General features: G+C 72.8%; 95 protein-coding genes and 4 pseudogenes (2 of these 99 cut by a window edge). 45 read left to right on the top strand and 54 right to left on the bottom strand.

The window, feature by feature from the left end:
* Positions 1-2,058, top strand: the 3' portion of a protein-coding gene (locus SNOUR_RS11420) for an oxidoreductase (RefSeq protein WP_099055682.1). Its footprint begins 375 nt before the window's first position; only the last 2,058 of its 2,433 coding nucleotides appear in the window; its start codon lies beyond the left edge, outside the window; it ends in the stop codon at positions 2,056-2,058.
* Between the two features lie 69 nt (positions 2,059-2,127).
* Here SNOUR_RS11420 and SNOUR_RS11415 read toward each other — a convergent pair whose 3' ends face one another.
* Positions 2,128-2,724 carry a ScbR family autoregulator-binding transcription factor gene (locus SNOUR_RS11415; RefSeq protein WP_312632542.1) on the bottom strand — a complete coding sequence of 199 codons (597 nt, stop codon included), beginning with the start codon at positions 2,722-2,724 and terminating at the stop codon, positions 2,128-2,130.
* A gap of 648 nt (positions 2,725-3,372) precedes the next feature.
* Positions 3,373-4,026 (bottom strand): TetR family transcriptional regulator, encoded by a 654-nt coding sequence (locus SNOUR_RS11410; RefSeq protein WP_067346225.1) that lies wholly within the window; start codon positions 4,024-4,026, stop codon positions 3,373-3,375.
* Positions 4,027-4,510: 484 nt separating this feature from the next.
* Here SNOUR_RS11410 and SNOUR_RS11405 point away from each other — a divergent pair, with 484 nt between their 5' ends.
* Positions 4,511-5,284, top strand: coding sequence for an HAD family hydrolase (locus SNOUR_RS11405; RefSeq protein WP_258018204.1), 774 nt, complete (start codon positions 4,511-4,513; stop codon positions 5,282-5,284).
* Positions 5,285-5,407: 123 nt separating this feature from the next.
* On the opposite strand, the gene SNOUR_RS11400 is transcribed toward SNOUR_RS11405, so the two are convergent.
* Together SNOUR_RS11400 and SNOUR_RS11395 are read right to left on the bottom strand one after the other, a co-directional pair.
* Entirely contained in the window at positions 5,408-6,277 is an 870-nt protein-coding gene (locus SNOUR_RS11400; RefSeq protein WP_067346223.1) for a PaaX family transcriptional regulator, read from the bottom strand.
* Positions 6,278-6,281: 4 nt separating this feature from the next.
* Positions 6,282-7,889, bottom strand: a complete 1,608-nt coding sequence (locus SNOUR_RS11395) for an AMP-binding protein (protein WP_067346221.1) — start codon at positions 7,887-7,889, stop codon at positions 6,282-6,284.
* 171 nt (positions 7,890-8,060) lie between these two features.
* Between SNOUR_RS11395 and SNOUR_RS11390 the strand changes: the two genes are divergently transcribed.
* Complete coding sequence (locus SNOUR_RS11390; RefSeq protein WP_067346219.1) at positions 8,061-9,218, top strand: acyl-CoA dehydrogenase family protein; 1,158 nt, start codon at positions 8,061-8,063, stop codon at positions 9,216-9,218.
* 95 nt (positions 9,219-9,313) lie between these two features.
* On the opposite strand, the gene SNOUR_RS11385 is transcribed toward SNOUR_RS11390, so the two are convergent.
* A complete protein-coding gene (locus tag SNOUR_RS11385; RefSeq protein WP_067346217.1) occupies positions 9,314-10,843 on the bottom strand; it encodes a helix-turn-helix domain-containing protein in 1,530 nt (509 codons plus the stop codon).
* 91 nt (positions 10,844-10,934) lie between these two features.
* Here SNOUR_RS11385 and SNOUR_RS11380 point away from each other — a divergent pair, with 91 nt between their 5' ends.
* The 4 genes from SNOUR_RS11380 to SNOUR_RS11365 all read left to right on the top strand — a co-directional run bounded on the left by SNOUR_RS11380 (position 10,935) and on the right by SNOUR_RS11365 (position 13,989).
* Positions 10,935-11,921, top strand: a complete 987-nt coding sequence (locus tag SNOUR_RS11380; protein WP_079142528.1) for a DUF1648 domain-containing protein — start codon at positions 10,935-10,937, stop codon at positions 11,919-11,921.
* Position 11,922: 1 nt separating this feature from the next.
* The gene (locus SNOUR_RS11375) at positions 11,923-12,282 is read left to right on the top strand and encodes a GntR family transcriptional regulator (RefSeq protein WP_067346215.1); all 360 of its coding nucleotides are present in this window, start codon (positions 11,923-11,925) and stop codon (positions 12,280-12,282) included.
* Between the two features lie 158 nt (positions 12,283-12,440).
* The gene (locus tag SNOUR_RS11370; protein ID WP_067358143.1) at positions 12,441-13,283 is read left to right on the top strand and encodes a nucleotidyltransferase domain-containing protein; all 843 of its coding nucleotides are present in this window, start codon (positions 12,441-12,443) and stop codon (positions 13,281-13,283) included.
* A gap of 526 nt (positions 13,284-13,809) precedes the next feature.
* On the top strand, positions 13,810-13,989 hold the full coding sequence (locus SNOUR_RS11365) for a hypothetical protein (protein ID WP_067346213.1): 180 nt from the start codon (positions 13,810-13,812) through the stop codon (positions 13,987-13,989).
* A 15-nt stretch (positions 13,990-14,004) separates the two neighbouring features.
* Here SNOUR_RS11365 and SNOUR_RS11360 read toward each other — a convergent pair whose 3' ends face one another.
* Positions 14,005-14,769: a GbsR/MarR family transcriptional regulator gene (locus SNOUR_RS11360; protein ID WP_067346211.1), complete on the bottom strand. Its 765-nt coding sequence runs from the start codon at positions 14,767-14,769 to the stop codon at positions 14,005-14,007.
* A gap of 265 nt (positions 14,770-15,034) precedes the next feature.
* On the opposite strand from SNOUR_RS11360, the gene SNOUR_RS11355 reads away from it, so the two are divergent.
* Positions 15,035-16,108, top strand: a complete 1,074-nt coding sequence (locus tag SNOUR_RS11355) for a serine hydrolase domain-containing protein (RefSeq protein ID WP_067346209.1) — start codon at positions 15,035-15,037, stop codon at positions 16,106-16,108.
* A gap of 468 nt (positions 16,109-16,576) precedes the next feature.
* A complete protein-coding gene (gene acnA / locus SNOUR_RS11350; protein ID WP_067346208.1) occupies positions 16,577-19,291 on the top strand; it encodes an aconitate hydratase AcnA in 2,715 nt (904 codons plus the stop codon).
* A 155-nt stretch (positions 19,292-19,446) separates the two neighbouring features.
* Here acnA and SNOUR_RS11345 read toward each other — a convergent pair whose 3' ends face one another.
* Entirely contained in the window at positions 19,447-20,403 is a 957-nt protein-coding gene (locus SNOUR_RS11345; protein WP_067346206.1) for an FG-GAP repeat domain-containing protein, read from the bottom strand.
* Positions 20,404-20,738: 335 nt separating this feature from the next.
* On the bottom strand, positions 20,739-24,164 hold the full coding sequence (locus SNOUR_RS11340) for a GH92 family glycosyl hydrolase (RefSeq protein WP_067346204.1): 3,426 nt from the start codon (positions 24,162-24,164) through the stop codon (positions 20,739-20,741).
* Between the two features lie 638 nt (positions 24,165-24,802).
* On the opposite strand from SNOUR_RS11340, the gene ngcE reads away from it, so the two are divergent.
* The 9 genes from ngcE (at position 24,803) to SNOUR_RS11295 (ending at position 37,100) form a co-directional block, all read left to right on the top strand.
* Positions 24,803-26,236, top strand: a complete 1,434-nt coding sequence (gene ngcE / locus SNOUR_RS11335; protein WP_067346202.1) for an N-acetylglucosamine/diacetylchitobiose ABC transporter substrate-binding protein — start codon at positions 24,803-24,805, stop codon at positions 26,234-26,236.
* Positions 26,237-26,312: 76 nt separating this feature from the next.
* Complete coding sequence (locus tag SNOUR_RS11330; protein ID WP_067346200.1) at positions 26,313-27,236, top strand: carbohydrate ABC transporter permease; 924 nt, start codon at positions 26,313-26,315, stop codon at positions 27,234-27,236.
* A gap of 10 nt (positions 27,237-27,246) precedes the next feature.
* Positions 27,247-28,149, top strand: coding sequence for a carbohydrate ABC transporter permease (locus tag SNOUR_RS11325; RefSeq protein ID WP_067346198.1), 903 nt, complete (start codon positions 27,247-27,249; stop codon positions 28,147-28,149).
* 224 nt (positions 28,150-28,373) lie between these two features.
* Positions 28,374-29,573, top strand: coding sequence for an ROK family transcriptional regulator (gene rok7B7 / locus SNOUR_RS11320; protein ID WP_067346196.1), 1,200 nt, complete (start codon positions 28,374-28,376; stop codon positions 29,571-29,573).
* 197 nt (positions 29,574-29,770) lie between these two features.
* Positions 29,771-30,814, top strand: a complete 1,044-nt coding sequence (locus SNOUR_RS11315; RefSeq protein WP_067358133.1) for a sugar ABC transporter substrate-binding protein — start codon at positions 29,771-29,773, stop codon at positions 30,812-30,814.
* A gap of 139 nt (positions 30,815-30,953) precedes the next feature.
* The gene (locus SNOUR_RS11310; protein ID WP_073448877.1) at positions 30,954-31,754 is read left to right on the top strand and encodes an ATP-binding cassette domain-containing protein; all 801 of its coding nucleotides are present in this window, start codon (positions 30,954-30,956) and stop codon (positions 31,752-31,754) included.
* Positions 31,751-33,025 carry a sugar ABC transporter permease gene (locus tag SNOUR_RS11305; RefSeq protein ID WP_067346192.1) on the top strand — a complete coding sequence of 425 codons (1,275 nt, stop codon included), beginning with the start codon at positions 31,751-31,753 and terminating at the stop codon, positions 33,023-33,025. Before SNOUR_RS11310 ends, SNOUR_RS11305 begins: the two co-directional genes overlap by 4 nt.
* Positions 33,026-33,349: 324 nt before the next feature.
* Positions 33,350-35,353, top strand: a complete 2,004-nt coding sequence (gene dxs, locus SNOUR_RS11300) for a 1-deoxy-D-xylulose-5-phosphate synthase (RefSeq protein WP_067346190.1) — start codon at positions 33,350-33,352, stop codon at positions 35,351-35,353.
* Between the two features lie 205 nt (positions 35,354-35,558).
* Positions 35,559-37,100 (top strand): amino acid permease, encoded by a 1,542-nt coding sequence (locus SNOUR_RS11295; RefSeq protein WP_312632541.1) that lies wholly within the window; start codon positions 35,559-35,561, stop codon positions 37,098-37,100.
* A 255-nt stretch (positions 37,101-37,355) separates the two neighbouring features.
* On the opposite strand, the gene SNOUR_RS11290 is transcribed toward SNOUR_RS11295, so the two are convergent.
* The 6 genes from SNOUR_RS11290 to SNOUR_RS11265 form a co-directional block, all read right to left on the bottom strand.
* Entirely contained in the window at positions 37,356-37,754 is a 399-nt protein-coding gene (locus tag SNOUR_RS11290; RefSeq protein WP_067346188.1) for a PIN domain-containing protein, read from the bottom strand.
* 116 nt (positions 37,755-37,870) lie between these two features.
* Complete coding sequence (locus tag SNOUR_RS11285; protein ID WP_067346186.1) at positions 37,871-40,021, bottom strand: 3-hydroxyacyl-CoA dehydrogenase NAD-binding domain-containing protein; 2,151 nt, start codon at positions 40,019-40,021, stop codon at positions 37,871-37,873.
* Positions 40,018-41,232 (bottom strand): thiolase family protein, encoded by a 1,215-nt coding sequence (locus tag SNOUR_RS11280; protein ID WP_067346184.1) that lies wholly within the window; start codon positions 41,230-41,232, stop codon positions 40,018-40,020. The genes SNOUR_RS11285 and SNOUR_RS11280 overlap by 4 nt, the downstream gene beginning before the upstream one ends.
* 243 nt (positions 41,233-41,475) lie before the next feature.
* Positions 41,476-42,750, bottom strand: a complete 1,275-nt coding sequence (locus SNOUR_RS11275) for an HRDC domain-containing protein (protein WP_079142526.1) — start codon at positions 42,748-42,750, stop codon at positions 41,476-41,478.
* Between the two features lie 80 nt (positions 42,751-42,830).
* A complete protein-coding gene (locus SNOUR_RS11270; RefSeq protein ID WP_016573641.1) occupies positions 42,831-43,493 on the bottom strand; it encodes a response regulator transcription factor in 663 nt (220 codons plus the stop codon).
* Between the two features lie 284 nt (positions 43,494-43,777).
* Entirely contained in the window at positions 43,778-44,434 is a 657-nt protein-coding gene (locus tag SNOUR_RS11265; RefSeq protein WP_067346180.1) for a DUF3000 domain-containing protein, read from the bottom strand.
* Between the two features lie 102 nt (positions 44,435-44,536).
* Here SNOUR_RS11265 and hemE point away from each other — a divergent pair, with 102 nt between their 5' ends.
* Positions 44,537-45,604 carry a uroporphyrinogen decarboxylase gene (gene hemE / locus SNOUR_RS11260; protein ID WP_067346177.1) on the top strand — a complete coding sequence of 356 codons (1,068 nt, stop codon included), beginning with the start codon at positions 44,537-44,539 and terminating at the stop codon, positions 45,602-45,604.
* A gap of 31 nt (positions 45,605-45,635) precedes the next feature.
* Here the strand turns inward: hemE and SNOUR_RS11255 are convergent, their stop codons facing one another.
* Together SNOUR_RS11255 and SNOUR_RS11250 are read right to left on the bottom strand one after the other, a co-directional pair.
* Complete coding sequence (locus tag SNOUR_RS11255) at positions 45,636-47,036, bottom strand: FAD-dependent oxidoreductase (RefSeq protein ID WP_067346175.1); 1,401 nt, start codon at positions 47,034-47,036, stop codon at positions 45,636-45,638.
* A 136-nt stretch (positions 47,037-47,172) separates the two neighbouring features.
* Positions 47,173-48,630 carry an aldehyde dehydrogenase family protein gene (locus tag SNOUR_RS11250; protein WP_067346173.1) on the bottom strand — a complete coding sequence of 486 codons (1,458 nt, stop codon included), beginning with the start codon at positions 48,628-48,630 and terminating at the stop codon, positions 47,173-47,175.
* Between the two features lie 413 nt (positions 48,631-49,043).
* Here SNOUR_RS11250 and SNOUR_RS11245 point away from each other — a divergent pair, with 413 nt between their 5' ends.
* A complete protein-coding gene (locus SNOUR_RS11245; protein WP_067358055.1) occupies positions 49,044-49,997 on the top strand; it encodes an IS481 family transposase in 954 nt (317 codons plus the stop codon).
* Here the strand turns inward: SNOUR_RS11245 and SNOUR_RS11240 are convergent.
* The gene (locus SNOUR_RS11240) at positions 49,994-51,202 is read right to left on the bottom strand and encodes a thiolase family protein (RefSeq protein WP_067346172.1); all 1,209 of its coding nucleotides are present in this window, start codon (positions 51,200-51,202) and stop codon (positions 49,994-49,996) included. The genes SNOUR_RS11245 and SNOUR_RS11240 overlap by 4 nt on opposite strands.
* A 109-nt stretch (positions 51,203-51,311) precedes the next feature.
* Positions 51,312-52,448: a DUF4349 domain-containing protein gene (locus tag SNOUR_RS11235; protein WP_079142522.1), complete on the bottom strand. Its 1,137-nt coding sequence runs from the start codon at positions 52,446-52,448 to the stop codon at positions 51,312-51,314.
* Positions 52,449-52,647: 199 nt separating this feature from the next.
* Here SNOUR_RS11235 and hemG point away from each other — a divergent pair, with 199 nt between their 5' ends.
* Positions 52,648-54,111, top strand: a complete 1,464-nt coding sequence (gene hemG / locus SNOUR_RS11230; protein WP_067358129.1) for a protoporphyrinogen oxidase — start codon at positions 52,648-52,650, stop codon at positions 54,109-54,111.
* Positions 54,112-54,113: 2 nt separating this feature from the next.
* Positions 54,114-54,851 carry a hydrogen peroxide-dependent heme synthase gene (gene hemQ, locus SNOUR_RS11225; protein ID WP_067346168.1) on the top strand — a complete coding sequence of 246 codons (738 nt, stop codon included), beginning with the start codon at positions 54,114-54,116 and terminating at the stop codon, positions 54,849-54,851.
* Positions 54,852-54,927: 76 nt separating this feature from the next.
* On the opposite strand, the gene SNOUR_RS11220 is transcribed toward hemQ, so the two are convergent.
* From SNOUR_RS11220 to SNOUR_RS11195, 6 genes and pseudogenes are all read right to left on the bottom strand, one after another.
* Positions 54,928-56,637: an alpha/beta hydrolase gene (locus SNOUR_RS11220; RefSeq protein ID WP_312632539.1), complete on the bottom strand. Its 1,710-nt coding sequence runs from the start codon at positions 56,635-56,637 to the stop codon at positions 54,928-54,930.
* A gap of 136 nt (positions 56,638-56,773) precedes the next feature.
* A complete protein-coding gene (locus SNOUR_RS11215; RefSeq protein WP_067346165.1) occupies positions 56,774-57,550 on the bottom strand; it encodes a TIGR04222 domain-containing membrane protein in 777 nt (258 codons plus the stop codon).
* A gap of 137 nt (positions 57,551-57,687) precedes the next feature.
* Positions 57,688-58,674 (bottom strand): TIGR04222 domain-containing membrane protein, encoded by a 987-nt coding sequence (locus tag SNOUR_RS11210; protein ID WP_159425852.1) that lies wholly within the window; start codon positions 58,672-58,674, stop codon positions 57,688-57,690.
* Between the two features lie 8 nt (positions 58,675-58,682).
* Positions 58,683-59,979: pseudogene (locus tag SNOUR_RS11205) on the bottom strand (MbnB/TglH/ChrH family RiPP precursor modification enzyme).
* A 156-nt stretch (positions 59,980-60,135) separates the two neighbouring features.
* The gene (locus tag SNOUR_RS11200; protein WP_067346161.1) at positions 60,136-60,786 is read right to left on the bottom strand and encodes a LysE family translocator; all 651 of its coding nucleotides are present in this window, start codon (positions 60,784-60,786) and stop codon (positions 60,136-60,138) included.
* 106 nt (positions 60,787-60,892) lie between these two features.
* Positions 60,893-61,546 carry a TetR/AcrR family transcriptional regulator gene (locus SNOUR_RS11195; RefSeq protein WP_067346159.1) on the bottom strand — a complete coding sequence of 218 codons (654 nt, stop codon included), beginning with the start codon at positions 61,544-61,546 and terminating at the stop codon, positions 60,893-60,895.
* 257 nt (positions 61,547-61,803) lie between these two features.
* Between SNOUR_RS11195 and SNOUR_RS11190 the strand changes: the two genes are divergently transcribed.
* On the top strand, positions 61,804-62,487 hold the full coding sequence (locus SNOUR_RS11190; RefSeq protein ID WP_067346157.1) for an SRPBCC family protein: 684 nt from the start codon (positions 61,804-61,806) through the stop codon (positions 62,485-62,487).
* A 348-nt stretch (positions 62,488-62,835) separates the two neighbouring features.
* Here SNOUR_RS11190 and SNOUR_RS11185 read toward each other — a convergent pair whose 3' ends face one another.
* Entirely contained in the window at positions 62,836-63,546 is a 711-nt protein-coding gene (locus SNOUR_RS11185) for a peptidyl-tRNA hydrolase (RefSeq protein WP_067358126.1), read from the bottom strand.
* Positions 63,547-63,787: 241 nt separating this feature from the next.
* On the opposite strand from SNOUR_RS11185, the gene SNOUR_RS11180 reads away from it, so the two are divergent.
* Genes SNOUR_RS11180 through SNOUR_RS11170 form a run of 3 tightly spaced genes read left to right on the top strand, consistent with a single transcriptional unit; the run spans position 63,788 to position 65,623 of the window.
* The gene (locus SNOUR_RS11180) at positions 63,788-64,717 is read left to right on the top strand and encodes an ATP-binding cassette domain-containing protein (protein ID WP_376738507.1); all 930 of its coding nucleotides are present in this window, start codon (positions 63,788-63,790) and stop codon (positions 64,715-64,717) included.
* Positions 64,714-65,394 (top strand): ABC transporter, encoded by a 681-nt coding sequence (locus SNOUR_RS11175; RefSeq protein WP_079142520.1) that lies wholly within the window; start codon positions 64,714-64,716, stop codon positions 65,392-65,394. The genes SNOUR_RS11180 and SNOUR_RS11175 overlap by 4 nt, the downstream gene beginning before the upstream one ends.
* A gap of 31 nt (positions 65,395-65,425) precedes the next feature.
* Positions 65,426-65,623 carry a hypothetical protein gene (locus SNOUR_RS11170; protein ID WP_067346153.1) on the top strand — a complete coding sequence of 66 codons (198 nt, stop codon included), beginning with the start codon at positions 65,426-65,428 and terminating at the stop codon, positions 65,621-65,623.
* Between the two features lie 27 nt (positions 65,624-65,650).
* Here SNOUR_RS11170 and zapE read toward each other — a convergent pair whose 3' ends face one another.
* On the bottom strand, positions 65,651-66,778 hold the full coding sequence (gene zapE / locus SNOUR_RS11165) for a cell division protein ZapE (RefSeq protein ID WP_376738506.1): 1,128 nt from the start codon (positions 66,776-66,778) through the stop codon (positions 65,651-65,653).
* Between the two features lie 67 nt (positions 66,779-66,845).
* Between zapE and SNOUR_RS11160 the strand changes: the two genes are divergently transcribed.
* From SNOUR_RS11160 to SNOUR_RS11150, 3 genes are all read left to right on the top strand, one after another.
* Positions 66,846-67,667, top strand: a complete 822-nt coding sequence (locus SNOUR_RS11160) for a pyrimidine reductase family protein (protein WP_067346151.1) — start codon at positions 66,846-66,848, stop codon at positions 67,665-67,667.
* Between the two features lie 171 nt (positions 67,668-67,838).
* Positions 67,839-68,315: an indole-3-glycerol phosphate synthase gene (locus tag SNOUR_RS11155; RefSeq protein ID WP_067346149.1), complete on the top strand. Its 477-nt coding sequence runs from the start codon at positions 67,839-67,841 to the stop codon at positions 68,313-68,315.
* A 179-nt stretch (positions 68,316-68,494) separates the two neighbouring features.
* Entirely contained in the window at positions 68,495-68,695 is a 201-nt protein-coding gene (locus tag SNOUR_RS11150; RefSeq protein WP_067346147.1) for a hypothetical protein, read from the top strand.
* A 49-nt stretch (positions 68,696-68,744) separates the two neighbouring features.
* On the opposite strand, the gene SNOUR_RS11145 is transcribed toward SNOUR_RS11150, so the two are convergent.
* A complete protein-coding gene (locus SNOUR_RS11145; RefSeq protein WP_067346146.1) occupies positions 68,745-69,431 on the bottom strand; it encodes an ABC transporter ATP-binding protein in 687 nt (228 codons plus the stop codon).
* Complete coding sequence (locus tag SNOUR_RS11140) at positions 69,428-70,516, bottom strand: ABC transporter permease (RefSeq protein ID WP_067346144.1); 1,089 nt, start codon at positions 70,514-70,516, stop codon at positions 69,428-69,430. The genes SNOUR_RS11145 and SNOUR_RS11140 overlap by 4 nt, the downstream gene beginning before the upstream one ends.
* A 204-nt stretch (positions 70,517-70,720) precedes the next feature.
* Here SNOUR_RS11140 and SNOUR_RS11135 point away from each other — a divergent pair, with 204 nt between their 5' ends.
* The 5 genes from SNOUR_RS11135 to SNOUR_RS11115 all read left to right on the top strand — a co-directional run bounded on the left by SNOUR_RS11135 (position 70,721) and on the right by SNOUR_RS11115 (position 75,171).
* Positions 70,721-71,968 (top strand): sensor histidine kinase, encoded by a 1,248-nt coding sequence (locus SNOUR_RS11135; protein WP_067346142.1) that lies wholly within the window; start codon positions 70,721-70,723, stop codon positions 71,966-71,968.
* Positions 71,965-72,606: a response regulator transcription factor gene (locus SNOUR_RS11130; RefSeq protein WP_039631831.1), complete on the top strand. Its 642-nt coding sequence runs from the start codon at positions 71,965-71,967 to the stop codon at positions 72,604-72,606. The genes SNOUR_RS11135 and SNOUR_RS11130 overlap by 4 nt, the downstream gene beginning before the upstream one ends.
* Positions 72,607-72,757: 151 nt before the next feature.
* Entirely contained in the window at positions 72,758-74,167 is a 1,410-nt protein-coding gene (gene murC / locus SNOUR_RS11125; protein ID WP_067346140.1) for a UDP-N-acetylmuramate--L-alanine ligase, read from the top strand.
* 15 nt (positions 74,168-74,182) lie between these two features.
* Complete coding sequence (gene msrB / locus SNOUR_RS11120) at positions 74,183-74,590, top strand: peptide-methionine (R)-S-oxide reductase MsrB (protein WP_067346138.1); 408 nt, start codon at positions 74,183-74,185, stop codon at positions 74,588-74,590.
* 83 nt (positions 74,591-74,673) lie between these two features.
* Positions 74,674-75,171: a DUF3558 domain-containing protein gene (locus SNOUR_RS11115; protein ID WP_067346136.1), complete on the top strand. Its 498-nt coding sequence runs from the start codon at positions 74,674-74,676 to the stop codon at positions 75,169-75,171.
* Positions 75,172-75,424: 253 nt separating this feature from the next.
* Here the strand turns inward: SNOUR_RS11115 and SNOUR_RS11110 are convergent, their stop codons facing one another.
* The 6 genes and pseudogenes from SNOUR_RS11110 to SNOUR_RS11085 form a co-directional block, all read right to left on the bottom strand.
* Positions 75,425-76,390, bottom strand: a complete 966-nt coding sequence (locus SNOUR_RS11110; protein WP_312632538.1) for an alpha/beta hydrolase — start codon at positions 76,388-76,390, stop codon at positions 75,425-75,427.
* Positions 76,391-76,694: 304 nt separating this feature from the next.
* Positions 76,695-77,258 (bottom strand): hypothetical protein, encoded by a 564-nt coding sequence (locus SNOUR_RS11105; protein ID WP_067346134.1) that lies wholly within the window; start codon positions 77,256-77,258, stop codon positions 76,695-76,697.
* Between the two features lie 400 nt (positions 77,259-77,658).
* Positions 77,659-78,150: pseudogene (locus tag SNOUR_RS11100) on the bottom strand (TIGR00266 family protein); the annotation flags it as partial.
* A 258-nt stretch (positions 78,151-78,408) separates the two neighbouring features.
* Entirely contained in the window at positions 78,409-79,068 is a 660-nt protein-coding gene (locus tag SNOUR_RS11095) for a 4'-phosphopantetheinyl transferase family protein (RefSeq protein ID WP_067346132.1), read from the bottom strand.
* Complete coding sequence (locus SNOUR_RS11090) at positions 79,065-79,982, bottom strand: metallophosphoesterase family protein (RefSeq protein WP_067346130.1); 918 nt, start codon at positions 79,980-79,982, stop codon at positions 79,065-79,067. The genes SNOUR_RS11095 and SNOUR_RS11090 overlap by 4 nt, the downstream gene beginning before the upstream one ends.
* Positions 79,983-80,075: 93 nt before the next feature.
* Positions 80,076-81,659: a PucR family transcriptional regulator gene (locus SNOUR_RS11085; RefSeq protein WP_067346128.1), complete on the bottom strand. Its 1,584-nt coding sequence runs from the start codon at positions 81,657-81,659 to the stop codon at positions 80,076-80,078.
* Between the two features lie 160 nt (positions 81,660-81,819).
* On the opposite strand from SNOUR_RS11085, the gene SNOUR_RS11080 reads away from it, so the two are divergent.
* Positions 81,820-83,310 carry a purine-cytosine permease family protein gene (locus tag SNOUR_RS11080; RefSeq protein WP_067346126.1) on the top strand — a complete coding sequence of 497 codons (1,491 nt, stop codon included), beginning with the start codon at positions 81,820-81,822 and terminating at the stop codon, positions 83,308-83,310.
* Positions 83,311-83,475: 165 nt separating this feature from the next.
* Positions 83,476-84,009 carry a type 1 glutamine amidotransferase domain-containing protein gene (locus SNOUR_RS11075; RefSeq protein WP_067346123.1) on the top strand — a complete coding sequence of 178 codons (534 nt, stop codon included), beginning with the start codon at positions 83,476-83,478 and terminating at the stop codon, positions 84,007-84,009.
* Positions 84,010-84,235: 226 nt separating this feature from the next.
* On the opposite strand, the pseudogene SNOUR_RS49570 reads toward SNOUR_RS11075, so the two are convergent.
* Positions 84,236-84,331 (bottom strand): annotated as a pseudogene (locus SNOUR_RS49570) (IS982 family transposase); the annotation flags it as partial.
* A 103-nt stretch (positions 84,332-84,434) separates the two neighbouring features.
* Here SNOUR_RS49570 and SNOUR_RS11065 point away from each other — a divergent pair.
* The gene (locus SNOUR_RS11065) at positions 84,435-85,214 is read left to right on the top strand and encodes an SDR family NAD(P)-dependent oxidoreductase (RefSeq protein WP_067346120.1); all 780 of its coding nucleotides are present in this window, start codon (positions 84,435-84,437) and stop codon (positions 85,212-85,214) included.
* On the opposite strand, the gene treZ is transcribed toward SNOUR_RS11065, so the two are convergent.
* A complete protein-coding gene (gene treZ / locus SNOUR_RS11060; RefSeq protein WP_067346118.1) occupies positions 85,187-87,016 on the bottom strand; it encodes a malto-oligosyltrehalose trehalohydrolase in 1,830 nt (609 codons plus the stop codon). The two genes, SNOUR_RS11065 and treZ, sit on opposite strands and share 28 nt — an antisense overlap.
* A gap of 160 nt (positions 87,017-87,176) precedes the next feature.
* Between treZ and SNOUR_RS11055 the strand changes: the two genes are divergently transcribed.
* A complete protein-coding gene (locus SNOUR_RS11055) occupies positions 87,177-87,731 on the top strand; it encodes an FHA domain-containing protein (RefSeq protein WP_067346117.1) in 555 nt (184 codons plus the stop codon).
* A gap of 91 nt (positions 87,732-87,822) precedes the next feature.
* Here the strand turns inward: SNOUR_RS11055 and SNOUR_RS11050 are convergent.
* Positions 87,823-88,179: pseudogene (locus SNOUR_RS11050) on the bottom strand (oxidoreductase dimerization domain-containing protein); the annotation flags it as partial.
* Positions 88,180-88,193: 14 nt separating this feature from the next.
* Between SNOUR_RS11050 and SNOUR_RS11045 the strand changes: the two are divergent.
* A complete protein-coding gene (locus SNOUR_RS11045) occupies positions 88,194-88,583 on the top strand; it encodes a LysR substrate-binding domain-containing protein (RefSeq protein WP_159425851.1) in 390 nt (129 codons plus the stop codon).
* 119 nt (positions 88,584-88,702) lie between these two features.
* Here SNOUR_RS11045 and treY read toward each other — a convergent pair whose 3' ends face one another.
* The gene (gene treY, locus SNOUR_RS11040; protein WP_079142509.1) at positions 88,703-91,255 is read right to left on the bottom strand and encodes a malto-oligosyltrehalose synthase; all 2,553 of its coding nucleotides are present in this window, start codon (positions 91,253-91,255) and stop codon (positions 88,703-88,705) included.
* Positions 91,256-91,419: 164 nt separating this feature from the next.
* Between treY and SNOUR_RS11035 the strand changes: the two genes are divergently transcribed.
* Entirely contained in the window at positions 91,420-92,688 is a 1,269-nt protein-coding gene (locus SNOUR_RS11035; protein ID WP_067346111.1) for an MFS transporter, read from the top strand.
* 20 nt (positions 92,689-92,708) lie between these two features.
* Here the strand turns inward: SNOUR_RS11035 and glgX are convergent, their stop codons facing one another.
* A complete protein-coding gene (gene glgX, locus SNOUR_RS11030; protein WP_067346109.1) occupies positions 92,709-94,976 on the bottom strand; it encodes a glycogen debranching protein GlgX in 2,268 nt (755 codons plus the stop codon).
* Between the two features lie 567 nt (positions 94,977-95,543).
* On the opposite strand from glgX, the gene SNOUR_RS11025 reads away from it, so the two are divergent.
* Both SNOUR_RS11025 and SNOUR_RS11020 read left to right on the top strand, forming a co-directional pair.
* Positions 95,544-96,794 carry a DUF5919 domain-containing protein gene (locus tag SNOUR_RS11025; protein ID WP_039631791.1) on the top strand — a complete coding sequence of 417 codons (1,251 nt, stop codon included), beginning with the start codon at positions 95,544-95,546 and terminating at the stop codon, positions 96,792-96,794.
* A 205-nt stretch (positions 96,795-96,999) separates the two neighbouring features.
* Positions 97,000-97,713 carry an exonuclease domain-containing protein gene (locus tag SNOUR_RS11020; RefSeq protein WP_067346107.1) on the top strand — a complete coding sequence of 238 codons (714 nt, stop codon included), beginning with the start codon at positions 97,000-97,002 and terminating at the stop codon, positions 97,711-97,713.
* 39 nt (positions 97,714-97,752) lie between these two features.
* On the opposite strand, the gene SNOUR_RS11015 is transcribed toward SNOUR_RS11020, so the two are convergent.
* Positions 97,753-98,640, bottom strand: coding sequence for an aminoglycoside phosphotransferase family protein (locus tag SNOUR_RS11015; RefSeq protein WP_067346105.1), 888 nt, complete (start codon positions 98,638-98,640; stop codon positions 97,753-97,755).
* A gap of 183 nt (positions 98,641-98,823) precedes the next feature.
* Between SNOUR_RS11015 and SNOUR_RS11010 the strand changes: the two genes are divergently transcribed.
* The 3 genes from SNOUR_RS11010 (at position 98,824) to SNOUR_RS11000 (ending at position 102,947) form a co-directional block, all read left to right on the top strand.
* Positions 98,824-100,035, top strand: coding sequence for a macrolide family glycosyltransferase (locus SNOUR_RS11010; RefSeq protein ID WP_067346104.1), 1,212 nt, complete (start codon positions 98,824-98,826; stop codon positions 100,033-100,035).
* Between the two features lie 322 nt (positions 100,036-100,357).
* Positions 100,358-101,569 carry a S8 family peptidase gene (locus SNOUR_RS11005; RefSeq protein ID WP_067346102.1) on the top strand — a complete coding sequence of 404 codons (1,212 nt, stop codon included), beginning with the start codon at positions 100,358-100,360 and terminating at the stop codon, positions 101,567-101,569.
* 244 nt (positions 101,570-101,813) lie between these two features.
* Positions 101,814-102,947 (top strand): glycosyltransferase family 2 protein, encoded by a 1,134-nt coding sequence (locus SNOUR_RS11000; protein ID WP_494487188.1) that lies wholly within the window; start codon positions 101,814-101,816, stop codon positions 102,945-102,947.
* A 93-nt stretch (positions 102,948-103,040) separates the two neighbouring features.
* Here SNOUR_RS11000 and SNOUR_RS10995 read toward each other — a convergent pair whose 3' ends face one another.
* From SNOUR_RS10995 to SNOUR_RS10940, 14 genes are all read right to left on the bottom strand, one after another.
* Positions 103,041-103,811, bottom strand: a complete 771-nt coding sequence (locus tag SNOUR_RS10995; RefSeq protein WP_067346099.1) for a sirohydrochlorin chelatase — start codon at positions 103,809-103,811, stop codon at positions 103,041-103,043.
* A gap of 4 nt (positions 103,812-103,815) precedes the next feature.
* Positions 103,816-104,880 carry an ABC transporter permease gene (locus SNOUR_RS10990; RefSeq protein ID WP_067346097.1) on the bottom strand — a complete coding sequence of 355 codons (1,065 nt, stop codon included), beginning with the start codon at positions 104,878-104,880 and terminating at the stop codon, positions 103,816-103,818.
* Entirely contained in the window at positions 104,867-105,691 is an 825-nt protein-coding gene (locus SNOUR_RS10985; protein ID WP_067346096.1) for an ABC transporter ATP-binding protein, read from the bottom strand. Before SNOUR_RS10985 ends, SNOUR_RS10990 begins: the two co-directional genes overlap by 14 nt.
* A gap of 34 nt (positions 105,692-105,725) precedes the next feature.
* Positions 105,726-106,835, bottom strand: a complete 1,110-nt coding sequence (locus SNOUR_RS10980; RefSeq protein ID WP_067346094.1) for an aliphatic sulfonate ABC transporter substrate-binding protein — start codon at positions 106,833-106,835, stop codon at positions 105,726-105,728.
* A 217-nt stretch (positions 106,836-107,052) separates the two neighbouring features.
* The gene (locus tag SNOUR_RS10975) at positions 107,053-108,447 is read right to left on the bottom strand and encodes a sulfate adenylyltransferase subunit 1 (protein WP_067346093.1); all 1,395 of its coding nucleotides are present in this window, start codon (positions 108,445-108,447) and stop codon (positions 107,053-107,055) included.
* Positions 108,448-108,449: 2 nt separating this feature from the next.
* Positions 108,450-109,388, bottom strand: a complete 939-nt coding sequence (gene cysD / locus SNOUR_RS10970; RefSeq protein WP_067346091.1) for a sulfate adenylyltransferase subunit CysD — start codon at positions 109,386-109,388, stop codon at positions 108,450-108,452.
* Positions 109,389-109,506: 118 nt separating this feature from the next.
* Entirely contained in the window at positions 109,507-110,040 is a 534-nt protein-coding gene (gene cysC, locus SNOUR_RS10965) for an adenylyl-sulfate kinase (RefSeq protein ID WP_067346089.1), read from the bottom strand.
* Positions 110,041-110,063: 23 nt separating this feature from the next.
* The gene (locus SNOUR_RS10960) at positions 110,064-110,753 is read right to left on the bottom strand and encodes a phosphoadenylyl-sulfate reductase (protein WP_067346088.1); all 690 of its coding nucleotides are present in this window, start codon (positions 110,751-110,753) and stop codon (positions 110,064-110,066) included.
* Positions 110,750-111,001, bottom strand: a complete 252-nt coding sequence (locus SNOUR_RS48285; protein ID WP_079142507.1) for a hypothetical protein — start codon at positions 110,999-111,001, stop codon at positions 110,750-110,752. The genes SNOUR_RS10960 and SNOUR_RS48285 overlap by 4 nt, the downstream gene beginning before the upstream one ends.
* Before the next feature lie 34 nt (positions 111,002-111,035).
* On the bottom strand, positions 111,036-112,730 hold the full coding sequence (locus SNOUR_RS10955; RefSeq protein ID WP_067346086.1) for a nitrite/sulfite reductase: 1,695 nt from the start codon (positions 112,728-112,730) through the stop codon (positions 111,036-111,038).
* Between the two features lie 219 nt (positions 112,731-112,949).
* Positions 112,950-113,033: a putative leader peptide gene (locus tag SNOUR_RS49235; RefSeq protein WP_350257049.1), complete on the bottom strand. Its 84-nt coding sequence runs from the start codon at positions 113,031-113,033 to the stop codon at positions 112,950-112,952.
* Positions 113,034-113,194: 161 nt separating this feature from the next.
* Entirely contained in the window at positions 113,195-113,785 is a 591-nt protein-coding gene (locus tag SNOUR_RS10950; protein ID WP_067346084.1) for a GNAT family N-acetyltransferase, read from the bottom strand.
* Positions 113,786-113,789: 4 nt separating this feature from the next.
* Positions 113,790-114,047, bottom strand: coding sequence for a hypothetical protein (locus SNOUR_RS49230; protein ID WP_067346082.1), 258 nt, complete (start codon positions 114,045-114,047; stop codon positions 113,790-113,792).
* Between the two features lie 9 nt (positions 114,048-114,056).
* Positions 114,057-115,343, bottom strand: partial view of a helix-turn-helix domain-containing protein gene (locus SNOUR_RS10940; protein WP_079142505.1) — the 3' portion only. 75 nt of this gene lie beyond the right edge of the window; the window shows 1,287 of its 1,362 coding nt (coding positions 76-1,362); the start codon falls outside the window, past its right edge; its stop codon occupies positions 114,057-114,059.

Genomic DNA, 115,343 nt, shown 5'->3' with positions numbered 1-115,343 from the left:
CGCTTCCGCACCGAGGCCCCGCCGGCAGCCCATCTCGCCCGCGACCACGACCTGGTGATCGCCGCCGACGGCGTGCACAGCACCACCCGCACCGCGCACGCCGACGTCTTCCGGCCCCGGCTGACCACCCACCGCTGCCGCTACATCTGGCTCTCCGCCGACTTCGCCCTGGACGCCTTCCGCTTCGAGATCGCCGACACCGGCCACGGCATCGCCCAGCTCCACGCCTATCCCTACGCCCGCCCGTCACCCGACCACCACCCCTCAACGACGCCTCAGCGGCCCCTTTGCCCGTCACCCGACCACCACCCCTCAACGACGCCTCAGCGGCCCCTTTGCCCGTCGCCCGACCGGCCCGGCGCGCCCGACGGTGGCGCCAGCACCGTCATCGTCGAGATGCGCGAGGAGGTCTGGCGCGCCAACGGCCTGGACACCAGCGACGAGCACGCCTCGGCCGCCTGGTGCGCCGAGCTCTTCGCCGACACCCTGCGCGGCCGCCCGCTGCGCACCAACAAGTCCACCTGGATCGCCTTCCGCACGGTCGTCAACGAACGCTGGTCGCACGGCCGGATCGTGCTGCTCGGCGACGCCGCGCACACCGCCCACTTCTCCATCGGCTCCGGCACCAAGCTCGCCGTCGAGGACGCCCTCGCGCTCGCCGCCTGCCTCCGCGAACAGCCCACCCTGCCGGACGCCCTCGCCGCCTACGAGGACGAGCGCCGCCCCGTCGTCGCCTCCACCCAGCGCGCCGCCCGCGCCAGCCTCGCGTGGTTCGAGGACCTGGCCACCTACACCGCGCAGCCACCGCACCAGTTCGCCTTCAACCTGCTCACCCGCAGCCGCCGGGTCACCCACGACAACCTGCGGCTGCGCGACGCGGACTTCACCGACACGGTGGCCCGGGAGGCGGGCGTCCCCGACGGGACGCCGCCGATGTTCACCCCCTTCCGGCTGCGCGGGCTGACCCTGCGCAACCGGGTCGTGGTCTCCCCGATGGACATGTACTCCGCCGACGGCGACGGCACCCCCGGCGACTTCCACCTCGTCCACCTCGGTGCGCGGGCGCTGGGCGGCGCCGGCCTGGTGATGACGGAAATGGTGTGCGTCAGCCCCGAGGGCCGGATCACCCCGGCCTGTTCCGGCCTGTACGCGCCGGAACACGAACGGGCCTGGCGGCGCATCACCGACTTCGTGCACGCCCAGGCCCCCGGCACCGCCCTCGGCGTCCAGCTCGGCCACTCCGGCCGCAAGGGCTCCACCCGGCGCATGTGGGAGGGCATCGACCAGCCGCTCCCGGACGGCAACTGGCCCGTCGTCGCCCCCTCCGCACTGCCCTACCGCCCCGACGTCAACCAGATCCCGCACGCCCTGAGCGCCGTCGAACTCGCCGCCGTGCGCGAGCAGTTCACCCGTTCCACGGCCGCCGCCGCGCGCGCCGGCTTCGACCTCCTCGAACTCCACTGCGCACACGGCTACCTTCTCTCCGGATTCCTCTCGCCGCTGACCAACCGGCGCACCGACGCCTACGGCGGCTCGCTCACCGGCCGTCTCCGCTTCCCCCTGGAGGTCTTCGACGCGGTACGGGAACAATGGCCGGCGGACCGCCCCATGACGGTGCGGATCTCCGCCACCGACTGGGCGGAGGGCGGCACCACCCCGGACGACGCGGTGGCCATCGCGGCGGCCTTCGCCGAGCACGGCGCCGACGCCATCGACGTCTCCACCGGGCAGGTCGTGCCCCATGAACGCCCCGACTTCGGCCGCTCCTACCAGACCCCGTTCGCCGACCGCATCCGCAACACCCTCGGCATCCCGGTCATCGCGGTCGGCGCCATCTCCTCCTGGGACGACGTCAACTCCCTGATCCTGGCCGGCCGCGCCGACCTGTGCGCGCTGGCCCGACCCCACCTCTACGACCCGCACTGGACCCTGCACGCCGCCGCCGAACAGGGCTACACCGGACCGGGCGCCCCTTGGCCGCTGCCCTACCAGGCCGGCAGCCGCACCCCACCGACCGGCCGCACCGACGCGCCGAAGCCCCGCCTCACGCTGCACTGACGAACCACACGGTCTGTTTTCCGGTGCCGGAGCGCCGCCGAACTCGTCGGAGCGGCCACGGACGGGCGTTCAGACGGCGACCTTCCGGGACCGGCCCTGCGGGTCCAGTCGGCTCAGTGCGCCCGGCGACGCCAGGCCGGGCAGGGTGTGTCTCCACAGCGCCGTGACCCGCTCGGGGAGGTCGGCACGGTTGGAAGCGGCGTGCGAGTACAACTGCACGCCCAGGTACGCGCCGACGAAGAACTCCGCGGCCCGGTCCGGCGCGACGGCGGGCAGTAACTCGCCGTTGCTCTGGGCGTCGGTGAATATCGCGGTCATGATGTCGGTCCACGCCTGGTAGGGGACCAACGGCTCCTCGGTGAACGTCGTCTCGACCGCGATCCGGGTGCCGGCCTGCAACATCGGGTCGCTGCGCAGGGCCAGCGCGACCTGGTGGGAGAAGTCGATGGCGTCCTGGAGCCGGGAGTCGCTGACCGGCGGCACGAACGGATCGGTCTGTTCCTCTATGACCGCGCGCGCCAGCGCGTCCTTGGACCGGAAGTGGAAGTAGACCGCGCCCTTCGTGACCCCCGCGCGCTGGATGATCTTCGCGATCGTCGCCCCCTGGTACCCACGGGCGCCGATGACATGGGCCGCGGCCTCCAGGACGGTGCGTCGGGTGCGCACTGCGCGTTCCTGTTTGACCACCGGTCATCCTCCGCATGCTGTCGTGATGTTGTCGCACCTGGGGAGACCCGCCGTCGTGGCCGCGCGATCTCTTGGCGCATCATAAGGAAGCCGACTGTGCGGTATGCGGGAGTCCGCGATGTCGACGGCCGGAGTGCGCAGGACTGTTGTGCCGGGACACGGAGATGACGGCACGTCACTTCCGTTTCGTCGCCGAGATGCCGCCGAGTGCGATGGGTCGGACCGGGCGAGCGGTGCCGCGCGCCCGCCGTCGCGGCGGTCGCCGGGACCCCGCGGGCGTGGCCGACCGAGGCTTCCGGTCTCGCCCTCACGTCCGTGAACTCGTCCACCGGCCGTACGGCAGGCGGGAGTTCACGGTCGACGGCGAAGGGGGCGCCCCTCGCGTGCCGCGGGGCGCCGTACGGCCGCGGGCGTGCGCGTACCCCGGGTGGCCGGCGGAATGGGCCGCGGAAGGCGGCCGAGGGCTGCGGGCGGCTGCCTCGTCTTCTCGCGTGCGCCGCCGGTGGGGTGAGGGCGCGTCAGGGCGCTGCGGCGCTCGCTCGGGGGGTGTCTGGGGGCGGTCCTTGTCGGGTGGGGAGGCCGGCACGGGGCCGGGTGCGGCGCGGACCGCCGGTCGCCGCGGTACGGTCAGCCGGCCGGGACCTGCGCCGGCGCGGGGATGTCGGCGGTCGTGACCCGTCCGCAGACGGTCGGCAGCAGGCCCCACAGTCCGGTGACCGCCTCCGCGTCCCACCATGTCCGGTCCCCGCCGCCCAGGTGCAGCAGACCCACCACGATCGACGTCAACAGCTGGGCGGTGCGCCGGGGTTCGGCGTCGGAGGGGTGCGGGCCGGTGAGCCCGCCCCCGGCGCCGACCGGCTCACCGGTGCCGCAGGTGACCGCCTTGTCGAGGAAGAGCGCGTACCAGCGCTGCTCCAGGGCGTGGATGTCCAGGCCGGGCGCGGTCTCCGGGCGCAGCCGGAGCCCGGCGCGCAGCACCGCGTCCGACTGCACCCGGTCGAACAGCTCGACCGTGAAGTCCCGGACGGCGACGGTCAGCGGCTCGGGGGAGCGCTGGAAGCCCTCCTCGATCTCGTTGAGCGTGGCCAGGGCCGCGTCCCGTACCGCGAGGGTCAGGTCGTCCTTGGACGTGAAGTGGAAGTAGAGGGCGCCCTTGCTGAGGCGGGCCCGTCGACTGATCTCGACCATGCCCGCGGCGGGCACTCCCTTTTCCAGGAAGGTCTCTGCGGCCGAGCGGATGAGCGCCTGACGGCTCTGGATGGCGCGATGCTGCGTGGGCACGGTGTCCGTCCCGTCTCTCGTACGACTGCAACGTGAACGTAGTCTACAAAGAAAACCAACCGTGCGGTTCGCTACGCCGAAGGGAATCGGCCAGATCCCCCCGTCTCTGTCGAGAAGTGATCGTTTGTCCTTGGTTCGGACCTGAATGGCGGACGGCTGGGCTCCGGCGCGTTCAGTCTGGCCGGGCGGGGAATGCTTGTCGAGCGTCAGGGAGGGGCTAAGGCGCATTGACAAACAGCGCAGGCGGTTTTTAAATCTCCGGAGGCGGTAAACGGGACGATCCCTCCCGATGCCGCCGCTTCGACGGGTCGCGTACCGCCCTTGGACAACGGTGCGCCCGGCGAGACCGACTCCGCCGCCACAGTCGACGACCGCAGGCCCGCCCGACCAGCTGAGCCCGCACAGTCACCCGAGCCCCCGCACCCATCGGAAACCGGAAAGGTCCCCATCCATGCGCGTATCAATGGAAGTCGGCGAACGTCCTGTGAGAGGCGCGCGGAGCGCCGGCGGCGAAACGCTCAGGGCTGCCGTCTTCGATCTGGACGGCACTCTCGCCAACACCCTGCCCGCGATCAGCAAGCTGCTGGTCAAGGTTGCCGCGGAGCAGGGTTGTTCGGTGACCGCGCGGCAGGCGGCCGCGGCCATCGGCAAGCCCCCGTCCGCCGCCTTCGGGCGGCTGCTGGGCCGGCCCGAGGACGACGGCCGGGTGCAGGCCGCCATCACCCGCTACCGGGAGCTGTTCTCCTACGAGGTCCTGTGCCAGGGTCCGCAGCTGCTCTACCCGGGAGTGACGGCCGGTCTGTCCGCGCTGCGCGCCCACGGCGTCGAACTGGCCGTCGCCACTTCCAAGACCACCCGCAGCGCCGAGGCCCTGCTCGATGTCATGGGCATCCGCGACCTGGTCGGCCCGGTCGTCGGGCAGGACATGGTCCGGCGGGGCAAGCCGCACCCGGAGATGGTGCTGCGCGCGGCCGGCCGGCTGGGGGTCCCGGCCTGGCAGAGCGCGTATGTGGGGGACACCGTCGGGGACATGAGGATGGCGGTGACCGCGCGCATGGAGCCGGTCGCGGTCACCTACGGCAGCGGAACGTTCGGTGAGCTCGCCGCGGTCGCCGGGACGCGGATGTGCAGCTCCTTCAAGGACGTCGTGTCGGTGATCGCCGCCGCGCGGCCGCGCCCGGCGTCGGCCGCCGGTCCGGTCGTCCGGCAGCGCCGGGCCGCCGCCGTCCCGGTGGGAGCGCAGCAGCGGCGACGCTGACACAGGGGGCACGGGGAGTGCCCGCGGCCCAGGGGAACGGGGCCGCGGGCCGGCGGTGAGGGCGACGGGCGGATGGGGACGCGGGCGTGCTCCCGCTCCTGGCGGTGCCGGGAGCGGGGGAGTTCAGCCGGTGTTCTGGGTGCGGTACGACCCGTCCGTCGCCTCGCCCGCATAGCGGGCGCCCGGCGCCCACAGTTTGTCGTGCAGCCGGGCGAACACCTCCGCCGCGCGGCCACCCGGCCAGTCCTCCGGCAGGAGGGCCGGGGGCAGACCGGGATCCGCATAGGGCAGGCGGCGCCAGGCGTCCAGGGCGAGCAGGTAGTCGCGGTAGGCCGGCTCGGGGGGCAGCGAGCGGCGCCGGCTCCAGCGGGACAGGACCGGTTCGTGCGCGGTCAGGAAGGCGCGGTGCCCGGCGGCGAGCGCGTCCAGGTCCCACCAGCGCGCCACGGCCCGCGCGGTGGGCGTGAAACCGGCGTGGGTACCGGTGAACAGGTCCACGTAGTCGGCCAGTTGCAGTCGCTCCAGGGTGTGCCGGGTCTCCTCGTAGAGATGGGCGGGGGCGATCCACACACCGGGCGCCGCCGTGCCGAAGCCCAGCCGGGCCAGCCGGGAGCGCAGCAGATGGCGCTTGTGCCGCTCCTCCTCGGGGACGGAGAAGACGGCCAGGACCCATCCCTCCGGCGAGCCGGCCGGCCGGCCGAATATCCGGCGGTCGCCGTCCTCCAGCAACTGGCGGCCCGCGCCGGAGAGCCCGTACGCGGCGGCGCCCGCGGGGGTGCGCTCCGGGATCAGCAGTCCACGTCGCTTGAGTCGGGAGACCGCCGAGCGCACCGACGGCGGATCCACGCCGAGCACGCCGAGCAGCCGGATCAGCGCGGCCACCGGCACCGGGCCGGGCGCACCGCCGGGGCCTTCCGCGGTGCCGCGTCCGTAGGCCCCGTAGAAGGTGACGATCAGGGACCGCGGGGTGTGCTGGGCTTGCTCGTCGCTCACCGGTTCACTCTAGATCCCGGTCGCGCAGCCGGAAACGCTGGAGCTTGCCGGTCGGGGTGCGGGGCAGCGCGCGGTGGAAGACCACCTCGCGCGGGCACTTGTAGGGCGCGATCTCGGCCTTGACGAACGTCCGCAGCGCGGCGACGGTCTCCGCCCCGGGGGCCATGCCGTCCCGCAGCACCACATGGGCGACGACCACCTGGCCGCGCTCCTCGTCGGGCCGTCCGACCACCGCCGCCTCGGTGACGTCCGGGTGCCGCAGCAGCGCGTCCTCCACCTCGGGGCCGGCGATGTTGTACCCGGCCGAGATGATCATGTCGTCCGCGCGGGCCACATAGCGGAAGTAGCCGTCCCGGTCCCGTACGTAGGTGTCGCCGGTGAGGTTCCAGCCGTCGCGGACGTAGGCGGTCTGCCGGGCGTCGGCCAGGTAGCGGCAGCCGGTCGGGCCGCGGACCGCCAGCAGCCCCGGTTCGCCGTCCGGCACCGGCCGGCCGTCCGGGCCCACCACGCGAGCCTCGAAGCCGGGCACCGGCAGCCCGGTCGTCCCCGGGCGGATCGCTTCGTCGGCGGCGGACAGGAAGATGTGCAGCATCTCGGTGGCGCCGATGCCGTTGATGATCCGCAGGCCGGTGGCCTCGTACCAGGACCGCCAGGTCGCGGCGGGCAGGTTCTCGCCGGCGGACACGCAGCGGCGCAGCGAGCCGAGGTCGTGCCCGTCGAGGTGCGCCAGCATCGTCCGGTAGGCGGTCGGGGCGGTGAACAGAACCGAGATCCGGTGGGCCGCGATGTCGCCGAGCAGCCGTTCCGGCCCGCCCCAGTCGGCCAGGTACGCCGAGGCGCCGGCGCGCAGCGGGAAGACGACCAGTCCGCCGAGCCCGAAGGTGAAGCCGAGCGGTGGACTGCCGGCGAACACGTCGTCCGGTCGCGGCCGGAGCACCTGCGCCGAGAAGGTGTCGGCCATGGCGAGCACGTCGCGGTGGAAGTGCAGGCACCCCTTGGGGTGGCCGGTGGTGCCCGAGGTGAAGGCGATCAGCGCGACGTCGTCGGCGGCGGTCGGCACCGCCCGGTACGGCGCGCCGTCGGGCCGGGCGCACCGCGCCAGGTCGTCCGGGCCGTCGCCGCCGAACGTCGCGATCCGCAGCCCCGGGACCTTCGCCCGGTCCAGGTCGGCGACCGCGGCGGCGTCGCACAGCGCGTGCCGGACCCGGGCGATCCGGCAGAAGGTGGCGAGTTCGTCCGGCCGGTGCGCGGCCAGGACGGTCACCGCCACCGCGCCGGCCTTCATGACGGCGAGCCAGCAGGCGGCCAGCCAGGGCGTGGTGGGGCCGCGCAGCAGCACGCGGTTGCCGGGCACGACGCCGAGCCGGTCGGTGAGCTGTCGGGCGAGCGCGTCCACCCGCGCCCGCAGCTCCCCGTAGGACCACACCAGGCCGTGTGCGTCGCGGAGCGCGGGCCGGTCCGGGCCCAGCCGGGCGATGGTGCCGTCGAGGAGTTCCGCGCCGCAGTTCAGCCGGTCGGGATAGCCCAGGTCGGTGAGGTGCGGCCACTGCTCGGGCGGTGGCAGCCGGTCGCGGGTGAAGGTGTCGGTGTGGGCCGAGGACCGTAGCTCCATGCGGGGTGTGCCCCCTTGCGCCGGAGGGCCGCCGGGCGGCCGGGGAGGGGTGGAGGACTGCCGTACGGGTCCTCGTCAGCGTAACGTCTTCGTGACGGCAGTCAACAGACCGCGATAGCCGGCCGTGCGAGCCGTCGCCGCGTCCGGTACCGCTACCAGGGGAGCCGCCTCGTGACCGCATTCGCGCTGGGACCGGAGGAACAACAATGGTGCGCCCGGCTGCGCGCCCGGACGGCCGAACGGCTGCGTCCCCTGGCGGAGGAGGGGAAACCGGGCCGGGTCAACCGCCCGCTGGTCGCCGCCCTCGGCGAACTGGGCCTGCTGGCACGGCTCTTCCCCGACGGCGGCAGCCCGCGGGCGCTGGACCTGTGCCTGCTGCGGGAGTCGCTGGCCCAGGAGTGCACGGAGGCGGAGACCGCCCTGGCGCTCCAGGGGTTGGGGACCTGCCCGATCGTGCAGTCCGGGACGGACGCCCAACGGGCCCGCTGGCTGCCGGAGGTGACCGCCGGCCGGGCGGTCGCGGCCTTCGCGCTGAGCGAGCCGGGCGCGGGTTCGGACGCCGCGGCGCTCGCGCTGGCCGCCGAGCCCGACGGCCCCGGCCGCTGGCGGCTGTCCGGCGAGAAGTGCTGGATCTCCAACGCCCCCGAGGCCGACTTCGCCACGGTCTTCGCCCGCACCGGCGGTGCCGACGGGGCCCGCGGCATCACCGCCTTCCTCGTCCCCGCCGACCGCCCGGGGCTGGGCGGCGAGCCGCTGGACATGCTCAGCCCGCACCCGATCGGCACCCTGGTCTTCGACGGCACCCCGGTGACCGACGCCGACGTGCTCGGCGAAGTGGGCGGCGGGTTCGGGGTGGCGATGCGCACCCTGAACCTCTTCCGGCCGAGCGTGGGCGCGTTCGCGGTCGGCATGGCGCAGGCCGCGCTGGACGCCGCGCTGGCGCACGCCGGCACGCGCACCGCGTTCGGCGGGCCGCTCAAGGACCTCCAGTCCGTCGGCCACCGGCTCGCCGAGATGGCCACCCGCGTCGAGGCCGCCCGGCTCCTGGTCTACGCGGCCGCCGCCGCCTACGACCGCGGCGCCCCGGACATCGCCCGCCGCGCGGCGATGGCCAAACTCCTGGCCACCGAGACCGCCCAGTACGTCGTCGACGCCGCCGTCCAGATCCACGGCGCCCGCGCCCTGCGCCGCGGCCACCTCCTGGAACACCTCTACCGCGAGGTCCGCGCCCCCCGCATCTACGAGGGCGCCACGGAGGTCCAACGCTCCCTCATCGCCAAGGAGTTGTACCGCGACGCCGACCGACGACCGACGGGCGTCGCCACCTGACCGACACCGACCGGCCCGCGCCACCGCCGACCGGCCCGCGCCACCACCGGCCAGGACGCGTGCGCCGCGCCGCTCGCCGATCGTCTGAGGGATGCTCAGATGTCCCGGAAGATCTCGATCTGCGCGCCGATCGAGTTGAGGCGTTCCGCGAGGTCCTCGTAGCCGCGGTTGATGACGTAGACGTTGCGCAGGACCGAGGTGCCCTCGGCGGCCATCATCGCCAGCAGGACGACGACGGCGGGGCGCAGCGCCGGGGGGCACATCATTTCCGCGGAGCGCCAGCGGGTGGGGCCGTCGACCAGGACGCGGTGCGGGTCGAGCAGTTTGACCTGGGCGCCGAGCCGGGTGAGGTCGGTGAGGTAGATGGCGCGGTTGTCGTAGACCCAGTCGTGGATCAGGGTCTGGCCCTGGGCGCTGGCCGCGATGGCGGCGAAGAAGGGGACGTTGTCGATGTTCAGGCCCGGGAAGGGCATCGGGTGGATCTTGTCCAGCGGGGCCTGGAGCTTGGAGGGGCGGACGGTCAGGTCGATGAGGCGGGTGCGGCCGTTGTCGGCGGGGTACTCGGCGCTGCGCTCGTGGTCCAGGCCCATCTCCTCCAGGACCGCCAGCTCGATCTCCAGGAACTCCACCGGGACCCGACGGATCGTCAGTTCCGACTCGGTGACGACCGCGGCGGCCAGCAGGCTCATCGCCTCGACCGGGTCCTCGGAGGGCGCGAAGTCCACATCGCGGTCGATCTTCGCCACGCCGTGGACGGTGAGGGTGGTGGTGCCGATGCCGTCGACCCGCACGCCCAGTTCCTCCAGGAAGAAGCACAGGTCCTGGACCATGTAGTTGGAGGAGGCGTTGCGGATGACCGTGACGCCGTCGTGTCGGGCGGCGGCGAGCAGCGCGTTCTCGGTGACGGTGTCGCCGCGCTCGGTCAGGACGATGGCGCGCTTGGGCGCGACGTCGCGGTCGACCTCGGCGAGGTAGGTGCCGTCGGTCGCGGTGATTTCCAGGCCGAAGTGCCGCAAGGCGGTCATATGGGGTGTGACCGTGCGGGTGCCGAGGTCGCAGCCGCCCGCGTAGGGCAGCTTGAAGCGGTCCATCCGGTGCAGCAGCGGACCGAGGAACATGATGACGCTGCGGGTGCGGCGGGCCGCCTCCGTGTCCATGGCGTCCAGGTCGAGTTGGGCCGGCGGCACGATCTCCAGGTCGTTGCCGTCGTTGATCCAGCGGGTGCGGACGCCGATGCTGCCCAGTACCTCCAGGATCCGGTAGACCTCCTCAATGCGGGCCACCCGGCGCAGAGTTGTGCGGCCCGCGTTGAGCAGGGTCGCGCACAGCAGCGCGACGCAGGCGTTCTTGCTCGTCTTGACGTCGATGCTGCCGGACAGCCGGCGCCCGCCGACCACCCGCAGATGCATCGGTCCGGCGTACCCGAGCGAGACGATTTCACTGTCCAGGGCTTCGCCGATGCGGGCGATCATCTCAAGGCTGATGTTCTGGTTGCCGCGCTCGATCCGATTGACCGCGCTCTGGCTGGTGCCGAGCGCCTCGGCGAGCTGCGTCTGTGTCCAGCCACGGTGCTGCCGGGCGTCACGGATGAGCCTGCCGATGCGTACGAGGTAGTCGTCTGCCATGGGGTGACCGTATCTCAGATATGAGATTGATGCGTTGTTGGTGCGTGCTCTCCAGGTTGTTCTACTACTATGCGAACAACTGGAGGTTGTCATGAAGCGATCCGCGCCGTACGCCGGCCCCGTGAACACCCGCCCGCGGGGCTGGATAGCGGCCCTGCCGTTCATCCTCGTCACGCTGATCCTCGGCGCCTGTTACGCGTTCGTCGCCGGACGGCTCCCCGAACGACTCGCCACCCACTTCGCCGTCGATGGCCGCCCCGACGGCTACTCCTCGCCCCAGGACTTCCTCGTGGACTGCCTGGTGGGCCTGCTCGTCCTCGGCGTCGGCCTCGGCCTGTCGGTCCAGCGGGCGCTGCCCGCGCGGGCCGGGCGCTGGACGGTCGCCACGGCCTACTTCACCGCCGTCTGCCTCGGTGGGGCGTCGGTGACGATCCTGCTCGGCAACGCCCGCGGCGGTGACCCCGTCGAGCTCCGGCTGCCCGCCTGGCAGGTGGCCGTGATGCTGGGGGCGGGCCTGGTCGCCGGGGCGCTGGGCTGGCTGCTGGCCGGCGCCGAACCGGAGGCACCCCGTCCGCAGGGTGGGGCCGTCCGCCGTCTGGACCTGCCCGCCGGGACCCGGGCCGGTTGGTCCCGCACCGTCAGTTCGCCGCCGATGGCCCTGCTGGCCGCCGCGATGATGTGCGCCGGGGTCCTGCTCGGGGTGTTCGCCGGCTGGGTGGGCGGCGCGGTGATGCTCCTCGGCGGCCTGACGGTCGCCGTCCACTGCTCCGTGCGGGTGACCGTCGACCGGCGCGGGCTGAGCCTCACCCCGACGCTGCTGCCGGTCCCGCTGCACCGCATCCCGCTCGCCAAGGTGGCGGAGGCGACCAGCCGCCGGATCGGGGCGCTCGCCGAGTACGGTGGCTGGGGGTACCGCATCCAGCCCGGCCGCAGCGGCCTGTTGCTCCGATCGGGTGAGGGTATGGTGCTGCGGCTCACCAGCGGCCGGGAGTTCGTGGTGACGGTCGACGACTCCGCCACCGCCGCCGCGCTGCTCAACACCTACCTCGACCGCCACCGCTCGGGAGAAGGGAGCTGACGTGCTGTTCCGTGTCGACCCCGGCTCGTCCGTCCCGCTCGGCGACCAGATCGCCGCCTCGGTGCGCGGCGCGATCGCCGACGGCTCGGTGCGCGCCGGGGAACGCCTGCCCGCCGCCCGGGCGCTCGCCGCCTCCCTCGGCGTCAATGTCCACACCGTGCTGCGCGGTTACCAGCGCCTGAAGGAGGAGGGGTTGATCGAACTCCGCCGTGGCCGCGGCGCGGTGGTCACCGGCGCCGCCTCCCCGGCCCGCGCCCGCCTCGGGGAAACCGCCGAGCGACTCATCTCCGAGGCCCGCGACCTGGGGCTGACCGATGAGGAGATCGTGCGGGTGGTGCGGCTGGGGCTGGACGGCGGGTGACCGTCGCCGGGCCCGGCGACGCGCGGGGTTCGGGCCGGTGCGGGCGGGGCGGTGAGGCGGGGACGGGTACCCGGACGGCCGCTGCGGCGGCCGGGCGGAAGAGGAAGCGGAAGAGGAAGCGGAAGAGGAAGCGGAAGAGGATGGCGACGCGGTCGGCGATGTGGACGGCGACGGGGGCACACCGACCGGCACCGGCACCGCCGCCGTCCACCGCCGCGCTGCTCCGCGCCTTCCTGGCGGGGCTTCAGGAGCGGGTGCCGCTGCGGGCGCTCTGGGCGCACGGCTCGCTGGCCGGCGGCGACTACCAGGAGGGCCGCAGTGACCTCGACCTGATCGCGGTCCTCGCCCGCCCCGCCACACCGCAGGAGGAGCGTCGCCTGGCGGAGCTCCACCGCGGTCTCGCCGCCACCGGCGGCCCACCGGCCCGCGCGCTGCACTGCGCCTATCCGGACCGCACCGCTCCGGACGATCCCGCACACCCCCATCTCGCTTGGGCGCACGACGAGTTGACGCACCGCCCCCTGACACCGGTCACCCGCCGCGAACTCCACTCCTTCGGCCTGGTGCTGTACGGCGACGGCCCGGCCGCGCTCCTGCCCCCGGTGACCGACGCCCAGTTGACCGCCTTCGTCCTCGCCGACCTGCGCGGGTTCTGGCGGCCCGCACTGGAGCACCCGGAATACTGGCTGCGCGACATCTGGGTGGACCTCGGGCTGCTGACCCTGGCCCGGGCGACGGTGACGCTGCGGAACGGCACCCTGATCAGCAAGGGCCGGGCCCTGCCCGTCCTGGCCGGCATGGGCGCGCCGGCACAGGTCCTCGCCGACATCCGGCACCGGCGCTACGGCCCGCCGGCCTCCTCGCCGGTGCCGGCCGCGGCCGGCACGGCCGGCGCGCCCGAAGCCCACCGCGCGGACTGGCCGGCCCGGCGCGCCGAGCTCACCCGGGCCTTCCTCGGCCCGGCCATCGACCGGACGCTGGCGGCGTACGGGAACGGCTGAGCCGACCGGACACCGACCCGGCGGAACTCAACAACCACCGCCGAGCCATCCGCGCGGCGTATGAAGCAGTCCGGAGCGTGCCGCCGCGCAGGCTCACCTCCGTGCCGGACCAGCCGGAGAAGTGACGCTCACCGCGGGGGGCCGGCGAATCGGCCGTCCCGCGGCCGCATCCTCGAACCGGGACCCGGCGCGACACCTCGTACGGTCGGGTCCGCTGGTGAGGAAGCCGAAGCCACGGGGTTCACGGTCAACGACTCGATTGGATGACAGCGGTCAGGACGTGACCTGTCGCAGCGAAGTTAGTCGTTCGCCCCGTCCTGAGCTGTATGGACTGGATTGAGTGAGACAGCTGGCCGCAACTGGTCGGTTCTCGGCGTCGATTATCCGCTGTCGTCCAATCGGGCGTTTGACAGCGAACCCAGTCGTTCGGGCTTCCCTGCCATCGAACTCAGTCGTGTGAGGTAGACGCGCCGAGGGTGCTGGGTGGCTGTACCGGCTGGAGTGGAGTCCGCGGGGCCGCAGGGGTTTGATCCTCGTGGTCGGGATCGGCTCTCAGCCGTTCTGGCTGCACTGGCACGACGGTGAGCGTGAGCGGCGGCGCGCCCCGGACTGCTTCCTGCGCCGCGTGGACGGCTCGGCGGTGGTGGTCAATGTCCGTGCCGACGACTGGATCGCCCCGCAAGACGCTGAGGCCGGGCCGTACTGAAGAGTTGCAGACCGATCAGCCGGGGCGCCGGTCCTTCGCTTGCTGGGGGCGGTCTGCGGTTCCAGAGCCTGGCCCGGCCGAGAAGACCTCTCGCCAGTGCTCGGCCGATGTGACCAGGTCTTGGCCGACATGCGTGAGGAACCGGCCCATGTCGGCGAGTCTCCTACCGGCGGGTGTGGTGGCGCCCAGTGTCCGGGCGCCCTGATGGGCGGCCTCGGCGAGCAGTGCGTTGGCGTTGGCGCTGGCGAGCATGGCCCGGAACCAGACGTCGTCGTCGATGACGTAGCGTTCGTGGCGCTTTCCGGGGTCGCGTTCGCGCCGGATGAGTTCCTGCTCTTCCAGGTAGTGCATGGCCAGGGAGATGGATGCGGGGCTGACTTGGAGGCGCTGCACCAGTTCTGCCGCGGTGCGGCTGCCGGTGTCAGCGGCGTACAGGCAGCCGAGCACTCTGGCTGCCATCTTCGGCAGTCCCGTGTGGACGAGCAGTGCGGTGAACTGTTCCTCGAAGTCGCGCACCGCCTCCCGGTCGCGCCCGTAGGCGTCGGTTCCGGCCGGCGGCGCCTGTGTCGGGGCGGGTGTGCGGCGGCGGGCGCGCCGCTTGGTGGCCCGGTGCGCCTGGTCCGCCCGGTATCCGGTGGGTCCGCCGTTGCGGGTGACTTCCCTGGTGACGGTCGAGGTCGGCCGGTCTAGGCCCCTGGCGATCTCGGCGTAGGCGAGCCCTTCGGCCAGTCCCTCCGCGATGCTCTGGCGTTCCTGGCGGCTGAGCCTGCCTCCTGGCATCGGTGTTCTCCCCGTCTCGGTCTGTCTCGCTCCCGTCCGTCGGTCAGTGTGCGTTCATATCCATCTCATTGCAACAAGCGATGAACCGCAGTGCATTCAACGTCAAGGTCGTTGCAACGATTGCACGCTTTTCACCTGCACAAATGCGAGACATCGCCGATGCGTTGATTGACTGAACATTGAATGCAACATAGCTTTCAGTGCGTACCGAACGCCGATTGCGAGGCAGCTGACACCGCCTCACGAACCTGAGAGGAACAACGTTATGAACAAGACCCAGGACGCTCTTGAGCAGGTAGTCGCCGAGGGCCTGCCCGGCATCGTCGCCGAGATCCGCGACGGTGACCGAAGCTGGTTCGGCACGGCCGGGGTGGCCGACATCGAGACCGGGCGCCCACGCACCCAGGGTGAGCAGTTCCACATCGGCAGCCTCACCAAGGCGTTCACCGCCACCGTGGCCTTCAAGCTCGTGGACGAACGTCGGCTGCGTCTGGACGACACCGTGGAACAGTGGCTGCCCGGTCTGGTCCGGGGAAATGGCAACGACGGCAGCGTCATCACCGTCAGGCACCTGCTGCAGCAGACCAGCGGCATCGTCAACTACGCCTTCGACGACCCGGACATGATGGACCGCTACGTCACCACCGGGTACCTCACCCACCGCTTCGACAAGTGGACCCCCGAGCAGCTGATACAGATCGCCATGAAGTACCCGCCCTACTTCGCGCCGGGCACCGCCTTCCGCTACTCCAACGCCAACTACATGCTCCTCGGTCTGATCATCGAGCGGGCCGCCGGCTGCAGCTTCGCCGAGGAACTCTCCCGGCTGATCCTCCGCCCGCTCGGCCTGATGGGGACCTATCTCGCCGGCTCCGAGACCACCATCAGCGGGCCACACCCCCGGCTGTACACGAAGCTGCCGGCCGGCGACCCCGACGCCAAGGTCTACGACGTGACCGAATGGGACGCGTCGCTGGGCTGGGCCGCCGGCGGCATGGTCTCCACCACCGGCGACCTCGGTCGCTTCTTCAGCGCCCTGCTCGGCGGCGAACTCTTCTCGCCCGCCCTGCAGGCCGAGATGTGGGCCACCGTCCCGACCGAAGGCGCGGGCTGGATCCCCGACACCCGGTACGGCATGGGCACCTTCGAGCAGACCTTGCCCAACGGCGTCACCGTCTTCGGCGGCGGTGGCGCACTCAACGGCTCCTGGACATACGTGATGGGCAACCGCGACGGCAAGCGCCTGGTCGTCTGCAACGTGAACGGCGACTGGGTCAACCCGCTCGCCGCCTTCTTCAAGGTGCTGGAAGCGGAATTTCTCCCCGCCGAAACTCGCTGACGCACCCGATCGCGTTCAGTGCCCCTCCGCTGGGCTTTCAGCGGTCCCGGGGCAGTCCGTTGACCGCCCCGGGACGGTTCAGTCCAGTAGCGGGCGCCGTCGTCGCTCGCGTACAGCGTCCACGTACGACACCTCGACGTACGGCTTCGCAAGATCCGCCCCAGCCGGTACGGCCACCCAGCACCCCCAGTGCGATCACCCGCCCGACTAGGTTCACTGAGACAGAAGGCGGAACGACTGGGTTCGGTGAGTAAACGCCTCGATTGGATGAGAGCGGTCAGGACGGCAGGGCATGACCAGGCAGCGGCGATGTACTAGAGTTATCTCGACATCGAGATATCTGCCGGGAGGCGTACCGCGGCCGGGTGAGTAAGGCGAGCCTAACTTAGGTTCACCTTAGCGGATCGGCGACGAACCTGTGACGGCAGGATTGCGGTGGTACGCGCGAAATCATTGAAGGAGACTGTCGTGTCGGCGAACAGCTTCGACGCCCGTAGCACGCTGCAGGTGGGCGACGAGTCGTACGAGATCTTCAGGCTGGACAAGGTGGAGGGCTCGGCCCGTCTGCCCTACAGCCTCAAGGTGCTGCTGGAGAACCTGCTTCGCACCGAGGACGGCGCCAACATCACCGCCGACCACATCCGGGCGCTCGGCACCTGGGACTCCCAGGCGCAGCCGAGCCAGGAGATCCAGTTCACGCCGGCCCGCGTGATCATGCAGGACTTCACCGGTGTGCCGTGCGTCGTGGACCTGGCGACCATGCGTGAGGCCGTGAAGGAGCTGGGCGGCGACCCGGCGAAGATCAACCCGCTGGCGCCGGCCGAGCTGGTCATCGACCACTCCGTCATCGCCGACAAGTTCGGCACCAAGGACGCGTTCGGCCAGAACGTGGAGCTGGAGTACGGCCGCAACAAGGAGCGCTACCAGTTCCTGCGCTGGGGCCAGACCGCCTTCGACGAGTTCAAGGTCGTCCCGCCCGGCACCGGCATCGTCCACCAGGTGAACATCGAGCACCTGGCCCGCACCGTCATGGTGCGCAACGGCCAGGCGTACCCCGACACCCTCGTCGGCACCGACTCGCACACCACCATGGTCAACGGCCTGGGCGTGCTGGGCTGGGGCGTCGGCGGCATCGAGGCCGAGGCCGCGATGCTCGGCCAGCCGGTCTCCATGCTGATCCCGCGCGTCGTCGGCTTCAAGCTGACCGGCGAGCTGCAGGCCGGCACCACCGCCACCGACCTGGTCCTGACCATCACCGAGATGCTGCGCAAGCACGGTGTCGTCGGCAAGTTCGTGGAGTTCTACGGCGAGGGCGTGGCCGCCACCTCCCTGGCCAACCGCGCCACCATCGGCAACATGTCGCCGGAGTTCGGTTCCACCGCGGCGATCTTCCCGATCGACGACGAGACCCTGAACTACCTGAAGCTGACCGGCCGCAGCGAGCAGCAGGTCGCCCTCGTCGAGGCGTACGCCAAGGAGCAGGGCCTCTGGCTGGACCCGAAGGCCGAGCCGGACTTCTCCGAGAAGCTGGAGCTGGACCTGTCGACGGTCGTCCCGTCGATCGCCGGCCCGAAGCGCCCGCAGGACCGTATCGTCCTCGCGAACGCCGCCGAGCAGTTCACGCAGGACGTCCGCAACTACGTGGACACCGCCGACGAGGCGGGCAAGGAGTCCTTCCCGGCCTCCGACGCCCCGGCGTCCATCAACGGCGTCCCGTCCAACCCGGTCACCGTGACCGCCCCCGACGGCTCGACGTACGAGATCGACCACGGCGCGGTCACCGTCGCGGCCATCACCTCCTGCACCAACACCTCGAACCCGTACGTCATGGTCGCCGCCGCGCTGGTGGCCAAGAAGGCGGTCGAGAAGGGCCTGACCCGCAAGCCGTGGGTCAAGACCACCCTCGCCCCGGGCTCCAAGGTCGTCACCGACTACTTCGACAAGGCGGGCCTGACCCCGTACCTCGACAAGGTCGGCTTCAACCTCGTCGGCTACGGCTGCACCACCTGCATCGGCAACTCCGGCCCGCTGCCGGAGGAGGTCTCCAAGGCCGTCAACGACCACGACCTGGCCGTCACCTCGGTGCTCTCCGGCAACCGCAACTTCGAGGGCCGGATCAACCCCGACGTCAAGATGAACTACCTGGCGTCCCCGCCGCTGGTCGTCGCCTACGCCCTCGCCGGCTCCATGAAGGTGGACATCACCAAGGAGGCCCTGGGCACCGACCAGAACGGCAACCCGGTCTACCTCAAGGACATCTGGCCGACCGAGGCCGAGGTCAACGACGTGGTCGCGAACGCGATCGGCGAGGACATGTTCAACAAGTCCTACGCCGACGTCTTCGCGGGCGACGCCCAGTGGCAGGCGCTGCCGATCCCGACCGGCAACACCTTCGAGTGGGACGCGGAGTCCACCTACGTCCGCAAGCCCCCGTACTTCGAGGGCATGGCGATGGAGCCGGCCCCGGTCACCGACATCGCCGGCGCCCGCGTCCTCGCCAAGCTGGGCGACTCGGTCACCACCGACCACATCTCCCCGGCCGGTGCCATCAAGGCCGACACCCCGGCCGGCCAGTACCTCACGGAGCACGGCGTCGAGCGCCGCGACTTCAACAGCTACGGCTCCCGCCGCGGCAACCACGAGGTCATGATCCGCGGTACGTTCGCCAACATCCGCCTGCGCAACCAGATCGCGCCGGGCACCGAGGGCGGCTACACCCGCGACTTCACGAAGGACGGCGCCCCCGTCTCCTTCATCTACGACGCCTCGCGCAACTACATCGACCAGGGCATCCCGCTGGTCGTGCTCGCGGGCAAGGAGTACGGCTCCGGCTCGTCCCGTGACTGGGCGGCCAAGGGCACCGCGCTGCTCGGCGTCAAGGCCGTCATCGCCGAGTCCTACGAGCGCATCCACCGCTCGAACCTGATCGGCATGGGCGTGCTGCCGCTGCAGTTCCCCGAGGGCGCCTCGGCGCAGTCCCTCGGCCTGACCGGCGAGGAGACCTTCTCCTTCGCCGGCGTCGAGGAGCTCAACAACGGCACCACCCCGCGCACGGTGAAGGTCACCACCGACACCGGTGTCGAGTTCGACGCGGTCGTCCGCATCGACACCCCCGGCGAGGCGGACTACTACCGCAACGGCGGCATCATGCAGTACGTGCTGCGGAGCCTCATCCGTAAGTAAGCAGCACGGCCGCACGTAGGCGGTACGGCACGGCAGAAGAGGGCCGCACTCCCCGGAAGGGGGGTGCGGCCCTCGCGTCGCACGCCGTCGGCAGTGCGGTCGGCAGTGCGGTCGGCGGGACCGGCCGGACGGGCCGGCCGGTCCCGCCGCACCGGTCAGGAGAACAGCTTCGTGTAGATGTTCCAGCCGGTGCCGATCTGGACGCGCGCCTGGTACGGGCTGGCGGCGTTGCCGGTGCCGTAGTAGGCGTAGAGGCGGCCGGAGCCGTCGCGCGCGATGAAGTCGGTCTTGCCGTCGAGGTTCACGTCGCCGGAGGAGAGCAGGGCGTTGTAGCCGCCCCAGCCGGTGCCGATCTTCTGGCGGGCCGCGAACGGCGCGCTCGCGTTGCCGGTGCCCTTGTACAGGTACAGGTCGCCGGTGGCCTTCTCGCGGGCGATGAGGTCGGGCTTGCCGTCACCGGTCAGGTCGCCCTTGCCGGCGATCTGGTCGTAGATCTGCCAGCCGGCGCCGACCTTGGTGCGCGCGGTGACCCTGCCGTCGGGGTAGCCGAGGTACAGCCACAGCACGCCGCTACGGTCGCGGGCGATGATGTCGTACTCCTTGGCGCCGCCCAGGTTGCCCGGGGAGAGCACCTTGTCGTAGGTGTTCCAGCCGCCGCCGATCCGGACGCTGTCCGGGGTGGCGTCGTTGCTGAAGTACAGGTCGCCGCCGGGCTCCCAGAGCCAGACGCCGTCGCCGATGCCGTCGGCGTCGTTGTCCACCGCCTGCTGGTTGGCGCGGACGTCGCCGAGGTCGTCGACCTTCTGGCGCGCCGTGTACTTGCCGGAGCCGTCGACGTCGTAGACGTAGGTGGCGCCGGTGGACTCCACACCGAAGAGGGTGAAGATCGGGTTGGCCGCGTTCCCGGTCGAGCCGGTGGTGCCGCTGGTGATCGCCTTCGGGGCGCTGGTGGGCGCCTGCGGGGCGCCCTGCACGGCGTTCTGGGCAGCCGAGCCGGGGTTGTCCGCCGCGTAGGAAGTGCCGGCAGCGGTGCCGGCGAGCGCGACGGCGATGGCCGCGGTGGCGAGACGGGACAGAGCACGTCCGCGCTTGCGGCCGGAGAGTATTGCCACGTAGTTCTCCGTGGTGGGGATCGATGGGATCCGGTACGACGACGGCGCGCCCCCGTGGGGCGCGCCGAAGGTGTCCGGAGCTCAGGATCTTGTCACGGCTTCTTCACCTGTCAACTACTTCTGCGGCAGGCGCGGAAGCTCCCGTTCCGGCCGTACAACCTTTTCCCCGGGCGACAATTCGGCAGCGGTGGAAGGAACCCCGCGAAACGCGCGAGAGGACGCGCGTCCGACACTCCACGGCGCGGCGGGCCCCGATCCGTCTGTCCGACTCCGCCCCTGATGTTCCGCCCTGTGATCCTTCCAACACGTGCCGTCCGGGGGCCGTCCCGTGCCCGTCAGGGCCGCGACGCCCCGACTCGGGCGCCTCCCCCCAGAAGTTCCGTCTCGGCGAGGGTGGCCGGGTGGGGCAGGGTGAGGCGGTAGTGGCGGTAGGCGCTGGGGGTGGGCAGGGCGAAGGGGCGGGTCTGGTGGTCCCAGGTGAAGCGCTGGCCGCTCCGGTGGTCCAGGGGGACCCAGTGCTCGCCGTCGTCGGAGCCCTCCAGGAACCATTCCCCGGGGGCCTTCGCGGCGGTGGCGGAGGTGAGGGTGTACGAGGAGACGGTGGCGCCGGCGGGGACGGCGAAGGTCGCGCGGGAGACCGTGGCGGCGGTGTCGGACGTGTCGTCGGTCAGCGGGCCGCCGTCCGGGACGGTCAGATCGGTGGGCGGCGCGGGCACCTTGTCGTCCCCGGTGATCGAGGTGGGCGCGGCGTCCGGGCCGGTGGCCCAGCGGGAGGGGCGGGGGCCCATGGCGAAGTCCAGGGTCCCGCCGCGGGCGAGCAGCGCGTGCGGCAGGGCGGTGGAGTTCCACGGCTTCCCGTTCACCCGGAGGCCCTGCACATAGACGTTCCGGGCGCTGTTCCGGGGCGCGTTGACGACCAGGTCCCGGCCGTTCTCCAGGTGGACGGTGGCCTTGGTGAACAGCGGTGAGCCCACCGCGTACTCGCCCTGGCCCATCACCAGCGGGTAGAAGCCCAGGGCGCTGAAGACGTACCACGCGGACATCTCGCCGTTGTCCTCGTCGCCTGGGTATCCCTGGCCGATCTCGCTGCCGAGGTAGAGCCGGGAGAGCACCTCGCGGACCTTCTCCTGGGTCTTGTACGGCTGCCCGGCCGCGTCGTAGAGGTAAGCGATGTGGTGCGAGGGCTGGTTGCTGTGCCCGTACATCCCCATCCGCACGTCGCGGGCCTCGGTCATCTCGTGGATGACGTCGCCGTAGGAGCCGGCGAACCGCTTCGCGGCGGTCTCCGGGGTGCTGAAGTAGGCGTCCAGCTTCTTCGCCAGGCCGGCCCGGCCGCCGTAGAGGTTGGCCAGTCCGCGGGTGTCCTGCGGGGCGGCGAAGGCGAAGGTCCAGGCGTTGGTCTCGGTGTAGTCGTAGCCCCAGACGCGGGGGTCGAAGCGGTCCGGCGGCAGCCGCCAGCCGCCCCGGGCGTCTTTCCCCTGGAAGAAGCCGGTGCGGTCGTCGAAGAGGCGCACGTAGTTCCGGGCCCGGCCCAGGAAGTACGCCGACTCCTCCTTGTAGCGGGGGTTGTGGGTCTTGGCGTAGAGGGCCTGTCCCATCCGGGCGATGCCGAAGTCGTTGAGGTAGCCCTCCAGCGCCCAGGACGCGCCTTCGCGGGTGTCGGTGCTGGTGTAGCCCAGGAACGGGGCGGTCGCCATGCCCTTCCGGCCGACGCCGGCGGACGGCGGGGCGACCGTGGCGTTCTTCACCGCCGCGTCGTAGGCCGCCTCGGCGTCGAACCGCACGCCCTTGACGTAGGCGTCGGCGAACGCGACGTCCGAACTGGTCCCGGTCATCAGGTCCGCGTAACCGGGCGAGGACCAGCGGGAGATCCAGCCGCCGTCCTTGTACTGCTGGACGAACCCGTCCGCCATCTTGCCGGCCCGGCCGGGGCTGAGCAGCGCGTAGGCCGGCCAGGTCGTGCGATAGGTGTCCCAGAAGCCGTTGTTGACGTACACCGCACCATCGACGATCTTCGCGCCGGTGCGCGTGGCGGTGTCCGGGCCGACCGGCGGGGAGAACGGGCTGGCGTAGCGGACCCGCGAACCGACCTGCTCGGAGCCGGAGTTGGGGTAGAGGTAGAGCCGGTAGAGGCTGGAGTAGAGGGTGGTCAGCTGGTCGCGGGTGGCGCCCTCGACCTCGACGCGGCCCAGCAGTGCGTCCCACTGCGCGCGGGCGCGGTCCCGGACGGTGGCGAAGGAGGTGCCGTCGGGGATCTCCCGGGCGAGGTTGGCCTTCGCCTGCTCGACGCCGATCAGCGAGGTGGCCAACCGCAGCGTCACCGTGCGGTCGGCGCCCGGCCGCAGCCGCAGATAGCCGGTGACGTCCTTGCCCCCGCCGCCCGGTAGCGGTCCGCTCGCGGTGACCGGTGCGTCCACCACGCCGTAGACGAACAGCCGGGTGGCGCCGACCGAGAGGCCGCTGCGGACGTCGGAGTAGCCGGAGACGACGCCGTGCGCGCGGTCCAGGGTCAGACCGCCCTTGTCGTTGACGTTGTCGAAGATCAGGTTGGCGTCGGTGCCGGGGAAGGTGAACCGCATCGCCGCGGCGTGGTCGGTCGGCGCGATCTCGGTGCGCAGGCCGTTGTCGAAGGTCACCGCGTACTGGTACGGCCGCGCGGTCTCCCGCTCGTGGTGGAAGGGCAGCGCGCGCCCGGTGCGCGAGGCGTCCGGGGTGCCGGCCGCGAGGGACGGCATGACCTGGAAGGTCTGCCGGTCGCCCATCCAGGGGCTCGGCTCGTGACTGGCGCCGAACGCCTGGAGAGTGGGGAGGTTGTCGGCGTTGTTCTTCCGCGCGTACTCGTAGAGCCAGTCGGTGGAGCCGGCGTTGGTCACCGGCGTCCAGAAGGTGAAGCCGCCCGGCAGCGCGGTCGCGGGGAAGGTGTTGCCGCGCGAGAAGCCGCCGCTGGAGAGGGTGCCGCGGGTGGTGACCGCGTAGTCGGAGGGGTGACCGAGCGGCTTCTCCGGGGCCTTGGGGGCGATGACGAGGTCGTCGAGCCAGCCGCGGAAGGCGGGCGCGGTGCGCGGGGCCCGGGGCGCGTCGTAGCCGAGCAGGACGCGGGCGATGGTCTTCCCGGCGGCGACGGCGCCGATCCGCGACTCCCGGTTGTTCCACTGGTTGACGTAGAGCGTCTTGGCGGCGGCCTGGCCCTGCGGGGTCAGCGGGGCCCCGTACTGGTCGGTCGCGGCCAGCTCGCTCAGGTACGTGCCGTCGGTGAAGGCCAGATCGACCGCGACGTGGGTGGCGGGGTAGTCGAGATCGGTCTCCGCCAGCTCCGGGAAGAGCTTGTACGAGAGCGTGGTGGCGGGGGTGACCGGGAGGTGCACCGCGAACAGCTTGTTGTACGAGTAGGCCCGGCCGGCGGCGGTGTGGATGCCGGCGTAGCGCAGGGCGTGGCCGCCGGTGAATCCGGCGTGCGCCTTGGCGGTGGGGGAGTCGGCGGGGCCGGTGCCGGGGGCGGTGCTCATGCCGGGCCCGCTGTGCGGGGGCGTGGCGTCAGCTGCTCCGGTGGAGCCGGTGTTCGCACCGGAGGAGGGGGCGACGCCGGAGGTCCTCGGCCGGCCGTCCGGGCCGGTCTCGACGGTGTCGGTCCAGTCCGGGGCCGGCTGGCCGGGTTCGAAGGAGGAGCGGAACTCCGCCGCGGTACCCGGCGGTTGGGGCGGGGCTGCCTGGGCCGCGCCGGTTGCGCCCGGGGCGGAGACGACGAGCAGGGCGGCCGCCACGAGGGCGGCGGGACGGGCGATTCTCCGCAGTGGACCGTGCCGGTGTCTGTGCTGCCGGTGTCTGTGCCGCACGCGAGCCCTCTCAACGGGATTGACATCGTTGTCAGTTGCGTAGTGCAGGAGATAAGTAAGGTGCCCGGGGGTATGGGTGTCAAGGGTGCGCCGGGGCGGCGCCGGCCGTGTCGCGAAGTCCGGTGCGCGCACCGGCTCCGGCCGCCGCCCGGTACGGGCGCCGTTCCCCAAGCTCTCCACTCCGTTCGAGCAGGGGAGGCCCCGACCACGGGAACCGCCGACGTCGCACCTCGGCCGAGCGTCCCCGGTCGTGCGCTCCCGGCCGCGCCTCCGAGGAGGGCTGCCGAAGGCGCATACCGGGGAGGTCTCAACTAGGGAAAGACTCCCGACCAACCCGGTATCCGATCTTGCCCGTTCGGCCGGAAGTGGACTATACCTATCGGCGTCCGAAACCGGCCGTACGACCGCCAGGCCGGAATCCGGGGGGAAAGCGGGGACGGACGAAATCCCCCGCATATCCCTAGCTCGCCCGGTGCACATCCCGTACAACTCAGCTTCATCTGACCCGCGGTGCCGGGGTGGCTCCGGTACACCGCCTGAGTCCTGAAGAAGGCGAGGACTTGAGCATGGGATCCACCTCAGAAGTAGGCCGTCGCGATCTGGTCAAGCGGGCCGCGGCCCTGGGAATTCTCGCGGTACCGGCCATGGGCACCCTGACCTCCTGCGCCACCGGGGGCGGCGGCGGCTCGGACGACGGCATCAAGAACAAGGGCACGACCTCCGCCAAGAATCCGCTCGGCGTGAAGAACGGCGCCCCGCTGGAGGCATTCATCTTCAAGGGCGGTCTGGGCGACCAGTACGCCAAGGACGCCGAGGCCGACTACAACAAGACCTACGGCGTCACGGTCAAGCACACCGGTACCCAGCAGATCGGCCCCAAACTCCAGCCGCGCTTCGCCGGCGGCAATCCGCCCGACCTGATCGACAACTCCGGCGCCGATCACCTGGATATGAACAAGCTGTCCGCGCAGGGGCAGTTGCAGGACCTCACCGCGCTGCTCGACGCCCCGTCACTGGACGACCCGAAGAAGAAGGTCCGGGACACGCTCTACCCGAGCACCGTCGAAAAGGGCAAGCACAAGGACACCTTCGACGTCTTCTACTACGCCTTCACGGTGTACGGCACCTGGTATTCCCACAAGCTGCTGAAGGAGAAGGGCTGGTCCTATCCCACCTCCTTCGACGACATGATCAAGCTCTGTGCCGAGATCAAGAAGGCCGGGATCGCCCCCTGGACGTATCCGGGGAAGTACCCGTACTACGTCCACTTCAACTTGTTCGCACAGATCGCCAAGATCGGCGGCCTGGACAAGTGGATCGCCATCGACAACCTGGAGCCGGGCGCCTGGACCTCCAACGACGCCGTCAAGCAGGTCGTCGGGCACTACGAGGAACTGGCCGCCAAGGGCTACTTCCTGGAGGGCAGCCAGGGCCTGACGCACATCCAGTCGCAGACCGCCTGGACCCGCGGCAAGGCCGCCTTCATCCCCAACGGCTCCTGGGTGGAGAACGAGGCCGCGCCCACCACCCCGGCCGACTTCGACATGGCCGTCGGCGCGCTCTTCGACGGCGGCAGCGACGACAAGATGCCGCACGGCACCCTGCGCGCCGAACCCAGCGAGCCGTTCATCGTCGCCAAGGGCGGCAAGAACCCGCTCGGCGGAATGGAACTGCTGCGGATCCTGGTCTCCAAGAAGCACGCGCAGAATTTCGCCACCAAGGTCAAGTCGCTCACCGCCGTCCAGGGCGCCACCGACGGAATGCAGCTCTCGCCCGGCCTGGCGTCCGCCGCCAAGGCCGTCAAGGAGGGCGGCAAGAACCTCCTGATGATCCAACTCCAGGAGTGGTACCCGAAGCTGACCGACGAAAAGCTCGGCGGTCTCACCAGCCAGCTGCTCACCGGTGAGCTCAAGGCGGCCGACTGGATCAAGAAGGCGCAGCAATACGCGGACGAGGTCGCCAAGGACAGTTCGGTCACCAAGTTCCACCGCGCTTCCTGACCGCTCTTCCCGACCGGGCCTCGTGACCGGGAATCCGTCCACGTACCACCGCTGACCAGGGAGGGCCGGGGAGCTCATGCGACACGGCAAGTACCGATTCATCGTGGGGTTCCTGGCCCTGCCGCTGCTCGTCTACGGGATCTTCGTGATCTCGCCGTTCGTCCAGGCGTTCCAGATTTCGACCACGGAATGGAGCGGGCTGCGCGGCACCGCCAAGAGCGTCGGGCTGGCCAACTACGGCAAACTCCTGCACAGCGATGAATTCTGGAATGCGCTCAAACACAACGTCGTCATGCTGGTGTTGGTGCCGATCGCCACACTGGCGCTGGGACTGTTCTTCGCGTTCATGCTGAACGTCGGTGGCCGAGCCCGCCGCGGCGCGGTCATCACCGGCGTCCGCGGCGCGACGTTCTACAAATTCGTCTACTTCTTCCCGCAGGTCATCTCGATCACCATCATCTCGGTGATCTGGTTCAACATCTACAATCCGGATCCGCACGACGGCATGCTCAACTCGCTGCTGGGCGTGGTCGGTCTGGATTCCCTCCAGAGCGCCTGGTTGGGGGAGGGGAGCCTGGCGCTGGCCTGCATCATGCTGGTGATGGTCTGGGCCAACGTCGGCTTCTATGTCGTGCTGTTCTCCGCCGCCATGGCCTCCATTCCCCGGGAGATCTACGAGGCCGCGCTGCTGGACGGCGCCGGCCGCTCGCAGACCTTCTTCCGGATCACCCTGCCGCTGCTGTGGGACACCGTGCAGACGGGCTGGGTCTACATGGGCATCATCGCGATGGACGCGTTCGCGCTGGTGCAGATCATGTCGGTCAACATGGGCGGTCCGGACGGCGCGACCGACGTCGTCCCGCTCCGCCTCTACCTGACCGCCTTCCGCGACAGTCAGTTCGGCTACGCGGCGGCGATGGGCGTCGCGATGCTCGTCGTCACGCTGCTGTTCGCCGTCCTCACGATGCGCTTCGCGCGCCGTGAGCGGATCGAGTACTAGGGGAGGGCGCATGACGACGACCAAGACCACCGAGGCGCGACCGCGCCGGGCCACCGCGGCACGGCCGCGCCGGACCTCCGAGGGCGGCACGCTCAACGTCTTCTCGCACGGCATGCTCGTCGTGTGGGCGCTGATGGTGGGCATGCCGCTGCTGTGGGTGCTGTGGAGCTCGTTCAAGAGCAGCGGCGACATCCTCACCACCCCCTGGTCCCTCCCGGGCAAGCTCCACTTCGAGAACTGGATCAACGCCTGGGAGAAGGCCAACATCGGCAAGATGTTCCTCAACACCCTCATCGTGGTGGGCGGTTCGCTCACCGGGACGATGGTGCTGGGCTCCATGGCGGGCTACGTCCTGGCCCGCTTCGAGTTCCCCGGCAACCGCCTCATCTACTACCTCTTCGTCGCCGGCATGTCCTTCCCGGTCTTCATGCTGGTGATCCCGCTGTTCTTCGTGCTGCGGGACTTCCCGGGCCTGCCGCTGCTGGCGACGTACCAGGGTCTGATCGTCGTCTACATCGCCTACTCGCTGCCGTTCACCGTCTTCTTCATGACGGCGTTCTTCCGCACCCTGCCGACCTCGGTGGCGGAGGCGGCGATGATCGACGGTGCCTCGCACGCCCGGACGTTCTTCCAGGTCATGCTGCCGATGGCCAAGCCCGGCCTGATCAGCGTCGGGATCTTCAACTTCCTGGGGCAGTGGAACCAGTACCTGCTGCCGATGGTCCTCAACCAGGACGAGGACAAGTACGTGCTCACCCAGGGCCTGGCCAACCTCGCGCTCCAGCAGGGCTACCAGGGCGACTGGGGCGGCCTGATGGCCGGCATGATGATCGCGATGCTGCCGGTGCTGCTCGTCTACATCATCTTCCAGCGGCAGGTGCAGGCCGGACTGACGGCCGGCGCGCTCAAGTAGCGCCCGCCGCGTGCCCAAGGGCGGTCCCGCACCGGGCGGGACCGCCCTTCCCGTATATGTCCGGCCGCCCCGATGCTGCTCGGGCTCAACGCCTTGACGAGACTTCCCCGCTGGAGTTCTGCTTAGAGTTCACATGTTGAAATCGGTTGCCGTCCCCCGATGACGTGGGTGCGGCCGGCGGGCAGTCGTCGCACTGTCCGCCCCAGGCGGGAGTGGATGAGTCGATGGAGACTCCGGGGTCGCAGTCCTCGCTGCACCGGGCCAATCTGGAGCGGGTCGTCCGAGCGGTGCGCATGGCGGGCTCGCTCACCCAGGCGGAGATCGCCCGGAGCACGGGGCTGTCCGCGGCCACCGTCTCGAACATCGTTCGCGAGTTGAAGGACGGCGGGACGGTCGAGGTGACGCCCACATCCGCGGGCGGCCGACGGGCGCGCAGCGTCTCGCTCTCCGGCGACGCCGGCATCGTCGTGGGCGTCGACTTCGGCCACTCCCACCTGCGGGTGGCGGTCGGCAACCTCGCCCACGAGGTGCTCGCCGAGGAGGCCGAGCCGATCGATGTGGACGCCTCCGCGGCCGAGGGCTTCGACCGGGCCGAGCAGCTGGTCAGTCGGCTGATCGCGCGCACCGGGGTCAGCACCGACAAGATCATCGGCGTCGGGCTGGGCGTCCCCGGTCCCATCGACGTGGAGTCCGGCACCCTGGGCTCCACCGCGATCCTGCCGGGCTGGTCCGGGACCAACCCGGGCGAGGAGCTGTCCGGGCGGCTCGGCGTCCCCGTCTACGTCGACAACGACGCCAACCTCGGCGCGCTCGGCGAGCTGGTGTGGGGCGGCGGCCGCGGCGCGGCGGACCTGGCGTACATCAAGGTGGCCAGCGGTGTCGGCGCCGGCCTGGTGATCAGCGGGCAGATCTACCGCGGCCCGGGCGGCACGGCGGGCGAGATCGGGCACATCACCCTGGACGAGTCCGGCCCGGTCTGCCGCTGCGGCAACCGCGGCTGCCTGGAGACCTTCACCGCCGCCCGCTACGTCCTCCCGCTGCTCCAGCCGAGCCACGGCCCCGATCTGACCATGCCGCGCGTGGTCCAGCTGGCCCGCGAGGGCGACCCCGGCTGCCGCCGGGTCATCGCGGACGTGGGACGCCATATCGGTAGTGGTGTGGCGAATCTGTGCAATCTGCTCAATCCCAGTCGGGTGGTGCTCGGCGGCGACCTCGCGGAGGCCGGCGAGCTGGTGCTCGGCCCGATCCGGGAGTCGGTGTCGCGGTACGCGATCCCCAGCGCCGCACGGCAGTTGGGCATCGTGCCGGGCACCCTCGGGGGCCGCGCCGAGGTGCTGGGCGCGCTCGCCCTGGTGCTGAGCGAGATGGGCGATTCGAGCCTGCTCGACGGGGCGCGCGGCGCGGACGCGGCAGCCATAGCGTGAACGGCTTACGTTCACACCCCAAACGCATGGCACCGTTGTCATCTCGTTAAGGATTTACTCCTTGACGGTCGGCTGGCGGCCGAGTTGACTTCCAGCCACCTCGGCCGCAACGACGCGGCCACGTCAGGGAGGCACCCCCAATGAATGTGCTCAACGTGTGGACGCGTCGCGTCGTCATAGGCACCGCAGCGGTCTCGATGGCGCTCTCCGTGGCCGCCTGCGGCAAGGCCGGCGACGGCGCCAAGAGCGGCGGCGACGGCAAGACCATCGGTCTGCTGCTGCCGGAGAACAAGACCACCCGCTACGAGACCTTCGACCGTCCGCTGATCACCAAGAAGATCCAGGCGCTCTGCCCGGACTGCAAGGTGAAGTACAACAACGCCGACCAGGACACCCAGACCCAGAAGAAGCAGTTCGACGCCCTGATCACACAGGGCGTCAAGGTGATCGTCCTGGACCCGGTCGACTACAAGGCCACCAAGTCCTGGGTGGACCAGGCCGCCAAGCAGGGCGTCAAGGTCGTCGCCTACGACCGCCTGGCCGAGGGCCAGATCTCCGCCTATGTCTCCTACGACAACGAGAAGATCGGCCGCCTCCAGGGCGAGGCCCTGGTCAAGGCGCTCGGCGACCAGGCCAAGGACAGCAATGTCGTCATGATCAACGGCTCGCCGACCGACCCCAACGCGCCGTTCTTCAAGCGGGGCGCCCACAGCGTCCTCGACAAGCAGGTCAAGAAGGTCGTCTACGAGCAGGACATCCCGGACTGGTCGTCGGACGAGGCCAACAAGAAGATGAACGCGGCCATCGACTCGCTCGGCAAGGACGGCATCCAGGCCGTCTACTCCGCCAACGACGGCATGGCCGGCGGCATCATCACCGCCCTCAAGCAGCGGGGCATGACCGTCCCGGTCGGCGGCCAGGACTCCGAGCTCGCGGGACTCCAGCGGGTCCTCAAGGGCGAGCAGGCGTTCACCATCTACAAGCAGATCCAGCCGCAGGCCGACACCACCGCCGAGATCGCGGTCAAGCTGCTCAAGGGCGAGAAGGCCGACTCCCTGACGCCCACCAAGGTGGACAGCCTCAGCGGCGAGGTCAAGGGCATCCCCGCCAAGCTCTACGACGCCCAGGTCGTGACCAAGGACAACATCAAGGACACGATCCTGAAGGACAAGGTCTACCAGGCGAGCCAGATCTGCACCGCCGACGTCAAGGCGGCGTGCGAGGCGGCGGGCATCAAGTAAGGCGGGCGGCGGGCCCCGTCCGGCCCGCTTCCGTCCCGTCCCCGCCCCCGGTCCGGTGGCCGTCCGGCCGCCGCGCCGGGGGCCCGCACACCCCCGCACTCGCACCACCATTCCCGCCGCAGCGACGGCGGTGAAGGAGATGATTCACGTGTCCGCTACGCCTGTCCTGGCGTTGCGCGGGGTCTCCAAGCGGTTCGGCGCCGTCCAGGCGCTCACCGACGTCACGCTGGAGATCCGCGCCGGTGAGGTGGTCGCCCTCGTCGGCGACAACGGCGCCGGAAAGTCCACCCTCGTCAAGACCATCTCGGGCGTCCACCCGGTCGACGACGGCGTCATCGAATGGGAGGGCGCGCCGGTCCGCATCACCAAGCCGCACGACGCGCAGGAACTCGGCGTCGCCACCGTCTACCAGGACCTCGCGCTCTGCGACAACCTCGACGTCGTCGCCAACCTCTACCTCGGCAACGAGCTCAGCACCGCCGGCGTCCTCGACGAGATCGCCATGGAGAAGCGGGCCAAGGAACTGCTGGACACCCTGTCCATCCGGATCCCCAGCGTCCGGATCCCCGTCGCCGCGCTCTCCGGCGGGCAGCGGCAGGTCGTCGCCATCGCCCGCGCGCTGATCGGCGACCCGAAGATCGTCATCCTCGACGAGCCGACCGCCGCCCTCGGCGTCGAGCAGACCGCGCAGGTCCTCGACCTCGTCGAGCGGCTCCGCGAGCGCGACCTCGGCGTCATCCTGATCAGCCACAACATGGCCGACGTGCTGGCCGTCGCGGATCGGGTGGCGGTCCTGCGGCTGGGCCGCAACAACGGTGTCTTCGACGTCGCGGACACCTCCCACGAAGAGATCATCGCCGCCATCACCGGTGCCGACGACAACGCCGTCACCCGCCGCAAGGCGCGCACCGACCAGCTCAAGAAGGAGGCCGGGGCATGAGCGAACAGCAGACTGCCGAGGCCACGCCTCAGCCCCCGCAGCCGGCCGCCGTCGACCCCCGGCTGCTGGTCAGACAGAAAGGACTCGCCGGCTACTTCGGCGAGTTCGTGCGCCGGATCCGCGGCGGTGAGCTGGGATCCCTGCCGGTCGTCGTCGGCCTGGTGATCATCGCGGTCGTCTTCCAGCTCAAGAACAGCAGCTTCCTGTCCGCGGGCAGCCTCGCCAACATCGGCGTCTACACCTCCGGCCTGGGCATCATGGCCGTCGGCATCGTCTTCGTCCTGCTGCTCGGCGAGATCGACCTCTCGGTCGGCTCGGTCGCCGGCGTGGGCGCGGCCGTCTGGGCGGTGCTGAGCGTCACCCACGGCGTCAACGACTGGCTCGCGGTCCTGATCGCGATCGCCGCCGGCGCCGTCATCGGCGTCCTGCACGGCTTCTTTTTCGCCAAGATCGGCGTGCCCGCGTTCGTCGTCACCCTGGCCGGATTCCTCGGCTGGAGCGGCCTGCAGATCTGGATGATGGGCAAGGAAGGCTCCATCAACACGCCCAGCGGCAGCCTGGTGGAGAACCTCACCGGCTACTACTTCGAGGACAAGGCCGCCGCCTACGGCCTGGCGCTGATCGCGGTCCTCGCCTACGCGGGCTCCCTGCTGCTGGACAGCCGGCGCCGCCGGGCCGCGACCCTGCCGTCCCGGCCGCTCAGCGAGATCCTGCTGCGCACCGGCGTGGTCGCGGTGATCGCCTTCGCGGTCGCCTACGTCCTCAACGAGCCGTCCGGCGCCCGCGGGCTGCCGCTGGCCCTGGTGCTCTTCCTCGGCGTCCTGGTCGTCGCGGACTTCGTGGTGCGCCGCACCGGTTACGGCCGGCAGATCTTCGCGGTCGGCGGCAACGCCGAGGCGGCCCGCCGCGCCGGCATCAACGTCAACCGGGTCCGGATCACCGTCTTCGCGATCTCCGGGATGCTCGCCGCCTTCGGCGGGCTGTTCATCGCCAGCCTCTCCGGCGGCGCCACCAAGAACCTGGGCTCCGGCAACACCCTGATGAACGTCATCGCCGCGGCGGTCATCGGCGGCACCAGCCTCTTCGGCGGCCGCGGCAAGATCTGGTCCGCGCTGCTGGGCATGCTGGTGATCCAGTCCATCCAGCAGGGCCTGAACCTGCTCGGCATGGCCAGCGAGATCCAGTACATGATCACCGGCGCGGTGCTGCTGGCCGCCGTGGTGATCGACTCGGTGTCCCGGCGGACCCAGAAGACCGCCGGGCGCACCTGACCCGCGGGTCTCGTGCGGGTGCGGAAGCGCCCCGGGCGCACCTGGGTCCTGTCGGGTCTCTGCCGGCACCCCGGCGCACGGAGGCCGCGCAATGTCGTAAAACTGCAACAGTCTGCGTGACACGGTGGAAACCGGCCCCCATCGGACGTCTTCCGATGGGGGCCGTGCCGTGCCCGGGGAACTGCCGGGGCGGCTGGAAACAGGCGTTCGAGGCGGCTGTCACCCGAGTGACATACATCGCCGGGCCCGGCCGCGCCGGCGGCGGACGCGACATTAGACTCATCTGATCGGCAAGCTCGACCTACGGCAGCAAGGAGGCATGGGGTGGCATTGCTGACCCGTATCAAGGGGCCGCGCGACTTGGACCGGCTCTCCCCGGAGCAGCTCACGCAGCTCGCGGGCGAGATCCGCGGCTTCCTCGTCGACGCGGTCTCCAAGACCGGCGGACACCTCGGCCCGAACCTCGGCGTGGTCGAGCTGACCATCGCCCTGCACCGTGTATTCCATTCCCCCAAGGACAAGGTCCTGTGGGACACCGGACACCAGTCCTACGTCCACAAGCTGCTGACCGGCCGCCAGGACTTCGCCAAGCTCAAGGCCAAGGGCGGCCTCTCCGGCTACCCCTCCCGCGCCGAGTCCCCGCACGACGTCATCGAGAACAGCCACGCCTCCACCGTCCTGGGCTGGGCCGAGGGCATTGCCAAGGCCAACGAGGTCCGCCGCCGGGACGACCGGGTGGTGGCCGTCATCGGTGACGGCGCCCTCACCGGCGGTATGGCCTGGGAGGCGCTCAACAACATCGCCGCAGCCAAGGACCGCCCGCTGGTCATCGTCGTCAACGACAACGAGCGCTCCTACGCGCCGACCATCGGCGGCCTGGCCAACCACCTCGCCACGCTCCGCACCACCGACGGCTACGAGCGCTTCCTGGCCCGCGGCAAGGACATCCTGGAGCGCACCCCGGTCGTCGGCAAGCCGCTCTACGAGACGCTGCACGGGGCCAAGAAGGGCCTGAAGGACTTCATCGCGCCGCAGGGCATGTTCGAGGACCTGGGCCTGAAGTACGTCGGCCCGATCGACGGCCACGACATCGAGGCGCTGGAGTCCGCGCTGGCCCGCGCCAAGCGCTTCGGCGGCCCGGTGATCGTGCACTGCCTCACCGAGAAGGGCCGCGGCTACAAGCCCGCCGAGCAGGACGAGGCCGACCGCTTCCACGGCATCGGCCCGATCCACCCCGACACCGGCCTGCCCCTCTCCTCCGGCGGCAAGGACTGGACCGGCGTCTTCGGTGACGAGATGGTCGCGCTGGGCAGGGAGCGCGAGGACATCGTCGCCATCACGGCGGCCATGCTCCAGCCGGTCGGCCTGGAGAAGTTCGCCAAGGCGTTCCCGGACCGGGTCTACGACGTCGGCATCGCCGAGCAGCACGCCGCGGTCTCCGCCGCCGGCATGGCCACCGCCGGGCTGCACCCGGTCTTCGCGGTCTACGCCACCTTCCTCAACCGCGCCTTCGACCAGGTGTTGATGGACGTCGCGCTGCACAAGTGCGGCGTCACCTTCGTCCTGGACCGGGCCGGCGTCACCGGTACCGACGGCGCCTCGCACAACGGCATGTGGGACATGTCGATCCTCCAGGTCGTGCCCGGCCTGCGGCTGGCCGCCCCGCGCGACGCCGAGCAGGTGCGCCTCCAGCTGCGGGAGGCCGTCGAGATCGACGACGCGCCGACCGTGGTGCGCTACTCCAAGGGCGCGGTCGGCCCGGCCGTCGAGGCGGTCGACCGGGTCGGCGGCATGGACGTGCTGCGTCGGCCGGCCGACTCCGTCGCCCGCCCGGACGTCCTGCTGGTGTCGGTCGGCGCGCTCGCCCCGATGTGCCTGGAGGTCGCCGACCTGCTGGACAAGCAGGGCATCTCCACCACCGTCGTGGACCCGCGCTGGGTCAAGCCGGTCGACGAGGCGCTGCCGGGCCTGGCCGCCGAGCACCGGGTGGTCGTCACCGTCGAGGACAACATCCGCACCGGCGGCGTCGGTTCGGCCGTCGCCCAGGCGCTCCGGGACGCCGGCGTGGACATCCCGCTGCGCGACTTCGGCATCCCCGAGCGGTTCCTGGACCACGCCTCCCGCAAGGAGGTCATGGCCGAGATCGGGCTGACCGCGCCGGACATCGCCCGCCAGGTGACCGGGCTGGTCGCCAAGATGGACAACCGCGACGACGATGCCGCGGGCGCCGGGCGCACCGCCGGCGTCCCGGCCGCCGCGGAACCGGTCGCCCCGGAGGCGGTCGACGGCGAGGCCGCGACCGCGCCCGCCGAGGTGGCCCGCGACTGACCCGCGGCCCGCACCGCCCGCCCGATGGGCCGGCCGGACGTCCTCACGGATGTTCCGGCCGGCCCATCGGCATCTCCGCGATTCCCCACCCCATCGGGTGAATCCCCGGGCCCGGAGGCCCCGCCGACGATGACCATTTCCAGACATTGCGGAGACTCGGTCAGTTCAGGAGAGTTGCGAGGGCAGTCCAGGCGGAGGTTCGCCCATGAGCACACAGCACGGACCACAGGGACACGGACCGGGGGGCGGGCCGCGCCGTGATCGCGGCGTCCTGCGGACGAAGAGCGTCGAGCAGTCGATCCAGGACACCGAGGAGCCGGAACACGCCCTCAAGAAGTCCCTCTCGGCGCTGGACCTCACCGTCTTCGGCGTCGGTGTCGTCATCGGCACCGGCATCTTCGTCCTCACCGGGAAGATCGCCAAGGAGCAGGCGGGACCCGCCGTCGCGCTCTCGTTCGTCGTCGCCGGCGTGGTCTGCGCGCTGGCGGCGCTGTGCTACGCGGAGTTCGCCTCCACCGTGCCGGTCGCCGGCTCGGCGTACACCTTCTCGTACGCCTCACTGGGCGAACTGCCCGCCTGGATCATCGGCTGGGACCTGATCCTGGAGCTGGCCCTGGGGTGCGCGGTGGTCGCCGTCGGCTGGTCGGGCTACGTCCGTTCGCTGCTCGACACCGGGGGGCTGCACCTGCCGTCGATGCTGTCCGGCAGCCACGACGGGAAGTTCGGCTTCGACCTGCTGGCCTGTGTCCTGGTCCTGGTGATCACCGGCATCCTGGTGCTCGGCATGAAGCTCTCGTCCCGGGTGACGACGGTGGTCGTGGGCGTCAAGGTCACCGTCGTGCTGCTGGTGATCATCGCCGGCGCGTTCTTCATCTCGGGGGCCAACTACGACCCGTTCATCCCGCCCAGCCGGCCCAGCGCGGCCGGCGGCGGCCTGACCGCGCCGCTCTCCCAGCTGATGTTCGGCTTCGCCCCGTCCAACTTCGGGGTGATGGGCGTCTTCGCGGCGGCCGCGGTGGTCTTCTTCGCCTTCATCGGCTTTGACATCGTGGCCACCGCGGCCGAGGAGACCCGCGTCCCGCAGCGCGACGTGCCGCGCGGCATCCTCGGCTCGCTGGCCATCTGCACCCTGCTGTACGTCGCCGTGTCGGTCGTCGTCACCGGCATGGAGAAGTACGACCAGCTCTCCGTCGACGCCCCGCTCGCCGACGCCTTCAAGCACGTCGGCCACCCCTTCTACGCGGGCCTGATCAGCTTCGGCGCGGCGGTCGGCCTGACCTCGGTGTGCATGATCCTGCTGCTCGGCCAGAGCCGGGTGTTCTTCGCGATGAGCCGGGACGGGCTGCTGCCGCAGCTCTTCTCCCGCGTGCACCCGAAGTTCGGCACCCCGCACCGCTCGACCATCGCCCTGGGCGTCGTCGTCGCGGTGGTCGCCGGCTTCACCTCCATCGACGTGCTGGCCGAACTCGTCAACATCGGCACGCTCTTCGCCTTCGTCGTGGTCGCCGTCGGCGTCGTCCTGCTCCGCCGCGCCCGCCCCGATCTGCCGCGCGCCTTTCGCACCCCGTTCGTCCCGTTCGTCCCGCTGCTGTCGGTGCTCGCCTCGTTCTGGCTGATGCTCAACCTGCCGGCCGAGACCTGGATCCGCTTCGCGATCTGGATGGCGCTCGGCTTCGTCGTCTACTTCGTCTACGGGCGCACCCACAGCCGCCTCGCCGTCCGCCGGCGACAGCGCGACACGGCCTAGGGCCTGTCCGATGGGTCATGGCCGGGTCCGCGGCGTCTGGTACGGCACCTCGCCGCGTTGCCGAAACGCCCCAATAGCTCCGCTATCGAGCCGCTCCGGCGCCTTGCGATGCACCGCACCAGACGCCGCGGCCTTGCCGACCCTGACCCATCGGACAGGCCCTAGCGCGGCCCGACCCGGCCCGGGGGTTCGCACCGCTCCGCCCGCCGCCCGGCGCGTACCTGCCCGGGCGGCCGCAGGCGCCGCTCTCGGCGGCTACGGAGCCCCGCTCCGCCCCCTGCCGCCCCACACCGCCCGCGGGCCCGTCACGCGGGCGCCCAGCGCCTGTACGCGTGTGCGCAGCCCGCGGTCCGCGGTGACCACCAGGCAGTCCCGTCCCGCGCCCTCTTCGGCGACCAGCCGCACGATCGCGTCGTCGCCGCTGCCGTCCGCCGACACCACCCGCACACCCGGCACCGACGCCACCCCGCGCGCGGCGCCCTCCACCACCAGCAGCAGTTCCAGCGGTGGTTCGACCAGCCCCGGCAGGCCCGCCTCGGCACAGCCGGGCAGCGCGTCCCGCAGCCGCTCGGCCGCGCCGCGCCGGTCCCGCCACCAGCCGTCGGGCACCGAGCCGACGACGTTCGCGGCATCGACAACGACCAAGGAATCCATGCCGTCAGCCTGCCACGGACGGCACCGCCGGCGGCCCCGCCCGCCGCACGCGAAAGGCGCGCGGACCGGCTCCACCCAGCCGGTCCGCGCGCCAACTTCCGTGGGGCGGGAGTCCCTTACGCGGGAACGCTCGCGACGCCCGGGGCCAGGAACTTCCGGCCCGTCACCCGCTCGGAGACGCCCTCACGGTCCAGGTACGGCGTGATGCCGCCCAGGTGGAAGGGCCAGCCGGCGCCGGTGATCAGGCACAGGTCGATGTCCTGCGCCTCGGCCACCACGCCCTCGTCCAGCATCAGCCGGATCTCCTGCGCGACGGCGTCCAGCACCCGGTCGCGGACCTGCTCCTCGGTCAGCACCGCGTCGCCCTGCTTGAGCAGCGCGGCGACCTCCGGGTCCAGCTCCGGCTTGCCGGAGTCGTAGACGTAGAAGCCGCGCTTGCCGGCCTCGACGACGGCCTTGAGGTTCGGGGAGACCGTGAAGCGCTCCGGGAAGGCGCCGTGCAGCGTCTCGGAGACGTGCAGGCCGATCGCCGGGCCGACCAGCTCCAGCAGGACCAGCGGCGACATCGGCAGGCCCAGGGGCTCGACCGCCTTCTCGGCGACCTCGACCGGGGTGCCCTCGTCGATGACGTTCTGGATCTCGCCCATGAAGCGGGTCAGGATGCGGTTGACGACGAACGCCGGGGCGTCCTTCACCAGCACGGCCGTCTTCTTCAGCGACTTGGCGACCGCGAAGGCGGTGGCCAGCGACGCGTCGTCGGTCTTCTCCGCCCGGACGATCTCCAGCAGCGGCAGGATCGCGACCGGGTTGAAGAAGTGGAAGCCCACGACCCGCTCGGGGTGCTTCAGCTTCGAGGCCATCTCGGTGACCGACAGCGAGGAGGTGTTGGTGGCGAGGATGGCGTGCTCCGGCACCACCGCCTCGACCTCGGCGAACACCTGCTGCTTGACGCCCATCTCCTCGAAGACGGCCTCGATGACGAAGTCCGCGTCGCCGAACGCCGCGGCCTTGTCGAGGTGGCCGCTGACCAGGCCCTTGAGGCGGTTCGCCTTGTCCTGGTTGACCCGGCCCTTGAGCAGCAGCTTGTCGATCTCGCCGTGGACGTACTCCACGCCCTTGTCGATCCGCGCCTGGTCGATGTCGGTGAGGACGACCGGGACCTCCAGGCGGCGGGCGAACAGCAGCGCCAGCTGGGAGGCCATCAGGCCGGCGCCGACGACGCCCACCTTGGTGACCGGCCGCGCCAGCGACTTGTCCGGCGCGCCGGCCGGGCGCTTGGCGCGCTTCTGCACCAGGTTGAACGCGTAGATGCCGGAGCGCAGCTCGCCGCCCATGATGAGGTCGGCGAGCGCCACGTTTTCAAGATCAAACAGCGTCTCGGCGTCGAAGCCCTCGCGGGCGGAGCCCGCGTTCTTGGCGGCCGCGATGATCTCCAGCGCGCGGTAGGCGGCCGGGGCCGCGCCGTGCACCTTGCTGTCCGCGATCGCCGTGCCGCGCTGCACGGCGGCGTCCCACGCCTCGCCGCGGTCGATCTCGGGACGGGCGACCTCGGTCTCGCCCTTGAGCACGGCGGCGGTCCAGTCCAGCGACCGCTCCAGGAAGTCCGCGCCCTCGAAGAGCGCGTCCGCGATGCCCAGGTCGAAGACCTGCTCGCCCTTGAGCTGCTTGTTCTGGTTGAGCGAGTTCTCGATGATCACGCTCACCGCGCGGTCCGCGCCGATGAGGTTCGGCAGCAGCGCGCAGCCGCCCCAGCCGGGGACCAGGCCGAGGAAGACCTCGGGCAGCGAGAACGCCGGCAGCGCCTTGGAGACGGTGCGGTAGGTGCAGTGCAGACCGACCTCGACACCGCCGCCCATCGCGGCGCCGTTGTAGTACGCGAAGGTCGGCACGGCCAGCGCCGACAGCCGCTTGAAGACGTCGTGGCCGCCCTTGCCGATGGCCAGCGCGTCCTCGTGGCGCTTGAGCAGCTCGACGCCCTTGAGGTCGGCGCCCACGGCGAAGATGAACGGCTTGCCGGTGATGCCGGCGCCGACGATCTCGCCGTCCGCGGCCTCCTTCTCGACCTGGTCGATCGCGACGTTGAGGTTCGCCAGCGACTGCGGGCCGAAGGTGGTCGGCTTGGTGTGGTCCAGGCCGTTGTCCAGCGTGATGAGCGCGAACCGGCCCGCGCCCTTGGGGAGGTCGAGGTGGCGCACGTGCGCCTGCGTCACGACCTCGTCCGGGAACAGCTCGGCCGCACCCTTCAACAGTTCAGCGGTGGTGCTCACTTGCCCTCCCAGTGCGGGTTTTCCCAGATGACCGTGCCGCCCATGCCGAAGCCGACGCACATGGTGGTGAGGCCGTAGCGGACCTCGGGCTGCTCTTCGAACTGCCGCGCCAGCTGCGTCATCAGACGCACGCCGGACGACGCCAGCGGGTGACCGAAGGCGATCGCGCCGCCGTACTGGTTGACCCGCGGGTCGTCGTCGGCGATGCCGTAGTGGTCGAGCAGCGAGAGCACCTGGACGGCGAACGCCTCGTTGATCTCGAACAGGCCGATGTCGTCGATCGTCAGACCGGCCTTGGCCAGCGCCTTCTCGGTCGCCGGGACCGGGCCGATGCCCATCACCTCGGGCTCGACGCCCGCGAAGGCGTAGTCCACCAGGCGCATCTTGACGGGCAGGCCCAGCTCGCGGGCCACGTCCTCGGCGGCGATCAGCGAGGCGGTGGCGCCGTCGTTGAGGCCGGCGGCGTTGCCCGCGGTCACCCGGCCGTGCGGGCGGAACGGGGTCTTCAGACCCGACAGGTTCTCCAGCGTGGTGCCCGGGCGCATCGGCTCGTCGGCGGTGGCCAGGCCCCAGCCCGTCTCGCCGCCCTCGGGGGAGGTGCGGCGCACCGAGATCGGCACCAGGTCGGCCTGGATCTTGCCGTCGGCGTACGCCTTCGCGGCCTTCTCCTGGCTGCGCACCGCGTACTCGTCGGCGCGCTGCTTGGTGAGGTGCGGCAGCCGGTCGTGGAGGTTCTCCGCCGTCATGCCCATGAAGAGCGCGGACTGGTCGACCAGCTTCTCCGACACGAAGCGCGGGTTGGGGTCCACGCCCTCGCCCATCGGGTGCCGGCCCATGTGCTCGACACCGCCGGCCACGGCGACGTCGTACGCGCCGAAGGCCACCCCGCCGGCGACGCTGGTCACCGCGGTCATCGCGCCGGCACACATCCGGTCGACGGAGAAACCGGGCACGGACTTCGGCAGCCCCGCCAGGATGGCGGCGGTGCGGCCCAGGGTCAGGCCCTGGTCGCCGATCTGGGTGGTGGCGGCGAGGGCGACCTCGTCGATCCGGGCCGGGTCCAGGTCCGGGTTGCGGCGCAGCAGCTCCCGGATGCACTTGACGACCAGGTCGTCGGCGCGGGTCTCGTGGTAAATGCCCTTCGGGCCCGCCTTGCCGAACGGGGTGCGGACGCCGTCGACGAAGACGACGTCCCTAGCGGTACGAGGCACGTTGGCTCTCCTCCAGGTGCGGGATGGCACTGCTGCAAGCGCGCCCCGGAGGACGCGTCACACGCCCATGCTACTTACGGGTAACCAAGCTGCACACCCCCCTCGCCCGGAGCGGCGAACGTCACACCGCCCGGTGGCCGGAACCCTCCGGGTGTCGCGGATGCGAAGGCCGCCGGGAACGCGGACGGCCCCGGCCGCGCGGTGCTGCGCGGCCGGGGCCGTCGGTGGTGTCGCGGGGCCCGGTCAGGAGCCGCCTGCCAGCAGGGCCTCGGTGAGGAGCGGTGCGACCAGCTCGATCTGCCAGGGACGGGCGCCGTGTCCGGCCAGGACTTCGGCGACCGTCTCCGGGGTCGGGCCGGCCGGCGGCTCCCAGCAGAGCCTGCGGACGGTGTCCGGGGTGATGAGGTTCTCCTGGGGGAGGTTCAGCTGCTCGGCGAGCGTGGTCACCGCCGTGCGGGCGGCCGACAGCCGGGCGGCGGCGGCCGGGTCCTTGTCGGCCCACGAGCGGGGCGGCGGCGGGCCGTTGAACGGCTGGCCGGGCTGCGGAAGCTCGTTCTCCGGCAGCGCCCGGGCACGGTCCACGGCGGCCTGCCACTGCTCCAGCTGGCGCCGGCCCATCCGGTGCCCGAACCCGGACAGCGCGGCCAGCGCGTGGGTGTTGGGCGGGAGTTGGAGCGCGGCCTCGATGATCGCGGCGTCGCCGAGCACCTTGCCGGGGGAGACGTCGCGCCGCTGGGCGACCTGGTCGCGCAGCGTCCACAGCTCCCGTACGACCGCCATCTGCCGGCGCCGGCGCACCTTGTGCATGCCGGACGTGCGGCGCCAGGGGTCCTTGCGGGGCGGCGGCGGGGGAGCGGTGGCGATGGCCGCGAACTCCTGCCGGGCCCACTCCAGCTTTCCCTGGCGGTCCAGCTCCTCCTCCAGCGCGTCCCGCAGGTCCACCAGCAGCTCGACGTCGAGCGCGGCGTAGCGCAGCCACGGATCGGGCAGCGGGCGGGTGGACCAGTCGACGGCGGAGTGGCCCTTCTCCAGGGCGTAGCCGAGGACGTTCTCGACCATGGCGCCCAGGCCGACCCGGGCGAAGCCGGCCAGTCGCCCGGCCAGCTCGGTGTCGAACAGCTTGGTGGGGACCATCCCTATGTCGCGCAGACAGGGCAGATCCTGGGTGGCGGCGTGCAGCACCCACTCGGTGTCGCGGATCGTCCCGCCGAGGGCGGAGAGATCGGGGCAGCCGACCGGGTCGATCAACACGCTGCCGGCGCCCTCGCGGCGCAGCTGGACCAGGTAGGCGCGCTGGCCGTAGCGGTAGCCGGAGGCGCGCTCGGCGTCCACGGCGACCGGACCGCGACCGGCCTGGAAGGCGGCGACGACCTCGGCGAGCGCCTCGGATGTGGCGGTCACCGGGGGAATGCCCTCGCGGGGTTCCAGTAGGGGTTCCGGCGCCGGTCGGGAATCCGGAGGCGATTCTCCGGGTGCTCGCAGTGTCGTGTCTGCTGCGGTCTTTTGGGCGTCGGTCACCAGTCAAGGGTATCTGTGTATGCACGTCGCCCGTCGGGGGAATGTTCCCTCGACGGGCGAGAAGGGTCGGGAAGCGGGGTTCAGTGGATGATGCCGGTGCGCAGCGCGACCGCCACCATCCCGGCGCGGTCGCCGGTGCCGAGCTTGCGCGCGATCCGGGCGAGGTGGCTCTTGACGGTCAGCGCCGACAGCCCCATCGACACCCCGATGGCCTTGTTGGACTGGCCCTCCGCCACCAGCCGCAACACCTCCACCTCGCGCCCCGACAGCTCGCGGTAGCCGCCGGGGTGGCCCGGTGCGCCCGGCGGGCGGCGCTGCATCCGGGCCGCGTTGGCGCCGATCGGCGCGGCGCCCGGCCGGCCCGGCAGGCCCAGGTTGGTGCGGGTGCCGGTGACGACGTAGCCCTTGACGCCGCCGGCGAGGGCGTTGCGCACGGCGCCGATGTCGTCGGCGGCGGACAGCGCGAGGCCGTTGGGCCAGCCGGCCGCCCGCGTCTCGGACAGCAGGGTCAGGCCGGAGCCGTCGGGAAGGTGGACGTCGGCCACGCAGATGTCGCGTGGGTTGCCGACGCGGGGGCGGGCCTCCGCGATGGACGACGCCTCGATCACGTCACGTACGCCGAGGGCCCACAGGTGACGGGTGACGGTGGAGCGGACGCGAGGGTCGGCCACGACGACCATGGCGGTCGGCTTGTTCGGGCGGTAGGCGACCAGGCTTGAAGGCTGCTCAAGGAGAACTGACACCGGGCCTCCTGGGGAGTGGCGGGGACGGAAGCCGGCTGGGGAAAGCCGGAATGATCCGTGTTTGAAGGGTCACTGACCTCTTCGGCAGCAATCCGGCAGGACTTTAGAGTTTGATCACGATTTAGTTAGGGGCAATTCGGGCAAATCGGATGCGTGAGCGATCAAGGTGAGCATGGAGTGCACACCGAGGTGATCACAGGCGTACGGAAACGGCGAGGTGCCGCACTTCCGGACATCCCGGGCGTGCGGCACCTCGCCGTCGTACGGACTGGGCGGACGACTCCTCAGCGGGCCTGCGGGCCGCGGCGCTGCGGCAGCGCCACCACCCCGCCGCGCGGCGCCGGGTCGACCGGGGCCGGCGGCAGCCCCGCCACCTGGCACAGCAGATCGCACCACGCCGACAGGTGCGCCGCGAGATCGGGCACCCCGCCCGGCCCCTCGGCCGGTGTCCATGAGGCCCGGATCTCGATCTGGGTCGCCGGCTCCCGTGCCGCGAGCCCGCCGAAGTAGTAGGACCCGGCCCGGGTGACCGTGCCGCTCGGCGCGCCGTACTGCACCCCGCGCGCCTCCAGTGCCCCGGTCAGCCAGGACCACGAGACTTCGGGCAGCAGCGGGTCGGCGCCCATCTCCGGCTCCAGTTCCGCGCGGGCCAGCGTCACCACCCGGAACGTGCCCTGCCAGGTCTCGTCGCCGGCCGGCTGATGGAGCACCACCAGCCGGCCGTCCGCCAGGTCCCGGTCCTCGCCGTCCGGCCCCGCCCCGCGTTCGACGACCGCGGCCTCCAGCGCGTAGGCGTACGGGGCGAGGCGTTTGGGTGCGGGTGTCGGGTCGGTCTCGATCTCCGGCCGCAGTCGTGCCGCGCGAAGCGCCTCGACCGCCTGACGGAAGGGGATCGGGGTCTCGTCCGCGCTGTCCGCGAGGTGTTCTTGAGCCGCAGCCATGCCCGGAAGGGTAGGCGGAAGACGCCGCTCATACGCGGAGGACACCCGGTGCGCGCGTCGCCCATTCGGAGGTGCCGTCGGGCGCATGCGAAGATTTGCCGCGTGAGCGCCAACGATGCCCTTGCGGGCCAGCAGCAGACCGCGACGTACGACTCGGCTTTCCTCAGGGCGTGCCGGCGCGAGCCGGTGCCGCACACGCCGGTGTGGTTCATGCGCCAGGCCGGTCGTTCGCTCCCCGAGTACCGCAAGGTCCGCGAGGGCATCGCGATGCTGGACTCCTGCACGCGGCCCGAGCTGGTCACCGAGATCACGCTGCAGCCGGTGCGCCGGCACGGCGTGGACGCCGCGATCTACTACAGCGACATCGTGGTGCCCCTGAAGGCCATCGGCGTCGACCTCGACATCAAGCCCGGCATCGGCCCGGTCGTCGAGAACCCCATCCGCAGCCGCGCCGACCTGGAGCAGCTGCGCGCCCTGGAGCCCGGTGACGTCTCCTACGTCACCGAGGCCATCGGCATGCTCACCCGCGAGCTGGGCGCCACCCCGCTGATCGGCTTCGCCGGCGCCCCGTTCACCCTCGCCAGCTACCTCGTCGAGGGCGGCCCGTCCCGCAACCACGAGCACACCAAGGCCCTGATGTACGGCGACCCGCAGCTGTGGGCCGACCTGCTCGACCGGCTCGCGGACATCACCACCGCCTTCCTCAAGGTCCAGATCGAGGCCGGCGCGAGCGCGGTGCAGCTCTTCGACTCCTGGGTCGGCGCGCTCTCCCCGGCCGACTACCGGCGCGCGGTGATGCCGGCCTCCGCCAAGGTCTTCGACGCCGTCGCCGGCTACGGCGTCCCGCGGATCCACTTCGGCGCCGGCACCGGCGAGCTCCTCGGCCTGCTGGGCGAGGCCGGCGCGGACGTGGTCGGCGTCGACTGGCGGGTCCCGATGGACGAGGCGGTCCGCCGGGTCGGCCCCGGCAAGGCGCTCCAGGGCAACCTCGACCCGGCCGTGCTCTTCGCCCCCCGCGAGGCCGTCGAGACCAAGGCCCGCGAGGTCCTCGACGCCGCCGCCGGCCTCCCCGGTCACGTCTTCAACCTCGGCCACGGCGTGCTCCCCAACACCGACCCGGAGGCGCTGACCCGCCTCGTCGAGTACGTCCACACGCAGACCGCGCGCTGAGCGGCCGAGCCGGGGGTGGGCCCACCCCCGGCTAACGCGGGCCGGTGCTCCCGGCCGCCCGCACCGCCGCGTCCGCCTTGCGGGCCGCCACCAGGACCGGGTCCCAGACCGGCGAGAAAGGCGGGGCGTACCCCAGGTCCAGGGCGGTCATCTGCTCCACCGTCATCCCCGCGGTGAGCGCCACCGCGGCGATGTCCACCCGCTTCGCGGCGCCTTCCCGCCCGACGATCTGCACCCCCAGCAGCCGCCCGGTGCGCCGCTCGGCGAGCATCTTCACGTGCATCGGGCGGGCTTCGGGGTAGTAGCCCGCGCGGCTGGTCGACTCGATGGTGACGGTGACGAACTGCAGCCCCGCCGCCCGGGCCTGGCTCTCCAGCAGCCCGGTGCGGGCGATCTCCAGGTCGCAGACCTTGCTGACGGCCGTGCCGACGACACCAGGGAAGGTCGCGTAGCCGCCGGCCACATTGGCGCCGATCACCTGGCCGTGCTTGTTGGCGTGGGTGCCCAGCGCGATGTGCCGGTGCTCCCCGGTGACCAGGTCGCGCACCTCGACGCAGTCCCCGCCCGCCCAGACGTGCTCCTGGCCGGCCACCCGCAGCGCCAGATCGGTGCGCAGCCCCCCGGACGCGCCCAGCGGCAGCCCGGCCGCCTCGGCCAGGGCGGTCTCCGGGCGGACGCCCAACCCCAGCACGACCACGTCGGCCGGGTACTCGGCGTCCTCCGTGGCCACCGCCCGGGCCCGGCCCTCGTCATCGTCGGTCAGCACCCCGGTGACCCGCGCACCGGTCACCACCTCGATGCCCATCCCGCACATCGCGGTGCGCACCAGCGCCCCCATGTCCGGGTCGAGGGTGGACATCGGCTGCGCGCCCTGGTCCAGGACCGTGACCTGGAAGCCGCGGTGGACCAGCGCCTCGGCCATCTCCACGCCGATGTACCCGGCGCCGATCACCACCGCCCGCCGGCCCGGTGCGCCGCGCAGGCCGTACAGCAGACGCTGTCCGTCGTCCAGCGTCTGCACCCCGTACACGCCCGGTGCGTCGATCCCCGGCAGCGGCGGGCGCACCGGGCGCGCCCCGGTCGCCACCACCAGCTTGTCGAAGCCGGTCCACGCCTCCCGGCCGCCGTCCGCCAGGTCCCGGCTGCGCACCCGGCCCCGGTCCAGGTCGATCTCGGTGACCTCGGTGCGCAGCCGCAGGTCGATGTCCCGGGCCCGGTGCTCCTCGGCGGTGCGGGCGATCAGTGCGTCCGGGCCGTCCACCACGCCGCCCACCCAGTACGGGATGCCGCAGGCCGAGTACGAGGTGAAGTGGCCGCGTTCGAAGGCCGTGACGGCCAGTGCCTCGGGCCCCTTGTGGCGGCGGGCCTGTGAGGCGGCGGCCATCCCCGCCGCATCGCCGCCGATGACCACCAGCCGCTCCGGCGTCGCCATCCCCGTTTCCTTTCGTCCGTTGTCGCTCTTCGCCGGCGTCCGGTTCGTTTCCGCGCGCTCCGGTCCGTTCCATGATCGCCGTGCTCCGGTCCGTCGCGCGGCACCGGCGGTTCCCGAGCGGACCGCGCGGGCCGGCTCAGAAGGGGTAGGCGGCCGGGGTGGCGCGCACCGTGGTCCAGCGGGTCTCGGTGAACGCGTCGAGGTTGGCCTCGCCGCCGAAGCGGGAGCCGGTACCGGAGTCCGCCAGTCCGCCGAAGGCGGCCACCGGCTCGTCGTTGACGGTCTGGTCGTTGATGTGCAGCAGACCGGTGGGGATCCGGTCGGCCAGCTCCAGGGCGCGGGCCGCGTCGCGGGTGACGACGCCCAGCGCCAGCCCGTAGGACGACTCGTTGGCCAGCGCCACCGCCTCGTCGAGGGTCCGGAAGGCGCGGACCGGGGCCACCGGGCCGAACACCTCCTCGCAGTAGGCGGGGGACGCGCCCACCGAGCCGGGCCCGGTGGCGTCCGGGTCCGCGTCGGCGAGGACCGTCGGCCGGTAGAACAGCCCGTGATGGGTGCCGCCGGCGGCGATCCGCACGCCCGCGGCGGCGCTCTCCCGGACCAGCGCATCGATCTTGCACAGCTGTCCGCGGTCGATGACCGGGCCGAGGTGGACCTGCGCGCGGAACGGGTCCCCGACGGTCAGCGCGTCCGCCTTCGCCGCCAGCCGCGCCACGTACTCCTCGTAGCGCGAGGCATGGACGAGATGGCGGCCCGCCGTCATGCAGACCTGTCCCTGATGGAAGAACGACGCCCAGGCGGCGGTGGACATCGCGGCGTCCAGGTCGGCGTCCTCCAGCACCAGGAACGCGCTGTTGCCGCCCAGTTCCAGATGGGCCCGCTTGAGGTGCTGCGCGGCCAGCGCGCCGACGCTGCGGCCGGCCGCGGTCGAGCCGGTGAAGGAGACGACCCGTACCCGCGGGTCCGCCACCAGCGATCGCCCGACGTCCGCGCCGCCGGGCAGCACGTGCAACAGCCCCTCCGGCAGGCCGGCCTCGGCGAAGACCGCCGCGAGGACGTGCCCGCCGCACACCGCGGTGCGCGGATCGGGCTTGAGCACCACGGCGTTGCCCAGCGCCAGGGCCGGCGCGACGGACCGGACGGCGAGGATCAGCGGGACGTTGAACGGCGCGATCACCCCGACCACGCCGGCCGGCACCCGGGTGGTGTACGACAGCCGCGGCGCCCCCGAGGGCAGCACCTGGCCGAGCGGACGGTGCGCGAGCGCGGCGGCCTCGTAGCACTCCTCGGCCGCGGTGCGCAGTTCGAACTCGGCCTTGCCGCGGACGCTGCCGGCCTCCCGGACGATCCACTCGCCGATCTCCGCGGCGTGCTGCTGGAGCAGATCGCCGGCCCGGCGCAGCACCGCGGCCCGCTCCGGGTACGGCCTGCGCGCCCAGTCCCGCTGTGCCGCGGCGGCCGTGGCAGCGGCGTCCGTGACGTCGGTGGGCGCGGCCAGCATCAGGGTGGCCAGCACCTCGCCCGTCGCGGGCTCCACCGCCTCGGCGGGGTCGCCGTGCAGGGAGAGCCAGTCCTTGGGATCGAGCAGGGCCATCGCGCCAACCTCCGTGAGCACCGGGACAGTTGATTGATGAACGAGTGTGCCCCATGGCGGCGGCGCGCGCCCGCCGGACGACCGAACCCCGACCTCCCGACGGGCCGCCCAGGTCGACAGAGCGACCTAGGGCGCTTCTGATGGATCTCCGCGGCGTCGCGGCGCCTGCCACGCACGCTCGCGGCGTTGCCGAAATGCCCCCATAGCTCCGCTATGAAGACATCCCGGCGCCTTGCGATCGCACGCACCAGGCGCCGCTCCTTCTTCCACGGAGATCCATCAGAAGCGCCCTAGCTGTTCTGTCCGGGGAGGTTGTGGACGGGTGAGCCAGGTCTCGGCTGGGGGATCTTGAACGGGTGAGGGCCTTCCGGTTCGGTGTGGATTGCGACGTCTACACCGACAGAAAGGCCCTCATGCCCCACCGTAATGCACCCCTGACCGAGACCGGACGCCTGCGCCTGGCCCGCTGTGTGGTCGAGGACGGCTGGCCCCTGCGCAGGGCAGCCGAACGTTTCCAGGTCTCCCCGACCACGGCCCAGCGATGGGCAGACCGCTACCGTCAGCTCGGCGAGGCGGGCATGGCCGACCACTCCAGCCGCCCGCACCGCAGCCCGGGACGAACCCCGACCCGCACCGAACGGCGGATCATCAAGGTCCGCCTCCTGCGCCGGTGGGGCCCCGCCCGCATCGCGGGCCTGCTCCACCTGGTGCCGTCCACCGTGCACCGCGTCCTGACCCGCTTCGGTCTGGCCCGCCTGTCCCACCTCGACCGTGCCACCGGCCGTGCGATACGCCGCTACGAGCGTGAACGACCAGGAGAGTTGGTGCACGTGGACATCAAGAAGCTCGGCAACATTCCCGACGGCGGCGGCCACAAGGCGCTCGGCCGGCAAGCAGGCCGCAAGACCCGCTCGAACGCCGGCTACAGCTACATCCACACCGCCGTCGACGACCACTCCCGCCTCGCCTACAGCGAGATCCACACCGACGAGCGCAAAGAGACCGCCACCGCCTTCTGGCAACGCGCCCAGGCGTTCTTCACCCAGGCAGGGATCACCGTCGAGCGGGTCCTGACCGACAACGGCTCCTGCTACCGCTCACACGACTGGCGGGACGCGCTGGCAGCGGCCGGGATCACCCACAAGCGCACCCGGCCCTACCGACCCCAGACCAACGGCAAAGTCGAACGCCTCAACCGCACCCTGCTCGACGAATGGGCCTACGCCCGCCCCTACCGCTCGGAAACCGAACGACGCGAAGCCTTCCCACAATGGCTACACACCTACAATCACCACCGCGGACACACCGCACTCGCAGGCCAACCACCCGCCAGCCGCGTCCCCAACCTCACAGGGCAATACACCTAGCGCTCCAGCACCATCGCCAGCCCCTGCCCCACCCCGATGCACAGTGCCGCCAGCCCGGTGCCCGAACCCTGTGCGGCGAGTTGGTGGGCCACCGCGCCGGCGAGCCGGGCCCCGGAGGCGCCCAGCGGGTGCCCGATGGCGATGGCGCCGCCGCGTGGATTGACCACGGTGGGGTCGAGATCCGGCCACTGGGCGAGGCAGCCCAGCGCCTGGGCCGCGAACGCCTCGTTCAGCTCGCAGACCGCCAGATCGCCGAAGCCCCGCCCGGCCCGCTCCAGCGCCCGTCGGACCGCCTCCACCGGGCCGAGCCCGAACAGCTGCGGCTCGATACCGGTCACCGCGCTCGCCCGTACCCGGGCCAGCGGCTCCCGTCCGGTGGCCCGCAGCCCCTCCTCGCTGACCAGCAGCAGCGCCGCCGCGCCGTCGTTGAGCGGCGAGGAGTTGCCGGCGGTGACCGTGCCGCCCTCGCTGCGGAACGCCGGCTTCAGCCTGGAGAGCGCCTCCAGCGAGGAGTTCTCCCGGACGGTCTCGTCGCGCGCCAGTTCCGCCCCCGGCACCGGCACGACCTCCGCGTCGTAGTCGCCCGCCGCCCAGGCCCGGACCGCCTTCTGGTGGCTGGCCAGCGCGAACACGTCCTGCTGTTCGCGGGTGATGCCGTGCTTGTCGGCGATCAGCTCGGCGCCCTCGCCCAGCGGGACCGTCCACTCCGGCGCCATCCGCGGATTGACCATCCGCCAGCCCAGCGTCGAGGAGAACATCTCCTGGTGGCCCGCGGGGAAGGCCCGGTCCGGCTTGCGCAGTACGTACGGCGCCCGGCTCATCGACTCCACACCGCCGGCCACCGCGATCTCCGCGTCGCCGTGCGCGACGGCGCGGGCCGCCTGGATGACCGCCTCCAGCCCGGACCCGCACAGCCGGTTGACGGTCACCCCGGGGACACTGGCCGGCAGCCCGGACAGCAGCACGGCCATCCGCGCGACGTTGCGGTTGTCCTCGCCCGCGCCGTTGGCGTCGCCGAAGTAGACGTCGTCGATCCGCGCCGGATCGAGCTCCGGGGTGCGGTCCACCAGGGCGCGCACCACATGGGCGGCGAGGTCGTCGGGGCGCATCCCGGCCAGCGCGCCGCCGTATTTGCCGACCGGGGTCCGTACCGCGTCGACGATGTAGACGTCCCGCACGGCGTCCGGTGCGTGTGGCTCGGTCATCAGGCTGTGTCCTCGCTGTCTTCGCTGTCCTCGCGGTACCGGCTCGGCGGCCGGGCGGTACGAAGATCGCCACCCGCCGCCCCGAGTCTTTGCCCGGCACCGCCCGGTGTCAACGGGGCGGCCGGTCACCTTCACCGGACGCGCCGGACCGGCCGGTCTCCCCGGTTCCGCCCGACTCGCCGGGCGTCCCGGGCGTCCCGGTCGTATGGGACGTCTTGACCGTCCCGGACGTCTCGGCCGGGGTGACCCGGTCCGTCCCGGCCGCTTCCGCGGGGCCGGTGTCCGAGGCGCGGGTGTCCGTAGGGCCGGTGTCCGTGCCCCCGTCGGTCTCCGTGGGGCGCCGCCCGCCGGGCCGGGTGCCCGCCGGCCGGCCGCGGACCGCCCGCCACAGCGCGTACCCGCCCGCCGCGACGGCCGCGAACGGCAGTGCCCCGGCGAGCGCCACCAGCACCCAGCGCACCGCCGCGGTGAAGGCGTGCCAGGCGTCGGACAGCGCGTCCCCGAAGGAGGTGCCGTCGTCCGGCCGGGGATCGGTGGCGGCGCCGGGCTGCCGCAGCAGCAGCGTGACGGTGGCCGTCCCGGTGCGGTCCTTGAGGGACTTCAGCTGGGCCTCCAGGGACTCCAGGTCGGCCTCCCGGGTGCTCAGTTCGGACTCCAGGGCGGTGATGTCGCCGATCGAGGACGCCCGGTCCATCAGCGCCCGGATCCGCTCGACGCTCGCCCGCTGCGACTTCACCCGGCTGTCGACGTCCACCACCTGGTCGGTGACGTCCTTGGCGGAGACCTCGCGGGTGAGGACCTTGCCCAGCCCGGACAGCCGCGTCAGCAGCGCGTCGTAGTGCTCCGGCGGCACCCGCAGCACCAGCTTCGAGCGGTCCCGGCCGTCGGCGTCCCGGTCGGTGGTCTCGTCGGCCGCGTAGCCGCCCGCGTCCTCGACGGCGCCGCGCGCCCTGGTGAGCGCCGTGGCGACGTCCGCGGTCTGCACGGTCAGCGTCGCGGTCCGGATGATCTGCGCCTGCGCCGGCTTCACCGGCGTGTCCGCCGCGGTGCCCCCGCCGGTACGTCGGACGGTCCCGCCGGCCCGTGCGTCGGACTGCTGCCGGGCCGCCCCCGCCGCTCCCTTGCCGGGCCCCGCCGCGTCGATCGCCGCGCCGGGCCCGTTCGCCGCACCGCACCCGGCGGCCGCCAGCGACACGGCCAACACCGCCGCCGCCCCGGCAACCCGCCGTCCCCGTGATCCGCGCATGACAGACCGTTCCCCTTCCGCGTCGTCGGCCGCCGGGCCGCGCGGACTTGGGGCGGCCCGGTCAACTGGCCGGCTCGTGACGCCGGTTCGACGGGGAGCCCCGGCAGCGGGTTGCCGTTCCGGGATCTCGAAGAGGTCACGGTCCCGCTGCCCGGACCGGCTCCCGGGCGCCGGAACCGGCTCTGAGAGAGTGGAGGACATGAGCACAGCGCACAGCGGTACGGGCGGCGCGCCCGGTCATGTCGTGGTCGTCGGCGGCGGTGTCGCGGGGCTGGCCGCCGCGCACCGGCTGCTGGCGGGAGGGGCCCGGGTGACCCTCCTGGAGGCGTCGGAGCGCCTGGGAGGCAAGCTGCTGGCCGGTGACATCGCGGGCGTGCCGGTCGATCTCGGCGCCGAATCGATGCTGGCCCGGCGGCCGGAGGCGGTGGAGCTGGCGCGGGCCGTGGGCCTGGCCGACCGGCTCCAGCCGCCCGGCACCGCCACCGCCTCCCTGTGGACCCGCGGTGCGCTGCGCCCGATGCCCAAGGGGCACGTCATGGGCGTCCCCGGCGACCTCGGGCCGCTCGCCGCCTCCGGCGTCCTCTCCCCGGAGGGCCTGGCGCGCATCGAGGAGGACCGGACGCTGCCGACGACCGAGGCCGGCGCCGACATCGGGGTCGGCGCGTACGTCGCGGCCCGGCTCGGCCGGGAGGTCGTCGACCGGCTCGTCGAGCCGCTGCTCGGCGGGGTCTACGCGGGCGACGCCTACCGCATCTCGATGCGCGCCGCCGTCCCGCAGCTCTTCGAGGCGGCCCGGCGCGGCGGTTCGCTGATCGAGGGCGTCCGGGGCATCCAGGAGCGCGCCGCGGCCGCCGTGCCCGAGGGGCCGGCCGCGACCGGCCCGGTATCGGTCTTCATGGGCATCGCCGGCGGCATCGGGACGCTGCCGGGCGCGGTCGCCGACGCGGTGCGCCGCTCGGGCGGCGAGATCCTGCTGCGCACGCCGGTGCGCGAGCTGCGCTGGACCGCCGCGGACGGCTGGCGCATCCAGGCCGGCGACCGGGTGCTCGCCGCCGACGCGGTGGTCCTGGCCGCGCCCGCGCCGGCCGCCGAACGCCTGCTGCGTGCCGGCTCCCCGGCCGCCGCCGCCGAACTGGCCGCCGTCGAGTACGCCTCGATGGCGCTGGTCACCATGGCCTTCCGGCGCGCCGACCTGACGGCCGTTCCGCACGGCAGCGGCTTCCTCGTCCCGCCGGTCGACGGCCACCGGATCAAGGCGTCGACCTTCGCCAGCCACAAGTGGAACTGGATCGCCGAGGCCGACCCGGACCTCTTCGTGCTGCGCACCTCCCTCGGCCGGTACGGCGACGAGGCCGACCTGGAGCGCGACGACGCCGAACTGGTCGCCCTCTCCCTCGCCGACCTCGGCGAGGCGGTCGGCCTGACCGCCCGGCCGGTGGCCACCACCGTCACCCGCTGGGACGGCGGGCTGCCGCAGTACGCCGTCGGCCATGTGGACCGGGTGGCGCGGATCCGGGCCGCGGTCGCCGGACTGCCGGGCCCGCTGCGGGTCTGCGGCGCGCTCTACGACGGCGTCGGCATCCCGGCGTGCATCGCCTCCGCGCACCGGGCCGCCGACGAGGTCCTCGGGACCCTGACGGCGCTCGCCGGCGGCGGCGAGTGAGAATGGACGACATGACAGACGCTTCCACCCCCGCCTCCGACAAGATCCCCAACGCCGGCAAGAAGGCCAAGGACCTCAACGAGGTCATCCGCTACACCCTCTGGTCGGTCTTCAAGCTGCGCGACGTCCTCCCCGAGGACCGGTCCGGCTACGCCGCCGAGGTCGAGGAGCTGTTCGCCCAGCTCGCCGCCAAGGACGTGGTGGTCCGCGGCACCTACGACCTCTCCGGGCTGCGCGCCGACGCCGACGTGATGATCTGGTGGCACTCGGAGAACTCCGACGACCTCCAGGAGGCGTACAACCGCTTCCGCCGCACCCGTCTGGGCCGCGCGCTGGAGCCGGTCTGGTCGAACATGGCGCTGCACCGTCCCGCCGAGTTCAACAAGTCGCACATCCCGGCCTTCCTGGCCGACGAGCACGCCCGCGACTACGTGAGCGTCTACCCGTTCGTGCGCTCCTACGACTGGTACCTCCTCCCCGACGAGGACCGCCGCCGGATGCTCGCCGACCACGGCAAGATGGCCCGCGGCTTCCCCGACGTCCGCGCCAACACCGTCGCCTCCTTCTCGCTCGGCGACTACGAGTGGATCCTCGCCTTCGAGGCCGACGAGCTCCACCGCATCGTCGACCTGATGCGTCACCTGCGCGGCTCCGAGGCGCGCCGGCACGTCCGCGAGGAGATCCCGTTCTACACCGGCCGCCGCAAGCCGGTCGCCGAGCTGGTCGCCGGCCTGGCCTGACCGGTCGGACACCCCGGAACACGGAGGTCGGGGCCGCCCCCGAAGGGACGGCCCCGACCTCCACGCTCCGGGGCGGCTACCGTCCCTTCACCTGCTGCACCAGCGTCGGCCGGGCCCGCTGGAGCGGCTGCCCCGGCACCGGCTCGGCGCGCGGTCCGCAGTACGACCGGTGCCCGGGGACCTGCCCGCGCAGCAGGTACGTCTCGACGTAGGCGTTCACACAGAGGTTCTCGCCGTACGCGATGCCGTGGGTGCCCGCGGCCCGCTCGGTCACCAGGGACGAGCCGGGCAGCCGCCGCTGCAGCTCCAACGCGCCCGGGTAGGGGGTGGCCGCGTCCCGTTCGGCGGCCAGCAGCAGCACCGGCGGCAGCGCGCCGGGCTCGGTGCGGATGTCCAGCGGGCGGCCCCGCCCGTACAGCGCGTCGTCCAGGTCGGTGTCGGCGGCCTGCTGGGAGGCGTGGGCCAGGGCGTCCCCGGCCGACGCGCCCTTGACGGCCCGCTGGGTGGTGGTGCGGATCGCCTCCTCGACGCCGGCCTGCGCCGACTGCCGGCGCTCCGGCCAGAAGGCGCACGGCAGGTTCATCCAGGCGTTGTCCCAGGTCTCGAACGGCGCGGTGCGGGCGAGGGCGGTGTTGTCCCGGTCCCAGACGTGCCAGTTGCGCGGCCAGGCCGAGTCGTTGCACTCGACGGCGGTGTAGACGGCGTTGGCGTTCTCCTCGCCCTGGCCGTCCCCGGAGGGCAGTGCCTGGGCGATCAACAGCTGGGCGTCGCCGCGCAGGTACTTCGACAGCGCCTCGGCGCGCATCGGCCAGAACGCGTCGTTGTAGCCGGTCTTGAGGTACGCCGCCTGGAGCTGCCCGGGGCCGATCTTCCCGTTGACCGGCGCGTGCCGCAGCCGCTGGATGACGGTGTCGTAGGAGTGCTGCACCGCCTGCTTGTCGGATCCCAGGTGGTAGGTGGCGTCGTGCTTGGCGACCCAGCGCAGCCAGTCGCCCCAGCGGCGCTCGAAGGCGACGCTCTGGTCGAGGTTGTTCTGGTACCAGATCTGCCGGGGATCGGGGTTGACCACGCTGTCGAAGACCATCCGGCGGACATGGCCGGGGAACAGCGTCGCGTAGACCGCCCCGAAGTACGTCCCGTAGGACGCGCCCATGAACGTCAGCTTCTTCTCGCCGAGCGCCGCCCGCAGCATGTCCAGGTCCCGGGCGTTGTTGACCGAGTTGTAGAACGGCAGGTCGGCGCCGGCCCGTTGGGCGCAGCCGTGGGCGTACGCCTTCGCCTCCGCCACCTTCTTCTGCTTGAAGGACTCGCTGGGGTACCGCGGGCTGTCCGTGGGCGCCTTGGTGAAGTCCTTGGGGTCCTGGCAGGACAGCGGGGCGCTGCGCCCCACCCCGCGCGGCGCATAGCCGACGAAGTCGTAGGCGCGGGCGGTCCGGCGCCAGGTCGGCAGCGCGCCGTAGAGGGGGAACTGCATGCTGGACGCGCCGGGGCCGCCGGGGTTGAAGACCAGGGCGCCCTGCCGTTCCGCGGACGAGGTGGCCCGGGTCCGGCTGACGGTCAGCTTGATCTGCTTGCCGTGCGGCCGGGCGTAGTCGAGCGGGACGGTGAGCGTGCCGCACTCGACGGAGGCCGGCAGGTGCTCCACGCCCGCGCACCGGCCGAAGGCGAGGGGGTGAACGGGGGCGGGCGGCGCCGCCGGGTCGGGGGCGGCGCCGCCGGCTGGTGCGGAGGCGAGGCCGGTCAGGACCAGCGACCCGAGGGCGCCGTACAACGCAAGTGCTCTCACGAGCCGTCCCTTCGTATGGTGCGCGGTGCGGGGCTCCGTGGAGGGGCTCGCTGCACGGGGTCGCACGGTGGGCATACAAAAGGGATAGTTGGGCCAACCGAGGGCGAAGTAAAGCACCGTACGACGGTGTCGGACGCTATGCCCCGGAAGAGTGGAGCGCCGCGCGCAAACCGGGATCGACGAGCACGGCGGGTCCGTGCAGGGCGAGTCCCGTCAGGCCGGCCGGTGCCGGCGCCGGGCGTCTGTCCCGCACGCCGGGGTGCTCCTGCCGCAGCCGTGCCGCGCCGGCCTCGGTGGCCCAGCCGGTGGACGGGCGGGACTCCGCGCGGGCGATGGCCCAGGTGCCGAGGGTGAGGATCAGCGGGAGCGCGAACCACGCCAGCACCAGCCGGTCGGGCTCGCCGGACGGGGCCGTCCAGTAGGTCGCGCCGGCGGCCGACAGCACCACGAGCGCGGCGCCGCGGACCTGGCGGACCGCGGTGCGGATCGCGGCGGGCGCCGCGAGACCGGCGTCGACCAGCCGGTCGGCCAGCCCCCGGACCGCGTCGGTGCCGGACAGGGCGGTCCGGACGTCGGGTATGCGGCACTGTCCCTCGGGGCCGATGGCGGTGAGCGCGGCCCGCTCGACGGGGTCCTGGCCGACCGGGTCGACGACCGTGGCCCAGCCGGTGTGGGCGAGGTGCAGCCGCCGCTGTTGGGCCATGAGGACGAGCACCACGTCGGCGAGTCGGTGCGGGCCGCCGGAGAGGTAGGCCGTCTCGTACAGGGTCAGCCCGGCGTGGGCGTCGTCGGAGTCCGGCGGGGTGTCCTGGGTGCGCTGCCGGGCCTGGCCGGTGACGACCGCCGTGCGGCAGACCCGGACACAGGAGACGACCGCCGCCACCCAGGCGAGCAGGAGGAAGAGGAGCCACATAGCGGACGTTCTACGGGACGGCGGGCGCGGCCGCCATGACGCTTCTCACCCTGTGGATATTTCGCCCCGGCCGGCCGGGGCGCCGAACTCGCCGCCCTGACCAGCCGCTTAGCGCGGACACCTGACCTGACGGTTCGTCAGTCACTGCTGCCGCAGCCCCCGCCGCCGCACCCGGAGCCCCCACAGCCCGAACTCCCGCCGCACGACGACCCGCCGCCGCACGAGGACGCCCCGCATCCGGAGTCCCCACCGCCGTCCGAGGAGCCGCACCACGTCGAGCCCGCGTCCCCGCCGCACCCGCCGGAGCCCGCCGACGACCCGCCGGACGGTGTCGAGGCCGCCACCGCCCCCTGGGCCTGCACGAAGTGGTCCCGCAACAACGGGTCCGTGAGCACCGCGGCACCGCCCAGCGCCACCGCCAGCCCGGCGACCCGCCTGGCCGCCTCCAGGCCCCGGAGGTCGTCGGGACGGGTGCCCCGGGGCCGGGCCGCGGCCAGGGCGGACCGGCCCGCCCGGGTGATCCGGCGGGTGAACAACCGCCGGCACGGCAGCCCGACCAGCAGGCCCACGGTCACCGCCGGGACGACCCGGACGGCCACCGGCGGCGCCCACGGACCACCGCCGTCGCGGACGGCGAGGAAGGACAGCACCAGTGCGACGGCGAAGAGCACGACACTCGCCTTCACCTGGAGCCCGGCCAGCAGCCGCCAGCCCCGGCCGGCGCGCGGCGGGCGCAGCAGCCCCCGGGCCGCCAGCCGGTCGCCGACCTCCTGCACCGCCGCACTGCGCATCACCCGCCCGCGGACGGCGGCCAGCGCCCCGCCCGGGGTGGCGGCGACCGCGTCCAGCACGGCCGTCTCCACCGGGTCGTGCGCGGTGGCGCGCCGCACCGTCACCGCGCCCGGACCGCCGATCGTCAGCCGCCTGTCCTTGTGCATCACCCAGAGCGCGGTGTCCGCCACCCGGCCCGGCCCGCCGGCCAGGAACGCCAACTCCCGGACGTCACGGGCCGGTCCGGCCGCCCGCCCGACCGCCGGCGTCCGCAGCCGCACCACCAGGGCCCCGACGAGCAGCGCCAGCGACGACAGGCCGAGGCCCAGATACACCCCTTGCGTGAACGACACGGCGCACCTCACTTCCGGCGCAGCGCGCGCTGCAGGGTCCCTGCCCGCCGGGCGGCGGCCCGCGCGAGCTGCGCCGCGCGGCGCCCGGACGGCGGCCGCGGCCCGGCCCGGTCGCGCCACCAGCGCGTCAGCCGCCGCCGTGCCACCGGGTCCGCGGGGCGGTCCTGCGCCAGCAGGAACGCCGCGAAGTCCAGGGCGTCCTGGCGGTAGCCGCCGGCCATGGGGCGGCGCCGGGCGTAGCCGAGGAAGGCCGACCGGTAGCCGTCGCCGAGGATCTCCGTCAGCTCCGGTGCCACCTTGGCGACCACCGCGGCCCGCTTGGCTGCCAGGGCCCGGCTCTGCACCCGCAGCCGGGCCGGGTCGAAGCCCTCCGGGGCGGGCGTCCCGGCCACCAGCGCGGACAGCAGCGCGGCCTGCGCCAGCGCCAACCGCTCACGGGCCGGACCGGTGTCCGCCACCGCCTCAAGCCGCCCGGACACGGCGCGCCTCCTCCACCACGGCGCGGATCGCGTCGAGTTCACCGGCCAGCTCGCCGCCCTCGGGGAAGTCGTCGTCGCGCTCCAGCAGCACGCCGGGCGGATCGGTCCGGGCGCACAGCTCCGCGAGGACGTCCAGGACCGGCCGGGTCACCGGGTGGGCGTGACTGTCGTGCCACACCCCGTCCCGCTCGACACCGCCCGCCACATGGACGTAGGCGAGCGCCTCGACCGGCAGCTCGTCGAGGGCCGCGGTCGGGTCCTCGCCGCGGTTGACGTGGTTGGTATGGAGGTTGGCGACGTCGATCAGCAGCCCGACCCCGGTGCGCTCGACCAGCTCGGACAGGAACTGCCCCTCGGTCAGCTCCTCGCCGGGCCAGGCGAACAGCGCGGCGATGTTCTCCAGGGCCAGTGGCACCGGCAGCGCGTCCTGGGCGATCCGGACGTTCTCGCACAGCACGTCCAGCGCGTCCCGGGTGCGCGGCGTCGGCAGCAGGTGCCCGGCCTCCAGCACCGGTGACGCGGTCAGCGGGCCGCCGGCGCGGACGAACGCGATGTGCTCGGTGACCAGCGGGGCCTCCAGCGCGGTGGCCCGCTCGGCGAGGGCCGCCAGCCGCCCGGCGTCCGGCCGGTCCGCGCCGCCGAGCCCGAGCGAGACCCCGTGCGGGATCACCGTCGTGCCGCGTTCCCGCAACTCCCGCAGGGCGTCCGGGAGATGGCCGGGGCAGACGTTCTCGGCCACCACCTCCACCCAGTCCACCCCGGGCAGCGCGGCGATCTCCGCGGCGATCTCCGGCCGCCAGCCGATGCCCGTCCCCAAACGACGCATGGTTCCCCCTTTGTGCTCCCCACGGTCGGGGTAGTCCTGACCCGGCGCGGGCGGGGCGAATCCCGCATCCGCGCGGTTCAGAGGTTGATTTGAGCTTCTCTCACCATTGGCCGGCCCGGATCGTGCCGTGCGCCGGCCGTTGCGTCCCGCCGCGGCTCAGCGGGCGACCTCCCACCCCACCGCCGTGCCCAGCGCCACCAGCACCCCGCCGGTGGCCTGGTCCAGCCGCCGCCGCACCCGCGGACGCTGCAGCACCGCCCGCGCCCGGTGCACCGCCAGGGCCACCCCGCCCAGCCACAGCACACCCAGCACCGCGTGCACGGCCACCAGCAGCAGCGTCGTGCCGACCACCGGCGCGCCGTGCGGGATGAACTGCGGCAGCAGGGAGAGGTAGACCACCCCCACCTTGGGGTTGAGGACGTTGGTCAGCAGCCCACCGCGGAACGCCCGCCAGGGGCTGCCCGGTACGGCCGGAGCGGTCTCCTCCGCCGGCCCGTCCTCCGCCGCGTCCGCGCCGCGCCGACGCCGGGCGCCGCGCAGCGCCTGCACCCCGAGCCACACCAGATAGACGGCGCCGGTCACCCGCAGCGCGTCGTACGCGGTCTGCGAGGCGGCCAGCATCGCGGTCAGTCCCACCGCCCCGGCCAGTCCCCACACGAAGCAGCCGGCGGCTATGCCCAGCGCACTGCACAGCGCGGCGCGCCGCCCCGAGCCGAGCGCGGTCCGCAGCACCACCGCGAAGTCCGGGCCGGGGGAGACGGTGAGCAGTGCGGCCACCACGGTGAAGCCGATGAGCGAGGTCAGCATGGGTGACACGGTATGTCCCGCCGCGGGCCGGGCCGCCGGCGGGGACGGGGGGAGCGGTCCACCGGGGCCCGCCGCCGGCGGCCCGGTCGTCGCCCCGCTTACGACGTCACGCTCCGGGGGCCAGCAGGCCGTCCAGTTCGGCCGCGAAGAACAGGGCGGGGTCCAGGCCCATGCCGCTGAAATGGCCGGCGAGCTCCAGGGACAGGACGCCGTGCAACCGGGACCAGAAGGTCAGGGCCTTGTGGAGAGCCGCCGGTGGGGCGGGGTGGTCGCGGGCCCATTCCCGGTGCGCTTCCAGGTGGGCGCCGAACGGTGTCGTCGGTTCGTCCGCCGCGAGGGCTGTGCAGGCGTCGAGCAGGACGGTCATGATCTGGTCCGCGATGCCGGTGATGTCCGCGGGGGCGTGGTAGCCGGGCACGGGGGTGCCGTAGACGAGGAAGTACCGCTGAGGATCCGCCAAGGCCCAGCCGCGCAGGGCGTGCGCCAGCACGGCCAGGTCGGCACCGCCGACCGAGGTGGTGCGGAGGGCCTCGGCGAGGCTCTGGTAGGCGTCCTTGACGAGTGCGGTGATCAGCTCGTCGCGGCTGGCGAAGTAGCGGTAGAGCGCGGGTCCGCTCATGCCCATCTGTTTGGCGACCGCGTTGAGGGAGAGCGCGGACACCCCCGCTGTGGCGATCTGCTCCCAGGCGCGTTCCTTGATCTCCGCGCGCACCTGGGCGCGGTAGCGCTCCCGAGGGGTCTTCGGGTCCGTCCCGTCCATGACCTGCCGCCTTCCCCGCCCGCTCGCCTATGCCCTCAAGATTTCGTTAGAACCTATCACGCGATCTCTTGACCGCCCGCCCTCCCGATAGTTATAACTTCTAACGAACGGCTAAGAGTCTAACGGTCGTGTGAGGGGGCGGCGTGCACCGCTGCGGGCTCAACAGGCACCGCCCTCACGGAATCCGACCGGGCGCCTCGGCAACCGATGAGACCCCAACAGCAGGCAAGAGCCCAACAACCGACAAGGGGAACCCCATGTCCGGCATCGCCAGCCCCAGCCCCGGCGCAAGCGCTGGTACCCGCACCCGTACCCACGCCCGCACTCGCCCCCGCGCCGTCCTGTTCGCCGTGCCGCTCGTCATCGGCCTCCTCGGCGCCGCCGCCCCGCCCGCCGGGGCCACCCCGCACCGTGCCGGCCCCTCCCTCACCTGCCGCGGGGGCGGCGTCGACCCCCACGCGCAGGTCCGCTACCGGACCGAGGCCGTGATCCACGCGCCGTTGCGCACCATCTGGAAGCTGCAGACCGACGTGGTGCGCTGGCCGTCCTGGCAGGCCGGCGTCAGCACCATGGAACGCCTCGACCACGGCCCCTTCCGGAAGGGGTCGGCGTTCCGCTGGACGACCCCGGTACCGCCCAACCCCACGACTCCCGCCACCGAGTTGGAGATCACCTCGACCGTCCGACAGCTCAAGCGCAACTCCTGCATCCGCTGGACCGGCCCCGCGGTCGGCGCGGGACTGCGCATCGACGGCGTCCACGTATGGAACTTCACCGAGGTCGAGGGAGGGGTCCGGGTGAGCACCGAGGAGACCCACACCGGCGCCCAGGTCGACGCGAACGTTCCCGCCGCGACCGCGATCCTCCGCCAGGGCCTCGAAGCATGGTTGCGCGAGCTGAAGACCACCGCCGAAGCGACTGCCATCGAGCAGCGGCACTGAACCCCGACGCGCCGATTCCGTACCGGGCACTGAACTCGCCGTCGGGATTGGTCGATTCGCGGCCGGTGGCGCTGATGCGCAGGGTGGTGCCGGGGTGCCGGGGTGCCGGGGTGCCGGGGTGCCGGGGTGCCGGGGTGCCGGGGTGCCGGCGAGTGCCGACTCGGTGCTGTGCTCGTGGGAAGGCAGGGTGGGACACGGCCGCGCGAGCCCACTTCTCGGTCACGCTTGGTCACACGTGAAGAAGCCGCGCGGCGTTCGTCACGTCACGGCGTCACCCGCGTTCGGCACCCTCGGCGGCGCTACCGCCGGCGCAGCCGCCCCGCCCGGCCATGACCCGTCGGACAGACCCTAGGGCCGCCGTGTGCGGGGGAGGGGGCAGAATCGACTGCCCCCTTCGGTCACCACGGTTTTCCCGGGTGCGATCTCGGTGAACCCGGCGTCCCGCACCACGGGCAGTCCGCTGGTCGTCAGTGCCGGCCAGGCCGCGGGCGTCGCGGTGCGCACGGCCAGCGGGAACCCTGCCGCGCGCCAGGCTTCCCGCTCCGCCGTGGACAGCTCCCACCAGGCCAGTTGTGCGCCGTGCCCGGCCTGTGCCATCGCCTTGCCCGCCGACATCTTCAGCCCGGGATTGAGCCACAGCACCGGCGCGCCGTCCGCGGGCTCCGCGGGGGCCTGCGGTTCGTCCAGCTCGGTGCCGGAGACCTGGAGCCGGGCGAGGTCCTTCGGCCAGCCGTCCAGCGGCACCGGCGGGAAGACCCGCACCTCGGCCTCGCGGCCGGTGACCGTGATGCCGGGCAGGGCCTCGGCCCGTCGCCACTCCGCTCCGCGTGCCCGCCGGACCACCTTCCGTATCCGGGAGTCCTGCCAGTCGTGCACCGCCCGGGCCCACTCGCCCGCGTCGGTGGCCCGCTCGTCGGAGAGCAGCACCAGCACCGCCCGCGCCGCGGTCTCCAGCGCGTCCGTGCGCCCGGGGGGTGCGGCCCGCTCCACGCGCACCACCAGTGGCAGGACGTACTCCGGCGCCGGCTCCGTGGGGGCCTGCGCCCGCTGGTCGTCGATCCGGGTGGGTGCGCTGTGCTCGCCGGACGGGCCGGCGGTCTCGGTACTGGTCACCCGATCAGTCTGCCAGCCGCCACCGACAGTCCCCCTCGCGACCGCCGACAGTCCCCCTCGCGACCGCCGACAGTCCCCCTCGCGACCGCCGACGGTCGCCGAACCCGCGCCCGACGACGCGGTGTTGCCCGCGCCCGGCTACCGTCGGCGGCTACAGGGGAACAGGGGAACGGGGGAGGTGCGGCCGATGCCGCGGCAGGAAGCGCAGCGGATGCGGCTGGACGGGGTCGGGCGGCGCTACGGCCTGCGTGGGCCCTGGGTGCTGCGCGAGGTGCGGCTCGATGTGCCGGCGGGCGCGCTGTTGCGCATCGAGGGGACCAACGGCAGCGGCAAGTCCACGCTGCTGCGGCTGCTCGCCGGCATCGACCGGCCCACCACGGGTCGGATCACCGGGCGCCCGCGCACCGCCTACGTGCCCGAGCGGTTCCCGGCCGCCCTGCCGTTCACCGCCGCCGGTTACCTCGCCCACCTCGGCCGCGTCCACGGCCTGCGGACACCGGAGGCGGCGGACCGTGCCGCCGAGTGGCTGGCGCGCTTCGGCGCCGCCGGGCACGCCCGGACCCCGCTGGCCGAGCTGTCCAAGGGGACGAGTCAGAAGGTCGCGGTCGCCCAGGCACTGCTCGCCGAGCCCGAACTCCTCGTCCTGGACGAGGCGTGGACCGGGCTGGACCCGGCCGCCCGCGACACCCTCGACCGCGCGGTCGCCGAACGGGTCGCCGCCGGCGGCACCGTGGTCTTCGTCGACCACGACCCACGCCGACTGGCCGGGGCCGCGAGCGCCCGCTACCGCGTCGCCGACGGCCGGCTGCTGCCCCGGGAGCCCGGTACCGCCGCCGAGCCGGCCGACGGGGTCGACGCCGGTGCCGGCCCGCGGACCGTCGTCGAGGCGGAGGGTCCGCCGGGCAGCCCGCCGCCGCCCGGCCTGCCGGGCGCGCCGGACCTCGCCCCCGGTCCCGGCAACAGCCTGCGGCTCACCGTCGCCACCGTTCACTCCGACGCCCTGCTGCGCACCCTGCTCACCGCGCGCCCGCCCTGGCACATCCGGGCGGTCGCCGCCGAGCCGCCCGGCCCCGGAACCACCGGAACCCCTGCTCCCGGAGAGGCCCCCCGGTCATGACCGCCTCCCTGCCCGCGCTGGTCCGCTATCAGGCGGTGCTGCTCGTCGGTTCCTACCGCTGGCTGCCGCCGCTCCTCGCCTACGCGGCGTTCCTCGCGATCGGCGTCCAGACCGGCGGCCCGATCCTGGACGCGTACGGCTACGCCGCCGGCGGGCTGCTGCCGGTCTCCGTCTGGCTGGCCCGGATCTGTGCCACCAACGAGCCGCCGGCCGCCCGCAGTTGTGTGGCGGCCGCCGCCGGACCCGGCCGGGCGCACCTCGCCGCGCTGCTGGCCGCGGTCGGCGCGGCGCTGGTCCTCGCACTCGCCGGGACGGCCTTCGTCGCGCTGCTCTCCGACCCGCACTCGACCGGCCATCGGGTCGCGGTCCCGGTGCTGCCCGCGACCGGCGCCGGGCTGCTCACCGCGTCGGTCTGCCTCGTGCTGGGCATCGGGATCGGCGCGCTGTGCTCCCCGCCGGTGCTGCGCCGCCCCGGCTGGGGCGTCCCGGTCGGGCTGATCGCCGCGCTGCTGGTCCTCGTCCTGGGCGCGTCGCCCGCCAACGCCGCGCTGCGCGGCATGATCACCGGCTCCGAGCGGGGCACCGTCGCCGTGCCCTGGCCGTCGCTCGCCGTCGCGGTGCCGCTGGCGTCCGCCGCCACGGCCCTGGCCTGCGCCCTCAGCGGGCGCCGCGGCTGAGGGCTCCGGGTCCGCGGCGTACGCTCGCCCCATGCCCCGCACCGATCCGCACCCCACGCCCGATCCGGACGACCCGGGCCCGGAGGCCCCCGGCGCCGACGCGGGCCCGCCGCGCGCCGACTGCGTCGAGTGCGGCCGTCCGACCGCATACCCGGCGTTCCGGCCGGGCATCGTCCGCTGCCCGGTCTGCGAGTGGCAGGAGGCCCAGCGCTCGGCCTGCTCGGGCTGACCGGCTCGCCGGACGGCCGGTCGCCGGCTACGCCACCAGCGTCTTGGCGTCCCGGGCCAGCGCGGTCAGCCGGGAGATGGCGCGGAAGTACTTCTTCCGGTAGCCGCCGCGCAGCATCTCGTCGCTGAACAGTTCGTCGAAGGGCTTGCCGGAGGCCAGCACCGGCACCTCCCGGTCGTAGAGCCGGTCGGCGAGCACCACCAGGCGCAGCGCGGTGGACTGGTCCGGAACCGCCTGCACGTCGGTGAGGCAGACCGCCGTTATGCCGTCGCACATCGCGCCGTACCGGCTGGGGTGCACCGTCGAGAGGTGGTGCAGGAGGGCCGGGAAGTCGTCGAGCGAGGCGCCCGGGGTGTGGTGCGCCGCGCGGGTCACCGTCTCGTCGTCGTACGGGGCGGGCGCCTCGGGCAGGCCGCGGTGCCGGTAGTCCTCGCCGTCGATGCGCAGGGCGCGGAAGTGGGCGCTCAGGCCCTGGATCTCGCGCAGGAAGTCGGCGGCGGCGAACCGGCCCTCGCCGAGCTTGCCGGGCAGCGTGTTGGAGGTGGCGGCCAGCGCCACACCGGCCTCCACCAGCTTGCCCAGCAGGGTGGAGACCAGCACCGTGTCGCCGGGGTCGTCCAGCTCGAACTCGTCGATGCACAGCAGCCGGTGGGAGCCGAGCGTGCGCACCGTCTGCTGGAAACCGAGGGCGCCGACCAGGTTGGTCAGCTCGACGAAGGTCCCGAACGCCTTGAGCTCGGGGGCGGCGGGGGTCGCGTGCCAGAGGGAGGCGAGCAGGTGGGTCTTGCCGACGCCGTAGCCGCCGTCCAGATAGACCCCGCGCGGACCCTTGGGCGCGACGGTCTTCTTCGGTCCCCGGGAGAACCAGCGCCGCTTCCCGCCGGTGTCCGCGTCCGCGCCGTCGATGCCCGCGGCGAACGTCCGCAGGACCTGCACGGCCTCGGCCTGGCTGGGCTGCCGCGGGTCCGGCAGGTAGGTGTCGAAGCGGGCGCCCTGGAAGCGCGGCGGCGGCACCATCTCGGCGACCAGGCGCTCGGCCGGGACGTGCGGCGCGCGGGAGCTGAGCGCGGTGGGCGCCGGGGCGCGGTCCCCGTCGGCCGGGGGCGCGGCTATCGGAGAGGGGGCGGGGGAGGGCGAGCAGTGGGAAGGTGACACAGCCGTCCAGCCTAGTCGCTGCGCGGCATCACCCGACCGGGTGAGCGAGGCATGTCACACTGCGCCCATGCGACGCCTGTTCCCCTTCCCCACCCCGACCACCCCCGCCCCGGAGGCCGACCGGACCGCCGGTCCCGATGCGACCACCGACCGCGAGTGGACGCTGGACGAGCTGGCCACGGCCTATGCGTACCCGGCGGCGGACGACCCGGTGCGGGCCGGCCGCCCCGGCTGGCTGCGCGCCAACATGGTGTCCTCCCTGGACGGCGCGGCGCACCACGAGGGGCGTTCGCAGCCGCTCTCCGGGGATGCCGACATGCGGATCTTCGGAGTGCTGCGGGCGCTCTCGGACGCGGTGGTGGTGGGCGCCGAGACGGTCCGGCGGGAGGGCTACCGGCCGGCCCGCGCCCGGGCCGCGTTCGCCGACCGGCGGGCCGCCGCCGGACAGGGCCCGGCCCCCGCCATCGCGGTGGTGACCGCGGGCCTGGAGCTGGACTTCGCCCTGCCGCTGTTCACCGAGCCGTTGGTGCCCACCCTGGTGCTGACCGGTGCCGATGCCCCCGAGGACCGGGTGCGCGCGGCCCGGGCGGCGGGCGTCGAGGTGCTCTTCGCCGGCGAGGGGCTGGGCGTCGACCCGGCCCGGGTGGCGGAGGTGCTGGCCGAACGGGGGCACACCCGGCTGCTCACCGAGGGCGGGCCGCGCCTGCTGGGGCAGTTCGCGGCGGCCGGGGCGCTGGACGAGATGTGTCTGTCGCTGGCCCCGGTGGTGGCGGTGGGCGATGCGCAGCGGATCATGGACGGGCCCGCGGTCGCGGTTCCCACGCGGTTCGCGCTGGCGTCCGTGCTGGAGGACTCCGGATTCCTGTTCACCCGTTACCGCCGGTTCTGACAGCGCCGCAGGTTCTCAATTGAGCGGAATTATCTGTTCCGCTTAGCTTGTGTTGGGCACACTAAAAGCCGACAGGTCCCGTGTGGCGACGGGGCAGGATGGTTTCTGTGGGCACCGCGGCGAGTGGTGCCGAAGCGAAGAAGGGCGTCCGTCGTGTTCACGAGCGTATTGATGATCGAGAAGCCCCTGACGCCCGCCGATGTGGAGTTCGTCACCACCCTGCACGGCGATGACCCGGTCTCCTTCGTCGTCCTCATGCAGCCGCGCGGCAAACAGGACGTCCTGTTGCGGGCCATCGACGACGTGGCGCTCGGGGAGTTCGAGGACGCCGTGCGGGAGGGCGACGAGCCCGGCGGGGCGAACGCCGTGCTCCCCGCCGAACAGGGCCTGTCGCACACCTTGGAGGCGCTGCGCGCTGCGGGCTCCGAGGCGGTCGGCCAGGTGGTCGAGGACCATCCGCTGGACCTGCTGAAGTCGGTGGTCGACGAGACCGGAGCCGACGAGGTGATCGTGCTGACCACCCCGCACTTCGTCGAGGAGTTCTTCCACCGGGACTGGGCCTCCCGGGCTCGCCACAAGGTCGGCGTCCCCGTCCTCAAGCTGTTCTCGCACGCCGCCGACGACCAGCCGCACGCGCCCGGCGCCTGACCCGCTCCGGTACGGCCCGCGCCGGCCGGATCGCGTCAATCCCGCACCGACCCGCCACCCGAACGGGGCAGCTGCAGCGCACTGCTGTCCCGATTCGGTGCGTTCCTGGTCAGGAAGCGGCCCACCGCGGGCCGCAGCCGGCACCGCCGAGGACCGGCGCATCGAGGAAAGGGGACGTCATGGCGGAGCAGCGGGAACCGGACGCGCAGCGCAAGCGCGGTCGTCGCGAGGGCCGGGCCCGGGACGACGAGCGCGCCCCGGAGCGGTCGGGGCAGGCCGCCCCGGAGGCCGAGGAGTCCACGCCCGAGAGCGGAGCCGGCAAGAGGCGGGTGACCGACGAGCACGGCCTGTTCCCCACCTTCTCGCACCGTGACGACTAGCCCCCGCGTGTACGGGACGGGCCGGTGCCCCCGCCCGTCCCGTACACACTCACACCCCGGCGCCCGCCCCTGAGGTCAGCCGGCCGTCCAGCACCTCCGCCACCGCGTCCACCGCGTCCAGGTGGGAGCGGTCGTGCGTGACCAGCACCGTCGCGGTGCCGCGGGCGTGGGTGAGCTCGGTCAGCAGGCCGAGGACCGCCGCGCCCCGCTCGTGGTCCAGTGCGCTGGTCGGCTCGTCGACCAGCAGCACCGAGGGCTCGTTCATCAGCGCCCGGGCGATGTTGACCCGCTGCCGCTGGCCGCCCGACAACTGGTGCGGACGCCGGTCCGCCTGGTCCGCCAGGCCCACCGCCGCCAGCAGCTCCCGCGCCCGGGACCGCGCCGTACGGGGCGAGCGGCCGTCCAGATGGGCCATCACCTGGAGCTGCTCGGCCGCCGTCAGCGCCGGCAGCAGGTTCGGCTGCTGGAAGACCGTCCCGATGGTGGTGCGGCGCAGCGTCGTCAGCTCCGCGCGGCTCAGGCCCGCGGTGTCCCGGCCGGCGATCACCACCCGCCCGCGGTCCGGCCGGATCAGCGTCGCGGCCACTGCCAGCAGGCTGGACTTGCCGGACCCGGACGGCCCGACCACCGCCGTCAGGCAGCCAGCCGGCACGGTCAGCGACACCGCGTCCAGCGCGGTCAGCCGCGTGTCGCCGTCGGGGTAGGTGAGGGTGACATCGGACAGTTCGAGGCTCATCGGGCACTTCCCAGGGCGGTCAGCGGATCGACGGACGTGATGCGGCGGATGGACAGCGCGGCGCCCACGGCACCCAGCGCGATCATGATCAGGGCGGGGACCAGCACGGTGGACGGGTCGAGCACGAACGGCACGGTGCCGCCCACCGCGGCGCCCACCCCGGCCGCCATCGCGGTCCCCAGGGCCGTGCCGACGACCAGCAGGACGACGGCCTGGCCGAGGGCGTCCCGCAGCAGGTAGCGGGTCGAGGCGCCGAGCGCCTTGAGCACCGCGACGTCGCCGCTGCGCTGGATCGTCCAGACCGTGAAGAACGCCCCGATGACCAGCGCGGATATCGCGAACAGGAAGCCGCGCATCAACTGCAGCGAGCCGTTCTCGGCGCTGTACGAACCGATCGCGGTCAGGGCGTCCTGGGCGGCCACCGTCCTGGTGTCCAGCCGGCGGTCGGCGGCGGCCAGGCCGTCCGTCCCGGTGGTGGACAGGGCGAGCACGGTCGCGCCTCCGGAGTCCGCACCGCCGGGGCTCCCGGACAGCCGGTGCCAGTCGCCCAGCGAGGCCCACACCACCGGCGTGTGGCTGTACATCGCCGCGCCCGACACCGCCGCCACCGCGAGCTTCCGGCCGCCCAGCGAGACCCGGTCGCCGGCCCGTACACCGAGCGTCGAGGCGGCCTTCTCGGACAACACCACCGTGCCGTCCCCGGCCGGCCCCGCGGACGGCGCCAGGTGCGACCCGGGCCGCACCCCGAACACCGACACCGCCGCCGACTTCCCGCCGGCCCCCTCGGCCTTCGTGGTGGCGATCCCCAGCGGTTCCGCGCTCCGTACACCGGGCACCCGAGCCCACTCCCGTACCGTCCGCTCCGGCAGCCGGGAATCGGTGAACGACGGCTTGCCGTCCCCGGCGGGAGCGGAGAAGACCAGGTGGTCGGCGGGGAGCGCGGTGATCGCCGAGGTGTTCTCCCGGCCCAGCCCCGCCGTCAGGCCGGACAGCAGCCCCACCAGCACCGTGATCAGAGTGACGACGGTCCCCATCAGGGCGAACCGGCCCTTGGCGAATCTCAGATCTCTCCAGGCGACGAACACCGGCGCGGCCATCCTCGACAACGGTGCCGGACCCGCTGCCCGGCGACTGGCTCCCACCGTCGCCCACCGCGCGGGTGCCGGGCATCGCGCCCAGGTGTGGTTCACCGGGGCCGAAAGATGCGCTCCGGCCTCCACCTTTGGATGCCCGCGCTCCACCTTTCGATTGATGCCGGCGGCGGAACCGGACCGTAGCCTGAAGGGGCCGTGACCGAAGAAGCCAGGACCGACCACTCCCTCACCCCTGTTCTGCGCGTGCTGCGCCTGTGCCTCCACCTGATGGTGGCCGCGCTGCTCGCGCTCGCCGCCGTACGCGCGGTGGCCGACGGGAGGCCCACCGCACCGGCCGTGCTCGCCACCGCCGTGGTCCTGCTGACGCTCTACGTCCTCGGCCCCGTACTGCCCCGGGTCCGCAGCTCCTCCCGCGCCGCCGGGCTCTGGCTCGCCGCCGTGGTCGCGGTCTGGATGGTGCTGCTGGCACTCACCCCGGACGGCGTCTGGCTGGCTTTCCCGCTCTTCTTCGTCGAGCTGCACCTGCTGCCGCTGCGCTGGGCACTGCCCGCCGTCGCGGCCAGTACGGCCCTCGCCATCGCCGGATTCGCCTGGCACACCCACACCCTCAGCGTCGGCACGGTCATCGGCCCCGTCCTGGGCGCCGCGGTCGCGGTCGCCGTCGTCCTCGGCTACCAGGCCCTCTACCGGGAGAGCGAACAGCGCCGCCGCCTCATCGAGGAGCTCACCGAGGCCCGCAGCGAACTGGCCGTCGCGGAGCGGGCCGCCGGCGTCCTCGCCGAACGGGAGCGGCTGGCCCGCGAGATCCACGACACCCTCGCCCAGGGCCTGTCCAGCATCCAGCTGCTGCTCCGGGCCGCCGAGCGGGCCGTGCCGGAGCGGCCGGAGACCGCCCTCGGCCACATCCGGCAGGCCCGTACGGCCGCCGTCGACAACCTCGCCGAGGCGCGCCGCTTCGTCCGCGCGCTAAGCCCGCCCGACCTGGAGGCCGGTTCGCTGCCGGCCGCCCTGGAGCGGCTGTGCGCCGCCACCGCCCGCACCTCCGGGCTGGTCGTGCACTGCCAGGTCTCCGGCGTCCCCGCCCCGCTGCCCACCCCGCACGAGGTCGCCCTGCTGCGCATCGCCCAGTCCGCGCTCGCCAACACCGTCCAGCACGCCGCCGCCGGCCGCGTCGAGCTGACCCTGAGCTACATGGACACCGAGGTCGCCCTGGACGTCGTCGACGACGGCGCCGGGTTCCTGCCCGCCGAGGTCCCGCCGCCCGGCTCCGCGGCGGCCGGCGACTCCGGCTTCGGGCTGGCCGCGATGCGCGCCCGGGCCCGCGCCCTCCAGGGCACCCTCGCCGTCGAGTCCGCCCCCGGGGAGGGCACCGCACTCGCCGTCACCCTGCCCTGCCCCGACCCGTCCGCCGCCCCCGAGACCGCACCGGGAGCCGCCCCGTGACCGCACCCGCCGCCCCCGTCCGGCTGCTGCTCGCCGACGACCACCCCGTCGTCCGTGCCGGACTCCGCGCCGTCCTGGAGACCGAGCCGGACTTCGAGATCGCCGCCGACGTCCCCACCGCCGAGGAGGCCGTGGAACTGGCCGGGCGGCTCGACGTCGACGTGGTCCTCATGGACCTCCAGTTCGGCGGCCGGATGCTGGGGTCCCGGGCCACCGCCGAGATCACCGGCCGCCCCGGAGCCCCCCGGGTCCTGATCCTGACCACCTACGACAGCGACGCCGACATCCTCGCCGCCATCGAGGCCGGCGCCACCGGCTACCTCCTCAAGGACGCCCCGCCGGACGAGCTCGCCGCCGCGGTGCGGGCCGCCGCCGCCGGGAAGTCCGCGCTCGCCCCGACCGTCGCGCTGCGCCTGATGGACCGCATGCGGACGCCCGCCACCGCCCTCTCCCGCCGCGAGACCGAGGTCCTCCAGCTCGTCGCCGACGGCCTGTCCAACGCGGCGATCAGCAAGCGGCTCTTCCTCAGCCAGGCGACCGTCAAGTCCCACCTCGTCCACATCTACTCCAAGCTGGGCGTCGACTCCCGCACCGCCGCGGTCGCCGCCGCCACCGCCCAGGGCCTGATCCGCCGCTGAGCGTCGCCGCCGTGGGGCCGGCCGCGCGGCGCACGCCGCCGCGGGGTCGCGGACCGCCGCTGTCGGTGCCGGGTGCGAGAATCGTCCGCAGCACGACGTACGACACCACGCTCGACCGCACGATCCGCTCGACGATCAGGGAGACCCATCCATGGCACCCGCCACCGCCATCCCAGCCTCGATGGAACGGCCGCACTTCATCGGCATCGGCGGCGCCGGCATGTCGGGCATCGCCAAGATCCTCGCGCAGCGCGGCGCCGCGGTGGCGGGCAGCGACGCCAAGGACTCCGCGACCGCCAGGGCCCTGCGCGACCTCGGCGTCACCGTCCACATCGGGCACGCCGCCGAGCACCTCGCCGCCGAAGCCACCAGCGTCGTGGTCTCCTCCGCGATCCGCTCCGACAACCCCGAGCTCGCCGCCGCCCAGCAGCGCGGCATCCCCGTCGTGCACCGCTCCGACGCCCTCGCCGCCCTCATGGACGGCCTGCGCCCCATCGCCGTCGCCGGCACCCACGGCAAGACCACCACCACGTCGATGCTCGCCGTCTCCCTCGGCGCCCTCGGCCTGAAGCCGTCGTACGCCATCGGCGGCGACCTCGACGCCCCCGGATCCAACGCCGAGCACGGCACCGGCCAGATCTTCGTCGCCGAGGCCGACGAGAGCGACCGCAGCTTCCACAAGTACGCCCCCGAGGTCGCCATCGTCCTCAACGTCGAGCTCGACCACCACGCCAACTACGCCTCGATGGACGAGATCTACGCCTCCTTCGAGACCTTCGTCGACCGTGTCCGCCCCGGCGGCACCCTCGTCGTCTCCGCCGACCACCCCGGCGCCCGCGAGCTGACCGCCCGCCTCGCCGGCCGCGACGACATCGAGATCGTCACCTACGGCGAGTCCAAGGACGCCGACGTCCGCATCCTCCAGATCACCCCGCACGGCCTGGCCAGCGATGTCACCGTCACCCTCACCAGCGGCAAGATCCTCACCTTCACCGTCTCCGTCCCCGGCCGGCACTACGCGAGCAACGCCGTCGCCGCGCTCACCGCCGGTGTCGCCCTCGACCTCCCGCCGCACCAGCTCGCCGACGCCCTCGGCAAGTACACCGGCGTCAAGCGCCGCCTCCAGCTCAAGGGCGAGGCCGCCGGCGTCCAGGTCATCGACTCCTACGCCCACCACCCCACCGAGATGACCGCCGACCTGGAGGCCATCCGCAGCGCCACCGAGGAGTCCGGCGGACGCATCCTCGTGGTCTTCCAGCCGCACCTGTACTCCCGCACCCAGGAGCTGGGCACCGAGATGGGCCAGGCGCTCGCGCTCGCCGACGCCTCCGTCGTCCTGGACATCTACCCGGCCCGCGAGGACCCGATCCCGGGCGTCACCAGCGCCCTGATCACCGACGCCGCCCGGGCCGCCGGCGCCCAGGTCACCCCCGAGGCCGACAAGAGCGCGATCCCGGACCTGATCGCCGGAATGAGCCGCCCCGGTGACCTTGTTCTCACCATGGGCGCGGGCGATGTGACCGACCTCGGCCCCGCCATCCTGACCCGCCTGGGCGCATGAGCTGAGGAGCCCCCGATGACGTACGAGATCGACAAGCCCGACGAGCAGTGGCGCGCCGAGCTGACCCCGGCCGAGTACCACGTCCTGCGCCAGGGCGGCACCGAGCCCGCCTTCGTCGGCGAGTACACCGACACCAAGGCCGCCGGCGTCTACTCCTGCCGCGCCTGCGGCGCCGAACTCTTCCGCTCCACCACCAAGTTCGAGAGCCACTGCGGCTGGCCGTCCTTCTACGACCCCAAGGACACCGACGCCGTAGAGCTGTTGGAGGACCGCACCCACGGCATGGTCCGCACCGAGGTCCGCTGCGCCCGCTGCGGCTCCCACCTCGGCCACGTCTTCGAGGGCGAGGGCTACCCGACGCCGACGGACCAGCGCTACTGCATCAACTCGATCTCGCTGCGGCTGCTCTCCGACGAGAGCTGAGCACCGGTCGGGTCGGGAGGAGGCGCCCGTCGCCCCCTCCCGACCCCGCCTGCCTCGCCGCTGCCAAGGGGCCGTTGTGCACGATGGCGGAGACCGCCACCGACCATGCGCTGGAGGTGCTGGGCCGCGGCGCGATCGCACGCCGCACACCCCTGCCGGCCGCCTCGCTGATCCATCAGGACGCCTGCGCCCTGCTCACCCCGGGCGCCCTGCAGTCCGTGCCCGGCATCGACGCCGGCGACCCGGACATCTCGTTCGGCAACTGGGGCTGCCGCTGGCGCAGCACCACCGGCCCCCTGTGGGTGGAGCTGCGGTTCGACCGCGGTCAGCCGCTCGACGCCTCCGACGGCACGCTCACCCGGGTGGGCGGACGCCCCGCCGTCGTCGAGCCGGACGCGGACGGCGACCACACCTGCCGGGTCGGCGTGACCCACCGCCCCTTCACCAACCGGGATGGCGACGCGGCGGTGGAGACGCTCGACCTGACCGTCGGCGGCGACCGCTCCGCGGCGGGGCTGCGCCGCCCGGCCACCCGGCTGGCCACCGCCGCGGGCGCCCAACTCCGGCTGGACCAGGGGTAGATGGGGTGACCTCGCACCCGGGACGACCGTTCCGCGCGGGCTACCGCTTCGGGAAGAAGTCCAGTACGGCCGGCGCCGGCGCGGAGTTCCACCACCCGGAAGCCCAGCCCGTTCAGGCTGCCGGTGCCGCCCTCGCCGACCGACGTGGACAGGAACACGCCGTGGCCCGCGGCCCGTACCACCACCGAGCGCGCCGTGATGCTCGTGATCGCGGCTCCGCCCGCGCCGCTGGCCGGGGACCCCCGCCGCGGGCTCAGCGGCCAAGTATCCGGCGGAGCCAGCGGGTGCGCGCGTCGAGGGCGTCCTGGCTGAGGGCCGCCCGCGGCGCGAGGGTGTCGAAGCCGTGGCAGGCACCGGCCCATACATGGAGTTCGGCCTCGCCGCCGGACCGCCAGATCGCCTGGGCGTAGGCCACCGCCTCGTCCCGGAAGGTCTCGGCCGACCCGACCTCGACGTAGGCCGGGGGCAGCCCGGACAGCTCCGTGGCGCGCGCGGGTGCCGCGTAGGGCGGCAGGTCGGCGGCGCCGTACCGGTCGCCCAGCAGCGCCTGCCACGCGGTGGCGTTGGAGATGCGGTCCCAGGTGTCGACGCCGGCCATCTGGTGGCCGGAGAAGGTGTCGTTGCGGTCGTCGAGCATCGGGCTCAGCAGCAGTTGACCGATCGGAGCCGGCCCGCCGCGGTCGCGGGTCAGCAGGGCGAGCGCCGCGGTGAGGCCGGCGCCGGCGCTCTTCCCCCCGAGGATGATGCGGTCCGCGTCGAAGCCCTGTCCGGCCGCCTGGTCGGCCGCCCACACGAGCCCGGCGTAGCAGTCCTCCACGGGGTCGGGGTACTGCGCCCGCGGCGCCAGTCGGTACTCGACGGAGAGGACGGCGAGCCGCAGCGGAAGGGCCCATTCGCGCAGCAGCCGCGGAAGCACGGACCAGGCATTGCCCATGATCATGCCGCCGCCGTGCAGGTAGTACAGCAGCGGCAGTGGCCCGGCGATCCCGGCGGGCCGGGCGCTGACGAGCCTGACCTCGCCCCCGCCGCGCGGCCCCGGCGCGCACACCTCCGCCACCTCGAACCGGCCGCCGTCCGCCAGCTCCCGGACCGTCGGCCGGGGCCGGGCCGCGGCGTCCCGCTCCTGCCGGGCCGCGAGGTTCCCAGGGGTGACCGGTCTCCGTGCCGCCTCGCCCATGGCCGCCAGCACGGTGCGCAACTCCGGGTCGAAGGGCGGCACCTGGCGCCCCGTCGCGCCGGGATCATGTTCCGACGGCGTCCCACCGAGACCCACACCCACACCCATGACAGGCCCTCCCCGCGGTCGCGGGGCGCCCGATGCCGTCCCGCCCGGGACAGCTTGTCAGCCGTGGCCGATTCCCGACGAGGCCGGGTCCCGCGTCGGCGGGGGAGGGGGCGCCCCCTGGTGGATTGCGCCGGAAGCCCTCGTGGTCCGCACACCGATGCCCGCCCCTCGCCGAGCGAGGAGCGGGCATCGGTGTGCGCTGTTGCGCGGGGCGCGTCGGGCGTGTGGTGCCGGGCGCTCAGAAGCGGACGACGTTGTTGCAGCCCACGGTCGTGCCGATCCTGGTGTGCTCCACGCCCCGCCGGTCGAACCACCGGTGCCAGGGGCCGAACCAGCCGTTCGCGATCCCGACGCCGCCGAGGACGTCGACGTTCTTGTCGAACGTCCGGCACGAGGTGAACTGCCGGATGACGATCTTGTGGCCGTGCGACGAGCCTTGCCGTCCGTTGGACTGCTGTCGGACGGCGTGCTGCCGGATCGGCTGCTGCCGGACGACGTGCTGGCGGACCGGCCGCTGCGGGACGACGTTCTGGCGTACCGGGTGCTGCAGGACGACGATCTGCCGTCTCGGCCGCTGGGGGGCGGTGTACTGCCGGATCGGCTGCTGCCGGATGATGACCTGCGGCTGCTGCCGGATGATCACCTGCTGGCCCGGCAGCGTGCGGATGGCGGTCTGCTGGGTCGGCCGGAGCTGGCGGTGGCCACCGCCCGGCCCGGCGTTGGCGGCGGCCGTGCCCGCGCCGAGCAGGCCGACGCTGCCGAGGACAGCCACCATGACGGCAGCCTTGCGAAGCTTGCGCATGTTATCTCCGAAAATCGACCGGATGCGATCGGTAATTGATCGGCTTCATACGGTTAGTGGAGATTAATGCAAAATGTGACGCACCTGCCCAGGGACGCGCCGAATTTCGCGGCCGTCACCAACCGGCGCCACAACGGGTGCCGCAACTGATGCCGCCCGTGCAGCCTTTGACGGTGTGACGGGTAAGCCCACTCGGCCGCACGGCTGACTTCGGATTCCGGGCCGTCGGTTCGGGGCGGGGCTGCCCGCTCCTGTTGGCGTACGAAAATATGACGGGGTTTCGGCCCGGCCGGACGGCGCGAGGACGGCGCGCGGGGCCGGGCGGGGCGTGGGTGCCACAGGGCCCGGCCGGGGCGCCCGAGACGGCGCACCTCCCGGCCGGGCCCGCCCCGGTGCCGAACTATCCCCGGCTGAAGGGGAGTTTCGCGGTGAGCCAGGTGACCAGCTCATGGGGGTTGCGGCTCTGGGTCCACAGCCGGCCGGGGCCGGTGAACTCGAAGACCAGGCCCTCGCCGGACTTCAGGGTCTGCATCAGCCCGTGGGCCACCTTGCGCGTCGTGTAGGAGACGCCGTCGCCGAACGCGACCAGGTGCCCGGAGTCCAGGACCATCTGCTCGCCGGGCCCCAGCTCGACCTCGTCCAGAGCCCCGTAGCAGGTCGCGAGGACCTGGCCCCGGCCCTCCGCGCGGACCAGGAATCCGCCCTCGCCGCCGGCCAGGTTCTTGAACCCGCCCCACGTGGTGTCGAGGTCGATGCCCTCGGACGAGCACAGCCAGGTGCCGCGGACGAGGTGGACGCCGCCGTCGACGGCGATGGCGGTCACGTCGCCGGGGAGGTTCGCGGCCAGATCGACCCAGCCGCCCTCGGGCCCCGCCGTGAAGCGGGTGATGCGGAGCGGTTCTCCATGGGGTGGTCACTGCCGGCGGCGCGGCGCACCGCGGCCCGGCCGAAGGCGGTCTGCGGAGGCGTCGCCCCGTCTGCGCGTCCGGCGGATTCCCCCACGTCGCAGCCCCGAATCATCCCATGTCGGGGGTGGGTGCGCGGAGGCGTCTCCCGGCCGCCGGGATCGGACGGGAGGGGCGAGCCAGGACCGGCCCGGGCGGCGGGGCGCCGTCGGGAGCCCCCGTGCCGGGTGCCCGGTCCCCGTCCGTCACGCCGGTATCGTCACCGCCGTCACCACCAGTCCCGCCCCGATCAGCCACCGGCCGTTGAACTCGCCGAGGCTCCGGCCGTCCACCACCGGGCCCGGTACCAGCAGCCGGGCGGTGAAGCTGGCGTTGGTGGGGTCGAGCGTGAGGTGGGCGTCCTCGAAGCCCAGCCAGCGGCCGGTGAGCGGATACCACGCCTTGTAGACGCTCTCCTTGGCGCTGAAGAGCAGGCGGTCCCAGCAGATCTCCGGTTGGTGCCGGGAGAGTTGGGCGATCTGGGTCCGCTCCTCGGGGAGGGACACCAGCTCCAGGACGCCGGGGTCGTCTATGCGGGCGTGCGGCTCGGCGTCCACGCCCAGCGAGCGGATGTCCGTCGCCCGGGCCACCGCGGCGCAGCGGTAGCCGGTGCAGTGGGTCATCGCGCCGACGATGCCCTCCGGCCAGATCGGGGCGCGGCCGGGCCCGGGAAGTATCGGGCCGGGGGCGACGCCGAACGTGCCGAGGGCCCGGCGGGCACAGTTCCGCACCGTGCCGAACTCCCGCTGGCGGTGCGGCACCGACTCGGCCACCAGCACGAACTCCTCCGGATACATATCCGAGACCGGGTCGTCGTGGAAGGACTCGGCGGTCGCTATCGGCGGGGGCAGCAGCTTCTCGATCACGCGGGCACTCCGGTGGTCGCGACGGGCAGGATCTGGACCGGGCGGCCGGGGGAGCCGGAGCGGCGCCGCCACTCGCGAGGGTAGCCGAGCGACACCTCCTGATGAGGCACTCCGTCCCAGACGATCAGTCGGGGGATGTGCAGGTGGCCGTAGACCACCGTGGCGGCGCGGAACCGCCGGGGCCAGTCGGCGGTGGCCTCCGTCCCGCACCACAGGGCGAACTCCGGGTACCACAGCGGTCTGGTGGGTTCGCGGACCAGCGGCCAGTGGTTGATCAGGATCGTCGGCAGGTCCTCCGGGAGCGCGGCGAGCCGGGCCTCGGTCTCCGCCACCCGGGCCCGGCACCACGCCTCGCGGGACGGATGGGGGTCGGGGTGGAGGAAGTACTCGTCGGTGCAGACGATCCCGGCCTTCTCGGCGATCGCCAGGGCCTCCTCCTTGGAGCTCGCGCCGGGCATCCGGAAGGAGTAGTCGTAGAGCAGGAACAGCGGTGCGATGACGACCGGGCCGCCCGCGCCCTCCCAGATCGGATAGGGGTCCTCAGGGGTGATCACCCCCAACTCCCGGCACATCTCCACCAGATGCTCGTAGCGGGCCACCCCGCGCAGCTGGAGAGGGTCCTGTGCGGGCGTCCACAGCTCGTGGTTGCCGGGCACCCAGATCACCTTGGCGAACCGTTCGCTCAGCAGGCCGAGTGCCCACCGGATGTCCTCGGAGTACTCCCCGACGTCGCCGGCGACCAGCAGCCAGTCGTCGTCGGATTCCGGTCGCAACCGCTCGACGATGTCGCGGTTCTCCTCGTACCGGACATGCAGGTCACTGACGGCCACCAGCCGGCCCTCGCGCGAGGCGGGGGCCGGCCCGGCGGTGGCGTGTTGGGCGCCGGGGGCGAAGGTGCGGATCTCGTAGGTCACCTCAGCAGTAAAGACGGTGACGCGGGGAGAGTGAAGCGACTTCCATGATCCAACAGCTGTGCCGCCGGCCCGCCGGGCCCGCGCGCCCGGCCGTCACCGGCTCCCGGGCAGGGGGGCGCCGCCGCGCCGGATCCGGGTGGCGAGCCACAGGTCGAAGCGGTCGTCGGGGTCCTCCAGGCGCCGCCCGGTGAGGTCCATCGCCTTGTCCAGACGGTTGCGCACGGTGTGCCGGTGGACGCCGAGCCGGCGGCTGGTGGCGTCCCAGGCACCGCCGGTCTCCAGCCAGGCGGAGAGGGTGGCGATCAGCTCCTCGCCGTGCTCGGCCAGGTCCAGCGGGCCCAGCACGGTGTCGGCGTAGCCGTGCAGCGTCCGCCGGTCGCCCAGCCCCAGCAGCAGCCGGGCGGCCTCGCTCTGCCGGGCCTCCACGGGCGCGCCGCTGGTCCGGCTGACCGCCAGCAGCCCGGTCGCCTGCCGCAACGACACCCGGACCGCCTCCGGCGCGGTCGCCGGGCCGATGCCCGCCGGGCAGTGCGGCGCGAACCGCCCGAGCACCGCGTGGATGTCCAGCTCCTCACCCACCACCGCCTCGATCAGCGGCGCCGACCCGGGCCCCGGACCTCCGGTCACCCGCACCAGCCCACCGGGCATCGCCAGCGCCAGATCGGCCGCCGTCTCCTGGGCCGCGCCCTCCGACGGCCCGACCGGCGCGGGGCCGCCGCCCGCCCCCGTGGCGGGCGCGCTCTCCACGACGACCGCCCGTACCCGCTCCGCGGACAGCCCCACCGAGGCCAGCATGTCCCGGGCCCGGTCCGCCGCCAGCTCCTCGTCGGCCAGCAGCTCCGACAGCAGCGCGGACCGCCGGCGGCGCTCCGGCTCGTCCCGCAGATGGCGCCGCTCCAGCTCCAGGGAGAGCAGCGAGATCAGTCCCGGGACGACGGACCGGGCGGCGTCGTCCGGGCGGCCGGCGAGCAGCAGCAGGCCGCGCAGCCGGCGGGCGCCGAGCGGCTGCACCTCCAGCTGCCGGCCGCCGGCGGTGCTGGTCGCGCTGCCCCGCAGCCCCCGTGCGGCGACCCGTTCGACCAGGTCGTGGGCGTGTTCCAGGGGCGTGGGCGGCTCCTGCTCGGCGGTGGCCAGCTGCCGGCCCAGCGGATCGAGGACCGTGGCGCCGATCCCGGTGGCGGCCGTCCACTCCTCCAGCATCGGCTGCAGGCCGTCGCTGGTCGCCGCCGCCGCGGTCAGCCGCCGCTGGGTGGCGAACGCCCGGTGCAGCACCTCTTGCTGCTCGGTGGCCCGGGCGTCGAAGACCGCCTTGGTGACCGCGATGAACGGCACCTCGTCCGGCACCGTCAGCAGCGGCAGCCCCGCCTCCCGCGCCGCCGTGACCAGCGGCTCCGGTGCCTCCTGGTAGGGCAGTCCGTGCCCCAGCCCGAGTGCCAGGCAGGCCGCGCCGCCCTCGGCCACGTCGCGGACGTAGGCCCGGCAGGCCGCCGGCTCCATCGGCAGCAGCAGCCCGATCGTCATCAGCAGCTCGCCGCCCTGCAGCCACTTCCCCGGGACCAGGAGGTCGGAGACGGTCGCCGCCTCGATGGTGCGGGACAGCAGCTCGGGCGGCACGTCGTAGGTGAGGGCCAGATGCAGGCCGGGCCGGGCCAGCAGGTCCGAGATACGCAAGGGCATAGACATAGTGTCCACCACATATCTATCGAATGGACGATCGGGCGATCGAGTCCCGGCGGCCGGGCGCCTAGGTTCACACCACCGCGGAGTCCGCAGTTCCCCGGCGGCCTCCCGCGGCGCCGTCCCCGCACACCCTGTCGCCATGTCCGAGGAGTAACCCATGGATCCCACGGCACCTGTGGAAGGCACGAGCGAGGGGCGAGGCTCCCGCATGATCGAGGTCCGCTCCATCGACTACGTACCCGTCCGCGAGCGGCACGGGAAGGTGTGGCACCAGGGCCCCTTCTGGTTCACCGGCAACTTCGTGCTGACCACGATGGTCACCGGCTTCCTCGGCCCGGCTCTCGGCCTGAGCCTGCCCGCCTCCGTGGCGGCGGTCGTCCTCGGCGCCTGCTTCGGCACCTTCTTCATGGCCTTCCACGCCAACCAGGGCCCGCGGATGGGGCTGCCGCAGATGATCCAGTCGCGGGCCCAGTTCGGCATCCGCGGCGCGATCGTCCCGTTCGCCGCGGTGGTCTTCGTCTACGTCGGCTTCAACGTCTTCAACGTCGTCCTGGCCGCGCAGGGCCTGCGGACCGTCTTCCCCGGCGGCACCACCCTCTGGTACGTGCTGATCATCGGCGTCGCCATCGTGCTCGCCGTCGTCGGCCACGACCTGCTGCACCTCGTCCAGCGCTGGCTCACCTACGTGCTGATCGCGGTCTTCGGCGTGCTGACCGTCGGCGCGCTGATCCAGCTCGACCCGCACTCCGCGGCCGCCGGGCACGCCGCGCACGGCTCCTGGACGTCGTTCCTGGTCGTCTTCTCCGCCGCGGCCGGCTACCAGATCAGCTACGCCGTCTACGTCTCGGACTACTCCCGCTACCTGCCCCGCGACGTCTCCGCGCGCAAGGTCATCTGGTGGACCTACGCGGGCGCGGCCGGCTCCGCCGCCTGGCTGATGTCGCTGGGCGCCCTGCTCGCCTCGGCGCTGCCGCACCCGGACGCGATCAGCGGCATCCGTCAGGTCGGCAACGCGATCATCCCCGGCTTCGGCACCTTCGCGGTGGTCGTCTCCTCCGTCGCCCTGGTCGGCATCATGGCCGTCAACGCCTACGGCGCGATGCTCACCACCACCAGCGCGATCGACGCCTTCCGCGCGGTCAAGCCGACCGTCCGGATCCGGATCGCCGGCATCGTGGCCATCGGCCTGATCGTCTTCACCGTGGCGATGCTGCTCCCGGAGAACTACCTGGAGAGCTTCAACACCTTCGTGCTGATGATGCTCTACTTCCTGATCCCGTGGACGGCGGTCAACCTGGTCGACTTCTACTGGGTCCGGCGCGGCCACTACGCGGTCACCGCGATCTTCGACCCGGCCGGCATCTACGGCCGCTGGTCCTGGCGCGGTATCGCCGCCTACGTCGCGGGCTTCGTCGCGATGATCCCGTTCTTCTCCACGTCCTTCTATACCGGCCCGGTGACCAAGGCGCTGGGCGGCGCGGACCTGGCCTTCGTCCCGGGCCTGCTGGTCGGCGGCGGCCTGTACTACCTGCTCGGCCGCAACCTCGACCGGGCGGCGGAGGCGGCGGCGGTCGCCGAGAGCGAGCGCGAGCTGGAGGGGGTCGACGGGGCGGGGGCGGCCACCGCGGCCTCGCCCCCGCCCGCCTGACCCGCGGGGCGGCGCGGGCCGCCCGGGGCCGCCGCGCACCAGCGGATGAGCCGCCCCGTTCCTCCCGCTATGGTCGGTCGGTAGGGGCACGTCCCACCGACCGACCGGCGGTTTCCGGCCCCGTCCGGCCATCCGGCCGCCCGGATGAAGGGAAGTGAGCGCACCATGCAGGTGGCGTTTCTGGTGGCCCCCGCGGGCGCCGAACAGATCGAGCTGACCGAGCCCTGGCAGGCGGTCCTCGCCGCGGGAGGCACCCCCACGCTGATCTCCACCAGGTCGGGCCGGATCCAGGCGTTCCACCACCTCGACAAGGCCGACACCTTCCCCGTCGACCGGACCGTGGACGCGGCGTCGGTCGCCGACTTCGACGCCCTGGTCCTCCCCGGCGGCGTGGCCAGCCCCGACGCCCTCCGGCTCGACAAGGGCGCCATCTCCCTCATCGCGTCCTTCTTCGAGACCGGCAAACCGGTCGCGGCCATCTGCCACGCACCCTGGACCCTGATCGAGGCCGACATGGTCCGCGGCCGCACCCTCACCTCCTGGCCCAGCCTGCGCACCGACATCCGCAACGCCGGCGGCACCTGGGTCGACAAACAGGTCGTCGTCTGCACCCAGGCCGCCAACACCCTCGTCACCAGCCGCAAACCGGCCGACCTGCCAGCCTTCTGCAAGGCGATGGTCGAGGAGTTCGCCCGCTGAACGACTGAAGCGCGCAGAACCGTTGAACGGTGGAGCGGCAGAACCGCACGACCAGAACTGCTGGGCGGCAGAACCGCTCAAGCGCTGAACCGCTCGCCGGCGGCGCGCCCGCGGGTCACGGCGCCCGGCCATCCGCGGAACATCCTCGCCCCGCATCGGCGTTGTGGCCCACGGGGGGCGCGCCCACCCCGAGGCGCAGGCCCCGGAAGAACCGGGAGAGGGGGCGGAGCAGCCGTAGCCGGCCCAGCCGTCGCGTTCCCCCGATCTCGTCGTCGGACTTCACGTACAGTGCGGTCGAGAGGGTGTTCGGATCGGTCGTCACGCACTGATCGTGGACGCCTTCGTCCCTTTGGCAGCGCGGAACTTCGGATGCACCTGAGATCGGTCCCGGATTCGGCCGGGGCAGCACGAGGGGAGAGGCGATCGTGGGGGAACTGGACGGCAGGACCGCACTGGTGACAGGCGGCTCGCGTGGGATCGGGCGCGCGGTCGCCCTGCGGCTCGCCGGCGAGGGGGCGCTGGTCGCGGTCCACTACGGCGGCAACGACGCGGCCGCCGCGGAGACTGTGGCGCTGATCGGCGAGGCCGGGGGCCGGGCGTTCGCGGTGCAGGCCAGGTTCGGCGAGAGCGGTGCGGTGGACTCGTTGTTCGAGGCGCTCACCGCCGGATTGGCGGACCACGGTGCGGACGGCCTGGACATCCTGGTCAACAATGCGGGTATCCACTCGGTCAGTTCGATCGGGCAGCTCACCGAGGAGGAGTTGGAGCGGCTTCTGGCGGTCAACGTGAGCACGCCGATCTTCGTGGTTCAGCGGGCGCTCCCGCTGCTGCGGGACGGCGGACGGATCGTCAACGTGGGCTCGGCGGCCACCCGGATCGCGAACCCTCTCCAGATCGGCTACACCGTCACCAAGGCCGCGCTGGCTGCCCTGGGCCCGTCGCTCGCCAACGAACTGGGCCGACGCGGGATCACGGTGAACACGGTCGAACCCGGGGTGGTACTGACCGACATGACCGCCGGGTGGACCGACGCTCCCGAGGCGATGGCCGAACTCGAGTCGATCACCGCGCTCGGACGGATCGGCGAGCCTGGGGACGTCGCGGATGTGGTGGCCTTCCTGGCGGGTCCCCGGGGACGCTGGGTGACCGGCCAGATCATCGATGTCTCCGGCGGTACCTACCTCGGCCCGATCACGGGCGGGTGATCCGCCGCCCCGTCCCCCACCAACACCACCGCCGATTCCGCCGGCAGGTGCAGCGTTCCGTCGGCCTCCGGGTGCAGCGGGCGGGGCCAGCCCGCCACCGCTTCGAAGCGGGATGCCCCGGCGGGGCCCACGGGGATGGCTGACGTGCCCTCAGAAGCGAGGTTGACGGCCAGGTGCACGGGGCCGCGGCGGAGGAGGAGCCAGCGGGCGGCCGCGTCGTGGGTGAGGTGGGTGCGGGACGGGTCGGGGTCGGTCAGGGCGGGATGGATGCGGCGGAGGGCGAGGAGGGTGCGGTACCAGGACAGCAGGGCGGCGTGCGGCTCGGCGGAGCGTTCGGCCCAGTCCAGGACGCAGCGGTCGCGGGTGGCCGGGTCCTGGGGGTCCGGCCAGTCGGCGTCGCCCCCGTCCCCGTGCGCCGCGCTGCCCTCCTGCGCGGCGAACTCGCGTCGCCGGCCGGCCCGTACGGCCTCCGCGAGCTCCGGGTCCGGGTGGTCGGTGAAGTACTGCCAGGGGGTGCGCGCGCCCCACTCCTCGCCCATGAACAGCATCGGGGTGAAGGGGGAGCAGAGCACCAGCGCGGCGGCGCAGGCGAGCAGGCCGGGGGAGAGTGCCGCGGTGAGCCGGTCGCCGTGGGCGCGGTTGCCGATCTGGTCGTGGGTCTGGGCGTAGGCGAGCAGTCGGTGCGGCGGGGTCGTCCGCAGGTCGAGCGGTGCGCCGTGGCGGCGGCCGCGGAAGCTGGAGTGGCCACCGTCGTGGAAGAAGCCACCGGTCAGGGTCTTGGCGAGGGCGGCGAGCGGGGCGCGCGCGAAGTCGGCGTAGTAGCCGTGGGACTCGCCGGTCAGCGCGGTGTGCAGGGCGTGGTGGAAGTCGTCGTTCCACTGGGCGTGCAGGCCGAGGCCGCCGCTCGCCCGCGGCGCCGTGGTGCGCGGGTCGTTGCGGTCGGACTCGGCGATCAGGAACAGCGGGCGGCGCAGCTGGGCGGCGAGCGCGTCCACGGCGGCGGAGAGTTCGGCCAGGAAGTGCTGGGCGCGGTCGTCGTGCAGGGCGTGCACGGCGTCGAGCCGCAGTCCGTCGATGCGGTAGTCGCGCAGCCAGCCCAGCGCGCTCCCGATGAGATAGCCGCGGACCTCGTCGGAACCGGGGGCGTCGAGGTTGACCGCGGCCCCCCAGGGCGTGTGGTGGGCCTCGGTGAAGTACGGGCCGAACTCCGGGAGGTGGTTGCCCGACGGGCCGAGGTGGTTGTGGACCACGTCGAGGACGACCCCGAGGCCGTGGCCGTGCGCGGCGTCCACGAACCGCTTGAGCCCGTCGGGCCCGCCGTACGGCTCGTGCACCGCCCAGGGCGCGATCCCGTCGTACCCCCAGCCGTGGGTCCCCGGGAACGGGCAGACCGGCATCAGGGAGATGTGGGTGATGCCGAGGTCGGCGAGGTGGCCCAGACGGGCCGCCGCGGCGTCGAAGGTGCCTTCGGGCGTGTACGTCCCGATGTGCAGCTCGTAGAGGACCGCGCCGGGCAGCGGACGGCCGGGCCAGGGGTGCCGCCAGGCGAACCCGGCGTGCTCGACGACCGCGCCGGGACCGCCGGGGCCCTCCGGCAGCCGGGCGGCGCGCGGGTCGGGCCGCGGCGGGCCGTCGTCGAGCCGGAAGGCGTAGCGGTCGCCGTCGCGGGCCGGCGCCTCGGCGCGCCACCAGCCGGGGCGTCCGGGGGCGGGCTCCAGCGGGACCGGGGGCTCGTCGGAACGGTCGCCGGCCCACTGGAGGTCGACCCGTCCGGCACCCGGCGCCCATACCTCGAACAACACGGCTGTCCTCCTTCGTCACTGCGGCCCCGGCCGTCCCGACACCGGGCGGCCCCGGTCACCGACGACCAAAGCACGCCGCCGCCGTGGACGGAAGGACGCGGCGCGGCGGGGCACCGACATCGCCTGGACACCGACTCGCCGCAGGCCGGACAATCACGCTATGACTTCGCTCCAGTTCCCCGCGCGGCCTTCGGACGCCGATCGGGAACGCGCCCTTGAGCTGCTGCGCGACGGTGCGGCGGAGGGACGGTTGTCCCAGGACACCTTCCTGCGTCGGCTGGAACTCGTCCTGACCGCCCAGCAGCACTCCGATCTCGCGGCCGCCACCGCCGATCTGGAGAGCCGCGGCAAGGTCCAGGGGGTGCTGCTGCGGATGGTCGGCCGGGTGTCGGCGTTCCACATCCGGGTGCGCAGGGCCTGGCGCACGGAGCGGCTGCCGAAGCTGCTGCTGCCGGAGCCCGGGCCGTTCCCGCTGCTGATCGGGCGGGCCCCGGGCGTCGGCCTGCGGCTCAACCACGAGACGGTCTCCCGCAACCACGCCGAGCTGCGCAGCGAGGGCACCGGCTGGATGCTGCGCGACCTCGGTTCCACCAACGGCACCTGCGTCAACGGCCGCCGGCTGGTGGGTGAGATACCGGTCGGTCCCGGCGACCACATCAGATTCGGGCAGGTCGACTACGTCCTGACGGAGCGCCAGGCCCCGCCCGAGCGCTGACGAACGCGGCAGGGGCACAGCAGGGGAGCGGAAGGGCGCGGTAGTTGGGCGCCCGGCGGCGGAGTGGCGGAGCGGCCCGGTGCGAGTGCGGTCAGTGCCGGTGCAGCCCCCGCCCCGCCAGCGTCAGGAACGCCTCGCCGACCGCCTCCGACAGCGTCGGATGGGCGTGCACCTGCTGCGCGACATCGGACGGTTCGGCGTCCCACGCCACGATCAGCTGGCTCTCCGCGATCATCTCCGAGACGTGCGGACCCACCAGGTGGATGCCGGGCACCGCGGCCTCCAGCCGCGACCAGGCCGCCGGCGGCAGGAACCCCCGCTGGTCCACGGCCAGTCCGGCCGCCGCCAGCCCGAGCCCGTCGGTCACCGGGGCCCGCCCCACCGCGACCAGCAGCCGCTCGGCCTCGACCACCACCTCCTCGCCCTTGGGTGTGACGACGGTGGCGCGCGGCGCTGGCCGACGTGGCGCCGGGGCCGCGCCCGGAGGACTGGCCGGGGCCGGTCACCGTCGTCGGCCGGGAACGGATGGTGGTGGTCGTCCCGCACGACGACCCGCTCGCCGGCCGGGAGTCGCTGCGCCTGACGGACCTGGCTGGACCGGCCCTGGGTGCGGTGCAGCCTGGAACCGGTGCTGGCGGGCCGCCGCTGGCTGGACGTGGAGTGCGAGCGGGCGGGCTTCACCCCGCGCGCCGCCGTCCGCACCCAGCACGCCTCGACGCCGTCCGGACGGCCTCGGCGGGCGTCGGCGTCCTGCTCACCGCGGCCCACGAACTCACCGGCCTGGACTGCGCGCGGATACCCACCGACCCGCCGTGGCGCCGCGACACACGGTCTTCTCGCGGGCGGAACTGACCGGTGCCGCAGCGGAGTTCACCGAGCTGCTGAGGGGGTGGGGCGCCGCCGAAGCGTCCTGACGCTGCGTCAAGAATTCCCGGCCGCGGCACCCCTGCCGCCGCCTCCACGGCGTGGCGCTACTCCCGTACGAGCTGCGCCACCGGCCACTGTGTCAACAGCGAGTCCACCCCCACCGCGGCACCGCCCGCCAGCGTGCGGCCGGTCAGCAGCTCCCGCCAGTCGCCGCCCGCGGGCAGCCGCAGCCCGGTGTCCCACCAGCCGCCGGTCTCCTGCAACCGCAGCGACAGCCGGGTCACCGCCGTCACCACCCGTCCCGCACGGACGAACGCCACGCAGTGCTCGGCCGCCGGGCCCTCCGCGGACAGCGGCTCGTACGACGCGGCGGCGCCGAACCACTCCGGGTGCGCCCGCCGCAGCCGCAGCGCGGTGGCCGTCAGCCGTAGCTTCTCGGCGGACAGCCCGGCCGGCGCGGCACCGCCGTCCAGTGCCGCGAGCGGCCCCGGATCGCACCGCGCGGGCCGCCGGTTGTCCGGATCGACCAGCGCCGCGTACTCCCGCTCGGTGTCCTGGTAGAGGTCGGGGACGCCCGGCATGGTGAGGTGCAGCAGCGTCGCGGCCAGTACGTTCGCCCGGACGTACGGGGCCAGTTCCGCCTCCAGCGCGGCCAGTTGGTCGGCGGCCGGACCGCACGGCCCACTGCGGACGAACTCCGCCACCGCCTCCTCGTACACCGCGTCCGGCTCCGTCCAGGTCGTGCGCAACCCGGCCTCCCGCACCGCCTTGAGGACCGCGGGCGTCAACTGCTCCGCCGTCGGGCCGCCGGCGGCGGACGCACCCAGCCCGAACGCGGTCTGCCAGGCCGACCAGGCCACCAAGGGATCCACCGGCACCGCACCGTCCGCGACCTCCCTTCCGTCGGCCACCACGTTCAACACGTCCCGCCAGCGGTCCGGGCACTCCGACAGCACCGCGATCCGCGCCCGCACATCGGCACTGCGCTTGGTGTCGTGCGTGGAGAGCACCGTGCCGCTCTCCGGCCAGTCCCGCTGCAGCCGCGCGCAGTACTCGTGGAACGTCCCGGGCCCCAGCGAGGGTTCCCCGGGATCGCCCCCGACCTCGCAGGCCGACAGCAGCACCGGATAGCGGTAGAAGGCCGTGTCCTCCACGGACTTGGCGTGCAGCGCGGACGCGGTCTGCGCGAACCGCGCGGCGAAGTCCGCGACATCGGGGTCCACGGCGTTCATTTCCACGGCGTCCGTTTCCGCGGCGTCGCGCGCCACGGCATCGGGACCCGGGGCGCCGGCCCCGCCGGCCCCGCTCTTCGCGCCGTCCGCGCCGTCGGCGCCGTATCCGAACCGCCCCAGCACCAGGTCGGAGACCAGATCCACCGCCCCGGCCTCCTCCGGCACCCGGAAGGTGGCCCGGGCCCGCTCCGCCGCGGCGCGCAGCATCGCCGCGTCCGCCGCGGCCCGGGCGGTGTCCGCGGCCTCCCCGGCGTACGGCCGGTAGACCGGCAGCCGCACCAGCAGTTCCCGCACCGCCTGCCGCAGTGCCCACGGCGCATGGTCGCCCGGCCTCGGCACCCGCTCGACGATCCGCGCCGCGGTCCGCACCAGCCGCTCCACCTCCGCCGCCAGGTCGTGCTCGACGACCTCGTAGGCGGCCCGGCGCACCGTCTCGTCCCAGTCGCCGCCCTCGTCGGCCAACGGGGTGACGAAGTCGCGGTAGTGCGAGAACAGCCGACCGGCGCCCTGCGGGCAGACGAACAGCCCGTCGATGTGGCGGAGCGCGTCATAGCCCGTGGTGCCCGCGCAGGCCCAGCCGTCCGGCAGCCGCTCCGCGCCGGTCAGGATCTTCTCCACCACCGTCCAGCAGCCCTTGGTCCCGGCCCGCAGCCGCGCCAGATAGCCCCCGGGATCCACCAGCCCGTCCGGATGGTCGACCCGCAGCCCGTCGACGACCCCCTCCCGGATCAGCCGCAGCACCGTCCCGTGCGTCGCGTCGAACACCTCCGGATCCTCGACGCGGATCCCGATCAGCTCCGAAATGGTGAAGAAACGCCGGTAGTTGAGCTCGGTGCGGGCCAACCGCCACCAGGCGAGGCGGTACCACTGCGCCTCCAGGAGACGCGGCAGCGGCAGCAGTTCCGTACCGGGGCGCAGCGGGAGGACCTGCTCCCCGTAGTGCAGCAGCCCGCGCTCGACCCGGAACCGGGGCAGCTCGTCCCCGATCCGCCCCTCCAGGACGGGCAGCAACAGCCGTCCCCCGTGCCCGCCGTCCCAGTCGATGTCGAACCAGCGCGCGTACCGCGACGCCGGCCCGTCGCGCAGCACCTCCCACAGTGCCCCGTTGAGCGACAGCGGCGCGGGCACCGCCATGTGGTTGGGCACGATGTCGACGACCAGCCCGAGGCCGTGCGCCCGGGCCGTCGCCGCCAGTGCCCGTAGCCCCTCCTCGCCGCCCAGCTCCGCCCGGACCGCCGCGTGGCCGGTCACGTCGTACCCGTGGGTGGACCCCGGCACCGCCTCCAGTACGGGGGAGAGGTGCAGATGGGACACCCCGAGGGCGGCGAGGTACGGTACCGCCCGTTCGGCGGCGGCGAACGGGAAGTCCGGCTGGAGCTGCAGCCGGTAGGTGGCGGTCGGCGACGGACTCGAAGGCTGCGTCATGGGAACACCCGTACCCCGCCGACGGCCCGTTCTGTCATCGGGTTGCGTCATCCCCGGTCGTCCCGCCGGTCGTGTTTTCGTCCGAACCGGAAAGCCCCTTCGCGGTATCGCTTCGTACGTACCGCCGCTACGGATCGTGCCGGTGCGGCGGATAGCTTCTTGTGATGACCGCCGCCACCGCCACGTACCGCCGGGTGCTCGCCCTCAGCGGGCCGCTGCTGCCCGTCGTCTCCTTCCTGGGGCGGCTGCCGACCGCCATGTGCCAGCTCGGCAGTGTGTTGTTGGTGGCCGAGACCAGTGGTTCGCTGACCACCGCGGGTCTGGTGGGCGGTGCCCTGGCGGCGGGTCAGACGGTCGCCGGCCCGCTGACGGGGCGGCTCGCGGACCGGCACGGCCAGCGCCCGGTGGTGCTCGTCGCCTGCTGGCTCAACGCGCTGGCGGTGGCGGCCCTGGTGACGGCCGCGCTGGCCCGGACGGCGACGCCGCCGCTCGCCGCGATCGGCCTGCTGGCGGGGGCGAGCGTGCCCCAGATTGGCCCGCTGGCCCGCACCCGGCTGGTCGCCCTGGCGCACCGCGCGGCGGCCGACGACCGGGTGGTGAGCGCCGCGCTGTCCCTGGAGGGCACCCTGGACGAGGTGTCGTTCGTGCTCGGTCCGGCGCTGGTGGGGCTGGCCGCCACCCTGGCGCACCCGGCGGTGGCGCTGGCCCTGGCCGCGGCGCTGCTGGCGGTCTGCGGCTCGGCGTTCGCGCTGCACCCGACCGCGGTCGCCGTGCGGCCCGCCGCGAACGCCGCCCGGGCCGTCCGCCCCGCCCGCACCCGGATGCCCCGCGCCGTCCACGCCATGCGCCTGTCGACGGCCCTCCAGGGCGCCATGTTCGGCGCCTGCCAGGCCGGCATCACCGCGCTCACCGAACGCCTCCACCAGCCCGCCCAGGCGGGGCTGGTGTACGCGGCGATGGGCGTGATGAGCGCCGTCGCGGGCCTCTCGCTCGCGCTGGTACCGGCCCGGATCGGCCTGCCGACCCGCTGGCGGGCGGCCGCCGCCGCACTCATCGTGCTGTCCGTGCCGCTGCTGTTCGTCCGGTCGATGGCCGCGCTCTACCTGGTCGTCGTGGTGCTCGGGGTGGCGTTCGCGCCGCACCTGATCACTCTCTTCGGGCTCACCGAACGGCTGGTGCCCGCCACCCGGCTGGCCGAGTCGATGGCGTTCCTCACCAGCGCGGTGGTCGGGGGCCAGGCCGTCGCGCTGGCGGTCTCCGGGCGGCTCGCCGACGCGTACGGCCCGTCCGCCGCCTTCGCGGTCGCCGTCGGCGCCGCCGTGCTGATCCTCGGCGTCGCCCTCATCACCCGCGCCGGCTCCCGGCCCACCGCCCCCGTCCGCACCGCCCGGCCCGGACGGGAGGCCGCGGTGGACCGCACCCCGGCCCCCTGAACCTCCGGACCCGCGCCGGCTCAGGCCGGCCGCTGGAGCACCAGCAGGCTCCGCCCGACCAACGTCAGCCGGTCGCCGCCCTTGACCTTGGCGCCCCGGCCGTCCGCCGCCGCTGCCGGCCGGTCGGTGTCCACCACGACCTGCCACTGCCGGCCCAGGTGTTCCGGCACCGTGAACTCCTTCTCCTGGTCATGGGCGTTGAACATCAGCAGGAACGAGTCGTCGGTGATCGGCTCGCCGCGCGGCCCCGGTTCCGAGATCGAGCTCCCGTTCAGGAAGACCGTCAGCGACTTGGCATGGACGGACTGCCAGTCGCGCGTCCCCATCTCCGCGCCGACCTCGGTGAACCAGGCGATGTCGGACAGCTCGTCGTGGGTGCCCTCCATCGGGTGCCCCTGGAAGAACCGCCGCCGCCGGAAGACCGGATGGTCCCGCCGCAGCCACACCATCTGCCGGACGAACGCCAGCAGCGCCAGCTCCTCCTCCCGCTCGGCCGCCGCCGGCGTGTCGACCGGTGCCCCGCCGTCCCCCTCGACCGCCTCGCCCCCGTCCGTCTCACCCGTCTCTTCCGTCCTGTCCGTCCCATCCGCGCTGTCGGGCCGGTCGGCGTCGAACGCCCCGGCGCCGCCCGGCGCCCCCGGCTCCGGCCACCGCACCCAGGTCAGCTCGTTGTCCTGGCAGTACGCGTTGTTGTTGCCGCGCTGGCTGCGGCCGAACTCGTCGCCGTGGCTGAGCATCGGCACGCCCTGCGACAGCATCAGCGTGGCGAGGAAGTTCCGCATCTGCCGCAGCCGGAGCCGGCGCACCCCGGGGTCCTCGGTCGGCCCCTCGACCCCGCAGTTCCACGACCGGTTGAAGCGCTCGCCGTCCCGGTTGTCCTCGCCGTTGTCCTCGTTGCGCTTGTCGTTGTACGAGACCAGGTCGCGCAGGGTGAAACCGTCGTGGCAGGTGACGAAGTTGACCGAGGCGAGCGGCCGCCGCCCGTCTTCCTGGTAGAGGTCCGACGAACCGGTCAACCGGGATCCGAAGTCCGCCAGCGTGCGCGGTTCGCCGCGCCACAGGTCCCGCACGGTGTCCCGGTACTTCCCGTTCCACTCCGTCCACAGCGGCGGGAAGTTCCCCACCTGGTAGCCGCCCTCCCCGACGTCCCACGGCTCGGCGATCAGCTTCACCTGGCTGACCACCGGGTCCTGGTGCACCAGGTCGAAGAACGACGACAGCCGGTCCACCTCGTGGAACTGCCGGGCCAGCGTCGCCGCCAGGTCGAACCGGAACCCGTCCACGTGCATCTCCTGCACCCAGTAGCGCAGCGAGTCCATCACCAGTTGGAGCACGTGCGGACTGCGCATCAGGAGGGAGTTCCCGGTGCCCGTGGTGTCCATGTAGTACCGGCGGTCGTCCGACAGCCGGTAGTAGGAGGCGTTGTCCAGCCCCCGGAAGGACAGCGTCGGACCCAGGTGGCTGCCCTCGGCGGTGTGGTTGTAGACGACGTCGAGGATGACCTCGATGCCCGCCCGGTGCAGCGCCCGGACCGCGGTCTTGAACTCCAGCACCTGCTGCCCGCGGTCCCCCCAGGACGCGTAGGCGTTGTGCGGGGCGAAGAAGCCGATGGTGTTGTAGCCCCAGTAGTTGCTCAGCCCGGCGTCCACCAGCCGGTGGTCCTGGACGAACTGGTGCACCGGCATCAGCTCCAGGGCCGTGACCCCCAGCGCCGTCAGGTGGTCGATGATCGCCGGATGGGCCAGCGCCGCGTAGGTGCCGCGCAGTTCCTCCGGCAACTCGGGGTGGCGCATGGTCAGGCCCTTGACGTGGGCCTCGTAGAGCACCGTCTCGTGGTAGGCGGTCCGCGGCGGGCGGTCGTCGCCCCAGTCGAAGTACGGGTTGACCACCACCGACGCCATGGTGTGCGGCGCCGAGTCCAGGTCGTTGCGCACCTCCGGGCGGCCGAAGCGGTAGCCGTAGACCGCCTCGTCCCAGTCGATCACGCCGCTCATCGCCCGCGCGTACGGGTCGAGGAGCAGCTTGGCGGAATTGCAGCGGTGCCCGCGCTCGGGCTCGTAGGGGCCGTGCGCCCGGAAGCCGTAGCGCTGTCCCGGCATCACCCCCGGCAGATACGCGTGCCGTACGAAGGCGTCGGACTCGCGCAGCTCGACGGCGGTCTCCGACCCGTCGTCGTGCAACAGACACAGCTCGATGCGCGTGGCGGCTTCGGAGAACACCGCGAAGTTGGTGCCCGCACCGTCGTAGGTGGCACCCAACGGATACATCTGTCCCGGCCAGACCTGCATGCGTAGACTCTTCCACTTTCTCTACGGGGCGGCGGCGGCTCCACGACACACGTCCGCGGACCGAATCGGATTCCTTCCCCCATATGTCCCAAACTGCCGGATAGTGGGAGATTTTCGTGTGAACTCCGCTGAATGGTGGGTCGTCTTCTGCGATGTCGGATTGTCGTACCGTGCGTCGATCGGGGTCGGTGGCCGGCGTGAACGGTCGGTGTACGGGGCGGCGGACCGGTACGGCTGTCCCTAAAGCGGACCTCTTCGACGGACTACATCAAATGCCGGCAGTTCGCCAGCGACATTCCGGCCCACCACGGCGCCCCCGCGCCAGGTCCGGCCCCGCGGCGCGATGTCAACGGCCCGCCGTCGGGACACTCCATCGCGTGGGCCGGAATCGGTCCGCGCCCCCTGCCCCGGCTATGAAACCGCTCACTCCCCCCGCGCTTTCCGGCCACAACCGGCACTATGAACAAGGGGAGTTGGCATCCGACTCGATGCATCCTGCTGCACCGCCCCCCGCGCCGCAGTAGTCTGCCTTGATCGTTGGCACGGGGGTTCGGGAGGCGGTGGCAGGTGAGCGGCGGGCTGGAGTTGCCCCCTGGTGACGAGAGTCATGAGGGCCACGAGGGCGGCTCCGTGGACGCACCGCCCGGCACGGTGTCCCTGGCCCGCCCCCTGGAGATCGGCGCGGAATTGGACTGGGGGGCCGACGCCTGGAGCGAGGTGCGGACCCGGGCCCGACGGGCCGGTCGCGCCTATATCTGGCTGAATCTCGTCGAGCAGCGCCTGCGGGCCGTCGTCGCGGCCGTCCTGCGCCCCATCTACGAGCCGGTGCACGGCGACGAATGGGTCATCGCGGCCGCCGGGCCCGCCGGCCAGGAGTGGGTCCAGCGCGCGGTCGCGGTCCGCGAGGTCAGCCGCCGCAAGGGCTACCTCCTCGACCCCGCCGACGACAACATCGTCAGCTTCCTGACGCTCCCGCAGCTGCGCGAGCTGATGGTCCAGCACTGGCCCTGCTTCGAGCCCTACGTGGACGACCGCCGCGAGGTCGAGCTGGTCCTGGACGAGCTGGAGGTGGCCCGCAACATCGTCTCCCGCAACCGCGCGCTGTCCGAGACCGTCCTGGCCCAGGCCGAGCGGGCCTCCGCCCGTCTGCTGGACATCCTCGGTTCCGGGGCCGGCACCCGTATTTCCGGGCGGCTGCCCATCGACGCCGTCGAGGACCTCGTCGGCGACCGCTACGCCGACGTGGTCGGCGTACACCCCGACCGGGTGCGGCTCCAGCGCCAGCTGCCCGCCGAGGACCTCTTCGGCGGCGCCCGCCGCCTCGACGCGGTGGGCATAGGACTCAACCTCCTGGTCCAGAACTACTCCGGCCGTCGGCTGGTCCGGCTCGCCGAGTCCGGCTGCCGGGTCCGGCTGCTGTTCCTCAACCCGGCCAGCAGCGCGGTCCGCCGCCGGGAGCGCGAAATCGGCCTCAAAAAGGGCGAGATGAGCCGCTCCATCGAGATGAACATCCTCCACATGCGCCGGGTCCGGGCCCGGCTGCGGGATCCCGGCGCCTTCGAGATCCAGGTCTTCGACGAGACCCCGCGCTTCACCGCCTACCTCGTCGACGGCGACGGGCCCGACGGGATAGCCGTCGTCCAGCACTACCTCCGCAAGAGCCGCGGGATGGAGTCGCCGGTCTTCGTGCTGCGCGGGGGCGGCCGCGAGGTGGTCCGCCAGGACGCCCGCGACGGCCGGGACATCGACCACGGGCTCTTCGAGATCTACCGCGAGGAGTTCGAGAGCGTCTGGGCGGACTCGCGGCCGGTCTCCTGAGCCGGTCCGGGCGGCGGCGTGCCGGGCGGCCCGGCCCGTTGTCAGTGGCGCGTGGGAGAGTGGTCGGACCACGGGGGAGGAACCACCGAAGGAGGCCGCGCATGAGTGAGCGCAGCGTGGGGATCGGCCCGGCCGAGGGCCGGGACGGCATCGAGCAGGGGTGCGCGCCGCGCCGGTGCGGGGTCGGGCGAAGCGAGGTTTCGGCATGAGCTGGCATCAGGAGCTGCTGGCCGGCTTCGACCTGGAGACCACCGGCACCGACGTCGAGCAGGACCGCGTCGTCACGGCCGCGCTGATCCGGCTGGAGGGGGACGGCCGGGTGGCCGACAAGCGGTCCTGGCTGCTCGATCCGGGCGTACCGATCCCCGACGAGGCCGCGGAGATCCACGGCATGTCGACCGCGTACGTCCAGGAGCACGGCCGATCGCCGGCGGGCGCCATAGTGGAGATCACCGAGGCACTGGCCGAGGTCCTGCGCGCGGACATACCGCTGGTGGTGATGAACGCCCGCTACGACCTCTCGCTCCTGGACCGCGAGTGCCGCCGCCACGGTGTGCCGACGCTGACCGACCGGCTGGGCCGACCGCCCGCCCCGGTCATCGACCCGCTCGTCCTCGACAAGCACGTGGATCGCTACCGCAAGGGCAAGCGTGCGCTCCAGGCGCTCTGCGGGCACTACGGCGTACCGCTCGACGGCGCGCACGAGGCGGGCGCCGACGCGGTGGCCGCGGCCGGCGTCGCCCGTCGCATCGGGGAGAAGTACCCGGCCGTCGCGCTGCCCTCGCCGCGCGCCCTGCACGCCCTGCAGGAGCAGGCCGCCGCCGAGCAGGCCGCCTCGTTCCAGGCGTATCTGCGCCGGTCCGGCGACCCGCGGGCGAGAGTCGAGCCGGCCTGGCCGCTGATCCCGTTTCAGCGCTGAGGCACGCGGCCGGCGCCGCCCGGAGGCCGGGTCACCGCCTCAGAACGGATACCACCGGACCGCCGCGTCCTTCTCGCGCAGCGAGGCGATCCGGCGTCGGAACTCCTTGAGCGCCGCCGGATTACCGGGCGCGTGCTGGGAGACCCAGGCACAGCTCGCGGTCTCCCGGGATCCGCGCAGGACGGCGCAGCCCTCCCAGTCCCGGACGTCCCACCCGTACACCGCCACGAAGGCGTCGTAGGCTTCCGCGCCCAGCCCATAGCGGTCCCGGCTCAGCGCCATCACGACCAGGTCGTGCTCGCGCAGGTCCGAGGAGAAGGTCTCCAGGTCGACCAGCACCGGTCCGGCGGGCCCGATGTGGACGTTGCGGGTCAGCGCGTCGCCGTGGATCGGGCCGCGCGGCAGATGCGGCTCCAGCGCCGTCGCGGCCAGCGCGAAGGCGTCCCGCCGGCCGCGCAGATACTCCGCGTCGGCCGGCGACACCGCGTCGCCGGCCAGCCGCAGCCACCGCTCCACGCCGTCCAGCAACTCGCGCCGGGGGAGCGCGAACGGCGGCTCGGGCAGCGCGTGGACGCGCTTGAGCAGCTCGGCGAGGTCCTGCGGGGCGGCGGGCCGGACGGCCTCCGGCAGCTGTTGCCAGTACGTCACGGGGTGCCCGTCGACGAGCCGCGCGGTCGGCTCCGCGGCCCGCACGGCCGCGACGTCCTCGGCCGCCAGCCACTGCGCCACGGCCAGCTCCCGCTCGGCGCGCGCCAGCAGTTCGGCGCTTCGGCCGACCCGGACGACCGGGCCGCGCTCGCCCAGGGCGAAGACGGCGTTCTCACCGAGTGCGAGCAGCCGGGCGTCCGCCGCCGCGCCGGGGTGCCCGGCCGCGGCCAGCACGTCCCGGGCACGCGCCTCGGTGAAGGCGGGGCTGGGTTCGGTCATCGGGTTGCCTCCTGCGGTGCGGTCTCGCGACCAGTGTCGCAGGTGCCCGACGCCGCTCCGGGGCCCGTCCGCCCGCCGTCGGAAGTGCACTGCCGGGTAGGGGAGTTGGACGCCCGTCGCACCCTGGGTGTGACGACTTTTCGCCGTTAAACGATACGTATCGTCTCGCGTAGGGTCCTGGGCATGCCTCAGCACCCCTCGCACATCGCCATGTTCAGCATCCCGGCGCATGGCCACGTCCAACCGAACCTCGACGTCATCCGCGAACTGGTCGACCGCGGCCACCGGGTCAGCTACGCCCTCCCGGACGCCTTCGCCGATCTCGTCGCCGCCACCGGCGCCGAACACCGGCCGTGGACCTCCGTCCTGCCCCTCGATGAGAATCCGCGGTCCTGGGGCCCGGGCCTCCTCGACCACCTCGAACCCTTCCTCGACGACGCGGTGCAGGCCCTGCCGCAGCTCGCCGCGGCCTACGAGGGCGACACCCCGGACCTCGTCCTCCATGACAGCGCCGCGTTCCCGGCACCGCTGCTCGCCCACCGGTGGGGGGTTCCGGCCATCCAGCTCACCCCGCACATGGTCGCCTGGGACGGCTACGAAGAGGAGGTGGGCAAGGGGATGCGGGAGGAGGTGCTGCGCACCGAGCGCGGCCGCGCCTACCACGCGCGCTTCCGGGCCTGGTTGGCGGAGCACGGACTGCCGGGCGTCGTCGAGCCGGATTTCCTGTCCGCCCGCCCCGCCCGCGCCATCGTTTTGATCCCCCGCGCCATGCAGCCGAACGCCGACCGGGTCGACGCCTCCGTCTTCACCTTCGTCGGCTCCTGTCGCGGCGACCGCTCCGCGCAGGGCGACTGGCGGCGGCCCGCCCGTCTCGCGCCGGACGTCAAGGTGCTCCTGGTCTCCCTGGGCTCGGTGTTCACCGACGCGCCGGAGGTCTACCGGGCCTGCATCGAGGAGTTCGGCGGGCGGCCGGACTGGCATGTGGTGCTGCAGATCGGGAAGTTCACCGACCCGGCGGTGCTCGGCGAGGTCCCGGACAACATCGCGGTGCACACCTGGGTCCCGCAGCTGGCGATCCTCCGCCAGGCGGACGTGTTCGTCACCCATGCGGGGATGGGCGGCAGCCAGGAAGGTCTGGCGAGCGGGGTGCCCATGGTGTGCGTACCGCAGGCCGCCGACCAGTTCATGAACGCCGATACCCTGGAAAGGCTGGGTGTCGCACGGCAGTTGGCGAACGGGCAGGTGACGGCGCGGGCGCTGGGTGACGCGGTGCGTTCACTGATCGACGATTCCGATGTGGCCGAGACGCTCCGACGGATCCGCGCGGAGATGGCGGACGAGGGCGGCAGCCGGCGGGCCGCCGATCTCATCGAGGCCCAACTCCCGTGGGGGTAACCGCCGGTACGCAGATCTTGCGAGGCGCGAGCATGCCACAAGGGGACAGTTGAACGAGCAAATGAATCGTCAGCTGTCCCCCTTCGTTGCGCAAATGTAAACGGAGTTGAGTCGGTGTTCGTCAACTCCAGCGCGCCCTTTGGGTACTTCTGAAACCTTTTGCATTTCTACAGGGTTGTTGCGAATCTCACACGGCCCGGCGGCCCTTGAATTGCACTCGTCAATCCGACAGGGTTTCGAACCAGTCCGCCGGAGATCTCGCGGTCTCCTCGGGCTGTTCGCAACGCTTCCCCCCACACCACGAACGAGGAGAACCCTCGCCATGGCTCATAAGCGTTCCAGCAAGAAGCGGCTCATCACGGCGATATCCGCCGCCGTGGCCGCCACTGGTATCGCCGCCGTCACTGCGGTCACCGCGGGCGCGTCGCCCGCCGCCGAGGGCAAGATCTACGGTGCCGACGCCAAGGGTGCCGTCAAGGGCAGCTACATCGTGCTGCTGAAGAAGTCCGCCTCGATGCGCGCCGCCGAGAGCGGCGACCTGGCCGCCAAGTACGGCGGCAAGGTCAAGCGGACCTTCACCTCCGCCATCGACGGCTTCTCGACCACCGGCCTGTCCGCCGAGGACGCCAAGCGCCTGGCGGCCGACCCGGCCGTCGACAAGGTCGTCCAGAACCACACCTTCCACATCGACGGCACCCAGGAGAACCCGCCGTCGTGGGGTCTGGACCGCATCGACCAGACCGACACCAAGGGTGACGGCAAGTACAACTACCCGGACAGCGCGGGCGACGGCGTCACCGCCTACGTCATCGACACCGGTATCCACATCAGCCACAAGGACTTCGGCGGTCGCGCGTCGTACGGCTTCAACGCCATCGACAACAGCGACAAGGCCGAGGACGACAACGGCCACGGCACCCACGTCTCCGGCACCATCGGCGGCACCGCGCACGGCGTCGCCAAGAAGGTCAAGCTGGTCGCCGTGAAGGTCCTCGACGCGCAGGGCTCCGGCAGCACCGAGCAGGTCGTCGCGGGCATCGACTGGGTCACCAAGAACCACAAGGGCCCCTCGGTCGCCAACATGTCGCTCGGCGGCGGCGCGGACGAGGCGCTCGACGCGGCCGTGAAGAAGGCCATCGACTCCGGTGTCACCTTCGGCGTCGCGGCCGGCAACGAGTCCACCGACGCGGGCCAGGGTTCCCCGGCGCGCGTCAAGGAGGCCATCACGGTGGCCTCCAGCACCAAGGACGACCAGCAGTCCGACTTCTCCAACTACGGCAGCGTCGTCGACCTCTACGCTCCGGGCTCCGACATCACCTCGGACTGGAACACCAGCGACGACGCCACCAAGACCATCTCCGGCACGTCGATGGCGACCCCGCACGTCGTGGGTGCCGCCGCGATCTACTTGGCCGACCACAAGGACGCCAAGCCGGCCGACGTGGAGAAGGCGCTGACGGACGGGGCCACCCCCGACAAGATCAGCAACCCGGGCCAGGGCACGCCCAACAAGCTGCTGAAGGTCGTGGAGTAGTCCGCCGGCAGCCGATCGGGTCGTTCGGCCCCTGACGCCGGCCGTCGCGCTCGCCCCCACGGGGCGCGGCGGCCGGCTTCGCCGTACCCGCGGCCCGCCAACGCGCCTTCCCTCGCGTCGGGTTATCCACAGGAGGCTCCCTCCGAATCCGTGGACGGCCGAGCGTGGCTACCGTCGGTGACATGCACGGAGTCACGCCGATTCTCGGCATCAGCACCATCGTCTACGGAGTGATCGGACTGATCTGCGTCGTCCTCGGCGCGGTCCGCACGACAGGGGGGAGCCCGCCATGCACACCGTCACCGTCATCGTCCCGGCGCACAACGAGGAAGAGGGGCTACCGGCCACGCTGGAGTCCCTCGCCCGGCAAACCGTCCCGCCCGACCGGATCCTGGTCGTCGACGACGCCTCCACCGACCGCACCGGCGAGGTAGCCGCCGCACACGGCGCCACGGTGCTCCGCCCGCCGCGCAACCTCGGCAGCAAGGCGAGGGCGCAGAACCACGCCCTTCCGCGGTGCACCACCGACCTCGTCCTGGCCGTCGACGCGGACACCGTCCTGGCTCCGGACTACCTCGAACGCATCCTCCCGGTCTTCGACGACCCCGACGTCGCCGTCGCCGCGGGCACGGTCCGCACCCGACACACCCGCACCGTCTGGGAGCGGGGCCGCTCCACGGAGTACCTCTTCGGGTTCCACTTCCACCGGCCCATCCAGGCACTCGCCGACAGCCCCATGGTCTGCTCGGGGTGCTGCTCGGTCTTCCGGCGCGGCGAACTGGTGGCGTGCGGCGGCTTCCCCGAGCGCACCATCGTCGAGGACATGGACTACACCTGGTCCCGACAGATCGCCGGCCGGCGCGCGGTCTACGTCTCCGACGCGGTGGCCCTCGCCGCCGACCCGGAGAACCTCACCTACTTCCGCAAACAGGTCAAGCGCTGGATGGCCGGCTTCTGCCAGAACGTCCGGCTCCACCTCGGCCGACTCCTCGTCCGCAAACCGCTGTTGGCGATCTGGGTGCTGCTCGCCCTGTTCGAGATCCTCACCGCGCCGCTGTGGTGGGTCACCCCGTTCGTGCTCACCGCGACGACCGGCGCCTCACCACCGGCCGCCCTCGCGTGGTGGGCAGGCACCGACCTCCTGCTGACGCTGCCACCGCTGGTGTACGCCGCCCATCGCCGCAAACTCCCCCTGTGGGGCGTGCTGGTGAACATCCCCTGTGCCTACGCCACCAAGGCGGTCAACGTCGTCTACGCCTGGAAGGCCCTGGTCGTGGAGTTGTTGCTGGTGCCCCTGCACCTGGCGCGGGGGCTCACGGTCTACGAGAAGGGGCGCGCCGACGCACCCTCGGGGCAGCGGGTGGCGATGGCGACCTGACCCGACCTGCCCCGCTCCGGCCTTGGCCCTGACCTGCCCTGATGAGACGTGGGGCGGGGCGGGCCGCGGCGAGGCGGTGGCGGTCGGTATCGCTCAGGCGATCAGCGCCGCCGCGTCGCCGTGGGAGCGGGCCCGGACGGCCTGGTCGTAGCGGCGCAGCAGCAGCCGGGCCAGTTCGGGGGCGGCGCCGAGCACCGGGGCGAGGATGTCGGCGCGGGCCTCGCGGGCACCGGCGGCGATCCGGTCCGGCAGGAAGCCCGGCGCGATGACGTACGGGGCGACGGCCACCCGCTGGACGCCCTCGGCCCGCAGTTCCCGTACGGCGTCGGCCGTGCGGGGAAGGGATGCGGAGGCGAACGCAGGTCGCACGGCACACCAGTCAGCGGTGCGCCGCCACTCCCGCGCGATTTCAGCGATCACTGCGATCGCCTCCGGGTCTGAGGAGCCCGCCGAGGCCAGGACGACCCCGGTCGAGCGGTGGTCACCGGGCCGCAGCCCGGCCTCCTCCAGCCGGCGCTCCAGGGCGCCGGTCAGGAGGAGGGAGGGGCCGAGCACATCGGCCTGGTGGACGGTGAGCAGGGGCAGCCGTGCGGCGGCCTCCCGCAGCACCCCGGGGATGTCGGACTTCGCGTGAAAAGCACGAGTGAGGAGGAGGGGAAGCGCCACCACGTTCCGTACACCCTCGGCCGAGAGGCGCTCCAGTACACGGGGCACCCGGGGCGCGTTGAAGTCGAGGTAGCCGACCTCCACGCGCAGCCCCGGCCGCCGCTTCCGGACGCGCGCGCGGAGCGCGGCGACGGTCGCGGCGTGCCGAGGGTCGCGGCTGCCGTGGGCGATGACGAGGAGAGTGGGGCGTGTGCTCATGGTGTCAGCTCTTGACGAGGAGGCCGCGGCTGCGCAGCACCCGGCGCTCGATCGGGGCGAAGATCAACAGCTCGATGCCGATGCCGACGATCAGGATCAGCAGGATCGCGGCCAACACCCAGGACATGTCCTGCAGTTCGCGGCCCTGTTCCAGGAGCTGGCCCAGGCCGGTGCCGAGATCGGGAGCGTTGACGATGAGTTCGGCGGCCATCAGGGACCGCCAGGAGAACGCCCAGCCCTGCTTGAGCCCGGCGAGGTAGCCGGGCAGCGCGGCGGGGAGCAGCACATGGCGGACACCGGCCAGACCGGTCGCGCCGATGGTGCGGCCGGCCCGCAGATAGAGAGGAGAGATCTGGTCGACACCGGACACCAGCCCGTTGGCGATCGAGGGCACGGCGCCGAGCAGCACCACCGCGTAGATGGTGGCGTCGCTCAGCCCGAACCAGATGATCGCCGCCGGGACCCAGGCCACCGAGGGGAGGGACTGCAGCCCGCTCAGGATCGGACCGATCGCGGCCCGTACAGGCTTGACGCGGGCCACGATCAGCCCGAGCGCCGTGCCGAGGACGACCGATGCCAGGAAGCCGAGGGCGCCGCGGGAGAGGCTGGTCCACACGAAGCCCAGCAGGGTGCCTTCGAGCCACTTCTGCTGGAGCGAGCGGAAGACGTCGAGCGGGCTCGGCAGCAGATAGTGCGGCTTGAGCTGGAAGTGGTACGCGAGCTGCCACAGCGCCAGCACGATCACGATCGCGATGACGGGAGGGAAGGCCTTTGACAGCGCAGTACGCAGCCACGGCTGCCGGGCGACCACGGCGGAGTCCAGGGCGTCGAGCCCGGCCTCCAGACCGGCGAGGTCGCCGGCGGCGGGACGGGGTGTGGCGCCGGCCGCCTCGGCACCGGCTCCGGTCCGGGTTTCCGTGGTCGCCTCGGCGGGGGAACCGTCCGTGGAGCCCTCCGAGCCGGCCGCCTCGTCGGTGGCCGTGTCGGTGGCCGGGGCGGTGGAGGGTCCGGCGGGGTCGTCGCCGGGGTTTCCCTTGGCGGACGACGCGGTGGTCTCAGTGCTGGCCATGGCGGCGGATCTCCCCACGGAGCTGTTCGGTGATCTCGATGGACAGGTCGGCGACCGCGGAGTCCTCGATGCGGCGCGGCTGGGGGATGTCCACGTGCCACTCCCGGGCGACCCGGCCGGGCCGGGAGGAGAGCAGCACGACCCGCTCGCCGAGCCGCACCGCCTCACGGACGTTGTGGGTGACGAAGAGCACCGAGAGGTTGCCCGCGGTGGAGCCGCTGCTGTTCTGGGTCTGCCAGATCCGGGTCAGTTCGTCGTGCAGCACATCGCGGGTGATGGCGTCGAGGGCGGCGAACGGCTCGTCCATCAGCAGCAGTTGGCTGTCCTGGGCCAGCGCCCGGGCCATCGCCACCCGCTGGCGCATGCCGCCCGACAGCTCGTGCACCCGCTTGCCGTACGCGCCCTTGAGACGGACGAGTTCCAGCAGCCGCTCGGCCTCGCCGCGGCGCTCCGCGCGCGGCACCCCGCGCAGCCGCAGCGCCAGTTCGATGTTGCGGCCCGCGGTCAGCCACGGGAACAGCGCATGCTCCTGGAACATCAGAGCCGGCCTGCCGCCGGGCGTCTCGATGGTGCCGGCGGACGGCTTGTCCAGACCGGCCACGAGGCTGAGGAGGGTGGACTTGCCGCACCCCGAGGCCCCCAGGAGGCAGACGAAGGAGCCGGGCGCGACGTCGATGCTGATGTCGTCCAGCACCTGCTGTTGCGCGCCGGGGCGGCCGAAGGACTTCGAGACGTGGTGGATACGAGCGGCGTACGGACCGGTGGTTCCGGCGTCCGCCGGGGCGGGCTTGGTGAGCGTGCTGGTCGTCATCGGTGTCACCTCCTGGGAGTTCGGGGGGCCGGGGTCAGTTGCCGCCGAGGCCGGCGTCGTCGACCGGCGGCTTGCCCTCGGACTTGAGCACCTTGTTCAGCAGGGTGAGGTCGTAGATGCCCTTGAGGTCCGGCTTCTTCAGCAGCCCCGCCTTGACGGCGTGGTCCGCCTCCTCCTGGAGGGTGGCGGCCAGCGGGTCATCGGTGACGTCGACGTTCTTGAAGGCCGGGTCGATGACGTTGTCCGGGAGCGGCTTGCCGGTGATCGCCGGGTCGGCCAGCTTCTCGTTCAGCGCCTTGACCGCCTCGGCGGGGTGCGACCGGATCCAGGCGTTGGTCGTCACCGAGGCGCGCAGCACGGCCTCGACCGCCTTCGGGTGCTCCTTGAGGAAGCGCTGCGAGACGATCACGTTGGTGATGACGAACTTGCCGTCCGGCCACAGCTTCTTCTCGTCCAGCAGCGCCTTGCCGCCCGCGGCGACCAGCTTGGACGCGGTGGGCTCGGGCACCCAGGCGGCGTCGATGCTGCCCTGCGCGAAGGCGGTGGGCGTGACCTTGTTGTCGATGCGCTGGACGGTGACGTCGCCCTTGCCGGTGGTGGCGTCGACCGTGTAGCCCTTGCCGGCAAGGAAGTTCAGCAGGGCGACGTCCTGGGTGTTGCCCAGCTGCGGGGTGGCGATCGTCTTGCCCTTGAGGTCGTCCAGGCTCTTGATCTTCTTGGGGTTGACGATCAGCGAGACACCGCCGGAGGCCGAACCGGCGATGATCTTCAGGCTCTTGCCGTGCGACTTCACATAGCCGTTGATCGCGGGGGAGGGGCCGATCCAGCCGATGTCGATGGCGTTCGAGTTGAGCGCCTCGATCTCGGCGGGGCCGGCGTTGAAGACCGAGGACTTCACCGCGGTGCCGCCCAGCTCCTTCTGGAACTGGCCGGTCTGAAGGCCGATCAGCGGCGTGGCGTGGGTGGTGTTGCCGAAGAATCCGATCTTGACCTGATCGAGCCCGTCGACCTTGGGCCCCTTCGGGGCGACGGTGGCCGCGGTGTCCTTCTGGGCCTGGGAGCCGTAGCCGCAGGCCCCCAGCGCGAGGGTCAGCAACGGGACGGCGGCGGCGACCGCCAGGAGGCGATGACGAACGGCAGACACGGGAGGTGTTCCTCTCGGAAGGCCGGGGGAGTACGCGCCTCGCTAGGGGGGCGCGCCCGGCGAAAGGGTGGAACTTCGGAGGGAGGACGTGGGGGGTACGGAGTCGGGCCCGGTCAGCACATACATCGGCCGACTCCGCCCTGTCCGCTCCCGAGGGCGCCGCTGCCGACGCGGCCCCCTTCCTTCGCGAAGGTCGAGAAGATGTCCCTGAGCATGATCAGAAATCCCACCCCTCGTCGTCGGTCGCACCCTCCGGCGCCGGGTCCGCGGTCGCCTCCGCGAACGCCGTGCCCGCCATGCCCGCGGTCAGCGTGGTGCCGTCCGAGGGGTCGATCAGCAGGAAGGAGCCGGTGCGCCGGGAGTCCGCGTAGGCGTCCAGCGCCAGCGGCGCGGCGGTGCGGACCACGATCCGGCCGATGTCGTTGGCGACCAGTTCACCGGGGGCCGGGTGCTGGGAGAGATCGTCCAGGGTCAGCCGGGACGGGATCTCCTTGACGATCGCCTTGACGGTGCGGGTGGTGTGCTTGAGCAGCACCCGCTGCCCGACGGTCAGCGGCCGGTCGGCGACGTGGCAGACGGTGGCCTCGACGTCCTGGGTGACCGACGGCGCCGCGGCGGCCGGGGCGATCAGGTCGCCGCGGGAGACGTCGATGTCGTCGGCGAGCCGGAGGGTCACCGACTGCGGTGCCCAGGCGACGTCCACGCTCTGGCCGAGCGCGTCGATCCCCTCGACGGTGCTCGTCCGGCCCGAGGGCAGTACGGTGACGGCGTCGCCGACGCGCAGCACGCCGGAGGCGATCTGGCCCGCGTAGCCGCGGTAGTCGGGGTGCTCGGCGGTCTGCGGACGGATGACGTACTGGACCGGGAAGCGGGCCGGGTCGTCCGACGGGTCGGCGACCACCGGCACGGTCTCCAGGTGCTCCAGCACGGTCGGGCCGCCGTACCAGTCCATGGTGGCCGACGGCGTCACGACGTTGTCGCCGGCCAGCGCCGAGATCGGGATGGCGGTGCACCAGTTTTCCTGGGGGTCTCCCCCAGACCCCCAGCCCGGCACGCCCAGCGAGCCGGCGTAGGCGGTGAACTCCTCGGCGATGGCCGCGAAGACGGACTCCTGGTAGTCGACCAGGTCCATCTTGTTGACGGCCAGCACGACGTGCGGCACCCGCAGCAGGGCGGCGACCGCGGCGTGCCGGCGGGTCTGCTCGACCACGCCGTTGCGGGCGTCGACGAGGACGACGGCCAGCTCGGCGGTGGACGCCCCGGTCACCATGTTCCGGGTGTACTGCACATGCCCGGGGGTGTCGGCCAGGATGAAGCGGCGGCGCGGGGTGGCGAAGTAGCGGTAGGCCACGTCGATGGTGATGCCCTGTTCGCGCTCGGCGCGCAGCCCGTCCGTCAGCAGCGCCAGGTCCGGCGCCTCCTGCCCGCGGTTGCGGGACGCGTGCTCGACGGCCTCCAACTGGTCGGCGAGGACCGACTTGGAGTCGTGCAGCAGCCGGCCGACCAGGGTCGACTTGCCGTCGTCCACGGAGCCGGCGGTGGCGAAGCGCAGCAGCGAGGTGGCACCCGCATCCACCGTCAGGTCCGCACGGGTGGTGTTGGTCGTGCTCATGGCTAGAAGTACCCCTCGCGCTTGCGGTCCTCCATGGCGGCCTCGGACAGCTTGTCGTCGGCCCGGGTCGCGCCCCGCTCGGTGAGCCGGGACGCGGCGATCTCCGCGATGACGGCCTCGATGGTGTCCGCGTCCGACTCGACGGCGCCGGTGCAGGACATGTCGCCGACGGTGCGGTAGCGCACCTGCCGGACCTCCAGCCGCTCGCCGTCCTTCGGGCCGCCCCACTCACCGGGCGCCAGCCACATGCCGCTGCGCGCGAAGACCTCGCGCTCGTGGGCGTAGTAGATGGCGGGGAGTTCGATCTTCTCGCGGGCGATGTACTGCCAGACGTCCAGCTCGGTCCAGTTGGAGAGCGGGAAGACCCGGACGTGCTCGCCGGGCGAGTGCCGGCCGTTGTAGAGCTGCCACAGCTCGGGCCGCTGCCGGCGCGGGTCCCAGCCGCCGAACTCGTCGCGCAGCGAGAACACCCGCTCCTTGGCGCGCGCCTTCTCCTCGTCCCGCCGGCCACCGCCGAAGACCGCGTCGAAGCGGTTCTTCTCGATGGCGTCCAGCAGCGGCACGGTCTGCAGCGGGTTGCGGGTGCCGTCCGGGCGCTCGCGCAGCTCGCCGCGGTCGATGAAGTCCTGCACCGAGGCGACGTGCAGCCGCAGCCCGTGCCGCGCCACGGTGCGGTCGCGGTAGTCGAGGACCTCGGGGAAGTTGTGCCCGGTGTCGACGTGCAGCAGCGCGAACGGTACCGGCGCCGGCGCGAACGCCTTCAGCGCCAGGTGCAGCATGACGATGGAGTCCTTGCCGCCGGAGAAGAGGATCACCGGCCGCTCGAACTCGCCCGCCACCTCGCGGAAGATGTGCACCGCCTCGGACTCCAGGGCGTCCAGGTGCGACAGAGCGTAGGGGTTGTTGTCCAGGTCCTCGGAAAGCGAAGCAACGGTGGTCACGCGGTATCCCCTTCGTACTCCCCCAGACTCCGTCCGGGGGCACCTCCATCTCCGCCCACGCGGCACAGAGGGGCGGGTATCACGGCCTGCTGCGGGTCGGTGCCCGCGTGTGTGCCGCTCACGCCAGCCCCCTCTCGACGAGCAGCGCGTGCAGCGCCGCCGCGGATTCCCGCACGGTCTGGGTGTGCGACTCGATCCGCAGGTCCGGCGCCGCGGGCGCCTCGTACGGGTCGTCCACGCCGGTCAGGCCGGAGATCTCGCCGGCCGCCTGCTTGGCGTACAGCCCCTTCACATCGCGCTCGGAGCACACCTCGACCGGGGTGGCGACGTGCACCTCCAGGTACGCGGTGCCCTCGCTCTGGTGGCGCTCGCGCACCGCCTCGCGGCTGTCCGCGTACGGGGCGATCACCGGGACCAGGGCCTTCACGCCGTTGCTCGCCAGCAGTTCGGCGACGAAGCCGATCCGCTGGACGTTGGTGTGCCGGTCCTCGCGGCCGAATCCGAGGCCCGCGGAGAGGAACTCGCGGATCTCGTCGCCGTCGAGCACCTCGACGCGATGGCCCTCGCCGCGCAGCCGCTCGGCCAGCTCACGCGCGAGGGTCGTCTTGCCCGCGCTCGGCAGACCGGTCAGCCAGATCGTGGCGCCCGTCATCTGTGTCTCCAAAAACTCCGCCATCAGTGCAGTCCGCACTCGGTCTTGTTGCTGCCGGCCCAGCGGCCGGCCCGCGCGTCCTCCCCCGCCAGCACCCGGCGGGTGCAGGGGGCGCAGCCGACGGAGGCGTAGCCGTCCATCAGCAGTGGGTTGGTGAGCACCCCGTGCTCGGCCACGTACGCGTCCACGTCGTCCTGCGTCCAGCGGGCGATCGGCGAGACCTTCACCTTGCGCCGCTTGGTGTCCCAGCCGACGACCGGGGTGTTCGCCCGGGTCGGCGACTCGTCCCGGCGCAGCCCGGTCGCCCAGGCGTCGTAGCCGGTCAGGCCCTCTTCGAGCGGCTTGACCTTGCGCAGCGCGCAGCACAGGTCGGGGTCGCGGTCGTGCAGCCTCGGCCCGTACTCGGCGTCCTGCTCGGCCACCGTCTGTCGGGGCGTCAGGGTGATGACGTTGACGTCCATCACCGCCGCCACCGCGTCCCGGGTGCCGATGGTCTCCGGGAAGTGGTAGCCGGTGTCCAGGAACACCACGTCCACGCCGGGGAGGGCCCGCGAGGCCAGGTGCGCGACGACCGCGTCCTCCATCGAGGAGGTGACGCAGAAGCGCGGACCGAAGGTCTCGGCGGCCCAGGTGAGGATCTCCAGGGCGGGCGCGTCCTCCAGGTCGCGGCCCGCCTGCTCGGCGAGCCGCTGAAGGTCGGTGGTGGTGGTCACGGCGTACCTCCGTCGGATGCGGAAGGAGCTGCGGAAGGGGAAGGAGGCGGGGCGGACCCGGCGGCTCCGGGGGCCAGCAGCCCCAGGAACTTCAGCCGGAAGGCCCGGCTGCACGCCCGGCACTCCCACGCTCCGCCCCCGAGCCCTCGGCCCCGCTCGGGCTGGGCGGACCCCCCTCCCTCCTCGGAGGGGCGCAGGTCCTCGTCCCCGCAGTACGGGCAGTAGAACGGCGCGGCGCGTTCGCTCACGGTTCCTCCCGTTCGGTCTCGGTGCGATGCGGCGTCACTTCAGCGCACCCTCTTCGGCGCGCGCCGCCCAGCTGGCGAACCGCTCGCCCTCCGTGCGCTGCGCCTCGAAGTTGCGCAGCACCCGCTCGACGTAGTCGGGCAGCTCCGCGGAGGTCACCTTCAGCCCGCGGACCTTGCGGCCGAAGCCGGGCTCCAGGCCCAGCGCGCCGCCCAGGTGCACCTGGTAGCCCTCGACCTGGTTGCCGTCGTCGTCCAGTACCAGCTGGCCCTTGAGGCCGATGTCGGCGACCTGGATGCGGGCGCAGGCGTTCGGGCAGCCGTTGAGGTTGATGGTGATCGGCTCCTGGAAGTCCGGCATCCGGCGCTCCAGTTCGTCGATCAGCGCGGCGCCGCGTCCCTTGGTCTCGACGATGGCGAGCTTGCAGAACTCGATGCCGGTGCAGGCCATGGTGCCGCGCCGGAACGGCGAGGGGTCGACCTGGAAGTCCAGCGCCTCCAGCCCGGCGACCAGGGAGTCGACCCGGTCCTCGGTCACGTCGAGGATGATCATCTTCTGCTCGACGGTGGTGCGCAGCCGGTCCGAGCCGTGCGCGGCGGCGAGTTCGGCGACCTTGGTGAGGGTGGCGCCGTCGACCCGGCCGACGCGCGGGGCGAAGCCGACGTAGAAGCGGCCGTCCTGCTGCCGGTGCACGCCGATGTGGTCGCGCCACTTGTGCGCGGGCTGCTCGGGCGCCGGGCCGTCGACCAGCTTCCGCTTGAGGTACTCGTCCTCCAGCACCTGGCGGAACTTCTCCGGGCCCCAGTCGGCCATCAGGAACTTCAGGCGGGCGCGGGTGCGCAGCCGCCGGTAGCCGTAGTCGCGGAAGATCCCGACCACGCCGGCCCAGACGTCGGCGACCTCGTCCAGCGGCACCCAGGTGCCCAGGCGCTGCGCGAGCTTGGGGTTGGTGGACAGGCCGCCGCCGACCCACAGGTCGAAGCCCGGCCCGTGCTCGGGGTGGACGACGCCGACGAACGCCACGTCGTTGATCTCGTGCACCACGTCCTGGACGGGCGAGCCGGAGATCGCGGTCTTGAACTTGCGCGGCAGGTTGGAGAACTCCTTGCTGCCGATGTAGCGCTCGTGGATCTCGTCCACGGCCGGGGTGCCGTCGATGATCTCGTCCGCCGCGATGCCGGCCACCGGGGAACCGATGATCACGCGCGGGCAGTCGCCGCACGCCTCGGTCGTGGACAGGCCCACCGCCTCCAGCTTCTCCCAGATGGCCGGGACGTCCTCGATGCGCACCCAGTGCAGCTGGATGTTCTGCCGGTCGGTGATGTCCGCGGTGCCCCGGGCGAACTGCTCGGAGACCTCGCCGATGGCGCGCAGCTGGGCGACGGTGAGCCGGCCGCCGTCGATGCGGACCCGCAGCATGAAGTACTTGTCGTCGAGCTCCTCGGGCTCCAGCACCGCGGTCTTGCCGCCGTCGATCCCGGGCTTGCGCTGGGTGTACAGGCCCCACCAACGCATCCGGCCCCGCAGGTCGTTGGGGTCGATGGAGTCGAAGCCGGCCTTGGAGTAGATCGTCTCAATGCGTGTCCGCACATTGAGACCGTCGTCGTCCTTCTTGAACTGCTCGTTGCCGTTGAGGGGCGTGAAGTGGCCAACGGCCCACTGACCCTCGCCGCGGTGGCGGCCGGCCTTGCGGCGGGTCGTGGCGGTGGGGTGTTCCGGGGTGGCGGCCATGGGTTTCGTCCTTCTGGGCGGCTCAAAGGGGGCTGCGGACGGTGCGATGCACCCCTGTTGACCTGCGCGGACACACCGAAGCGCGGCGCGCGGGCGCGCGTCGGCGGTGGGCTGCAGGGTTGGGGGCAACGCGTCCGCGACGGTGGGGACGGCGTGCGAAGCGGTGGTGCTGAGTGCTGTCCGGGTACGCAGGGCGGCGGGGCCCTCACGCGTACAGCGTCAGCCTGCCCGACAAATGGCGCTGGACATGCGGCCGAGGTCGACGTGGCGTCGACTCACCAAGGCAATTCCAGCTCGAGACATGACGGAAGCGTGGCACGCGGCTCTCTGGCCAGTCCACCGTCATCCAAGATATGGACATGAGCGTCCCGCATTGCGAGACGCTGTGGCGTCCGTCACGTAAGGAGGGGGTGCCGCCGGATTCCGGCCGCACCCCCTCCATGGGTCCGCGGTGAGCCTGTGCGTCAGCCGGCGGGGGCCGGCGTCGGTCCCGCGCCGGGCCACGGGCCGAGGTTCTCGGCCAGCGGCTCCTCGGTCACCGTGGTGTCGTACAGCCGGAAGCCGCGCCGCTCGTAGTTGGCCCGCGCATGGGCCCCGTCGTCGCTGCAGGTGTGCACCCACACCCGCGTGGTCTCCGGCACGTCCGGCCACCGCTCGGCCAGGTCCCAGGCCCGCGCCGTCCCGTAGCCGAGCAGGTGCCCGCCGATCCGCCGCCCCCGGAAGGCCGGCAGCAGCCCGAAGTAGGCGACCTCCACCACCCCCTCCGGCTGGGCCTCGAGCTCGATGAAGCCGGCGGGCGTGCCGCGCTCGTACGCCACCCAGGTCTCGGTCCCCGGCTTCCCGAGGTGTTCGGCCCATCGCGCGTACGGCCACTCCAGGCGGTCGGTCCACAGGATGTCCCCGCCGACCGCCGTATAGAGGAACCGGCTGAATTCGGGTGAGGGTGACTGGGAGTGGACGATCCGTACATCCTGCTCGGCGAGCGGCTCGACGGCGGGCGCCAGATCGGCGCGCGAGGTCTGTTCGAGATACCAGGTGGTGACGGTGTGGCTCATGGTGTCAGCACATCACACCGGTGGAGGGGCGGCGACCGGTCCGGAGGGCGGCGTCCACCCGGGCCGGCAGCCCGGGCCGGCCGGTGCGCTCCCGGGCCGCCTCCACATCACGGAACAGCCCGTCCACCTGCTGGGACGGCAGGGCCGCCCCGAGGAAGCCGTCGCCCCGCCGGGCCACCCGCTCGACCGCGGCCGAAACCGATCCGCCGAACAGTACCCCGGTCCGCGGCGGCGCCCGGGCCGCCGTGTTCTCCGAGCGCACCCCGACCCCTCACACCGGCCCGACGACGGCCCCCGTCCGCCGGGCCGCCAGCACCGCCGGCGACGTGGAGTGCGGCAGCAGCTCCAGGGGCCGGGCCGGCAGCCGGAGTTCGACCTGGACCCCGTCCGCGAAGCGGTACGGCCGGTGGGCCAGCACCCCCGCGAGATGGCGCCGCAGCCGCGACAGCTCGGCCCGGACCGTCACCGTGCGCCCGCCGTCGCCGAACACGTCCCGGGCCAGCTCGGCGGCGCTGCGGCCGTGCGGATGGATGGCCAGCAGGAACAGCAGCTCGGCGTGGCGCGGGGTCAGCGCGTGCGACCAGTTGCCCGCCGGCCCGGCCACCGTCACCACCGGACCGTCGGCACCGCCGAGGTCCAGCACCACCCGGTGCGGCCCGGGCGCCCGCTCCGGCCGGCCGAGCCGGATCAGCCAACCGCCCGGCAGCGGCTCCAACGTGCACATCCCGTACCGCGGCAGCCACAGCGGCCCGGCCTCCGGTTCCTTGGGCAGTGCCACCCGGTCCGGCGGGGTCATCCCCGTCACCGCGGCCGTCCAGCCGTGCGGATCGACGGCCAGAGCCCGCCCGCCGATCCGCGCCAGTATCGGCGCCGCGCTCGCCCGTAGCCGCCCCAGGGACGCGTGGTGGCGGGTCCGCAGCTCGCCCTCGGCGAGCCGGGCCACCGCGGAGACCAGGGCCAGCGTCGTCGGGTGGAACGAGGGCGCCGGGCCGCTGACGTCCACCGTGCCCAGCAGTCGCCCGTCGCGCGGGTCGTGCAGCGGTGCCGCGGCGCACGTCCACTGGTGGTGGCTGCGCAGGAAGTGCTCGGCGGAGTGCACCAGGACCGGGCTGCGGGCCACCAGCGCGGTGCCGATCGCATTGGTGCCGACCACCCCTTCCGTCCAGTCGGCGCCCTTGTCGAAGCCCAGCCGGTCGGCCATCCGCCGGATCGGGGCGCTGCCCTCCCGCCAGAGCACCCGGCCCTCGGCGTCGGTGACCACCATGATCTGCTGGGCGGCGTCGGCGGTCGGCAGCAGCCCGCCGCCGAGCACCGGCAGTATCGACGCCAGCTGGGACTTCTGCCGCCGGTGCTCCAACTCGGCCATCGACAGGGGATGTTGGTCGGTCCCCCGCTCCGGGTCCACACCGCGGTCCAGCACCCGTCGCCAGGATTCGCCGATCACCGTACGGGGCGCGTCCCGGGGCACGTCCGCCGGCAGGTGGTCGCCGGCCAGCGCCGCCTCGTGGAGCCCGGCCAGCCGCCGCGAGGTCTCCCGGATGTCCTGGGCAGACCGGAC

Source organism: Streptomyces noursei ATCC 11455, from assembly GCF_001704275.1.
Classification (GTDB): domain Bacteria; phylum Actinomycetota; class Actinomycetes; order Streptomycetales; family Streptomycetaceae; genus Streptomyces; species Streptomyces noursei.
The sequence above is the reverse complement of the archived record's forward strand: the minus strand, read 5'-3'. Positions and strand labels throughout refer to the sequence as shown.

Bases quoted from the DNA above. Each gene is read 5' to 3' on its own strand.
- SNOUR_RS10995 (WP_067346099.1), bottom strand. From the start codon at position 103,811: ATGAGCACACGCCCCACTCTCCTCGTCATCGCCCACGGCAGCCGCGAC.
- treY (WP_079142509.1), bottom strand. From the start codon at position 91,255: ATGACGCAGCCTTCGAGTCCGTCGCCGACCGCCACCTACCGGCTGCAG.
- SNOUR_RS11190 (WP_067346157.1), top strand. From the start codon at position 61,804: ATGTCCGGCATCGCCAGCCCCAGCCCCGGCGCAAGCGCTGGTACCCGC.
- SNOUR_RS11295 (WP_312632541.1), top strand. From the start codon at position 35,559: ATGAGCACACAGCACGGACCACAGGGACACGGACCGGGGGGCGGGCCG.
- SNOUR_RS11315 (WP_067358133.1), top strand. From the start codon at position 29,771: ATGGCGCTCTCCGTGGCCGCCTGCGGCAAGGCCGGCGACGGCGCCAAG.
- SNOUR_RS10955 (WP_067346086.1), bottom strand. From the start codon at position 112,730: ATGGCCGCCACCCCGGAACACCCCACCGCCACGACCCGCCGCAAGGCC.
- SNOUR_RS10975 (WP_067346093.1), bottom strand. From the start codon at position 108,447: ATGAGCACGACCAACACCACCCGTGCGGACCTGACGGTGGATGCGGGT.
- SNOUR_RS11020 (WP_067346107.1), top strand. From the start codon at position 97,000: ATGAGCTGGCATCAGGAGCTGCTGGCCGGCTTCGACCTGGAGACCACC.
- SNOUR_RS11330 (WP_067346200.1), top strand. From the start codon at position 26,313: ATGCGACACGGCAAGTACCGATTCATCGTGGGGTTCCTGGCCCTGCCG.
- SNOUR_RS11395 (WP_067346221.1), bottom strand. From the start codon at position 7,889: ATGGAGCTACGGTCCTCGGCCCACACCGACACCTTCACCCGCGACCGG.
- ngcE (WP_067346202.1), top strand. From the start codon at position 24,803: ATGGGATCCACCTCAGAAGTAGGCCGTCGCGATCTGGTCAAGCGGGCC.
- SNOUR_RS11290 (WP_067346188.1), bottom strand. From the start codon at position 37,754: ATGGATTCCTTGGTCGTTGTCGATGCCGCGAACGTCGTCGGCTCGGTG.
- SNOUR_RS11150 (WP_067346147.1), top strand. From the start codon at position 68,495: ATGGCGGAGCAGCGGGAACCGGACGCGCAGCGCAAGCGCGGTCGTCGC.
- SNOUR_RS49235 (WP_350257049.1), bottom strand. From the start codon at position 113,033: ATGTCTCGAGCTGGAATTGCCTTGGTGAGTCGACGCCACGTCGACCTC.
- SNOUR_RS11215 (WP_067346165.1), bottom strand. From the start codon at position 57,550: ATGTGGCTCCTCTTCCTCCTGCTCGCCTGGGTGGCGGCGGTCGTCTCC.
- SNOUR_RS11180 (WP_376738507.1), top strand. From the start codon at position 63,788: ATGCCGCGGCAGGAAGCGCAGCGGATGCGGCTGGACGGGGTCGGGCGG.
- SNOUR_RS11005 (WP_067346102.1), top strand. From the start codon at position 100,358: ATGGCTCATAAGCGTTCCAGCAAGAAGCGGCTCATCACGGCGATATCC.
- SNOUR_RS11085 (WP_067346128.1), bottom strand. From the start codon at position 81,659: ATGCCCTTGCGTATCTCGGACCTGCTGGCCCGGCCCGGCCTGCATCTG.
- SNOUR_RS10985 (WP_067346096.1), bottom strand. From the start codon at position 105,691: ATGACGACCAGCACGCTCACCAAGCCCGCCCCGGCGGACGCCGGAACC.
- SNOUR_RS11035 (WP_067346111.1), top strand. From the start codon at position 91,420: ATGACCGCCGCCACCGCCACGTACCGCCGGGTGCTCGCCCTCAGCGGG.
- SNOUR_RS11255 (WP_067346175.1), bottom strand. From the start codon at position 47,036: ATGGCGACGCCGGAGCGGCTGGTGGTCATCGGCGGCGATGCGGCGGGG.
- SNOUR_RS11245 (WP_067358055.1), top strand. From the start codon at position 49,044: ATGCCCCACCGTAATGCACCCCTGACCGAGACCGGACGCCTGCGCCTG.
- hemQ (WP_067346168.1), top strand. From the start codon at position 54,114: ATGGACGACATGACAGACGCTTCCACCCCCGCCTCCGACAAGATCCCC.
- SNOUR_RS11250 (WP_067346173.1), bottom strand. From the start codon at position 48,630: ATGGCCCTGCTCGATCCCAAGGACTGGCTCTCCCTGCACGGCGACCCC.
- SNOUR_RS11305 (WP_067346192.1), top strand. From the start codon at position 31,751: ATGAGCGAACAGCAGACTGCCGAGGCCACGCCTCAGCCCCCGCAGCCG.
- SNOUR_RS11115 (WP_067346136.1), top strand. From the start codon at position 74,674: ATGGCGGAGACCGCCACCGACCATGCGCTGGAGGTGCTGGGCCGCGGC.
- SNOUR_RS11325 (WP_067346198.1), top strand. From the start codon at position 27,247: ATGACGACGACCAAGACCACCGAGGCGCGACCGCGCCGGGCCACCGCG.
- rok7B7 (WP_067346196.1), top strand. From the start codon at position 28,374: ATGGAGACTCCGGGGTCGCAGTCCTCGCTGCACCGGGCCAATCTGGAG.
- SNOUR_RS11200 (WP_067346161.1), bottom strand. From the start codon at position 60,786: ATGCTGACCTCGCTCATCGGCTTCACCGTGGTGGCCGCACTGCTCACC.
- SNOUR_RS11010 (WP_067346104.1), top strand. From the start codon at position 98,824: ATGCCTCAGCACCCCTCGCACATCGCCATGTTCAGCATCCCGGCGCAT.
- SNOUR_RS11235 (WP_079142522.1), bottom strand. From the start codon at position 52,448: ATGCGCGGATCACGGGGACGGCGGGTTGCCGGGGCGGCGGCGGTGTTG.
- cysC (WP_067346089.1), bottom strand. From the start codon at position 110,040: ATGACGGGCGCCACGATCTGGCTGACCGGTCTGCCGAGCGCGGGCAAG.
- SNOUR_RS11310 (WP_073448877.1), top strand. From the start codon at position 30,954: ATGATTCACGTGTCCGCTACGCCTGTCCTGGCGTTGCGCGGGGTCTCC.
- SNOUR_RS11195 (WP_067346159.1), bottom strand. From the start codon at position 61,546: ATGGACGGGACGGACCCGAAGACCCCTCGGGAGCGCTACCGCGCCCAG.
- SNOUR_RS11385 (WP_067346217.1), bottom strand. From the start codon at position 10,843: ATGGCAGACGACTACCTCGTACGCATCGGCAGGCTCATCCGTGACGCC.
- hemG (WP_067358129.1), top strand. From the start codon at position 52,648: ATGAGCACAGCGCACAGCGGTACGGGCGGCGCGCCCGGTCATGTCGTG.
- SNOUR_RS11355 (WP_067346209.1), top strand. From the start codon at position 15,035: ATGAACAAGACCCAGGACGCTCTTGAGCAGGTAGTCGCCGAGGGCCTG.
- SNOUR_RS11360 (WP_067346211.1), bottom strand. From the start codon at position 14,769: ATGCCAGGAGGCAGGCTCAGCCGCCAGGAACGCCAGAGCATCGCGGAG.
- SNOUR_RS11265 (WP_067346180.1), bottom strand. From the start codon at position 44,434: ATGGCTGCGGCTCAAGAACACCTCGCGGACAGCGCGGACGAGACCCCG.
- SNOUR_RS10950 (WP_067346084.1), bottom strand. From the start codon at position 113,785: ATGAGCCACACCGTCACCACCTGGTATCTCGAACAGACCTCGCGCGCC.
- SNOUR_RS11105 (WP_067346134.1), bottom strand. From the start codon at position 77,258: ATGCGCAAGCTTCGCAAGGCTGCCGTCATGGTGGCTGTCCTCGGCAGC.
- SNOUR_RS11170 (WP_067346153.1), top strand. From the start codon at position 65,426: ATGCCCCGCACCGATCCGCACCCCACGCCCGATCCGGACGACCCGGGC.
- glgX (WP_067346109.1), bottom strand. From the start codon at position 94,976: ATGCAGGTCTGGCCGGGACAGATGTATCCGTTGGGTGCCACCTACGAC.
- msrB (WP_067346138.1), top strand. From the start codon at position 74,183: ATGACGTACGAGATCGACAAGCCCGACGAGCAGTGGCGCGCCGAGCTG.
- SNOUR_RS11145 (WP_067346146.1), bottom strand. From the start codon at position 69,431: ATGAGCCTCGAACTGTCCGATGTCACCCTCACCTACCCCGACGGCGAC.
- SNOUR_RS11370 (WP_067358143.1), top strand. From the start codon at position 12,441: ATGTGGACGGCGACGGGGGCACACCGACCGGCACCGGCACCGCCGCCG.
- SNOUR_RS11380 (WP_079142528.1), top strand. From the start codon at position 10,935: ATGAAGCGATCCGCGCCGTACGCCGGCCCCGTGAACACCCGCCCGCGG.
- SNOUR_RS11055 (WP_067346117.1), top strand. From the start codon at position 87,177: ATGACTTCGCTCCAGTTCCCCGCGCGGCCTTCGGACGCCGATCGGGAA.
- SNOUR_RS10990 (WP_067346097.1), bottom strand. From the start codon at position 104,880: ATGGCCAGCACTGAGACCACCGCGTCGTCCGCCAAGGGAAACCCCGGC.
- SNOUR_RS11240 (WP_067346172.1), bottom strand. From the start codon at position 51,202: ATGACCGAGCCACACGCACCGGACGCCGTGCGGGACGTCTACATCGTC.
- SNOUR_RS11175 (WP_079142520.1), top strand. From the start codon at position 64,714: ATGACCGCCTCCCTGCCCGCGCTGGTCCGCTATCAGGCGGTGCTGCTC.
- SNOUR_RS11075 (WP_067346123.1), top strand. From the start codon at position 83,476: ATGCAGGTGGCGTTTCTGGTGGCCCCCGCGGGCGCCGAACAGATCGAG.
- SNOUR_RS11155 (WP_067346149.1), top strand. From the start codon at position 67,839: ATGATCGAGAAGCCCCTGACGCCCGCCGATGTGGAGTTCGTCACCACC.
- SNOUR_RS11080 (WP_067346126.1), top strand. From the start codon at position 81,820: ATGGATCCCACGGCACCTGTGGAAGGCACGAGCGAGGGGCGAGGCTCC.
- SNOUR_RS11015 (WP_067346105.1), bottom strand. From the start codon at position 98,640: ATGACCGAACCCAGCCCCGCCTTCACCGAGGCGCGTGCCCGGGACGTG.
- murC (WP_067346140.1), top strand. From the start codon at position 72,758: ATGGCACCCGCCACCGCCATCCCAGCCTCGATGGAACGGCCGCACTTC.
- SNOUR_RS11160 (WP_067346151.1), top strand. From the start codon at position 66,846: ATGCGACGCCTGTTCCCCTTCCCCACCCCGACCACCCCCGCCCCGGAG.